The organism is Streptomyces sp. NRRL S-646 (assembly GCF_000720765.1).
Classification (GTDB): Bacteria; Actinomycetota; Actinomycetes; order Streptomycetales; family Streptomycetaceae; genus Streptomyces.
Window position 1 is genome coordinate 509089 of record NZ_JODC01000008.1, and the last position, 114616, is coordinate 623704.

At 70.8% G+C, this 114616-nt stretch carries 100 protein-coding genes and 11 pseudogenes; 54 read left to right on the forward strand and 57 right to left on the reverse strand.

The genetic code is table 11. The annotated features are described in order from the left end of the window. Positions 1-58 precede the first annotated feature (58 nt). Positions 59-616: pseudogene (locus IH68_RS53315) on the forward strand (ABC transporter ATP-binding protein); the annotation flags it as partial. Positions 617-676: 60 nt separating this feature from the next. Here the strand turns inward: IH68_RS53315 and IH68_RS0122375 are convergent. Next, positions 677-1012 carry a hypothetical protein gene (locus IH68_RS0122375; RefSeq protein ID WP_030937992.1) on the reverse strand — a complete coding sequence of 112 codons (336 nt, stop codon included), beginning with the start codon at positions 1010-1012 and terminating at the stop codon, positions 677-679. A 170-nt stretch (positions 1013-1182) separates the two neighbouring features. On the opposite strand from IH68_RS0122375, the gene IH68_RS0122380 reads away from it, so the two are divergent. After that, positions 1183-1422: a DUF5133 domain-containing protein gene (locus IH68_RS0122380; protein WP_030937994.1), complete on the forward strand. Its 240-nt coding sequence runs from the start codon at positions 1183-1185 to the stop codon at positions 1420-1422. Between the two features lie 171 nt (positions 1423-1593). Next, positions 1594-1809, forward strand: a complete 216-nt coding sequence (locus tag IH68_RS0122385; protein WP_030937996.1) for a hypothetical protein — start codon at positions 1594-1596, stop codon at positions 1807-1809. 9 nt (positions 1810-1818) lie between these two features. Here the strand turns inward: IH68_RS0122385 and tgmB are convergent, their stop codons facing one another. From tgmB to IH68_RS0122400, 3 genes are all read right to left on the reverse strand, one after another. Then, complete coding sequence (tgmB, locus tag IH68_RS0122390) at positions 1819-2811, reverse strand: ATP-grasp ribosomal peptide maturase (RefSeq protein WP_030937999.1); 993 nt, start codon at positions 2809-2811, stop codon at positions 1819-1821. Positions 2812-2828: 17 nt separating this feature from the next. After that, on the reverse strand, positions 2829-3020 hold the full coding sequence (tgmA, locus tag IH68_RS0122395) for a putative ATP-grasp-modified RiPP (protein WP_030938002.1): 192 nt from the start codon (positions 3018-3020) through the stop codon (positions 2829-2831). 132 nt (positions 3021-3152) lie between these two features. After that, complete coding sequence (locus tag IH68_RS0122400) at positions 3153-3443, reverse strand: YkvA family protein (RefSeq protein WP_030938005.1); 291 nt, start codon at positions 3441-3443, stop codon at positions 3153-3155. A gap of 239 nt (positions 3444-3682) precedes the next feature. On the opposite strand from IH68_RS0122400, the gene IH68_RS0122405 reads away from it, so the two are divergent. Continuing rightward, entirely contained in the window at positions 3683-4723 is a 1041-nt protein-coding gene (locus tag IH68_RS0122405) for a hypothetical protein (protein WP_030938007.1), read from the forward strand. Between the two features lie 119 nt (positions 4724-4842). On the opposite strand, the gene IH68_RS0122410 is transcribed toward IH68_RS0122405, so the two are convergent. Next, positions 4843-6012 (reverse strand): hypothetical protein, encoded by a 1170-nt coding sequence (locus IH68_RS0122410; protein WP_107057509.1) that lies wholly within the window; start codon positions 6010-6012, stop codon positions 4843-4845. 303 nt (positions 6013-6315) lie between these two features. Here IH68_RS0122410 and IH68_RS0122415 point away from each other — a divergent pair, with 303 nt between their 5' ends. Both IH68_RS0122415 and IH68_RS0122420 read left to right on the forward strand, forming a co-directional pair. Next, on the forward strand, positions 6316-6684 hold the full coding sequence (locus IH68_RS0122415; protein ID WP_030938014.1) for a PadR family transcriptional regulator: 369 nt from the start codon (positions 6316-6318) through the stop codon (positions 6682-6684). Then, positions 6681-7682, forward strand: coding sequence for a hypothetical protein (locus IH68_RS0122420; protein ID WP_030938016.1), 1002 nt, complete (start codon positions 6681-6683; stop codon positions 7680-7682). The genes IH68_RS0122415 and IH68_RS0122420 overlap by 4 nt, the downstream gene beginning before the upstream one ends. A 45-nt stretch (positions 7683-7727) precedes the next feature. Here IH68_RS0122420 and IH68_RS0122425 read toward each other — a convergent pair whose 3' ends face one another. From IH68_RS0122425 to IH68_RS0122440, 4 genes are all read right to left on the reverse strand, one after another. Further along, positions 7728-8222: a lamin tail domain-containing protein gene (locus IH68_RS0122425; RefSeq protein ID WP_030938019.1), complete on the reverse strand. Its 495-nt coding sequence runs from the start codon at positions 8220-8222 to the stop codon at positions 7728-7730. A gap of 112 nt (positions 8223-8334) precedes the next feature. Then, positions 8335-9300, reverse strand: coding sequence for a DUF1152 domain-containing protein (locus tag IH68_RS0122430; protein WP_030938021.1), 966 nt, complete (start codon positions 9298-9300; stop codon positions 8335-8337). A gap of 72 nt (positions 9301-9372) precedes the next feature. Beyond that, positions 9373-10551, reverse strand: a complete 1179-nt coding sequence (locus IH68_RS0122435) for an FAD-dependent oxidoreductase (RefSeq protein ID WP_037885024.1) — start codon at positions 10549-10551, stop codon at positions 9373-9375. A 213-nt stretch (positions 10552-10764) separates the two neighbouring features. After that, on the reverse strand, positions 10765-12129 hold the full coding sequence (locus IH68_RS0122440; protein ID WP_030938028.1) for an FAD-dependent oxidoreductase: 1365 nt from the start codon (positions 12127-12129) through the stop codon (positions 10765-10767). Positions 12130-12332: 203 nt separating this feature from the next. On the opposite strand from IH68_RS0122440, the gene IH68_RS0122450 reads away from it, so the two are divergent. Further along, on the forward strand, positions 12333-12977 hold the full coding sequence (locus IH68_RS0122450; protein ID WP_030938030.1) for a sigma-70 family RNA polymerase sigma factor: 645 nt from the start codon (positions 12333-12335) through the stop codon (positions 12975-12977). Continuing rightward, positions 12970-13905, forward strand: coding sequence for a CU044_5270 family protein (locus IH68_RS0122455; RefSeq protein ID WP_030938032.1), 936 nt, complete (start codon positions 12970-12972; stop codon positions 13903-13905). Before IH68_RS0122450 ends, IH68_RS0122455 begins: the two co-directional genes overlap by 8 nt. A gap of 52 nt (positions 13906-13957) precedes the next feature. On the opposite strand, the gene IH68_RS0122460 is transcribed toward IH68_RS0122455, so the two are convergent. From IH68_RS0122460 to IH68_RS0122470, 3 genes are all read right to left on the reverse strand, one after another. Then, a complete protein-coding gene (locus IH68_RS0122460) occupies positions 13958-14806 on the reverse strand; it encodes a chitosanase (RefSeq protein WP_030938034.1) in 849 nt (282 codons plus the stop codon). A gap of 150 nt (positions 14807-14956) precedes the next feature. Further along, the gene (locus tag IH68_RS0122465) at positions 14957-17761 is read right to left on the reverse strand and encodes a SpoIIE family protein phosphatase (RefSeq protein WP_078912552.1); all 2805 of its coding nucleotides are present in this window, start codon (positions 17759-17761) and stop codon (positions 14957-14959) included. 104 nt (positions 17762-17865) lie between these two features. Beyond that, positions 17866-20406, reverse strand: coding sequence for a SpoIIE family protein phosphatase (locus tag IH68_RS0122470; RefSeq protein ID WP_030938037.1), 2541 nt, complete (start codon positions 20404-20406; stop codon positions 17866-17868). Between the two features lie 201 nt (positions 20407-20607). On the opposite strand from IH68_RS0122470, the gene IH68_RS0122475 reads away from it, so the two are divergent. From IH68_RS0122475 to IH68_RS0122485, 3 genes and pseudogenes are all read left to right on the forward strand, one after another. After that, positions 20608-22020: a cytochrome P450 gene (locus tag IH68_RS0122475; protein WP_051833636.1), complete on the forward strand. Its 1413-nt coding sequence runs from the start codon at positions 20608-20610 to the stop codon at positions 22018-22020. Between the two features lie 320 nt (positions 22021-22340). Further along, positions 22341-22532 (forward strand): annotated as a pseudogene (locus tag IH68_RS58160) (alkaline phosphatase family protein); the annotation flags it as partial. 90 nt (positions 22533-22622) lie between these two features. Further along, positions 22623-23255, forward strand: a complete 633-nt coding sequence (locus tag IH68_RS0122485; protein ID WP_030938042.1) for a GNAT family N-acetyltransferase — start codon at positions 22623-22625, stop codon at positions 23253-23255. Between the two features lie 24 nt (positions 23256-23279). On the opposite strand, the gene IH68_RS0122490 is transcribed toward IH68_RS0122485, so the two are convergent. From IH68_RS0122490 to IH68_RS0122500, 3 genes and pseudogenes are all read right to left on the reverse strand, one after another. Then, positions 23280-25010: a dolichyl-phosphate-mannose--protein mannosyltransferase gene (locus IH68_RS0122490; protein ID WP_030938044.1), complete on the reverse strand. Its 1731-nt coding sequence runs from the start codon at positions 25008-25010 to the stop codon at positions 23280-23282. Positions 25011-25142: 132 nt separating this feature from the next. Next, a pseudogene (locus tag IH68_RS0122495) lies at positions 25143-25964 on the reverse strand (ThuA domain-containing protein); the annotation flags it as partial. Positions 25965-26039: 75 nt separating this feature from the next. Then, positions 26040-26912, reverse strand: a pseudogene (locus IH68_RS0122500) (chitinase); the annotation flags it as partial. Between the two features lie 380 nt (positions 26913-27292). On the opposite strand from IH68_RS0122500, the gene IH68_RS0122505 reads away from it, so the two are divergent. Then, positions 27293-28072, forward strand: coding sequence for a maleylpyruvate isomerase family mycothiol-dependent enzyme (locus IH68_RS0122505; protein ID WP_030938051.1), 780 nt, complete (start codon positions 27293-27295; stop codon positions 28070-28072). A gap of 205 nt (positions 28073-28277) precedes the next feature. Here IH68_RS0122505 and IH68_RS0122510 read toward each other — a convergent pair whose 3' ends face one another. Then, positions 28278-29093, reverse strand: coding sequence for a class I SAM-dependent methyltransferase (locus IH68_RS0122510; protein WP_030938053.1), 816 nt, complete (start codon positions 29091-29093; stop codon positions 28278-28280). Between the two features lie 171 nt (positions 29094-29264). On the opposite strand from IH68_RS0122510, the gene IH68_RS0122515 reads away from it, so the two are divergent. Beyond that, complete coding sequence (locus IH68_RS0122515) at positions 29265-31358, forward strand: DUF1996 domain-containing protein (protein WP_234341485.1); 2094 nt, start codon at positions 29265-29267, stop codon at positions 31356-31358. Between the two features lie 247 nt (positions 31359-31605). On the opposite strand, the gene IH68_RS0122520 is transcribed toward IH68_RS0122515, so the two are convergent. The 4 genes and pseudogenes from IH68_RS0122520 to IH68_RS0122530 all read right to left on the reverse strand — a co-directional run bounded on the left by IH68_RS0122520 (position 31606) and on the right by IH68_RS0122530 (position 34236). Beyond that, entirely contained in the window at positions 31606-32445 is an 840-nt protein-coding gene (locus IH68_RS0122520; protein WP_030938057.1) for a transposase family protein, read from the reverse strand. A 53-nt stretch (positions 32446-32498) separates the two neighbouring features. Next, a complete protein-coding gene (locus tag IH68_RS0122525) occupies positions 32499-32945 on the reverse strand; it encodes a hypothetical protein (protein WP_030938059.1) in 447 nt (148 codons plus the stop codon). 116 nt (positions 32946-33061) lie between these two features. Next, positions 33062-33229: pseudogene (locus IH68_RS59825) on the reverse strand (IS701 family transposase); the annotation flags it as partial. Positions 33230-33303: 74 nt separating this feature from the next. After that, on the reverse strand, positions 33304-34236 hold the full coding sequence (locus IH68_RS0122530; RefSeq protein ID WP_030938061.1) for a LysR family transcriptional regulator: 933 nt from the start codon (positions 34234-34236) through the stop codon (positions 33304-33306). Between the two features lie 105 nt (positions 34237-34341). Between IH68_RS0122530 and mdlC the strand changes: the two genes are divergently transcribed. The 4 genes from mdlC (at position 34342) to IH68_RS59830 (ending at position 39473) form a co-directional block, all read left to right on the forward strand. Continuing rightward, on the forward strand, positions 34342-35922 hold the full coding sequence (mdlC, locus tag IH68_RS0122535; protein WP_030938062.1) for a benzoylformate decarboxylase: 1581 nt from the start codon (positions 34342-34344) through the stop codon (positions 35920-35922). A 67-nt stretch (positions 35923-35989) separates the two neighbouring features. Continuing rightward, entirely contained in the window at positions 35990-37444 is a 1455-nt protein-coding gene (locus IH68_RS0122540) for a benzaldehyde dehydrogenase (protein ID WP_030938066.1), read from the forward strand. 57 nt (positions 37445-37501) lie between these two features. Further along, a complete protein-coding gene (locus IH68_RS0122545; protein ID WP_051833638.1) occupies positions 37502-38785 on the forward strand; it encodes an MFS transporter in 1284 nt (427 codons plus the stop codon). A 58-nt stretch (positions 38786-38843) separates the two neighbouring features. Then, positions 38844-39473: a hypothetical protein gene (locus IH68_RS59830; RefSeq protein ID WP_234341486.1), complete on the forward strand. Its 630-nt coding sequence runs from the start codon at positions 38844-38846 to the stop codon at positions 39471-39473. Between the two features lie 162 nt (positions 39474-39635). Here IH68_RS59830 and IH68_RS0122555 read toward each other — a convergent pair whose 3' ends face one another. Beyond that, positions 39636-39908, reverse strand: coding sequence for a hypothetical protein (locus IH68_RS0122555; protein ID WP_234341487.1), 273 nt, complete (start codon positions 39906-39908; stop codon positions 39636-39638). A 205-nt stretch (positions 39909-40113) separates the two neighbouring features. Between IH68_RS0122555 and IH68_RS0122560 the strand changes: the two genes are divergently transcribed. Together IH68_RS0122560 and IH68_RS0122565 are read left to right on the forward strand one after the other, a co-directional pair. After that, on the forward strand, positions 40114-40449 hold the full coding sequence (locus IH68_RS0122560) for an FAD-linked oxidase C-terminal domain-containing protein (RefSeq protein ID WP_030938075.1): 336 nt from the start codon (positions 40114-40116) through the stop codon (positions 40447-40449). A gap of 316 nt (positions 40450-40765) precedes the next feature. Next, the gene (locus IH68_RS0122565; protein WP_030938077.1) at positions 40766-41623 is read left to right on the forward strand and encodes an MBL fold metallo-hydrolase; all 858 of its coding nucleotides are present in this window, start codon (positions 40766-40768) and stop codon (positions 41621-41623) included. A gap of 89 nt (positions 41624-41712) precedes the next feature. Here IH68_RS0122565 and IH68_RS0122570 read toward each other — a convergent pair whose 3' ends face one another. The 4 genes from IH68_RS0122570 to IH68_RS0122585 all read right to left on the reverse strand — a co-directional run bounded on the left by IH68_RS0122570 (position 41713) and on the right by IH68_RS0122585 (position 45901). Beyond that, on the reverse strand, positions 41713-42984 hold the full coding sequence (locus IH68_RS0122570; protein ID WP_234341488.1) for an MFS transporter: 1272 nt from the start codon (positions 42982-42984) through the stop codon (positions 41713-41715). Positions 42985-43344: 360 nt separating this feature from the next. After that, positions 43345-43626 (reverse strand): hypothetical protein, encoded by a 282-nt coding sequence (locus IH68_RS0122575; protein ID WP_030938079.1) that lies wholly within the window; start codon positions 43624-43626, stop codon positions 43345-43347. 98 nt (positions 43627-43724) lie between these two features. After that, positions 43725-45305: a glycerol-3-phosphate dehydrogenase/oxidase gene (locus tag IH68_RS0122580; RefSeq protein ID WP_030938081.1), complete on the reverse strand. Its 1581-nt coding sequence runs from the start codon at positions 45303-45305 to the stop codon at positions 43725-43727. Continuing rightward, positions 45302-45901, reverse strand: a complete 600-nt coding sequence (locus IH68_RS0122585) for a TetR/AcrR family transcriptional regulator (protein WP_078912554.1) — start codon at positions 45899-45901, stop codon at positions 45302-45304. Before IH68_RS0122585 ends, IH68_RS0122580 begins: the two co-directional genes overlap by 4 nt. A 92-nt stretch (positions 45902-45993) precedes the next feature. Between IH68_RS0122585 and IH68_RS0122590 the strand changes: the two genes are divergently transcribed. The 11 genes and pseudogenes from IH68_RS0122590 to IH68_RS0122640 all read left to right on the forward strand — a co-directional run bounded on the left by IH68_RS0122590 (position 45994) and on the right by IH68_RS0122640 (position 57772). Then, complete coding sequence (locus tag IH68_RS0122590) at positions 45994-47592, forward strand: FAD-binding oxidoreductase (protein ID WP_030938087.1); 1599 nt, start codon at positions 45994-45996, stop codon at positions 47590-47592. A 53-nt stretch (positions 47593-47645) separates the two neighbouring features. Further along, positions 47646-48527, forward strand: a complete 882-nt coding sequence (locus IH68_RS0122595; protein WP_030938089.1) for a YegS/Rv2252/BmrU family lipid kinase — start codon at positions 47646-47648, stop codon at positions 48525-48527. A 21-nt stretch (positions 48528-48548) separates the two neighbouring features. Beyond that, the gene (locus tag IH68_RS0122600) at positions 48549-49001 is read left to right on the forward strand and encodes a flavodoxin family protein (RefSeq protein WP_030938090.1); all 453 of its coding nucleotides are present in this window, start codon (positions 48549-48551) and stop codon (positions 48999-49001) included. 109 nt (positions 49002-49110) lie between these two features. Next, positions 49111-49584, forward strand: coding sequence for a carboxymuconolactone decarboxylase family protein (locus IH68_RS0122605; RefSeq protein ID WP_030938092.1), 474 nt, complete (start codon positions 49111-49113; stop codon positions 49582-49584). Between the two features lie 398 nt (positions 49585-49982). Beyond that, positions 49983-50366 (forward strand): DUF485 domain-containing protein, encoded by a 384-nt coding sequence (locus IH68_RS0122610; protein WP_234341489.1) that lies wholly within the window; start codon positions 49983-49985, stop codon positions 50364-50366. Then, complete coding sequence (locus IH68_RS0122615; protein WP_030938096.1) at positions 50360-51952, forward strand: cation acetate symporter; 1593 nt, start codon at positions 50360-50362, stop codon at positions 51950-51952. The genes IH68_RS0122610 and IH68_RS0122615 overlap by 7 nt, the downstream gene beginning before the upstream one ends. A 141-nt stretch (positions 51953-52093) precedes the next feature. Beyond that, positions 52094-52342 (forward strand): annotated as a pseudogene (locus IH68_RS59835) (RNA-guided endonuclease TnpB family protein); the annotation flags it as partial. Positions 52343-52819: 477 nt separating this feature from the next. Next, positions 52820-54012, forward strand: a pseudogene (locus IH68_RS50015) (serine hydrolase domain-containing protein). An 81-nt stretch (positions 54013-54093) separates the two neighbouring features. Next, positions 54094-55734 carry a phosphoglucomutase (alpha-D-glucose-1,6-bisphosphate-dependent) gene (gene pgm, locus IH68_RS0122630; protein WP_030938098.1) on the forward strand — a complete coding sequence of 547 codons (1641 nt, stop codon included), beginning with the start codon at positions 54094-54096 and terminating at the stop codon, positions 55732-55734. A gap of 161 nt (positions 55735-55895) precedes the next feature. Continuing rightward, positions 55896-56726 carry a PP2C family protein-serine/threonine phosphatase gene (locus tag IH68_RS0122635; protein ID WP_030938100.1) on the forward strand — a complete coding sequence of 277 codons (831 nt, stop codon included), beginning with the start codon at positions 55896-55898 and terminating at the stop codon, positions 56724-56726. Between the two features lie 50 nt (positions 56727-56776). Then, positions 56777-57772, forward strand: coding sequence for an MASE1 domain-containing protein (locus IH68_RS0122640; RefSeq protein ID WP_030938101.1), 996 nt, complete (start codon positions 56777-56779; stop codon positions 57770-57772). Positions 57773-57774: 2 nt separating this feature from the next. Here IH68_RS0122640 and IH68_RS0122645 read toward each other — a convergent pair whose 3' ends face one another. From IH68_RS0122645 to IH68_RS0122670, 6 genes are all read right to left on the reverse strand, one after another. Next, positions 57775-58242: a hypothetical protein gene (locus IH68_RS0122645; protein ID WP_030938102.1), complete on the reverse strand. Its 468-nt coding sequence runs from the start codon at positions 58240-58242 to the stop codon at positions 57775-57777. A gap of 133 nt (positions 58243-58375) precedes the next feature. Further along, complete coding sequence (locus IH68_RS0122650) at positions 58376-59842, reverse strand: HAD-IA family hydrolase (protein ID WP_030938103.1); 1467 nt, start codon at positions 59840-59842, stop codon at positions 58376-58378. A 59-nt stretch (positions 59843-59901) separates the two neighbouring features. After that, complete coding sequence (locus IH68_RS0122655) at positions 59902-60978, reverse strand: ABC transporter ATP-binding protein (RefSeq protein ID WP_030938104.1); 1077 nt, start codon at positions 60976-60978, stop codon at positions 59902-59904. 3 nt (positions 60979-60981) lie between these two features. Next, the gene (locus IH68_RS0122660; protein ID WP_030938105.1) at positions 60982-61800 is read right to left on the reverse strand and encodes an ABC transporter permease; all 819 of its coding nucleotides are present in this window, start codon (positions 61798-61800) and stop codon (positions 60982-60984) included. Next, positions 61785-62687 carry an ABC transporter permease gene (locus IH68_RS0122665; RefSeq protein ID WP_030938106.1) on the reverse strand — a complete coding sequence of 301 codons (903 nt, stop codon included), beginning with the start codon at positions 62685-62687 and terminating at the stop codon, positions 61785-61787. Before IH68_RS0122665 ends, IH68_RS0122660 begins: the two co-directional genes overlap by 16 nt. Further along, positions 62684-63835 (reverse strand): ABC transporter substrate-binding protein, encoded by a 1152-nt coding sequence (locus tag IH68_RS0122670; RefSeq protein ID WP_030938107.1) that lies wholly within the window; start codon positions 63833-63835, stop codon positions 62684-62686. The genes IH68_RS0122665 and IH68_RS0122670 overlap by 4 nt, the downstream gene beginning before the upstream one ends. A 224-nt stretch (positions 63836-64059) precedes the next feature. Here IH68_RS0122670 and IH68_RS0122675 point away from each other — a divergent pair, with 224 nt between their 5' ends. Then, on the forward strand, positions 64060-64800 hold the full coding sequence (locus tag IH68_RS0122675; protein WP_030938108.1) for a GntR family transcriptional regulator: 741 nt from the start codon (positions 64060-64062) through the stop codon (positions 64798-64800). A gap of 4 nt (positions 64801-64804) precedes the next feature. Here the strand turns inward: IH68_RS0122675 and IH68_RS0122680 are convergent, their stop codons facing one another. Then, positions 64805-65668 carry a helix-turn-helix transcriptional regulator gene (locus IH68_RS0122680; protein WP_037885026.1) on the reverse strand — a complete coding sequence of 288 codons (864 nt, stop codon included), beginning with the start codon at positions 65666-65668 and terminating at the stop codon, positions 64805-64807. A 139-nt stretch (positions 65669-65807) separates the two neighbouring features. On the opposite strand from IH68_RS0122680, the gene IH68_RS0122685 reads away from it, so the two are divergent. Both IH68_RS0122685 and IH68_RS0122690 read left to right on the forward strand, forming a co-directional pair. Next, positions 65808-66728: an SDR family NAD(P)-dependent oxidoreductase gene (locus IH68_RS0122685; protein WP_030938112.1), complete on the forward strand. Its 921-nt coding sequence runs from the start codon at positions 65808-65810 to the stop codon at positions 66726-66728. 25 nt (positions 66729-66753) lie between these two features. Continuing rightward, a complete protein-coding gene (locus IH68_RS0122690) occupies positions 66754-67446 on the forward strand; it encodes a LolA family protein (RefSeq protein WP_030938114.1) in 693 nt (230 codons plus the stop codon). Here IH68_RS0122690 and IH68_RS0122695 read toward each other — a convergent pair. After that, the gene (locus IH68_RS0122695; RefSeq protein ID WP_030938116.1) at positions 67436-68158 is read right to left on the reverse strand and encodes an FAD binding domain-containing protein; all 723 of its coding nucleotides are present in this window, start codon (positions 68156-68158) and stop codon (positions 67436-67438) included. The genes IH68_RS0122690 and IH68_RS0122695 overlap by 11 nt on opposite strands. Positions 68159-68376: 218 nt before the next feature. Between IH68_RS0122695 and IH68_RS0122700 the strand changes: the two genes are divergently transcribed. After that, complete coding sequence (locus IH68_RS0122700) at positions 68377-69057, forward strand: dienelactone hydrolase family protein (RefSeq protein ID WP_037885027.1); 681 nt, start codon at positions 68377-68379, stop codon at positions 69055-69057. Positions 69058-69216: 159 nt separating this feature from the next. Here the strand turns inward: IH68_RS0122700 and IH68_RS0122705 are convergent, their stop codons facing one another. Beyond that, entirely contained in the window at positions 69217-70431 is a 1215-nt protein-coding gene (locus IH68_RS0122705; protein ID WP_030938120.1) for a chitinase, read from the reverse strand. A gap of 181 nt (positions 70432-70612) precedes the next feature. Between IH68_RS0122705 and IH68_RS0122710 the strand changes: the two genes are divergently transcribed. Then, positions 70613-72271: a hypothetical protein gene (locus tag IH68_RS0122710; protein WP_030938122.1), complete on the forward strand. Its 1659-nt coding sequence runs from the start codon at positions 70613-70615 to the stop codon at positions 72269-72271. A 4-nt stretch (positions 72272-72275) separates the two neighbouring features. Here the strand turns inward: IH68_RS0122710 and IH68_RS0122715 are convergent, their stop codons facing one another. Continuing rightward, a complete protein-coding gene (locus IH68_RS0122715) occupies positions 72276-73091 on the reverse strand; it encodes a PaaX family transcriptional regulator C-terminal domain-containing protein (RefSeq protein WP_030938124.1) in 816 nt (271 codons plus the stop codon). A 130-nt stretch (positions 73092-73221) separates the two neighbouring features. Continuing rightward, positions 73222-73830 carry a hypothetical protein gene (locus IH68_RS58170; RefSeq protein ID WP_234341490.1) on the reverse strand — a complete coding sequence of 203 codons (609 nt, stop codon included), beginning with the start codon at positions 73828-73830 and terminating at the stop codon, positions 73222-73224. 62 nt (positions 73831-73892) lie between these two features. On the opposite strand from IH68_RS58170, the gene IH68_RS58175 reads away from it, so the two are divergent. The 4 genes from IH68_RS58175 to IH68_RS0122735 are packed head-to-tail and all read left to right on the forward strand — an operon-like array spanning position 73893 to position 79618. Further along, the gene (locus tag IH68_RS58175) at positions 73893-74813 is read left to right on the forward strand and encodes an FAD-dependent monooxygenase (RefSeq protein ID WP_234341494.1); all 921 of its coding nucleotides are present in this window, start codon (positions 73893-73895) and stop codon (positions 74811-74813) included. Continuing rightward, entirely contained in the window at positions 74810-76861 is a 2052-nt protein-coding gene (locus IH68_RS0122725) for an acetate--CoA ligase family protein (protein ID WP_037885029.1), read from the forward strand. The genes IH68_RS58175 and IH68_RS0122725 overlap by 4 nt, the downstream gene beginning before the upstream one ends. 11 nt (positions 76862-76872) lie before the next feature. Continuing rightward, positions 76873-78546 carry a (2,3-dihydroxybenzoyl)adenylate synthase gene (locus tag IH68_RS0122730; protein ID WP_030938130.1) on the forward strand — a complete coding sequence of 558 codons (1674 nt, stop codon included), beginning with the start codon at positions 76873-76875 and terminating at the stop codon, positions 78544-78546. Positions 78547-78598: 52 nt separating this feature from the next. Then, positions 78599-79618 (forward strand): alpha/beta fold hydrolase, encoded by a 1020-nt coding sequence (locus IH68_RS0122735; RefSeq protein WP_107057511.1) that lies wholly within the window; start codon positions 78599-78601, stop codon positions 79616-79618. On the opposite strand, the gene IH68_RS0122740 is transcribed toward IH68_RS0122735, so the two are convergent. Next, on the reverse strand, positions 79566-80354 hold the full coding sequence (locus IH68_RS0122740) for an SGNH/GDSL hydrolase family protein (RefSeq protein WP_030938134.1): 789 nt from the start codon (positions 80352-80354) through the stop codon (positions 79566-79568). The two genes, IH68_RS0122735 and IH68_RS0122740, sit on opposite strands and share 53 nt — an antisense overlap. A 33-nt stretch (positions 80355-80387) precedes the next feature. Continuing rightward, on the reverse strand, positions 80388-81392 hold the full coding sequence (locus IH68_RS0122745) for a LacI family DNA-binding transcriptional regulator (RefSeq protein ID WP_030938136.1): 1005 nt from the start codon (positions 81390-81392) through the stop codon (positions 80388-80390). A gap of 148 nt (positions 81393-81540) precedes the next feature. Here IH68_RS0122745 and IH68_RS0122750 point away from each other — a divergent pair, with 148 nt between their 5' ends. The 3 genes from IH68_RS0122750 to IH68_RS56440 all read left to right on the forward strand — a co-directional run bounded on the left by IH68_RS0122750 (position 81541) and on the right by IH68_RS56440 (position 83434). Further along, positions 81541-82431, forward strand: coding sequence for a hypothetical protein (locus IH68_RS0122750; protein ID WP_030938138.1), 891 nt, complete (start codon positions 81541-81543; stop codon positions 82429-82431). A gap of 45 nt (positions 82432-82476) precedes the next feature. Continuing rightward, complete coding sequence (locus IH68_RS0122755) at positions 82477-82977, forward strand: cysteine dioxygenase (RefSeq protein ID WP_030938140.1); 501 nt, start codon at positions 82477-82479, stop codon at positions 82975-82977. Positions 82978-83134: 157 nt separating this feature from the next. After that, positions 83135-83434 carry a hypothetical protein gene (locus tag IH68_RS56440; RefSeq protein ID WP_159403709.1) on the forward strand — a complete coding sequence of 100 codons (300 nt, stop codon included), beginning with the start codon at positions 83135-83137 and terminating at the stop codon, positions 83432-83434. Between the two features lie 131 nt (positions 83435-83565). Here IH68_RS56440 and IH68_RS58180 read toward each other — a convergent pair whose 3' ends face one another. Then, the gene (locus IH68_RS58180) at positions 83566-84093 is read right to left on the reverse strand and encodes a helix-turn-helix transcriptional regulator (RefSeq protein ID WP_078912556.1); all 528 of its coding nucleotides are present in this window, start codon (positions 84091-84093) and stop codon (positions 83566-83568) included. On the opposite strand from IH68_RS58180, the pseudogene IH68_RS58185 reads away from it, so the two are divergent. Both IH68_RS58185 and IH68_RS0122770 read left to right on the forward strand, forming a co-directional pair. Then, positions 84083-84352, forward strand: a pseudogene (locus IH68_RS58185) (3-hydroxyacyl-CoA dehydrogenase family protein); the annotation flags it as partial. The gene IH68_RS58180 and the pseudogene IH68_RS58185 sit on opposite strands and share 11 nt — an antisense overlap. Positions 84353-84527: 175 nt before the next feature. Beyond that, on the forward strand, positions 84528-84968 hold the full coding sequence (locus IH68_RS0122770) for an OsmC family protein (protein WP_030938146.1): 441 nt from the start codon (positions 84528-84530) through the stop codon (positions 84966-84968). Between the two features lie 39 nt (positions 84969-85007). On the opposite strand, the pseudogene IH68_RS59840 reads toward IH68_RS0122770, so the two are convergent. Then, positions 85008-85550 (reverse strand): annotated as a pseudogene (locus IH68_RS59840) (trypsin-like serine protease). 22 nt (positions 85551-85572) lie between these two features. On the opposite strand from IH68_RS59840, the pseudogene IH68_RS59845 reads away from it, so the two are divergent. Beyond that, a pseudogene (locus IH68_RS59845) lies at positions 85573-85720 on the forward strand (IS256 family transposase); the annotation flags it as partial. A 193-nt stretch (positions 85721-85913) separates the two neighbouring features. Here IH68_RS59845 and IH68_RS58190 read toward each other — a convergent pair. Next, positions 85914-86150: a hypothetical protein gene (locus tag IH68_RS58190; protein ID WP_078912575.1), complete on the reverse strand. Its 237-nt coding sequence runs from the start codon at positions 86148-86150 to the stop codon at positions 85914-85916. An 81-nt stretch (positions 86151-86231) separates the two neighbouring features. Between IH68_RS58190 and IH68_RS53355 the strand changes: the two genes are divergently transcribed. The 4 genes and pseudogenes from IH68_RS53355 (at position 86232) to IH68_RS0122795 (ending at position 89547) form a co-directional block, all read left to right on the forward strand. Continuing rightward, positions 86232-87032 carry a class I SAM-dependent methyltransferase gene (locus IH68_RS53355; RefSeq protein ID WP_051833649.1) on the forward strand — a complete coding sequence of 267 codons (801 nt, stop codon included), beginning with the start codon at positions 86232-86234 and terminating at the stop codon, positions 87030-87032. A gap of 288 nt (positions 87033-87320) precedes the next feature. Beyond that, the gene (locus IH68_RS53360) at positions 87321-88226 is read left to right on the forward strand and encodes a zinc-binding dehydrogenase (RefSeq protein ID WP_234341498.1); all 906 of its coding nucleotides are present in this window, start codon (positions 87321-87323) and stop codon (positions 88224-88226) included. Between the two features lie 63 nt (positions 88227-88289). Continuing rightward, positions 88290-88862 (forward strand): annotated as a pseudogene (locus IH68_RS55420) (LacI family DNA-binding transcriptional regulator); the annotation flags it as partial. A gap of 271 nt (positions 88863-89133) precedes the next feature. Continuing rightward, on the forward strand, positions 89134-89547 hold the full coding sequence (locus IH68_RS0122795) for a DUF6069 family protein (protein ID WP_030938152.1): 414 nt from the start codon (positions 89134-89136) through the stop codon (positions 89545-89547). A 68-nt stretch (positions 89548-89615) separates the two neighbouring features. Here the strand turns inward: IH68_RS0122795 and IH68_RS0122800 are convergent, their stop codons facing one another. The 9 genes from IH68_RS0122800 to IH68_RS0122840 all read right to left on the reverse strand — a co-directional run bounded on the left by IH68_RS0122800 (position 89616) and on the right by IH68_RS0122840 (position 98008). Beyond that, a complete protein-coding gene (locus IH68_RS0122800) occupies positions 89616-90245 on the reverse strand; it encodes a CoA transferase subunit B (RefSeq protein WP_030938156.1) in 630 nt (209 codons plus the stop codon). 20 nt (positions 90246-90265) lie between these two features. Next, the gene (locus IH68_RS0122805) at positions 90266-91021 is read right to left on the reverse strand and encodes a CoA transferase subunit A (RefSeq protein ID WP_030938158.1); all 756 of its coding nucleotides are present in this window, start codon (positions 91019-91021) and stop codon (positions 90266-90268) included. A gap of 34 nt (positions 91022-91055) precedes the next feature. Beyond that, positions 91056-91805 carry an SDR family NAD(P)-dependent oxidoreductase gene (locus IH68_RS0122810; RefSeq protein ID WP_030938160.1) on the reverse strand — a complete coding sequence of 250 codons (750 nt, stop codon included), beginning with the start codon at positions 91803-91805 and terminating at the stop codon, positions 91056-91058. Next, the gene (locus IH68_RS0122815; RefSeq protein WP_030938162.1) at positions 91802-92773 is read right to left on the reverse strand and encodes a fumarylacetoacetate hydrolase family protein; all 972 of its coding nucleotides are present in this window, start codon (positions 92771-92773) and stop codon (positions 91802-91804) included. Before IH68_RS0122815 ends, IH68_RS0122810 begins: the two co-directional genes overlap by 4 nt. Positions 92774-92877: 104 nt before the next feature. Next, positions 92878-93816, reverse strand: a complete 939-nt coding sequence (locus tag IH68_RS0122820) for a VOC family protein (RefSeq protein ID WP_030938164.1) — start codon at positions 93814-93816, stop codon at positions 92878-92880. Positions 93817-93829: 13 nt separating this feature from the next. Then, on the reverse strand, positions 93830-94846 hold the full coding sequence (locus IH68_RS0122825; protein ID WP_037885030.1) for an amidohydrolase family protein: 1017 nt from the start codon (positions 94844-94846) through the stop codon (positions 93830-93832). Further along, positions 94843-95979 (reverse strand): FAD-dependent oxidoreductase, encoded by a 1137-nt coding sequence (locus IH68_RS0122830; protein ID WP_030938169.1) that lies wholly within the window; start codon positions 95977-95979, stop codon positions 94843-94845. The genes IH68_RS0122825 and IH68_RS0122830 overlap by 4 nt, the downstream gene beginning before the upstream one ends. Before the next feature lie 83 nt (positions 95980-96062). After that, the gene (locus tag IH68_RS0122835; protein WP_030938171.1) at positions 96063-97025 is read right to left on the reverse strand and encodes a cyclase family protein; all 963 of its coding nucleotides are present in this window, start codon (positions 97023-97025) and stop codon (positions 96063-96065) included. Beyond that, positions 97022-98008, reverse strand: coding sequence for a fumarylacetoacetate hydrolase family protein (locus tag IH68_RS0122840; RefSeq protein WP_030938173.1), 987 nt, complete (start codon positions 98006-98008; stop codon positions 97022-97024). The genes IH68_RS0122835 and IH68_RS0122840 overlap by 4 nt, the downstream gene beginning before the upstream one ends. Before the next feature lie 154 nt (positions 98009-98162). Between IH68_RS0122840 and IH68_RS0122845 the strand changes: the two genes are divergently transcribed. Beyond that, positions 98163-99131 carry a LysR family transcriptional regulator gene (locus IH68_RS0122845; RefSeq protein WP_030938175.1) on the forward strand — a complete coding sequence of 323 codons (969 nt, stop codon included), beginning with the start codon at positions 98163-98165 and terminating at the stop codon, positions 99129-99131. Between the two features lie 145 nt (positions 99132-99276). Here IH68_RS0122845 and IH68_RS0122850 read toward each other — a convergent pair whose 3' ends face one another. After that, on the reverse strand, positions 99277-100545 hold the full coding sequence (locus IH68_RS0122850) for an MFS transporter (protein ID WP_030938177.1): 1269 nt from the start codon (positions 100543-100545) through the stop codon (positions 99277-99279). Between the two features lie 265 nt (positions 100546-100810). Continuing rightward, entirely contained in the window at positions 100811-101707 is an 897-nt protein-coding gene (locus IH68_RS0122855; protein WP_030938179.1) for a PfkB family carbohydrate kinase, read from the reverse strand. A gap of 115 nt (positions 101708-101822) precedes the next feature. Here IH68_RS0122855 and IH68_RS0122860 point away from each other — a divergent pair, with 115 nt between their 5' ends. Then, the gene (locus IH68_RS0122860; RefSeq protein WP_030938181.1) at positions 101823-102701 is read left to right on the forward strand and encodes a lysozyme; all 879 of its coding nucleotides are present in this window, start codon (positions 101823-101825) and stop codon (positions 102699-102701) included. 96 nt (positions 102702-102797) lie between these two features. Here the strand turns inward: IH68_RS0122860 and pepN are convergent, their stop codons facing one another. The 3 genes from pepN to IH68_RS0122880 form a co-directional block, all read right to left on the reverse strand. Further along, a complete protein-coding gene (gene pepN, locus IH68_RS0122865; protein ID WP_030938183.1) occupies positions 102798-105233 on the reverse strand; it encodes an aminopeptidase N in 2436 nt (811 codons plus the stop codon). 165 nt (positions 105234-105398) lie between these two features. Beyond that, positions 105399-105977: a dihydrofolate reductase family protein gene (locus IH68_RS0122870; RefSeq protein WP_030938185.1), complete on the reverse strand. Its 579-nt coding sequence runs from the start codon at positions 105975-105977 to the stop codon at positions 105399-105401. Between the two features lie 341 nt (positions 105978-106318). Next, positions 106319-108166, reverse strand: a complete 1848-nt coding sequence (locus IH68_RS0122880; RefSeq protein ID WP_030938189.1) for a phosphatidylglycerol lysyltransferase domain-containing protein — start codon at positions 108164-108166, stop codon at positions 106319-106321. 675 nt (positions 108167-108841) lie between these two features. Between IH68_RS0122880 and IH68_RS0122885 the strand changes: the two genes are divergently transcribed. Next, positions 108842-110266 (forward strand): PQQ-binding-like beta-propeller repeat protein, encoded by a 1425-nt coding sequence (locus IH68_RS0122885; protein WP_159403710.1) that lies wholly within the window; start codon positions 108842-108844, stop codon positions 110264-110266. A 37-nt stretch (positions 110267-110303) separates the two neighbouring features. Here IH68_RS0122885 and IH68_RS0122890 read toward each other — a convergent pair whose 3' ends face one another. Then, positions 110304-110927, reverse strand: a complete 624-nt coding sequence (locus tag IH68_RS0122890; RefSeq protein ID WP_051833653.1) for a PepSY domain-containing protein — start codon at positions 110925-110927, stop codon at positions 110304-110306. Positions 110928-111062: 135 nt separating this feature from the next. Between IH68_RS0122890 and IH68_RS0122895 the strand changes: the two genes are divergently transcribed. Continuing rightward, the gene (locus tag IH68_RS0122895) at positions 111063-111749 is read left to right on the forward strand and encodes a response regulator transcription factor (protein WP_030938195.1); all 687 of its coding nucleotides are present in this window, start codon (positions 111063-111065) and stop codon (positions 111747-111749) included. Positions 111750-111913: 164 nt separating this feature from the next. Further along, the gene (locus IH68_RS0122900) at positions 111914-112750 is read left to right on the forward strand and encodes an NRAMP family divalent metal transporter (RefSeq protein ID WP_324607679.1); all 837 of its coding nucleotides are present in this window, start codon (positions 111914-111916) and stop codon (positions 112748-112750) included. A 31-nt stretch (positions 112751-112781) separates the two neighbouring features. Here the strand turns inward: IH68_RS0122900 and IH68_RS0122905 are convergent, their stop codons facing one another. Continuing rightward, a complete protein-coding gene (locus IH68_RS0122905) occupies positions 112782-114254 on the reverse strand; it encodes an amidase (RefSeq protein ID WP_030938199.1) in 1473 nt (490 codons plus the stop codon). Between the last annotated feature and the right edge of the window lie 362 nt (positions 114255-114616).

Here is a 114616-nt window from a genome sequence, read left to right on the forward strand (position 1 = left end):
CCGGATCCGCACCCCGGGTACCTGTTCCGCGCCGACCGCCGTCACCTGATCGCGGCGGTCGGCGTGTTCACCGTCAAGCACAGCCCAGGCATCCGAACTCGAGGACAACGAGGGCAAGGCGCAAGTGTCCGCGCTGCACGGCTCCGTCACCTTCGGCAGCGTCGGCCACGCGCCCGACGACAGCAGCAGGCCCGCCGTACGCGATCTGCGCATACGGCGCGGGCAAGTCCACGGTGCTGAACCTCGTCAACGGGTTCATCCGCCCCATCTAGGGCCGGATCCTGTTCGACGGCACCGTCCGCGAGAACGTCGCCTACGGCATGGACGAGGCCGACGAGGAAACGGTGCGCACGGCGCTGCGCGACGCGGCGCCCGTCTGTCGGGCGGGCAGCGCCTGGGGAGCCTGGCAGTCGCCTGCGCCCTGATCCGAGACCCCAAGGCGTTGATCCTGGACGAGGCGACCTCGGCCCTGGACACCCGCTCCGAGGCCCTCGTCCAGCAGGCGCCGACCCGGCTGTCCACCCTGCGGAGTGCCGACCGGATCGTCGTGATGGGCGAGGGCCGCATCCTGGAGACAGGGACGGACGAGGAACTCCTGCGCGGCGGAGGGGCGTAAATGCAGCTGCACGGCGGACAGGTCGCCTGAGCCGCCTTGCGTGCGCCCCCGGCCGCCTGCTCAGGCGGCGCTGCTGCGGCGCATCCCGTGGGGGCAGGTCGAGTCGTGGTGAATGCCGAGGCTCGTCCACCACCGTTCGCAGCACGCGGCGTCCAGCTCGCCGCGCACGATCTCGTCGGTGGCCGTGCGCGCCGGGTGGCGCGACACGACAGCGGCCCTGCGCAGGTCGCGGATCAGGGTCTCGCGGACGACGGCGATGACCGGGACCAGGCTCGCCGCGGCGAACAGACATGCGGCCCACCGCGGGCCGTGGAGGAATTCGAGGACCGTGGTCCAGGCGAGTTCGGCGCTGGTGGTGAGGTAGAGGGTGCAGAGGAGGCGGCCGGAGCGGTTCATGGGGTTCACCGTTCGTGCTGAGGGGGTTACCCTCTGTTCAACGCCTCGCGGCGCGCTGGGAATCGGGTCGGACGACGGTTTTGCGTCAATTGAGGCCCGGGGCGCGGAAGATGCGAATGGTCCGGGCCTGACCGGGAAGGCGAGGCGAAAACCAAAGAGAGGGGCGCTTCGTGCTCGCTGCTGACCCGAAGGTCGTCAGAACGTTGCTCACCAGATACGCGTCGCTGCGCATCGCGCAGTCGGAGCATGAGAAGCCGCAGACGGCACGGGAGTTGGCGGACGTCAGCCGCGTCCTGTGCGCCACCATGGAAGCCTCCAGCGTCGAGGACGCGATCGCGAAGGCGGACGCCCTGCTCATCGCCTCGCGAAGGGCCGCGGGCGAGGACGGCGCCCTGTCACTGGCCGTCTGACCGAACTGGGCCTTCCCGCCCTTCTGTTCGAGGTGCATGACGCACATCCGGCCGGTCACACTGCCGTGCCGGCGTCAAGTGCTCCTGGAGAATTCACACCCATGTATCCCGGGGCGCATACACTCGACAGCGCTGCCCATGTGCATGGGCCACCACACGAAAGGCGCGTCGGTGTTCCAGGATTCCCCGATCTACGACCGACTCGTCGCCGAGCGCGGCGACGTCCCCACTCAGGCTCGCCGGGAGGCCGAGCGCGTGAGCCGGGAACTGGAGTACGCCATGCGGCCGCTGCAGTCCTTCGGCATACCCGCCGCCCCCGAGCGCCAGGGCTCCCCGGGGGCCGGGTGGCAGCGGAGCGCGCTGCTGCCCGGTTCGCTGCCCCACTGACCGCCCCCCTCAACGCACCGTGGTGCTGGAGCCGTTGACTCGTGTCTGCGGCTCCGGCCCGGGATGGGCCAGCCACTCCGCTATGGTCCGGGCGATCGGCAGACCCGTCTCCACCTCGACGAAGCCGAACTGCCCCGACTGATTGCACTCCAGAAACCACCAGGTCCCGTCGGCGTCCTCGGCGAAGTCGAAGGCCCCGTAGGCCAGTTCGGCCTCACGCAGATACGAGCGGACGGCGTCCGCGATGCGCGGCGGGACATCGGTCGCACGCCACGGTATGTCGGCCGAGGCGAAGCGCACGTCCACCGCGCCGGGATCGTCCGGATCCACCTCGTCGGCAGTCGCCTTGCGGGCCGCCAGCAGCCGCTCGCCCACCACGGTCAGCCGGATGTCGGCCCGCTTGCCGACCCGCCGCTGCAGCAGCGTGGGCCCGAACGCCACGGCGGAGAAGTCCGTGTCCGGCGCGACCCTGCTGGTCGGCACCGCCCGGGGCGGATCCTGCGGATGCGCCCCGGAGACCGGCTTGACCACCAGATCCGGATAGCGGTCGGCGAACTCCCGGGCCGCCTGCGGAAACGTCGTGATCAAAGTGGCCGGCACCGGCAGTCCACAGCGCTGGGCCAGCCGCAGCTGCCACGGCTTGTGCCGGGCCCGGCGGGCGGCGTCGGGGTGGTTCATCCAGCGGGCGTCCGAGCCGCGCAGCATGCCGTAGAGCGCCTGGGCGGACTCCTCGGTCAGCCACGCGGAGGGCTGGGGCGCCTGCGCGGCCGCATCCCCCGGCCTGCGCACCCAGACCGACCGCAGCCCGGCGATGCTCACCAGGCGGCCCGCCGACTGGAGGTGGCCGCGGAAGCGGCCGTGCACGTACTCACCGGACAAGGCGACACCGCCGGGCAGGTCGGCGGGGTCCAGGCGGACCACCGGGACCCCGGACGCGTTCAGGTGCACGACCACCATGTCGGCGGTCACGTCCTCTTCACAGGTCAGGATCAGCACGGTCATAGTGGGCGGTTCCGCGTTCAGTCGTCGAAGTGTGTCTTGGAGCCCGCGGTGGACGTCGTGGTCCCCAACTCTCTGAGCAGCGCGAGGTCACCGGCGGCGGCCCGGCCGTCCATGAGCACGTTCAACTGCAGCCCGGAGTCGTAGACGTACGGAGTCGTGGCTTCCAACTCCACCGCCGGACGTGCGTAGTTGAGCGCGAACGGTTGCATCGTGTCTCCCTCGTCAGTGCAGCACCGACCCGGCGGTCCACTCCCCGCGGCGCCGCCCGGCCCGCCGACTGCATTGCCCTTCCAGTCACTTATACGAATCGAACGAGTGATTGGTTTCCTTACTCTGCGTAGTCACGGTGAGGATTCGTGACGATTCGGCCCGTCGAGAGGGCCGCGCATGCTGCGCAGAGCGAGGAGAAGGACGCCGATGTCGTCCAGGTAGACCGGGTCGGGCAGCAGGTCGGTCGGCAGCAGGAAGTACAGGACGGCACCCCAGAAGACCCAGCGCCGCCCGGTCGGAAGCCCGGCACGCCTGAGGTCGCGCCGCGCCCGCACCAGCCGCACCAACAGGGCGACGGCCACGGCGAGGGCGAGCGCTGCGAGGGCAACGGCGACCACGATCACCGTTGTGGTCCATTTCACGGTCCTCCTCCATCCGGCGTGCCGAACGGCGCGCCCCTTGTCTCGGATTCCCCCTTCCGGCGTTCGTACGTCCTCCGTCACCCCGTCAGAAGCGCGGTGCGGCCTCACACCTGTGGCCCATCCCGACTGGCACGGACCGGAAGCGGCACTTAGTAATGGCACTGCATCGCAACGTCGTGAAACGCGCCGGAAGATGCGAGAGCAGGTGAACCGTTCCGTCTATTCCATGGAGGAGAGTCATGAGCATCCGCTCTTCATCACCCCGCCCCTACGACCCCTCCATAGTCGGCGCGCACGACGACCCGGCCAGCGCCCTGGTGCACGCCGCCATCGCGGACCGGCCCCTGGAGGAAGTCGCCAACCTGATCACCATGCTGGAGCAGTCCCCGGAGTATGCGAGGGCCACCATCGACGCGCTGCGCGCGGTCGGCACCGACCGCTCCGTGGAGGACGTCACCCGTCTGGTCACCCTGCTGACCCAGCCACCGCGCGACCCTTCCAGCGCGGACGAGGTCATCCGTGCGGCGGCCGAGAACCGTCCGGTGGAGGAGGTGACCCGGTTGATGGCACTGCTGCACCTGCCGTCGACGGAACGCCGCTTCGGGCAGGAGGCGGCACGGGCTGTCGCCGCGGCGCGGTCCGTGGAAGACCTCGTGGAACTCATCGGCCGGCTGAGCACAGAACGCGGCGCCCACCCGGCCCCGCCGAAGACGGAGCCGTCGCCTCCGCAATCCGGCGAGGCGGACTGGCGCTCGGAGGGCACGGGCACCGGCCTTCCACCGTTCCCCACCGTCCTGCCTTCCTACGGTGGCGACTCCATGCCGAGGCAGCCGGTCGGGGCGCCCCGACGAGCCGCCGAGCGCCCGCCGTGGGCGGGCCTGCTCGTCGCGGCCGCACTCTTCCTGTGCGCGCTGCTCTGGTTCCCGATGTACAAGTCGGGTACGCCTGTCGACGTGTACGCCTCCGGCATCGCAGTGTCGATCCTGTACGCCTTGCTGGCCGTACTGGTGACCCTGCGGCCCGTCCGCGCCGTTCTCGTGGTCGCCGTCGTGCTGCCGGCGCTGCTTGCCGGTGCCGAGCTGTACCGCGGGTTCCGCTCGCGGTCGATGTTCCGAGCGCTCGACCTCACGCTCGCCCCGGGCTGGCTCGCGGGCCTGGCCGCCGTGATCGCAGCACTGGCGGCAGTGACGGCCCTGGTCCTGCGCGCAGCAGCACGCCCGCCCACCCTGATGGGGGGTGCTCCTGCCCGTCCCCTGGCCACGGCGAGGCGTCTGGACTGACAGGCCGCTTCCCCGACGCCCGCAGGGTGCCGGGGACCCGCGCCCGCGGTTCTCCGGACCGCGGGTGCTTCGGTGTCTGAGGACGAAAACCCACGCGGGCGGGGCTTGTTCACAGGCACTCAGCGGCCGGACTCGTCCGGCCGCTCGACTGTGCCGTCCGGCTCCCGCCCGCTGTCCGGCGCGGACGCGGGCCGCAGCGCCATGGCGGTGTCCTTCAGCCGCTCCAGCCTCCGGGTCAGCTGCTGGAAGGGCGAGCTCTGGGGCGTGGCGGGCGGCTGCGGCCGGGCGGGAAGGCTGTCGCCGTTCTCGCGGTAGACGGCCAGCGCCTCGTGGGCACGCTCGGCGGCCTCGCGGTACAGATCCCGGGACTTGGTCATGGCCTCGAGCGCCTCGGCGTACATGGCCGCGAGCCCGCGTGCGTGGGCGAGTTCCTCCTCGAGCGTCCTCAGCTGCCACTCGTCCCGCAGGGCGCTGACGACCTCCTGGGCACCGTCCGGCAGCGGAAGCGGCAGTGCGGCGAAACGGGTCACCGCGTCGATGAGTTGCGCGGGCCGTGAGCCGTCGAGGAAGACGGTGCGTACGGAGAATTCGTCCGCGTCGAAGCCTTCCGGGGCCGGCGTGGTGGGCAGCAGGACGGCGCCGCCGCGCGGAACCTGTACCCCGAACTCGCGCAGGGCCCGGTTGACGATGCGCAGCTGGTCAGGTGCGGCACGGTGCTCCAGCACGCGATGGCGCAGGCTCGGCGGCAGCAGCGGGCCGATCGGCAGCCGGCCGCGCTCGTCGGGTGTCATCGCCTCGTGCACGACGAGGTTGATGTTCCAGCCTCCGCGCACGGAGTTGCGGAGCAGGCGCCGGATGTCCTTGTCGTCCGCGGGAAGGCGGTTGACCTCCCGCAGGCGCAGCCCCGTGCCGGGCTGGTGGTCCCAGGACGCGTCCGGCTCGGCGGGCCAGAACATGGTGGCGGGGGACGGCCATCCCTGCTCCCACGGGCGTTCCGCCTCCGCCGCCAGCACCCACTCCGCGCCAGGTTCGTCATCGCGCGTCAGGGCCAGCCGGGCCCGTACGGTCACTGACTCGGCGACCGTCCAGCGCGCCTCGAAGACACAGTCCGCACTGCTCGCGGAGGCCTCGGATACAGCCACCTCGAGATGGTCGTCGATGGTCCCCTCTTCCTTGAGCCGGTGCAGGGTCCGGCGGACGGCATCTTCGGCATCGGGGCCGGTATGGCGGCCGCGGGCCAGCCACAGCGTGGGGGAAGGGGACGGGCGGACGGAGGGCGAAGTACGCATGAGTCCATCTGAGGGCGGGGGCACGTGCAGGCACCAGTATTGTCGCCGCGCGTCGGCAGGGTTCGCCGGGGGGTGGTCGCACGGGAGGCGCGCGGCGCACTCGGGGTGCGAGGAATCCACTCCAGGACACCCGGATCACCCGTATCCCCGGCGCACCGGGCCCGCGACAATGGCGCCCGCGAACAGGGCCCGCCCACCATCCGCTTAGGGGCGGGTCCTGTTCGCGTCCCACCACGCCGTATGACTCGCCCTTGCGCTATATATCGGAAGCCGAGATATCATGGCTGCATGGCATCGAGGAACATGACTCAGGCGGCGTTCTTCGTCCTCACCGCCCTGGCCGACCAGCCCCGGCACGGCTACGGGATTCTGCGGGAGGTCGAGGAACTCTCCGACGGCGCCGTGCAGTTGCGCGTCGGCACCTTGTACGGAGTGCTGGACCGGCTCACCGCGGACGGGCTGATCGTCCTGGACCGCGAGGAGGTGCACGAGGGCCGGCTGCGGCGCTACTACCGCCTGACCGACGAGGGGATGCAGGCCCTCGCCGCGGAGGCGGAGCGCATGGCGGCCGGCGCCAGCGCCGCCAAGTCGCGCATCGCCGAGGGACGCAAGGCTCCCGGCGCGGTCGCGAAACCGTCCGCAGGCCCCGGACTCGCAGGAGGTGTGGCATGACGACGCTGCTCGAGACGCGCTACCGCACGGTGCTGCGCCTGCTGCCCGCCTACTACCGGCGGGACCGGGAGGAGGAGATGGTCGAGGTGTACCTGTGGGACGTCGACCAGGAGATCCAGGACCAGAGCAGGCCCACGCTGGGCGAGGTGGCGAGCGTGGCCGCCCTAGCCGTGCGCAGCAGGCTCGCCGCCGGCCGGGCGCCCCGGCCTTACGTCCTGCTCGGGTCGGCCGTCCGCCACTTCGCCCTGTTCGCCGTGCTGCTGCAGGCCGCCGCCGCGGTCGTCGACCGGGTTCTGGAGCTGACCTGGGCGGCCACGCACGGAGCGCGCGACTGGGGCATGTTCCTGTCAGGGTTCACCGGCCGCGGCCCGCTCCTGGGTATCGTCGAGGCCGCCGATTGGACGCTGCCGCTGCTGTGGACGGTCGGTTTCTTCGCCCTGGTGCACGACCGCCGGCGCCTCGGCCAGACGTCGGTGCTGCTCGCCGCGCTGCCCACGCTGTGGCCGTTCGCCGGTCCGCTGGTGAGTGAACTGGTGCCGTGGGACCCGTGGTTCGCCACGGCCGGAGCGCTCTTCGCGTGGCTGCCGGCGCTCGCCCTGTGTGCGGCCCACCACCGGGACGCCCCCGCGGCCGCGCTGCCCGGCGGCACACCTGGCCTCGTCTTCGCGGCCAGCAGCGTGGTGATGGGGGCGTCCGAGGTTGTGCTGCCTGCCATGCCCGACGTGGTCTGGGCGCCGGCCACCTGTTTCGTCGTCGGCGCGCTCGGCTGGCTGCTGCTGCGCCGTCGTTGTACGGATGCGAGCGCGGCCGACGGTGCCGCGCCTCTGGCCGCGGTGGGCCTGCTGCTCCTGGCGGTGCGGATCGCCATGCTGTACCCGTGGCTCGGCGTTCCCGTTCCCGCCATCTTCATCGGCGGTCTGTTCTGCCAGGCGGCCGTGCTCACGGTGCTGACCGCGGTGTTGGCCGTCCTGGCCGGGCGCGACTTCGCTGCACGCTGACTCGATGGGCGGGCGGGCGTGTCCTGCCCGTCCCGTCCGCCGTCGTCAGCCGTGGAACGTGATGTAGCCGTTGCCGTCGGGGTCGTTGCCGCTCTTGGTGTAGGCGTGCGAATCGGCGCCGCCGCCGGACGGCTTGTACAGGTAGATCGTGTCCTTGTCGTTGTTCCATATGAAGTTGCAGTTGTTGCGGTAGACGACGTTGTTTCTGTCGGAGTCGGTGCCGTGGCCGCCGCGGAGCTTCACATAGTCGCCGGGCTGCAGGTAGTGGTTGCGGCTGAAGGTGAACTTGTTGCCGGCCTTGTCCTTCACCACGTAACCCTTGAGGTTCACCGTCGTACTGGACGAGTAGTTCTTGATCGTCAGGTATTCCTCGTCCGTGTTCCCGGTGGTGCAGCTGTTGGAGTCGCGGCCCGGAGCGTCGTACTGAACGCCCTTGATCTTGAGCGCGGACCGGTACTCGGTGGCGTGGGCCGGGACGGCGGCCAGCACGGCGAGCGTGCTCGCGGCGGTGGCTGTGGCGGCGACAAGGCGTATGCGCATGGAGATCTTCCCCCTTGTGTGCATGTTTCGTGAAGAATCTGGAGCGTATACAACTGCGTCGATCCGGGTGGCGAGTTGACCGAAATGGTGCCGTCCGGTTGCCCGTCCGTGCTCAGTGCGGGTAGGCGCGCGGGGGCCGCTGGCGCGTCAGCCCGGCGCGGAAGTCTTCGATGACGGAGCTGATCTGGCGCATGAGCGTGGTGTTCCCGAGCCGGTCCAGGTAGAGGTTGCGGCGGGCGAGGCCGGGTGCGTCCACGCAGAAGTACAGGGACATCAGCGGGTTGATGAACAGTTCGCTGTCCTTCGTCCGCTGAGTGAAGCGGACGTCGCCGAAGTCGCCGCGTACGGCTGCCGCCACGGATCCGTTGACGATGCTCGGGTACTCGGGCGTGCTGCGTTGGGCGTGGGTGACGGCGTCGAGGTAGAGGGCGCCTTCCCGGCTCTCGCGCGGCAGCGAGAACGTGCCCAGGTAGGCGCCGTCCCGGTCCAGCGCGGCCAGGTTCTCCAGCACCAGGGAGTGGTTGACCCCGTGGTGGGCGTCCACCCCGAACCCCAGGCAGGCGACGAGCCGTTCGGGTATCTCCTCCAGCGCGTTCACGGCGGCCAGGCTCGCCATGTCCTCCTCCGGTGTGCCAAGCCCGTGCTCGTCGCCCCGCATGAGGATGTCGGTCCCGCCGTCCACCAGCACCACGGCATCCACGCCGCCGAGGTGGTCGACGAGCGCGCGATACGCGGCGCGCAGCGGTCGGACCCCGGTCTGCGGGAACGCGTACACCGTGGCCGGCAGGCCCTGCCCCTCCAGCCACCGGGCGAGCGTGCGCTCCGGGAAGTAGTCACCGCGTGCAGCGGTGTCGGGTCCGATGGCCACGACGTCCGGCTCCAGCCACACGTCCGCGTCCAACCCGTACAGGTCGGCGAAGGACAGGTTGGCCAGATGGACCTCCTTGCCCGCCGAGCGCAGCGCGAGGGCCAGCGGGAGGCCGGCGTACACGTCGAACCCGCCGCCCGCACCGGCGACGAGAACCCGCCGGGCATCGCGGAGACGTGTGAAGAAAGGGGGCTCTGTGAGGGAGAACACCGAGGGACGGTAACAGGCTGAGAGGGTGTCAGGCGGGTGCCTTTTTCGGCCTGCGGACGGTGTGCGTCATGCTCACGCGTTCCGGGCCGACTTTCCTTCCCGGATGTCGGGCCCCCACTCCAGCAGACGTATCAGTCCGTCCTCCCCGGGCCGTGCAGGAGGCGTACCGCGAGTTCCGGTGGGAGACGGGGAGTGCGTGCCCCGGGAGATGTTCCCGCTCACGGTGATGTTGTGTTCGACGCGCGGGCGGCGCAGGTCCTCGTACAGGGTGAGCGCCGTATCGGTGTCCGGTACGTCACGCAGGCACTTCGCGAGGATCACCGCGTCCTCCAGCGCCATCGACGCGCCCTGACCGGTCGCCGGGGAGGCCGCGTGGGCCGCGTCGCCGATGAGCAGGAGCCGGCCGGAGCGCCAGGGTGTGCCGGTGGGTATCTCGGTGGCATTGGTGACCATGACCTCGTCGCCGGCGGCCTCGACGATGTCCGCGGCGGGCGTGGCGTCCTTGCGCAGCAGCGGAACGAGCAGTTCACGCCAGTCGGCGGGCGAGCCGTCCGCGATCTCGTGGGCGGGCAGGGGCTCGCCGGCCACGCGCGCGAACCAGTTCGTCTCCCCGTCGGGCGAGACGGCGTAGCCGAAGGCGGCCGTGCTGCCGCGGACCATGGTGATGCGCGCCTCCGGCTCGGGCCGGTCCGCGGTGGCGGTGTAGCCGTAGAAGACCCGCTGGCCGGCGTAGCACGGCTGCGTGTCCGGGCTGATCTGCCGGCGGACCGTTGAGTTCAGGCCGTCGGCGCCGATCAGCAGGTCGCCGGTTGCGGTGCTGTCGTCGGTGAAGTGCGCGGTGACGCCGTCGGGGCCGTCCTGGACGGAGGCGAGGCGGGCGCCGTGCCGGATGGCGATGCCCCGGCGTGCGGCCTCCGCCTGCAGGGTCGCGTTGAGGTCGCCGCGGCGCAGGCAGCGGTACTGCAGGAGGGGGTCGGCGGCTTCGCCGAGGGGTACTTGTGCCAGCTCGGCGCCCTCCGCGTCCAGGACCCGCATCGAGGTCAGCGGGAAGCCGAGCGCCGTGACCGCGGCAGAGGCGTCGATCTGCGCGAGGGCGCGCATGCCGTTGCTCGCGAGGGTGAGGAACGCGCCCAGGTCCTCGGCCGAGCCGGGATGCGCCTCGTGCACGGTCACCTCGAAGCCTGCCTTACGCAGGGCCAGAGCTGCCGCCGTGCCGGCTATGCCACCGCCGATGACCAGTACGTGTGCCACGCCCCACCCCGCTCGTCTCCGCACGGCCCCCGCGGTCGCACGCACACAGGGAGGAACGCCTGAGCGGCACCACGGGTTCCTGCGGAGCCGACGATCCGCTCGCGGCTGCATCGACCGCCTGCGGCGGCCTGCGCGGGCAGTGCTGCGGCGGGGAGTCGTACGCCGGTCGTGCCACGTTCTTGAGGGGCGTGGCACGACCGGCGTACATGCGCGTCAGGCGCCGCTCGCTCCGAGCATGTCCTCACGCTCGACGATCTTCACGCGCTCACGGCCCTGCGGTTCGCCCAGCGCCTTCTCCGCGGCGTCCAGCTTGTACCAGCCCTCCCAGGTGGTGAAGCGGACGTTCCGCTCGGCGAGGAACGCGTCCACCGCCTCGGGCTCGGGTGAACCCGGCGTCTGCAGACGGCCGTTGGCGTGATCGTCCAGCAGGTTGGCCACCGTCTCGTTGGCGTCGCCCTTGGTGTGGCCGATCAGGCCCACCGGGCCGCGCCGGATCCAGCCGGTGACATACGTCGACTGCAGGTGCTCCCCGGACTCCTGGAGGACCCGTCCGCCCTCGTCCGGGACGGTGCCGGAGTCGAGGTCCCAGGGCAGCTTGGGGAGCTTGTCCGACAGGTAGCCGACCGCGCGGTAGACCGCGGTGACGTCCCAGTCCTTGAACTCGCCGGAGCCCTTGACGTTGCCGGTGCCGTCGAGGGCGGTGCGCTCGGTGCGCAGGCCGACGACCTTGCCGTCCTCGCCGAGGACCTCGGTGGGCGACTCGAAGAAGTGCAGGAACAGCTTGTGCGGGCGGTCGCCGACATCGCGGATCGCCCAGTTCTCCAGGGTCTTGGCAACCATGTCGGCCTGCTTGTTGCCGCGCCGGGTCTCGATCGAGCCCGCGTCGTAGTCGATGTCCTCGGGATCGACGATGACCTCGATGTTGGGGGAGTGGTCCAGCTCCCGCAGCTCCATCGGGGAGAACTTCGCCTGCGCCGGGCCGCGGCGGCCGAACACGTGGACCTCCAGCGCCTTGTTGGCCTTGAGGCCGTCGTAGACGTTCGGCGGTATCTCCGTCGGCAGCAGCTCGTCCGCCGTCTTGGCGAGGATGCGGGCCACGTCGAGCGCGACGTTTCCGACGCCGAGCACGGCGACCTTCTCCGCCTCCAGCGGCCAGGTGCGCGGCACGTCCGGGTGGCCGTCGTACCAGGACACGAAGTCGGCGGCACCGTACGAGCCGTCGAGGTCGATCCCGGGTATGCGCAGCTCGCGGTCGGCCGTCGCGCCCGTGGAGAAGATCACCGCGTCGTAGAAGGCGCGCAGGTCGTCCAGGCTGATGTCGTTCGGGTAGTCGACGTTGCCGAAGAGACGGATCTGCGGCTTGTCGAGCACCTGGTGCAGGGCCGTGATGATGCCCTTGATACGGGGGTGGTCGGGGGCGACGCCGTAGCGGATCAGGCCGAACGGGGCGGGCATCCGCTCGAAGAGGTCGATGGACACACCGGGATCGGCGGCCACCTCGGACTTGAGCAGGGCGTCGGCGGCGTAGATCCCGGCGGGGCCGGCTCCGACGATGGCTACCCGCAGGGGGCGCGGCATGATCAGGTTCCCTTCGAGCGATGACAGGCGACTCGAACGGGAAGCCTAAGCTAAGGCAAGCCTAAGTCGGTACGCGGGTCCACTCTATGAGCTCATAAATCAAATTTATGAGCGGGAACGGGAACTCGAACACGGGCATCGGCCAACAGAAGTCGACCATGCCTGCGACCTCGAGGGAAGTCCATGACCCTGAAAGGCGACCAGTGACCGCCTTGCCGAGCATCGGAGTTCATCCCGCCCTTGGCCCGCCCGACGACTCCGTCTCCGACGCCTCGGTCATCGAGCGCTCCTGGGATGAACCCGACACGTTCGCGGTGCTCTTCAACCGCTACGCCGACGACATCCACCGGTACGCGACCAGACGGCTGGGCACCGAGGCGGCCGACGACCTGATGGCCGAGACCTTCGTGATCGCCTTCCAGCAGCGGCGGCGCTACGACGTGTCGCGGCCGCAGGCACGCCCCTGGCTGTACGGAATCGTCACCAACCTCGTCGGCCAGCACCGGCGCGCGGAGGCCCGCCGCCTCAAGGCTCTTTCCCGCGCCGCCACCGCCTCCCCGGCCGAGAGCGAGCCGCTCGCGGACCGGGTGGCCGCCAAGGTCAGCGCCGAGAACTCCCGCGGCCAACTGGCCGGCGCGCTCGCGGCGTTGCCCGCCCGCCACCGGGACGTGCTGCTGCTGATCGCCTGGGGCGACCTCGACTACGCGGAGGCCGCCGAGGCCCTGGGCGTGCCGGTCGGCACCGTGCGCTCACGGCTGCATCGGGCGCGTACCAGGCTGCGCCAGGCGCTGGGCGGGTCGGATCCCACAGCCCTGCACGAGGAGATGGAGGAGACCGATCGTGGATGACCTCACCGCTGTCCGGGAGCTGGAGGCCGACGTGCCCGCGCTCAGCGACGACGCCCGCTCCGCCGCCCGCGTCCGCCTGCAGCACGCCATCGTCCAGGAGGGCCGCCGTCCTCGCGCGCTGTCCCGGCGCCTGATGCTGAGAGTCGCCGTCGCGGGAACGGCCACCGCGGCGGCCGCGGGCGGCGCCGTCCTGGTCGCACGGCGCGACGGGGAGGCGAGCTCCCCGGGGATGACCACCCTGAGCGCCGCGCAGCTGCTGCACAGGGCCGCGGGCAAGTCCCGTGCCGACGGCACCGGGACGCCGATTCCGCGCAACGACCAGTACCTGTACACCAAGACCTACATCACCCGGACCTACGACAAGACCGGGAAGACCAGGACCTGGACGGACGAGAGCTGGATGTCGGTCGACGGTTCCAAGCCCTCCTGGCGCGAGGAGTTCGGCAAGGTCCACCACGACCCCCCGCTGGGCAAGCACGAGGTCAGGTGGCCGCCGACCGAGTACGCCAAGCTGGCGAAGTGGCCGACGGACCCGGACACGCTGCTCAAGGGGCTCATGTGGACGGGGAAGAACGCGCCGGAGGCCGGCGCCATGGCTTTCATGAACGCGTGCATGCTGATGGAGGGGCCGCGCGTCATGCCGCCCGGTCTGGAGGCTGCCACCTTCGAGGCCGTCGCGATGATTCCCGGCATCAGGCTCGACTACCACGACGTGGACGCTCTCGGCCGGCGCGGGATCGGTGTCTCCTATCCGAAGATCACCTTCTCGTTCGTCTTCGATCCCAAGACCTATGCCTATCTGGGCCTGCGGTTGACGGGGAGCAGCGCGAAGGAGGTCGACGGCGAATGGCGGCAGGTCAACTGGTACCACGAGATGCGCGGCTTGGAGCAGGTCGGCGTCGTGGACCGCATCGGCCGGCGTCCGTGAGCCCGTGGGCCGCCGTACCGTGCGGGGGGCGGTACGGCGGCCCGCGTCCCGGTCAGCCGATGTGATAACTGTCCCCGTACACCTTCCAGTTGAGAGGCGTGTTCAGGCACAGGTTGCCGTTGCGCAGGAACACCCGCTGCTCGGTGTCGACCCGGCTGGTGTCGCTGTGGGCCTCCTCCTGCTTCATGGCCCACACCCGGGCGTCGAGGAAGGCGTTCAGGTACGCCACCTCGTCGCCGCCCTGCGCCGGCGGCTTGGCCTTGTTCAGGGCGCGCTTGCGTATGTTGCGGAAGCTGGTGGGGTCGTCGCCGTCGCCGTGCATGACGATGGCGTCGTAGTACGCGAACTGCCCCAGCGTCCCGATCCGGTCCGCCTTGCCCTGCTGTACGGCCGGGTTGAAGTACACGCGGTCGCGCTCGTCGTTCTGTGCCTGCTGGAACGCCGTGTCCTGGGCGGCCTTGCGCCAGTCGCGGGGGAAGTTCGGGTCCAGCCCTTCGTGTGAGTCGGAGCCGTTCACGGCGCGCAGCGCCGGGAGGTATTTGGAAAGGACGTTGCCGGGCTTGCGGTCGGTGTAGAGCTGGACGAGGTCGAGCATGTCGCCGGTGCCGGAGCAGAAGCCGATGATCCCGGCGGTGTAGCCGCGGCCGTCGCCGATGTCCTCGATGTACTTGTACTGCGCCTTCCAGTCGAGCGAGGAGTTCTCCGCGCTCGACACCAGCTTCATGGCGATCTCCTTCTTCGCCGGGTCGTCGAGGCCCACGCAGCCAGCTGCTGCCGAGGTGGCCGAGGCGTGGGAGGGCCGCAAGAAGGGCGTCGCGGCCAGGGTTGCGCCGGCCGCCACCAGGACGGTGCGGCGTGCGATGCGGGCGGGATGTGCAGGGTCGCTGGAGGAGTGCCTCACAGGGGCTCCAAGTGGTGGTGGGGGGTGGGGAGTTGGCCATGACCGACACTGATAGGAAGGTTTCCTATCAGAGGATCTGGACGGCGCACACCCGTCGCGCCAGAAGTTCGTAGGGACGTACGAAGCAGGTACGGACCAAAAGGGGGTGAGTCAGGGCAGTGGCTGTTCCGCCCAGATGACCTTGCCCTCCGGGGTGTACCGGGTGCCCCAACGATCGGCGAGCTGAGCCACCAGGAACAGCCCGCGGCCGCCCTCGTCCGTCATCGCCGCATACCGAAGGTGCGGCGATGTACTGCTGCTGTCGAAGACCTCGCAGATCAGGGTGCGGTCGAACAGCACACGCACATGGATGGGGTCGGCGCCGTAGCGGATCGCGTTGGTGACCAGCTCGCTCAGGATGAGCTCCGTGGTGAACGTCAGCTCGTCGAGCCCCCACCCGGTGAGCCTGCGGCTGACGGAGGCACGTACCTCACCCACGGCCGCCGGGTCGTTCCGCACCTGCCAGTCGGCGATCCGGTCGGCGTCGAGTGCCCGGGTGCGGGCCACGATCAGGGCGACGTCGTCGCTCGGCCGTGCCGGCAGCTGTGATTCGAGCACGACCCTGCAGGTGTCCTCCGGCGACTCACCCGCGCGTTCCAGCGCCCCTCGCAGGAGTGCGAGCCCCTCGTCGATGTCCCGCTCCCGGTCCTCGACCAGCCCGTCCGTGTACAGAACGAGACGGCTGCCCTCCTCCAGCACGAGGTCGGCCGTCTCGAACGGCAGGCCGCCGAGGCCGAGCGGGGGACCGACGGGCACGTCGGGGAACTCGACCTCGCCGTCGGGCCGGATGAGGGCCGGCGGTGGATGGCCGGCCCGGGCGATGGTGCACTTGCGCGACACCGGGTCGTAGATCGCGTACAGACAGGTGGCGCCGGTGACCGGGGCGCTGCCGCCGTCCGCCGTCTCGTCCTGGTCGATGCGGCCGACCAACTCGTCCAGCAGGGCGAGGAGTTCGTCCGGCGGCAGGTCCAGGGCGGAGAAGTTGTGCACCGCCGTTCGCAGCCGGCCCATGGTGGCCGCGGCGTGCAGCCCGTGCCCCACGACGTCGCCGACCACGAGGGCGACACGTGCGCCTGACAGCGGCAGTACGTCGAACCAGTCCCCGCCGACTCCCGCCTGCGCGGGCAGATACCGGTAGGCGATGTCCAGGGCGCTCTGCTCGGGCAGGCGGCGGGGCAGCAGACTGCGCTGCAGGGCCACGGCCATGCTGTGCTCGCGCGTGTAGCGGCGGGCGTTGTCGATCGAGACCGCGGCACGGGCCACCAGCTCTTCGGCAAGGGCCAGTTCGTCCGCGTCGAAGGGCTCGGGCTTCTCGCAGCGCCAGAAGCTGACCACCCCGAGCACCAGGGAACCGGTGCGCAGTGGCACGGTGATCAGCGAGTGGATGCCGTAGTCGACGACCTGCGCGGTGCGCTCCAGATCCTGCGCGTGCCAGCCCGGCGCCGCGCCGAGGTCCCGCTCCAGCACGGCCTGCCCGGAGTGCAGGCTGCGGGCCTGCGGCGAGGAGTCGACGAACTTGATCTGCCGGCCCACCTTGTACAGCGGGGCGTCCTCGCGGACCCCGCTCGACGCGGTACGGCGCAGGGAGGTCACCCCCTCCGGCTGGCCCCCGCCCAGCACCGCATCGAACAGGTCGACCGTCGCGAAATCGGCGAACCGCGGCACGGCGAGCTCCGCCAGCTCCTCGGCGGTGCGGGCGACGTCCAGGCTGGTGCCGATGCCCACCCCGGCGTCGTACAGCATGTTGAGGCGTTCCCGTGCCGTCTCCGCCCGGCCGGACAGGGCGCGCAGCTCGGTCGAGTCGCGCAGCGTGGCGACGCTGCCCGGCGGGCCGCCCTGGACGTCCGTGGGCCGCTGGTTGACCGCAAGGAGCCGGTCCTTGACCAGATGCACCTCGTCGGTGGCCACACGCCCCGAGGCCAGCAGCTCGGCCGTGTCCGGGGCGAGGCCCAGGTCCAGGGCGTGCCTGCCCTCGGCGTCCGCGGGCAGGTCGAGCAGACGGTGCGCCTCGTCGTTGGCGAGCAGCAGCCGGCCCTCGCCGCTGACGATGAGCACGCCCTCACGCACGGCGTGCAGCACCGCGTCGTGGTGCTCGTACATGCGGGTCATCTCGTGCGGGCCCAGGCCGTGCGTCTGGCGCAGCAGCCGTCTGCTCACCAGCGCGGTGCCGCCGGTGGCCAGGGCGAGTCCCCCGGCCGCCGCGAACAGGACGAGCGGCAGCTGCCGGTCGGCGGTGCCGCCCACGGTCGCGGTCGTGATGCCCGCCGAGACCAGGCCCACGACCTTGCCGTCGGGATCCTTGATCGGCACGACCGCCTGCACCAGCCGTCCGATCGTCCCGTTGATCTCCTCGACCACCGTCCCGCCGGCCAGCGCGGGCGCGATCGTCCCGACGAACTTCTTACCGATGCGGTTCGGTTTGGGGTGGGTGTAGCGGATGCCGTCGGTGTTCATGACGACGATGAAGTCGACGCCGGTCGCCTTGCGGGCGGCCTCCGCCCGCGGCTGCAGAATCTTCGTGGGGTCGGGGCTGCTGAGCGCCTCGCGGGTGCCCGGCGCATTGGCGAACGCCTGGGCGACGGCGACGGAGCGGTTGCGGGCCTCCTGCGTGCTGTCGTGCCGGACCTGCAGATACAGCGCCACCACCGCGGCGACCACCAGCAGCAGCACGATCACCACCTGCAGGACGAACACCTGCCGGGCGATGCTGCGCCCGGTCAGCGCCGACCGTAGCGCGCTGATGCGGCCCGGTTCCGGCTCGCCCGGGTGTCCACTTCGGCGGGTGGGTGCACTGCGTGGAGCCCGCGTCGTGCGCCGCCCGTGCGCTGCGTGAGCGCGATCGGTCGCGCGGCGGGCACGGGGACCGCCGGGACGGCGGTGCGACCGGGTCCCGGAGCGGTCCGGAAGTCGGACCATGTGCCCATGTCTACACTGCCGGGCCGCATGAGGCGAGAGGCGTCACAGCGGGTGACGGAGATCGCTCCCGATCCGCGTGCCGCTGTCACGGGCGGGAGACGGTTTCACCGCTGGTTCCCGTGCGCCGCACGGCGCGTGGCGAGAAGCAGCGCGATGTCGTCGGGACGGTCCGCGGAGTGCCGGGCCGTCGCGGTGAGGCGGTCGGCGATCCCGGCCAGCGGACGGCGGCCCGGGCGGACGGCAGGCGCGCCGAACTTCGCCAGGGCCACCCGCAGGGCCGTGATGCCCTCGTCGATGTCGACACCGGGCCGCTCGACGAGCCCGTCCGTGTACAGCGCGAGGACGGCGCCGGGCTCGATCCGCAGATCGGCGACGGGGTACTGGGCGTGCGGGTCCACCCCGAGCACCACGCCGCCGGGCAGGTCCAGCACCTCGGTGTGGCCGTCCGGGTGACGCAGCAGCGGCGGCGGATGCCCGGCGCGGGCCGCCCGCGCAAGGCCCGAGGCCGGATCCAGCCGGATGTAGCAGCAGCTCGCGAACTGTCCGGGATCGAGGTCGATCAGCAGATGGTTCGTGCCGCTCATCACCTCGTCGGGCGGCCGGTCACCGAGCGCGAACGCCCTTACCGCACTGCGCAGTTGGCCCATGGTGGCCGCGGCCTGCACACCGTGCCCCTGCACATCGCCGATGACCAGCGCCAGGCCGTCGCCCGCCTCCACGACGTCGTACCAGTCGCCGCCCACCTCCATGCCCTGCGTGCCCGGCAGATAGCGCCCCGTGGTCTCCACCTGCGGGTGGGCCGACAGCCGGCGGGGAAGCAGGGCCTGCTGCAGGCCGCGCGCGAGCGCCGCCTCGCTCTCGTAGCGCTTCGCCTTCTCCATGGCGTGGGCGATCAGCCCGGCGAGTGCGGTGAGTACCGTGCGCTCCTCGGTGCTGAAGCTGCGCGAGCCGTCGAAGCCCAGGATGCAGGAACCCACCGGACGCCCGGAGGCGATCAGCGGCAGGAAGGCACGGGCCCCCTCGTCCGCGTCCAGCGCGATGCCCGGGTAGGCGGTGGCCAACTGTTCCATCGAGTCGAAGAAGAACGGCCGACCGCTGGTCAGCGTCTCGACGCCGGGCAGATGGGCGTCCAGGCCCACGCCCTCGAAGGGGGCGAGGAACCCTTTGGGGAAGCCGTTCTCCCAGGCCAGATACAGGTGCCGGTCCTGCAGCAGATAGATGGCAAGGCGGCGGCCGCCGAACGCGGGCAGCAGTTCCCGCATCACCACGGCTGCCACCTGCCGTGCGGTGACCGCCTCCGTCAGCGCGATGGCGAGAATGATCGGGCGGTACAGCGGAGCCATCGACGGGACCCCGGGCGAGGTGGCGGCGGACGGCTCCCGGGTGAGGTCGGCGGCCGCGTCCGCCACCCGGTTCGCCGGGCGGAACGTGCAGGTCAGCATGTCCGGACCGGGATAGACACAGACCTCGAGCCAGGCGCCCTCGTACGCCGGGTCCTGGCCCTCGTCCTCCGCGCCGTCCGTGCCGGGCCGCGCGACATGGAAGCGCACCGGGTCCGGGGACAGCAGCGCGCCGCGCAGATGGTCCTCGAAGGCGGGCTGGTTCAGCCACGGCAGGCCCTCCCACAGGGGACGGCTGAGCAGCTGCGTCCGGGAGCAGTGCAGCAGCTGTCCGGCGCGCGGATTGGCGTAGAGCACGAGCCCCAGCCGGTCCAGGCAGAGCACCCCGTCGGGCAGCAGATCAGCGGCGGCGTCGGCCGCCGCACCGGGACCCGGATCGACGACGAAACCCCGGACCGGATGCGTGCCGGTCGGTGTGCCGGGCGGTGCGGGGGCCGCGTACGGGCTCCACAGCTCCACCAGGCGCAGCGCGCCGTCCTCGGACCGCACGTACAGCGGCAGGGGCGGCGGCCGGCCCGCGGCCGTCTCCCGCAGCGCGGCCAGGACCCGCTGTGTCTCGTCCGGGGCCACGGCGTCCGCAAGCGCCTCCACGGACGTGGCGAACGCGTCGACCGGCACCCCCAGCAGGGCGGGCAGCCGCTCGTCCACGGTCACGACGTCCGTCACCGGATCCCAGGCGAAACCCCCGGCACGCCCCGCGGGCGGGCGCGCGCCGGGCGATCGTACGCACACGGGCTCCCCGTCCCAGGCGACCGACGACCTGCCGCCGTCCTCCAGCCGCCGCAGCGCGATGCCCAGGTCCTCGGCCAGCCGCACCATGCGATCGCGGTGGTGGAGCAGCTCCGCGGCGTCCGCGGTGGAGGGCCGCAGCACGGTCAGCACACCGAAGGTGGTCGACCCGCACCCGATCGGTACGTACATCGACCCGAACTGGAACGGCAGCGCGGCCGCGAACTGGGGATAGCGGCGCATCGTCTCCGTGGCGTTCGGCAGGACCACCTGCACGCCGAGCCGGTAGGCGTCGGCCACCGGGAACGGCCGGTCCACATGCAGCCGCCACCAGGGCCGGAACAGCGGGCCCGGCAGCCCCGCGAGCACCGCCAGCCGCAGCAGCCCGGGCGTGCCGGAGCGCAGATAGACCCCTCCCGAGTGCCCACCGGCCGCGCCGATCGCCTCCGTGGAGGCGTCGATCAGCAGCGCGGCCAGCTGCCCGGGCGTCCGGTGTGCGTACTCCGCGCGAGTCATCGGCCCTACCTCGTCCGTACGCCGTCCAGCGGGCGACACAGACAAGAATGCGCCACTGCAGGGCTGCGGCGCACCTGGGCGGAGGGAGACTCGGACAGACCGGGATGTGACGTGAAGATCTTCCTTCCGGTGCATCGGGCGAAGGTGTAATGGGCATGCATTCGGGCGTTTGTCCCCACCCCCACGAGGAGTGATCACCTGATGAGCGCCCCCACCCCGGCACCCATCCCCACACCCACGGCCCCCGGCGCACTGCCGCTGATCGGGCACGGACTCCGCCTCGCCCGCGACCCGCTGCCGTTCATCACCTCATTGCGCGAATACGGCAGTGTGGTGCGTATACGCATCGGCCCCACACCCGCCTACGTGGTCACGGACCCCGCACTGACCCGACGTGTCCTGGTGACCGACGCCGGCCACTTCACCAAGGGCGGCACGTACTACGACGCGCTGCGGGTCTTCCTCGGTGACGGAGTCGCGACCGTCGCCGACGGCGACACCCATCTGCGCAACCGCCGTCTGATGCAGCCCATGTTCAGCAAGGCGCATATCGGCGAGCGCGGCAACGCCATGATCGATCAGGTGCGTACGACCGTCGGCGCCTGGCCCGCGGCCGAGCCGCGCGACGTGTTCGCCGACATGAACGAGATCACCCTCTCCACGTTCCTCGTCGCCGTGTTCGGCGCGGGTCTGCCCGCACACCTGGAGCGCGAGTTCACCGCCCTCATGCCCGAGATCATGAAAGGAACGATTCGGCAGGTCATTCTTCCGCCCTGGATCACGCGGCTGCCGCTGCCCGCCAACCGCGCGCACGCCGACCGTGTCGCCCGCCTGCGCGCCCTCATAGACCAGGCCATCGACCATCACATCGACGTCACCGCACCCGGATCCGCTTCGGCGGACGGTGCGGCCGGCGCCGAGGCGTGCCCGCATGCGGCCGAGGCGCAACGGCAACAGGGGGGTCTGTTCGAGACCCTGCTCGGTGTCGAAGACCAACTCGGCCGCCGGCAACTCCAGGACGAGGCCATCACCCTCCTGGCCGGAGCGATCGAGACCACCGGCACCACACTCGCCTGGGCGCTGTACGAGATCGCCGGCAATCCCGCTGTCGAACGACGTCTTCGCGAGGAACTGGCGTCGGTGTGCGGGGACCGGCCGCTGCGCTACGACGACCTCGACCAACTCCCGTACTCCCGAAGGGTTCTGCAGGAGGCCATCAGGAAATACGGGGTGTCCTGGATGGTGACGCGTATGGTCACGCGCGACGTCGTCCTCGGCGGACACCTCATACCCGAGGGCGCCGATGTCGTGTGGAGTCCCTATCTGCACCAGCACGACTCCTCCTATTTCCCCGCCCCGGACACCTTCGACCCGGACCGTTGGGAGGCTGACCGCGTCGCGGCCACCCGAGGGTCCTTCCTTGCATTCGGCGACGGCCGCCGCAAGTGCATCGGAGAGAACTTCGCGTGGGTCGAGCTCCAGATCATCCTCGCGAGCGTCCTCCAGATCTGGCCCCGGTTCGAGATGACCTCCCGTCCACCGCGTGCCCAGGCCGTGATCACGGTCAAACCCGACGCCCTGGCCATGGAGTTCCATTCGGACTCGGCCGACTGACGGGTCAGTCGAGCGCCCCCATGGATGGGTCGGCCCTCCGTTTCGCAACGCCGGAGCAACGTCCATCTGGCGGCCAACCGCCGCCGGTCATGGCTTGGCCAACTCCTCACCGCACGTTGGCCACAGGTTCATCGCCCGCCCCTGATGTGCCCCGCGGTGTCGAGCGGAGAGTGAGCGGCGGTCCGGCCGTTCCGCCGGGCCGACCGTCACTCCGGAGAGCTTCTCGCACTCAACAAGGGGCAATCATGGCCGAGTTGACAGCCGTAGACTCCTGAGGGTCGTCGCCGACAACGAGCGCTCAGTAACGGCCCCTGTCTCAGTGGATGACCGGTTCGATCGACCCGGGAGGCACCCACGGCGGCCCGGTCATCAGCAACGTCGCGCCGGTGCCGTATCGCTGGACGACGTAGGCCAACCGCCTCCAGGTAGCCGGCGTCAGCTGGAAGGCCCACGGGCAGGACGATGACCACGGCTGCAAGATGCTCGAGCAGTTCGCCACCTTCAAGAGCGCTGTGTGGTGCGCCTGACCATGTGGGCCCCGCGATGCTCGGGCTCGCGTCAACGGGCTTGTGGGAGCGCTCCCAGGTGTGCAGGATGCTGCGATGACCTCGTCGCCCGCCATCCGCCCCTACCGCTCCGAGGACCGCGAAGCCCTCGACGACATCTGCATCCGCACCGCGCACAACGGCCAGGACAGTCGGCCCGTCTACGCCGACCCCACCATCTTCCCGACAGTCTTCGCGGCGCCCTACGTCGTGCTGGAGCCGGAACTGGCCTTCGTCCTGGACGACGGGCGCGGCCGGGCGGTCGGCTACATCCTCGGCACCGCGGACACACCCCGATTCGTCGAAGCCTTCCGCACGAAGTGGCTGCCCCTGGTCGCCGACCGCCACCCGGAGCCCGCCGGACCACCGACGACCCCGGACGAGCAGATGATCCCTCTCCTGCATCACCCCGAACGGATGATCGTCCCCGAGGTGGCCGCGTACCCGGCCCATCTGCACATCGACCTGCTCCCCGCATGGCAGGGCCGTGGTCATGGTCGTGAACTGATGCGGACCTTCCTGCGTGCTTTGCGCGACCAGGGCGTCCTCGCCGTACACCTCTCCATGGTCACGGCAAACGCCCCGGCCAGAGCTTTCTACGACCGCCTGGGCTTCCATCGGATCGACGTGCCGGACCCGGGCCCGGTCACCTATCTCGGGCGCTCGACAGGGGAGTTGGAGAACCTGTGACGAACGATCGCCTGAAACCCGGCCTCATATCCAGGTGTCCAGCCACATCCGGGCACGCCAGTCGCCGTACGGGATCGTCGTGCCCGTGTAGAGCGGATAGAAGTAGATGAAGTTCCATGCGATGAGCAGTACCAGCACGCCCGCGCTCACCGCGCCGATCAGCCGGCGCCGCTCGTCCGCCCCCGACTGCCCGAGCAGGGCGCCGATCATCATGGCCACGGCCAGGCACAGGTAGGGCACGAAGGCGACAGCGTAGAAGGAGAAGGCCGTACGGTCCTGGTAGTTGAACCAGGGAAGGTATCCGGCGGCCACCGCGCACAGGACCGCACCCGCGCGCCAGTCGCGGCGCAGCGCCCACCGGAACAGAAGGTAGAGCAGCGCGCCGCAGGCCGCCCACCACAGCAGCGGGGTGCCCAGGCCCAGGATCTCCTGCGAGCAGCCGGTGGCAGTGTGACAGCCCTGCTCACCGGCTTTCGGTGACTGGTAGTAGAACGCCACGGGGCGCCCCTGGACCAGCCAGCTCCACGGGTTGGACTGGTAGCGGTGCGGGGAGTGGAGGCCGATGTTGAACTGGTAGACGGCGTGTTCGTAGTGCCACAGGCTGCGCAGCGGAGCCGGGATCCAGGACCAGGTGCCTCCGCGTCCGTCCGCCCAGTGCCGGTTGTAGCCGTTGTCGGACAGGAACCAGCCGGTCCAGGTCGCCAGATAGGTCACCACGGCGACCGGCACCAGGGAGAGCGCCGACCAGCCGAGGTCCTTGCGCAGCACCGCCCGGCAGGGGTGGCCCGCCCCGGCCACGCGGCGGGAGCCGACGTCCCACAGAACGGTCAGGACGGTGAAGAAGACGAGGAAGTAAAGGCCGTTCCACTTGCTCGCGGCGGCCAGTCCCAGGAGGACGCCGGCCGCGAGCCGCCACGGACGCAGGCCCGTGCCGAGCTGTTCGCCGGTGTACGGGTCGGGACGGGCGAAGCCGTCGTCGCCGACGGGCAGGGCCGCGGCCAGCCGGGCCCGCGCCTTGTCCCGGTCGACCAGCAGACAGCCGAACGCCGCCAGTGCGAAGAACATCACTACAAGGTCGAGCAGGGCGGTCCGGCTCATCACGAAGTGCAGGCCGTCCACCGCCAGCAGCGCACCGGCCAGACAGCCGAGCAGCGTCGAACGGAACAGACGGCGCCCTATTCGGCACAGCATGAGCACCGACAGGGTGCCCAGCGCCGCCGTCATGAAGCGCCAGCCGAACGGGTCGAGACCGAACACTCCCTCGCCGAGGGCGATCACCCACTTGCCCATCGGTGGGTGCGCGACAAAGCTGCCGGTGTCGGAGAGCGGGATCACCTGGGGGTGCGCCAGGATCTGCGGGTCGGCGATCTTGCGGTCCGGCCAGCTGCCCTCGTAGCCGAGCCGCAGCATCGCCCAGGCGTCCTTGGCGTAGTACGTCTCGTCGAAGACGACGGCCCGTGGCCGGCCCAGCCGCCAGAACCGGAGCGCGCCGGCCAGTACGGCGACGAGAACCGGTCCCAGCCAGCTCATGGAACGTGCGAGGCGGTGGGCCGGCCGGGGACCGAGGCCCACCAACTCCCAGACTCTGGTGCTCGGTTCGGGAAAGGGCGGCACCAGCCGGGCCCGGGTGTCGGTCCGGGGGCCCGCCGTGTACCCGAACCGCCGCAGCCGCTGCGCCCAAGGGGTCGCCTGGGGCTCAGCGGTCGCGCGGGCGTCCTCGTCGACCTCGGCACGTGTGGGGGTGTCACTCGTCACCCGGTCATCGTAGGGAACGCCAGTGCGGTTCGGGTTCGGCGTGCGGGGGCGCGGCGTGGTGCAGGGCCCCGACCGCACCCGCGCTGCGGTCGGGGCCCTTCGCGCACCGGCTCAGGAGTGCGCGTCCAGGTGCGAACTCGGGGTGCCGCCCAGCCATTTCAGCCCGTCGAGCAGGAAGCGGTTCTGCGTCTCGCTCGCGAACGTCGACGACAGGGTGGTGTTGGTGTCATAGTTCATCGCGTCGTGGCCGAAGTTGGCGTACAGCATCCGGTACTTCGTGTTCGTCCACAGGATCGGGTAGTAGCCGCTGTACCAGCTCTGGTCGGGGTCGGTGCCGAGCGGGAAGCTGCTCGGGTCGACCGAGGCGAGGATCCTGATGTCGGGGTTGCGCCGCAGGTCGTTCGACCAGCTGTACCACTCGCTGACGGACGAGGTGAAGGTCGCCGGAAGGTTCCTCGTGGACGGGTGCGTACGGTCCTCGACGCGCAGGACCGCGGTCGTCGGCCCCCAGGTGTTGGACTTGAAGTTGCCGCTGCCCAGGAACCGGTTGTGGTACCAGGGCCAGCTCTGCGCGTCGGTGGTGAACGCGGAGACGTGGAAGCCCATCCAGGCGCCACCGCCGCGCATGTAGCGCTCGAATCCGGTGCGTTGGGCGGCGGACTGCGGCAGGTCGTCGAGGAACAGGACCACTTGGTAGCTGTTCACTGCGCCGTTCGTGAGCAGGTCCCAGTTGTTGCTCGCCGTGTAGGTGAAGCCGTTCTGAGCGGCCTGCTTCGGGAACCAGGCGTTGGCCTCGTGGACGAAGCTGATGTGGGCCGCGTCCCAGGTGCCGTTGTAGAGGGCGAGCACCTTGAACGGCTGCGCTGCGGCGTGGGCGCGTGGCGCGGACAGGGCCGTCAGCAGGATCGCCAGGAGCGCGAAGATGCGTACGGTCCCGGTTCGGATGGTGTGCATCGGATGAACTCCTCCCCATTCAGGGGTAGTTGGCCAGGTCGGCCACGTTGGAGGTTCGTACGACTGTGGGGGAGTTCAGCCGGTGTACCGGGCGAAGACGCGCGTGTAGTCCCAGGCCTGCTGGCCGACTCCGGAGCAGCTGTCCGCGCCGCCGCCGGTACAGGGCCGGTCACGGTTGGCGGACCAGAAGGTGAGCCGTGCCAGGTGGTGCTGCTGGGCGTAGCCGAGGATGGTGCGGAAGTCGGCGACCGTGACCTTCTCGTTCTGGTCCGTGATCCCGTTCATGGAGGAGATGCCCATGGTCCGGTAGGCCTGGTCGTCGCCGTAGCCGTAGGCGCTCTTGAGCGCGGACTTGAGCCCCTCGGCCGCCTTCAGCGTCAGCGTCCCCATGTTCTTGCCGGCGCCGCCGAAGTCGAAGGGCATGATCGCCCAGGCGTCCGCGGACAGACGGGACGCGGCCGCCCGTTTGATCAGGCTGGTGTCGGGCCCGCTCTGGTCGGTGCCGATGGTGACGTACACCTTCAGGCCCGCGTTGTTCGCCTTCACGGTCTTGAGCGCGTCCACCGTGCGCTGCTGCACGGTCGGGTTGCTGTATGCGTCGGCCTCGATGTCGATGTCGATCGCCTTGAGCCTGTAGGCGTTGATGACCTTCTGGTATGCGGCCGCCAGCTCCCCGGCGTTGGAGCAGGAGCTCTCCAGCTTGTTGCCGCTGTAGCCGCCGAAGGAGGGGATGACGTCACCGCCGCTCGCGCGCACGGTGTTGACGGTCCGCTGGTCGACGCCACCGCTGAGCGGGCGGCTGCCGTCCCACTGCGGATTGCAGTGCCCGTTGCTGAGGACGAAGGCGAGCGTGAACCACTTGACGCCGGTGGCGCGGGCGATGGTGGCCGGGTCGGGCGGGCTGCCCCAGCCGTTGTAAAGGTACGGCGCGACGGACATGGGGACGGCGGCCGGGGCCGCACCGGCGGGAGCGGTGAGGGTCGCGGCGGAAAGGGCGGACAGGGCCACGGCGAGACAGGCGCGCAACACGGCGCCACGGGTGGGGGGTTGGGAGTTCATGGGTGGGGATCACAGCCTTTCGTCGGCAACGGACGGTGGGGGTGAAGGCAGCGCGAGGAGTTCACGTGTATGAACATCGGGCGTATTCGTGAAGCTGTGTGACCGGGAACCTAAAGGTCTGAACCAGACACGTCAAGAGGTGAAGTCTCGGTGACACGAGTCCGCACAAGTCCCTTCAAGAAATGGGCGTTTGCGCGGCCGCTCCTCTCGATCAGGCGGGGCGCAGTATCCGAGTGCGGCGGCGAGGCCGGTTGGCACATGATGAGCGGATGACGTCACTGGCCTTCGACGACTACTGCCACGCGATCGTCTCCCAGACCGAGCTGCTGAGGGCGCAGGTCAGAGGGGCGGACACGGCCACGGAGGTGTCCACCTGCCCCGGCTGGGATCTCGGCCGGCTGCTGCGACACGTGGGCGGGGACCACCGATGGGCGCAGGAGGTGGTCCGCACGCGAGCCCTCGAACCCGTTGCGGGGGACCCCGTCGACGACCCCGCCGTATACGCCCATGTGGACGGGGACGCACTCGACGGCTGGCTCGCCGAGGGCGCCACGGAACTCAGCGCCACCCTGCGGGATGCCGGGCCCGATGCCCAGGTGTGGACGCCGGCCCACGAGCGGAACACGTCCTCCTTCTGGGCCAGGAGGATGACGCACGAGACCGTCGTACACCGGGCCGATGCCGCACTGGCGACCGGCTCCGCATTCAGGCTCGACGACGCCCTCGCGGCGGACGCCGTGCAGGAGTGGATGGAGTTCGCGACGGTCCCCGAGGCGTACGAGCCCCGGCCGGGAGCACCCGGCCTGCTCGGTCCCGGTCGTACGCTCCAGTTCGAGGCGACCGGCGCCGGGCAGTGGCACGTCGACCTCGGCGGCGACCGGCCCGTGTGGCACACCGGGCGCGCGGCAGCCGCCACGACCGTACGCGGACCGGTGACGGACCTGCTGCTGTTTCTCTACCGGCGACCCGCTCCCGCAGTCGAGCTCCGAGGCGACACCGCACTGCTCGAACTCTGGCTGACCCGTACGGGCTTCTGGCTGGAGGCGTAGAAAGTCAGTGCGGGAGCGCGGGTCAGTTCGCCGTGCCGACCGAGACGGACAACCGCGGACAGGCCGTCCCCTTTCCCGTGCCTGAACGCGCGTTGCACGCGTCGCCGGTCCGCCGCCTTGGGTGCAGCTTCATCGGGGTTTGGCTGGGCCACGGCGTGCGGGGGCACTGAGCTGTGCGGCGAACACCGACGTCACGGCCCGCCCGTCAGCGGTCGACGACGCCTGCCCTACGACCCCGTACGCTCCAGGCGCGCGCCCGGAGCGCGATCGAGCCGTCCGCCCGAGCCGACAACCGTTGCCGCAGGGCTTCCCGCAGCCGTTCCCTGGCGGCCGGAGTGAGCGAGGCGACGTAACCGGGGGCGGGGCCCTGCCCGGCCAGGAACGGATCCCACAGATCGGAGAAGTCGGCGAAGCGGGTCGGGACTTCGATGGGTACCACCTCCACCTCGGCCAGTGCGGCCGCGCTCCACAGCCTCCGCAGTGGGTCCGGCCGGCACAGCGGGAACCGGCGGCCCTCGTCCAGCTCCGCCGCCGAGGACGGATCGATGGCGGTGACGGCGTCCCAGAAGTGCCGTAGGAACCCCATGCCTTCGGCGTAGTCCCACACATACGCGGCGACCAGCCCGCCGGGCGTCACCACGCGCGCGGCTTCGGCGACCGCGGCACCGGGCTCGGGGAGGAAGTTGAGGACCAGTCCGCTGACGGCCACGTCCACCGCGGCCTCGCCCACGGGAAGGGCCTGTGCGTCGGCCCTGGCGAAGAGCGCGGGAGGGGATCCGTGTGTCCGGGCCGCGGCCACGAACCCGGCGGACCGCTCCACCCCGAGCAGGGTCCGGGGCCGGCACCGGCGTGCCACAGCCGACGTCAACGCCCCCGAACCACAGCCGACGTCCAGCCACCGAGCTCCGGGCGCACACGCCAGCCAGGCCACGAACTCGTCGGCCACCAGACGGCTCCACCGCCCCATGTACCGCTCGTACGCGTCCCCGGCGGTCCACACGTCGAAGTCCTGCTCGGCCACCCTTCCACTGTGCCGTGCTGCCCCGGTTTGCGCCACGTGTGGGGATGTGGGGGCACGCGCTTTCTGAGAGGTTCGTATGAATCTCTGGGGTGCTTGAACACGCCGGTTCCGCCGTCCGTATGTGGCGAGGGATTTCCATGCCTGACCGCCGTGATCCGTAGGAGAACTCTCGTGGGACGCAACACGCGCAGACGCCCAACAGGCCCGCGCCGCGCAACCTTTGCGGCATTCGCGCTGATGCTGGGCGGAGGCGGGCTGGTCGCGGTCAATGTCTACGCCTCCGCGACGGAAGGCGGTTCGGGCACGGACGGGGCCGAGACGCGCAGTGCCGCGGCCGGCACGATCGACTGCCCGGACGTCGGCAGCAAGTTGACGCAGGTGCCGGACCAGGCGCGGGGCGAGGTCGACAAGGAACTCGCCTCGATGGACCAGCAGATAGCGGAGGCCTACCAGCGGCTGCAGGCCGCGACGCCGGAACAGCGCCAGGACAGCGGCTACACCGACGACCAGGTGATGAAGCCGCTGAAGGAGAGGCGGAGCGAGTCGCTCGGCCGCATCGGCAACGCCATGGACCAGGCAGGCGCCCGCCCCGACGGGCTCGACTCCATGGCGGACTGCTCGATGCGCACCTGGAACGACCAGAACGGCGGCCAGGGTTCGGAAGGCGGCCAGCAGCAGGGCCAGGGAGACCAGCAGAACGGCGGGCAGCAGAACGGCGGCGGGCAGCAGGCCGGCAACGGAGGTCAGGCCGGCAACGGCCCGGTGGCCGGGGACTACCAGGACATCAACACCGTCCAGCCCAACGCCCCCGCCCCGGATCTCAAGTCCTTCGTCTCCAAGGGCACCTTCACCACCAGCTGCGGCGTGAACGCAGGCGGTCTGTTCAACTCCGACAACGTGATCGTGGCCCCGGGTGTCACCAACGGCGCCCACCACTTCCACGACTACGTCGGCAACCAGTCCAACAACGCCTTCGCCAGCGACGACGATCTCGCCAAGGCCGACACGAGCTGCGAGAACCCGGGCGACAAGTCCACGTACTACTGGCCGGTGCTGCGCCTGCAGAACGGCAGCCAGGAGCAGGACGCGAACAAGCCCGGTGGCGGGATCGAGGGCAACGCCGGTGAAATCGTCACCCCCAAGCAGGTCACGCTGACGTTCATCGGCAACCAGGGCAGCCAGGTCACCGAGATGCCCCGACTGCTGCGCATCATCACCGGCGACGCCAAGGCGTTCGTCAACGGCCCCGCCAACGCCAACGCCTCCTGGAGCTGCACCGGGTTCGAGGACCGGCAGCTGAAGGACAAGTACCCGCTGTGCCCGCAGGGCAGCGACGTGGTCCGCACGTTCCGGTTCCAGAGCTGCTGGGACGGCCGCAACATCGACAGTGCCAACCACCGCACCCACGTGGCCTTCGCCGACGCCTCCGGCAACTGCTCGAACGGCTTCAAGGCCATCCCGCAGCTGGTGCAGCGCATCGTCTACGACGTGAAGGCGCCGAGCCTGCAGGACGGCGGCCGTACGACCCCGCTGTTCGCGGTGGACTCCTTCCCCGAGCAGCTGCACAAGCCGGTCACCGACCACGGCGACTTCATCAACGTCTTCGACGAAGGCCTCATGAAGGAGGTCGTGTCCTGCATCAACGGCGGCCGTGAGTGCGGCGCGGGCACCGGCGAGGACCCGGGCTCGGGCGGGGGAGCGACCCAGCAGCCGACCGAGAAGCCGACGGACCAGCCGAGCGAGGAGCCCACCGACCAGCCCACGGCCACTGACCAGCCCACCCAGGAGCCGACCGCCCAGCCCACCGACGACCCGACCACGCCGCCCGCCGGCGGCGACAACGGCAACTCGGGTGACGGGTCCGCCCAGGGCAACACGGGCGACGAGTCCGGCCAGGGGAACTCCGGCAGCGGATCAGGCGACCAGAACGCGCAGCCCACGACCACCGCTCCGGAGACCGGACAGCCCGCGAACGACGACAAGCCCACGATCTCCAGTACGACGGAACCGAGGGTCTACGCATCGTCCAAGGCCTCCCGGAGCGCCCCGGCGAACGGCGGCACCAACGCGGGCGACAACTCCGCCCAGCCCCAGGCCACGGGTGGGAACGGCCCCGCCGCCGGCAGCCAGACCGAACCGCAGGCGGTCCAGGGCGGCGCGCTGGCCGAGACCGGCACGACCTTGTGGCCCGCCACAGCCGGCACCGTACTGCTGCTCGCAGGGCTGTTCCTGCTCACCCGTACACGGCGCAAGTACCTGCGCTGACGTCTGAGGGCGCTGCACAGGGGCACGAGGGGCAGGGGCCGCCGCCGGATCGTCGGCGGCCCCGCTCGACGCACCGGACGGACGCGGCGGGTATGACGTACGAGGGGCCGCCCGGCCGCTGCCGGGCGGCCCCTCGGTGCTCACTCAGCGGTGTGCATCGTGAAGCCGCAGGTCAAGTGTCTGGTGTGCGCGGGGTTCGGGGTGCTCGGGCTGGTCGTGGGCGGATGACTACGGCGAAGATCATCGGTCACCGGGAGACTTCGCGGTTTGTGAGGACCAGCAGAGCCCTGACCAGGGCGGTCGCCCATTTCGGGTCGGTGCGGACCGTGCCGAGCACGCGCCAGTTCTTGAGGTGGGCGAAGCCGTGTTCGACCGGAGCCCGGACGGCCGCGAGTACTTTGTTGGAGAGCTTCTGGCCTCGCGTCAGAGGTCGGTTCCGGGCGGCCTTGTAGCCGGTGATCACCGCCGGGTCGGCGTCGGGATCTGTGTCGTCGAGTCCGACGAACCCCAGGTCGGCGATGGCCCCGAGCCCGACAGTCCGCAACTTGTGCGTGAGCTGGTCGTGTCGGTAGGCGGTGATCTCCGAGGTCCGACCGGGCCGGGTGGCCGAGACCCAGAGCAGTCGGCCCTTGTCGTCGGTGAGCGCGATCACGAGCAGGCCATGGCATTTGCTCTTGCCGGAGTAGTTCTTCCGGTTCTCGGTCCCGGTGCGTCTGCGGGTGCGGATCAACGTGCCGTCCAGCAGTACGATCCCGCCGCCCTTTCGGGCGATCTTCTTCAACGCGCGGTCCAGACGCGGGGCCCGGGCAGCCAGCAGACCAACGACTTCCCGCACCCAGCGGGTGACGGTGGTGCGGTGCACCCCGTTGCCGCCGGCCAGATCGCCGGGCCGCTGGTCACAGCGCAGGACCGCCAGCACGATCCCCGCGATCTTTCCCGCGGGCAGGGCCCGCCACCGCGAGCCGATCTTCTTCAAGTGGCCGCGTATCAGGTCGGCGAGATAGTTCAGGGTGACGCTCGACAGCGGCAGGCGGGCGGTGTAGACAAGGCCGTCAGGACCCTCGGCGTGATGGTTGTTTTTCTTCACACCAAGCTCAACTGCCGCCGGGGGCCCGCCAGTTACGCCCATTGATCGCGCCGCTACGGATGTGCGGTGAACCGCCCGTCAGGGCGTTTGTGCAGCCAGCCGCGGTCGGCGAGCTTGGTCATCTTCGCCCGCAGCGGCTCCAGCCTGCCGCGCACCGCAGCGTCCAGGCCCAGCCGCTCGCCAACCGCCCTGACCTGCACCGGGCCGTCCGCCTCCCGCACGATCGCCAGGATCTTGCGGTAGTCGCCCGGCAGCGCCCCCTCGTCGGCCGCGTCGCTGCGGTACGGGATCAGCAGGACCGCCCGCCCAGCCACCTGCGCCGATACCGGAGCAGCCGCCTCGACATCGGCCTGGGCCTGCTCGGCTAAACGATTCAACACCCGCTCTGCGACCGCCAGTTCCTCCCGCTCGACCTGCACCTCCTGCAGCTGCTTGGTCAACTGCTCGGCGAGGGCTTCCAGTTCGCTCCGGCGAGCGGTGATCCACTGCCGCTCCTGCATCTCCGCAGCCTCCCGCGCTCTCGTGGCGTGCCGACCTGCAGACGGATCGTAGGCGGGGGTCGGCCACGGGCGCAGCCGAACCCGGCAGCCGCCGAAGCCGGACCTGCCCGATGATCTACGACACCGTCAGGTCGGCCGAGCCGATCGGCGACGTATGCCTGCAGGTCATCACGGATCTCGTCTGGATCCCACTGACACCACGACAGCAGCCGCTGCAAGCCGTACGGGGTGGAATGGCCCGCGTGCTCGGCGAGCTGCCAGCTGTTCTTCCGGCCCACCGGGCCGTCCGCCGCCGACTAGGCCGCCCGGCAAGGCACGACCGGCGCGTTTTGCGCATGGCGAGAGCGCGGCCGACCGCTCAGCCAGCACTCGGCGGCAGCTGTGCAGGGCTGACCAGCTCCCCCAGAACATCAGCCATGAACTGCACCAGCCACCGCTGGGACGGACTGCGTGATGCCTCGTGCCGGGCGTAGAGCGCCACTTCGATCGGTTCCGTGTCGAACGGGAGACTCACGAGGCGAAGGCGGTGGGAGGCGGTGAACACCTCACCGACGTATTCGGGGACGATCGCGAAGAGGTCGGTGTGTTCCAGCAGGTAGGGCAGCACCGTGAAACGGGTCGCGTCCACAGCGACGCGATCCAGGAGGCCGTGCGTGGCGAGGAGCAAGCGGGGCACGACGTGGCCGTGGGGGCCGTACACCGTCGCGTGGTGCTCGGCCGCGAGGTCCGCCAGCGTGACGGAGGCGCCGCGAATGCGGGGGTGGTCGGCGGCGACCATACCGACGTAGCGCTCGTGGAAGAGCGGGATGCGCACGGTGCGGTGGGACGTGAGGACCGGGGTGGCGACGAAGGCGTCGAGTTCACCGCGGCGCAGCTGGCTCTCGGCGGCGTCCACGTCCAGCGGGCGGACGGTGAAGGACACACCGGGAGCCCGCTCGCGGGCCGCCGCAGCCAGCCGGGGCAGCAGGGTGGCCTGGCCCAGGTCGGAGAGGGCGACGGTGAAACGCCCTGACATGGCGGTCAGGTCGAAGTCGTTGTCCTGGCGGATCACGGCGTCCATGCCGGCCAGCGCGCGCTGCAAGGGCTCGTAGAGGCGCTGGGCGCCGGCGGTCGGGGTCAGGCCGCGGCCGGTGCGCCGGAAGAGCTCGTCGTCGAAGTGCCGGCGCAACTTGGCCAGGCTGTAGCTCACCGTGGGCTGGGTGACGTGCAGCGTCTCCGCCGCCGCCGTGACGCTGCCGGTCTCGTAGAGCAGCACGAAGACGCGGGCGAGGTTGAGATCGAAGCTGCTCATATCGAGCGAGTCTATATCGCAGCCCGCCAACATCTATTGGTCCGAATGTCGTGCGCTGCCTAGCGTGGCCTGCGTCACTTCGACGTCGCTGCGAAAGGAACGTCTGTGCCCTCCGTGCGCAGTGTCTGCCATGAGTTCCTCCAACGCCAGGAGCTCACCACCGTCTTCGGGAATCCCGGCTCCAACGAGCTGCCCTTCCTCGCCGACCTGCCGGACGGCTTCGGGTACGTCCTGGGCCTGCACGAGGGCGCCGTAGTGGGCATGGCCGACGGCTACGCGCAGGCCACGGGACGTCCGGTTCTCGTCAATCTGCACGCCGCGTCCGGCTCCGGCAACGCGATGGGCGCTCTCACCAACGCCGTGGCTTCGCGCACTCCGCTGGTCGTCGTGGCCGGCCAGCAGGTGCGGCCGGCCATCGGACCGGAGGCCAACCTCGCCAACGTCGACGCCCCGTCGCTGATGAAGCCGCTCGTCGGCTGGGCCGCCGAACCGGCCTGCGCCCAGGACGTGCCCCGGGCCCTCGCCCAGGCCGTCTTCGAGGCGCAGTTGCAGCGCCGGCCCACCTACCTCTCCGTCCCCTACGACGACTGGGCGGTGGACGCGGGCGAGAACGCGTCAGCCGTGCTGGACCGTCAGGTGCACCGCGCCGCAGTGCCCGGCACGGAGCAGGGACGCCGGCTGGCCGATGCGGTGACCGCCGCGCGCAGGCCCGCGCTGGTGCTGGGCGGTGACATCGACTCCGCCGGTCTCTTCGACGACGTGGTGCGGCTCGCGGAGCGGCTCGGCGCTCCGGTGTGGGCGGCACCGTCGCTGTTCCGGCTGCCCTTCCCCAACCGCCACCCGCAGTTCCGCGGGGTGCTGCCGGCGGGGATCGAACCCGTCTCCCAAGCTTTCGAGGGTCATGACCTCGTGCTGGTGCTCGGGGCACCGGTCTTCCGCTATCACGAGTACCAGCCCGGCCGGTATCTGCCCGAGGGCACCCGGCTGATCCAGGTCACGGAGGACGCCTCCGCCGCCGCCCGCGCGCCGATGGGCGAGGCTCTGGTCACCGACCCGGCCGCCGTCATCGACCTGCTGCTCAAGGAGCTCGACGCGGCGACGGAGCCGACGGGCGACTACCGGCCCACCCCCGCGCCGGCCACCGGGCAGGGGACGCGGCTGCATCCCGAGGAGGTCTTCGCCTCCCTCCGGGACGAACTGCCCGACGACACGGCGTACGTGGTGGAGTCGACCTCGACGAACTCCTCGTGGTGGCGCCAGATGGACCTGCGGCGGCCCGGCTCCTACTACTTCCCGGCAGCGGGCGGACTCGGCTTCGGCCTGCCCGGCGCCGTCGGGGTCGCCATGGCCCAGCCCGACCGGCCGGTCGTCGGCGTGATCGGGGACGGCTCGGCCAACTACGGCATCACCGCCCTGTGGACGGCCGCCCAGCACCGCCTGCCCGTGACCGTGGTGCTGCTGCGCAACGGAACCTACGGCGCGCTGCGCTGGTTCAGCGGCCTGCTGGGTGTCCCGGACGCACCGGGCATGGACATCCCGGGCCTGGACTTCACCCGCATCGCGGAGGGCTACGGCTTGTCCGCCCAGCACGTCGAGAGCGTGGACGAACTACGGGCGGTGCTGTCCCGGCGCCCGGACGGCCCCCGGCTCGTCCAGGTCGACACAGTGCTCACGACACCGTCCTGACCACGACGCCCACCCCACGAACACACCTCACAGAAGTCATCCCCCTCAGGTAACGGAAGGAAGACCGATGACACTCCTGGACAACGACGTCTGGAGCAAGAAGTTCCTCAGCGACGGCTGGCAGGACGCCACCCGCGAGCACCCGGTCACCGAGCCGGCGACCGGCGCGCAGCTCGGCACCGCCGGCCTGGCCACGCCCGAGGACGTGCGCCGCGCCGCCACCCGGGCCGCCGAGGCGCAGCGGTCCTGGGCGGCCACGCCCCCGCAGCAGCGGGCGGCTGTACTGCGCCGCGCGGGCGAGCTGTTCACCGAGCACGCCGCCGAGATCGAGGACTGGCTGATACGCGAGGCGGGCTCGGTACGGGCCAAGGCCGCGTTCGAGGTGCAACTGGCGATCGGCGAGTCATTCGAGTGCGCGGCACTGCCCACGCACCCTCAGGGAGAAGTACTGACGTCCGAGGAGGTTCGCTGGTCGTTCGCCCGGCGCCGCCCCGCCGGCGTCGTGAGCGTGATCGCGCCGTTCAACTTCCCGCTCGCCCTCGGCCTGCGTTCGGTGGCACCCGCGCTGGCGCTCGGCAACGCGGTCCTGCTGAAGCCCGATCCGCGTACGGCGGTGAGCGGTGGCGTGGTCATCGCCCGGATCTTCGAGGAAGCCGGGCTGCCCTCCGGACTGCTGCACCTGCTGCCGGGCGACAGCACGGTCGGCCAGGCGGTCGTCGAAGCACCCGAGGTACGGGTCATCTCCTTCACCGGCTCCACTCCGGTCGGCCGCGCGATCGGTGAGCTGGCGGGCCGTCTGCTCAAGCGCGCCCACCTCGAACTGGGCGGGAACAACGCGCTGGTGGTGCTGCCGGGCGCGGATGTGCAGAAGGCGGCCTCCGCCGGTGCGTTCGGCTCGTATCTGCATCAAGGACAGATCTGCATGACCACCGGCCGCCACATCGTGCACGAGTCGCTGCTCGACGAGTACAGCGCCGCGCTGGCCTCGAAGGCACGGGCGCTGCCCGTCGGCGACCCCGCCCGCGAGGACGTGGCGCTCGGCCCGATCATCGACCGGCGGCAGCTGGAGCGGGTGCACGGCATCGTCACCGACAGCGTCGCGGCGGGCGCGACGCTGGCCGCGGGCGGCGAGATCGACGGCGCCGGTTACTCTGCCACCGTCCTGACCGGCCTCACCACCGACATGCGGGCGTGGCGCGAGGAGATCTTCGGCCCCGTCGCACCCGTCATCGGCTTCTCCACGCTCGAGGAAGCCGCCCGGATCGTCAACGACTGCGAGTACGGCCTGTCCGTCGGCATCCTCGGCGACGTCGGTACGGCGATGAAGCTCGCCGACCAGATCGACTCCGGCAAGATCCACATCAACGAGCAGACCGTCAACGACGAGCCCAACGCCCCGTTCGGCGGAGTCAAGGCCTCCGGCACCGGGTCCCGCTTCGGTGGAGCCGCCGCCAACGTCGAGGCCTTCACCGAGGCCCAGTGGCTCACCGTCCGCCCGGACATCGCCGACTACCCGTTCTGATCCCCGCTCCCCCGTCCCCATCCCGTCCCCCGTAGCCGCAACAGAGGGAATGCAGCCATGACACCCATCACCTCGCCGAACACCACCGACGCCGCCTCGAGAACAGGCACGTCCGACCGCAACGTCTGGACCGTGGTCCTGTGCTGGATCACCGTCATGCTCGAGGGGTACGACCTCGTCGTCCTCGGCGCCATCATCCCCACCCTGCTCAAGACCCATCACCTGGGCATGACAGCCGCGGACGCCACCACGGTCGCCACGCTTTCACTCGTAGGCGTCGCCATCGGCGCCATCCTGGTCGGCCCGCTCGCCGACCGCTTCGGACGACGCCTGCTGCTCATCGGCTCGGTGGTGGAGTTCTCCGTCTTCACCCTCCTGTTGCCCCAGGCCACCTCCGTCGGGATGTTCGCCGCGCTCAGGCTCGTCGCCGGTATCGGTCTCGGCGCCTGCATGCCGGCGTCGCTGACCATGATGGCCGAGCACATGCCCGCCGCACGCCGGGCTCGCGCCAGCACCCTGACCATGACCGGCTACCACACCGGTGCCGTGATCACGTCCCTGCTGGCCCTGCAGGTCACCGACAACTGGCAGGTCCTCTTCTACGTCCTCGGCATCGCCGGACTCGTCATCGCGGTCATCCAGTGGTTCCGCCTGCCGGAGTCCGAGGCGTTCGTCCGCACCAAGGAAGCGCCCGCCTCCCAGCGCGTCGCATTCGGCGAACTCCTCAAGCCGGCCTACCTCCGCGCCGGCATCGGCATCTGGGTCGCATCCTTCATGGGCCTGCTCCTGGTCTACGGCCTCAACACCTGGCTGCCCAAGCTCATGAACGAGGCCGGCTACCCCATCCCCACGGCGGTCACCCAACTGCTCATCCTCAACGTCGGCGGGGTCGCCGGCCTGGTGCTGGGCGGCTTCGTGGCCGACCGGCGCGGCATCAAGCCCACTGCGCTCGGCTGGTTCGCGATATCGGTGGCCATGCTTGCCTGCCTCAGCATCAGGATGCACAGCAACCTGCTCCTCGACACCGTCGTCTTCCTCACCGGCGTGTTCGTCTTCTCCGCCCAGGTGCTGATCTACGCGTACGTGACGAACTTCTATCCGGCCTCGGTCCGCAGCACCGCCCTCGGCTCGGCCTCGGGCATCGGCCGTATCGGCTCCATCGTCGGCCCGACGATCACCGGTGCCCTCGTGGCGGCAGGCATCGGCCACCCCTGGGGCTTCTACTTCTTCTCCGCCGTGGCGGTCGCCGGATTCCTGGCCGTGCTCACCCTGCCCGGCCGGGCCGCCGCGGCACAGGCGGAGGCAACCGCGGCCGCGCCGGCCGCCGAACCCGCCGTCTGACCCATCACGGAAGGGCGGTACGGCACCGAACGGGCCGTACCGCCCTGTACTCGATGCGGTGAAGAACCCCGACAGCCACACTGAACCCATGGAACACGTCGGCCGGATACCCGCTCCGCCGCTCGACCAGTTCATCGACGACATCTACTGTCTGACCGGGGTGCCGCCCCACCGGCTGATGAACGTCCCGCCGATGCCGTCGGCGCACTTCTTCCTGCACCTGAGCAAACCCGTCCGGCTGTGGGACTCCGACCGTGCGTGGTTCATGGGTGTGTGGACGGAGGCGCTTCCTCTTCGAGTACCCCCCCCCGCATGCGCGGCTCGTCGGCGTGCACTTCAAAAGCGCGATCACGAGCAGGCCGTGGCATTTGTTCCTGCCCGAGTGGTTCTTGCGGTTCTCGACCCCGGTGCGCCGCCGGGTACGTATCACCGAGCCGTCCAGCAGCACCACACCGCCACCCTTTCGGGCGATCTTCTTCAGGGCCCGGTCCAGGCGCGGGGCGCGGGCGGCCAGCAGCCCGACGACCTCCCGCACCCAGCGAGTGACGGTGGTGCGATGGATGCCGTTGCCGCCTGCCAGGTCGCCGGGCCGCTGGTCACAACGCAGTACCGCCAGCACGATGCCGGCGATCTTCCCCGCGGGCAGGGCCCGCCACCTGGAGCCGATCTTCTTGAAGTGGCCGCGTAACAGGTCGGCGAGCCAGTTCAGGGTGGCACTCGACAGCGGCAGGCGGGCGATGTGGACAAGACCGTCAGAGCCCTCGACGGGATGGTTTTTTTCTTCACACCAAACTCAACTGCCGTCGGGGGCCCGCCGGTTACGCCCTCTTGTCGCCCCGGTCCGCAGCTACTACAGGCGTGCGGTGAACTTCCCGTCAGGCCGCTTGTGCAGCCGGCCCCGATCGGCGAGCTTGGTCATCTCCGCCCGCAGCGGCTCCAGCCTCCCGCGCACCGCCACCTCAAGCCCCAGCTCCTCACCCACCCCCTTGACCTGCACCGGGCCGCCAGCGGCCCGCACGATCGCCAGGATCCGGCGGTAGTCGGCGGGCAGCGCGGCCTCGTCGCCAGTCTCACCGCGGTGCGGGATCAGCAGCACCGCACGCCCCGCCACCTGCGCTTTCACCGGAACCGCCGCCCACCCTCCCCACGATCCCCGGCGTATCGACACGGTGACGGATCGTAGGCGGCCCGCTCACGCAGGCGCAGCAGAACCAGAGAACCCTCCCGACCGACCGGTCAGACGATCTTCACCATGGTCACCCGCCGCCCACCAGCCCGAGCACCCCCGACCCCGCGCACACCAGCCCGCCCGACCTGCACCTTTCACGATGCACACTGCTCACTGGGGCAATGACCGCGACGCCGGTTCAGTCGCGAGCGATCAGCGGGAGGCGGACGCGCTGTTCCAGGCGCGACGGCCGGCCTGCGCGCCCCGGCAGCTGGTGCCGCAGATGCCGGCCAGGATCGAGCAGGCCGGAGGGCAGCACGGGGTGCACATCGCGAACATTGCGCAAGCGGGCGACGGCGACCTGCATCCTCTGATCATCACCGACCCTGGTGACGACAGAGCGCGGTGGCGGGCACAGGGGGCGTTCGAGCCCGTCCTCGACGGCGCGATCGCGCCGGGCGGCACGGTCACCGTGAGCACGAAGTCGGGCTGCTGAAGAAGCGCGGCATGAGCAGCGAGATCGGGCCCACGGTGGCCGAGTTGCAGCGCGGGCGAAGGCCGCGCTCGACGTGATGGGCATCCTCGATCCCGGCAAGGTCGTGGACGTCGCGGGAAAGGGCCGATGACCGTCACACTGGACGACAAGTACACGGCCGAGTCCGGGCGCACGCTCATGCCCGGCAATCCAGGCGTTGGTGCGGCTCGCCCTGGAGCAGCGCGGGCCGGACCTCGCGCAAGGGCTCAACAACGAGGTGGCTCACCCCGCGTGGCCTGCGCCATCCACACCGCACGCACACGGAGGATGCCGACGCATGACCGTCGATGCAGCGTCTGTTCGATCCACTTTCTTCGGAACGTCCTCGGTACACGTCACCGACGGTGTCTCCGGAGTCCTCATCGACGGCTTCTTCACCAGGCCGTCGCTGCTGCGAGTCGCTCTTGGGCGGCCCATCGCACCCGACCTCGGACGCATCTCCGACGCCCTGTCCCGCGGCGGCATCGAGCATCTCGACGCTTTGTTCGTCGCCCACTCCCACCACGACCACGTCATGGACTCCCCCGAGATCGTCAAGCGCGTCGGCGGCGTCCTGTACGGATCGGAGTCGACGGTGAACGTCGGCCGTGGAGCCGGTCTGGGCGAACAGGCGATGGCGTGTGTCAGCGACGGTGACAGGTACGTCTTCGGGGACTTCACGGTCCGAGTCTTCGAAGGGGCGCACAGCCCGGGCGACAGATACCCCGGTACGATCGACGAGCCGCTCGTGCCGCCGGCCAAGGCCAGTGCGTACCGGACCGGCGGCTGTTATTCGTTCCTCTTCGAGCACCCGACCGGCACGATGCTGGTCCACCCGAGTGCCAACTTCGTCCCGAACAAGTTCGAGGGCCTGGATGTCGATCTGCTGTACCTCGGCATCGGTGCCCTGGGGGCGCAGTCCGCGCAGTTCCAGAACGACTACTGGCACCACACCGTCGAGGCCACCCGCCCCGGCCTCGTCATCCCCGTGCACTGGGATCACTTCGGACGGTCGCTCGACAAGAAGCTGCGTCCCATGCCGCGGCTCCTGGACAATTTCGCCAGGACCAGGGAACTGCTAGACCGTAAAAGCGCCGAGTCCGGCATCCACGTGCGTTTCCAGAAGCCGTACGAGACGATCAGCCCGTTCAGCTGACCTGAGTCCGCCACGCCTTCAAGGCAGTGGGGGAGTGCATGCCAGGGCCCGACGTCGAGCTGATCCGAACGACAGGGCCCAAGCCTGGCCTAAGCCCCGGACCGGACCCGCCTGCGCACCTGGACACCCCAGACCAGCAGGGCCGCCAGGGCGATCGACACGACGGCCGTCGACATCCCGGCCTGGACGCCGACCCGCACAGTCAGGGTGCCGGCCACCAGGGCGCCGAGCGGAACACCCAGGCCCGAGGAGAGCATCCGGCGTGTGGTGTTGACCCGGCCCTGGAGCTCGGGCGGCGTCACCTCCTGGGAGTAGGTCATCGTGTTCACCAGGACGACGAGGTAGGCCGAGCCCCACACGGTCAGGGCGACCAGCGTGACCCGCCAGTCCGAGCTGAGGACGACCACCAGACCGAGCAGGGACCCGATGGGAAGCACCCCCAGGAGGAGGGGGAACGCCTCGAAACGGCGCCGTAGCCGGGGCAGCAGGAAGGATCCGCCGATGCCTCCGGCACTCCATGCCATGTACAGCAGGCCGATCCGCCCGTCGGATCCGTGGATGCCCAGCACGCGGTCGGCGAAGACGACGAGCTGGCCGATGATGGCCCCGCCGGAGAAGGACTGCAGGGTGCCGACCACCGTCATCAGACGCAGCGTCGAGTGGTGGCGGAGGAAACGGAGTCCTTCCCGGACGGACTCCCTGAACCCCGGTCGCTTCACCGCCGTCTTGTCGGACGGGGAGGTACACGTGACCGCCTTGAGGAGCAGGGCGGAGGCGGCGAAGGACAGGGCGTCCAGCGCCAGCGTGCCGGGCGGGCGGAACAGGACGATCAGACCTCCCGCCACCGCGTTCCCGGCGATGCGTACGACGGTCTGCGCTCCGTAGACGGCGCTGTTGGCCTCGGTCAGCTTGTCCTTGCCGACGATGTCGGGGACGAAGCCGTACACCCCCGCGTCGAAGAAGAGACCGAGACCGGCCGAGGCGAAGGCCACGACAAGAACCTGGCCGCCGGTCAGGATGCCCAGAGCGGAGGCGGCCGGGACGGAGGCGATACAGGCGGCGTTGAGCCAGTCGGTGAGGATCATCAGGCGGCGCCGGTCGGTCCGGTCCGCGACGGTGCCCGCGATCAGCCCGAAGACCACGTAGGGCAGGGTCGCCGAGGCCGCCACCAGGGAGACCATCAGCGGCGAGCCGGTCTCCTGGAAGGTCAGCACGGGCAGGGCCACCGTGGTGACGGCGGATCCCAGCCCGGAGACCACGCGTGACAGCCAGAACCAGCGGAAGTCGGGGACGCGGCGCAGCGGGATGTCCGGTGCTTCGGGTGTTGGATCGCCTATGTCCTTGCGGGGCAGGGAGGTCATCGCGGTCGGTGGGTCCTTTCGGTGAGATGGTCTTCCGGCGCTTTCAACAGGAGCCGGGCGTAAAACGCGTGACACCCCATCAGCAGGTGCCGATGGGGTGTCACGTGAACTCTGTGTTGCGGGTGTATCTGTCGATACGACGACAGGTATCGAGCGAGAGGTGGAAGCTGGTTTCTCGAGACGGAACCGGCCGATCCGACGGCGGCCCGCGCCCTCCGCGGAAGCGGACCGTGAGCGAGGGGGTTCCGGAAACCCGCAAGATCATAGCAGGCGACGGCCGGGCCGGGACCTCCTCTCGGGAGGCGCGACCGGGTTCGGGGGGCGCCGCGACGGCTTCACCCCCGGCGGGTCACGGGTCGGTCAGCTCCTCTGCTCGGACTGCCGCACCGCCTGCTCGACCTCCGCCTCGACCTCGTTGCGGGGCTTCCCGGACTCCTTCGCATACTCGGTGACCGACGTCCGCGCCTCACGGGCCAGGTCGCGCCAGGCGCGTCGGGCGGTCTCGTACGTGTCGGCCTGCTGTCCGCTCCAGCCGCTGGGCTGGGTCACCGGGCCGTACGAGTGCTGCAGCTCCTCGACCCGGAGGTGCGCCTCGTCGGCTGCGCGCTGTTTCTCGACCAGCTCGTCGAAGGTATGTGTCACGCAAATGGAGCATAGGCGCACATTTGCCATGGCGCGCGCCGAGCCGGTGTGCCAGGCCGGCGCCGGGCCGAGCGGACCGGCGGGCAGGCCGCGGGCTCTCACCCCCTCCGGGCCAAGGCCTCGCCGAGCAGTTCCCGCGCGGCGTCCAGCGCCGCGGCACGGTCCGCCGGCACCATGCCGATCCGGGTGCGGCGGTCGAGGACGTCGGACTCGTCGAGGGCGCCCTCGTGGCGCACCGCCCACAGCAGTTCGGCGGCCGTGACGGGGTGGTCCGGCAGCACCCGCTCGCCCAGTCGGGGGTCGTTCGCGCCGAGTGCAAGGACGGCCGGTGCCTCGGTGCCGTAGCGCCGTACCAGATGGCGAGGTGCCTGCACCGCGCCGAGTGCCTGAGGGGACGCGGCGCCGACGAGCGGAAGGGAGGCCGTGGGGGAGGAGCCGGCGGTGAGGCGGCGGGCGGCGACGGCGGCGTCCACGGCGTCCTCGGCCATGCGCCGATAGGTGGTGAGCTTGCCGCCGACCACCGTGATCACGCCCTCGGACGACGTGAGCACCGCGTGCCGGCGGGAGATGTCGGCGGTCCTGGCCGCGGCTCCGGGCCCGGCCTCCGGTGCGGTGTCCAGCAGCGGGCGCAGTCCCGCGAAGGCGCCGACGACGTCCGCGCGCCGGACCGGTACGTCGAGGACCGAGCCCAGGACGTCGAGGAGGAAGCCGATGTCCGTCTCGGGCGCCTCGGGCACGTCGGGGATGTCGCCCTCGACGGGTTCGTCGGTGAGACCGACGTAGACGCGGCCGTCGCCCTGGGGCAGGACGAGGACGAAGCGGTTGGTCTCGCCGGGGATGGGGATGTGCAGCCCGGCCGGGAGAGGGCCGAGGTGCTCCGAGCGCAGGATCAGATGGGTGCCGCGCGAGGGGCGTATACGGATGCCGTCCACCAGGCCGCCCGCCCAGACACCGGAGGCGTTGATCACGGCGCGGGCCCTGATCTCCCCCTCCTCGCCGGTGAGTTCGTCGCGGACGCGGGCTCCGGAGGCGGTCAGTTCCAGCGCCCTGACGCGCGTCAGGATCCGTGCCCCGTGTGCGGCCGCGGTGCGGGCCACGGCGGTCACCAGGCGGGCGTCGTCGACGAGCCGGCCGTCCCAGGACAACAGGCCGCCGCGCAGCCCGTCGGTGCGCAGCGCGGGGGCCAGACGGCGGGTCTCCAGGGCGGAGAGCCGACGGGGCGCGGGCAGCGTGGCCCGGGCGGTGCGGGCCGTCAGGCGCAGGGTGTCGCCCGCCCGGAAGCCGGCCCACGCGAGCGCCGCCTGACCGCGGGAGACCAGCGGGGTCAGGGGCAGGACGAACGGCTGCGCGCGGACCAGGTGCGGTGCCGTGCGCTCCATCAGCACGCCCCGCTCGACCGCGCTCTCGTGGGCGACGTCGAGCTGACCGGAGGCGAGATACCGCAGCCCGCCGTGGATCAGCTTGCTGCTCCAGCGGGAGGTCCCGAAGGCCAGGTCGTGGGCGTCGACGGCGACGACGCTCAGGCCGCGCGCCGCGGCGTCCAGGGCGGCTCCGGCACCGGTGGCGCCGAGCCCGACGACGAGGGCGTCCACGGCGGGACCGCCGACGGTCTCGGCCAGTTCGCGTGAGCGCCGGGCGGCGGACAGGGACGATCCGGGGGCGGCAGGGCTGGGGCTCAAGTCGTGAGGGTCCTCTCCAGAATGGAGCGCAGCTCCGTGAGGAAGGCCGCGGAGGACAGGTCGGTGTCGTCCTCGTCGGTCATGGTCCGCAGGGACAGGGTGAAGGACTGGACGATCAGCAGCAGGGAGCGGGCCTGGCGCTCGGGATGGCCGACGCGGACCGACCCGTCGGCGTGCCCTTCCTTCAGGCCGTGGGCCAGTAGCTCCAGGAGTGCGATCTGGCTGGCGCCGCGACGGTCCAGGACATAGGGGAGGAGCAGTTCGGGATCGACGTCGACGATCTTGCGGAAGAGGGGATGGTCACGGAAGGACTCCACGCCCGCCACCAGCCCTTCCACCAGCAGGCTGCGCGCGTCCGCCTCCGGTCTGCGTTCGGGTATCGCCCGCGTGGCCACGTCGACCCACTCACGGGTCATCAGGTCTCCGACCAGCGTGCGCACATCGGGCCAGCGCCGGTACAGGGTCATCCGGGAGACGCCCGCGCGGCGGGCCACGTCGGTGAGTGTCGTACGGCGGACCCCGACGGCCAGTACGCAGTCCCGCACCGCGTCGAGCACTGCATCACTGTCCGAGCTGTTGTGACGAATAGGCGTCATGTGTCACAGTGTAACGCCTCGACGCCCTGCAGGGCCGTCGGAAGAGGGAACAGCTCGAACGGAATCGCTCGAATCGACCGGTGAGGACAGTCATGGACATGCTGTGGAGTGGCTGGGGCGACCCGGCCAGGGCGACGCCGCTGCCCGACACGGTGATCGGGCTGTTGCGCGATCTGCTCGGCGTCAAGCCGCGCAGCGCCGAGCCGGTCGGCCTGGCGGACATCGCCGTTCCGGAGGGGCAGTTGGAGCCTGCGGTGCATCAGGCCCTGGTGGCGGCCGTGGGCGGCGAGGAGCACGTGCGCACCGACGCGGAGTCCCGCATCCGGCACACCCGTGGCAAGTCCACCCCCGATCTGCTGCGCATCCGGGAGGGCGACGTCGACGACACCCCGACGGCGGTGCTGCTCCCGGCCGGCCACGACGAGGTGCTCGCCGTGCTGCGCGCGTGTGCCGAACACGGCCTGCCGCTCGTCCCGTTCGGTGGCGGCACCTCCGTCGTCGGCGGACTCGCCCCCGGGCGGCAGCGCACCTTTGTCGCCCTGGACCTGCGGCGTATGGACGGTCTGCTCGCCCTCGACCCGGTCTCCCGCACCGCCACCCTGCAACCCGGCCTGCGCGCCCCGCAGGCCGAGGCGCTGCTCGCCGAACACGGCTTCACCCTCGGCCACTTCCCGCAGTCCTACGAGTGGGCCACCATCGGCGGTTTCGCCGCCACCCGCTCCAGCGGCCAGGCGTCCGCAGGTTATGGCCGCTTCGACGAGATGGTCCTCGGCCTCACCCTGGCCACCCCTGAGGGCACCATCGACACGGGCCGCGCCCCGCGCTCCGCGGCCGGACCCGACCTGCGCCAGCTCGTCCTCGGTTCGGAGGGGGCGTTCGGCGTGATCACGTCGGTGACGGTCCGTATCCGCCCGGTCCCGCAGACCCGTATCTACGAAGGCTGGCGCTTCCCCTCCTTCGCGGAAGGCGCCGCCGCACTGCGCCGGCTCGCCCAGGACGGGCCGCGCCCGACCGTCCTGCGCCTGTCCGACGAGACCGAGACCCTGATCGGCCTCGCCCAGCCGGACGCGATCGGGTCCTCGGACGCCCAGGCGGCCGCCGGATGCACGGCGATCGCCGGATACGAGGGCACGGAGGAGGACGTCTCGTACCGCCGGGAGCGCGCCGTGGCCGTGCTGCGCGAGTGCGGCGGCACACCGCTCGGCGAGGAGCCGGGCGAGCGCTGGGCACACGGCCGCTACTCGGCCCCGTATCTGCGTGACGCCCTCCTCGACGCGGGTGCCTTCGCCGAGACGCTGGAGACGGCGGCCTTCTGGTCCCGCATCCCCGCTCTGTACTCGGCCGTACGCGACGCGCTCACCACCACACTCACCGAGGCCGGCACCCCGCCCCTGGTCATGTGCCACATCTCGCACGTCTACGAGAACGGTGCCTCGCTGTACTTCACCGTCGTCTCCGCCCAGGGCGACGACCCCGTCGCGCACTGGACCCGGGCCAAGCACGCCGCCAACGAGGCGATCCTCGCCGCCGGCGGCACCATCACCCACCACCACGGCGTGGGCACCGACCACCGGGACTGGTACGTCCGCGAGGCCGGCCCGCTGGCCGTCGAGGCCCTGCGCGCCGTGAAGCGGCGACTGGACCCGGCCGGACTCCTCAACCCCGGCGTCCTTCTGCCCCTCGACGACTGACCCTCACCCCCCTGTTCGGCAGTACCGGCCCGTCCGCCCTCGGAGGCACACCGATGCGACAGTTCACCGCCGTCGTCAACCCCACCGCGGGCGGATACACCTCGGCCGCCGCGCTTCTCGCGGTGGCCCGGCTGCTGCGGGAGGCGGGCGCCGAGCTGCAGACCGAGTACAGCCGCAGCCTGGCCCACGCGCAGGAACTCGCCCGGCAGGCGGGCAGCCGGGGCCGGGTGGTGCTCGCCGTCGGCGGTGACGGCATCGCCGGCGGCATCGGCGGCGCCCTCAGCGGCACCGGCGCCGTACTCGGCCTGGTCCCGGCCGGCCGCGGCAACGACTTCGCCCGAGCACTCGAACTCCCCACGGCACCCCCGGAGTTGGCCGAGGTGCTGCTCCACCACGAACCGCGCGCGGTGGACACCATCGAGGTCGAGTCGGCCGTCCACGACCGCACGGTCGTCCTCGGCAGCGTGTACGCGGGCGTCGACGCCCTCGCCAACCGCCACGCCAACCACGCCAAACTCCTGCGGGGCGCGGCCTCCTACTACGCCGGCGGCCTGAGGGCCGTCACCACCTGGCGGCCGGCGCACTACCGGGTCACCGTCGACGGCAAGGAACACCGGCACACCGGCTACACGGTGGTGGCCGCCAACTCCGGCTACTACGGCTCCGGCCGGCTCATCGCCCCCGACGCCCGCGTGGACGACGGCCTCCTGGACGTGGTGATGATCAGCGAGGCACCCCGGCGGCTCTTCTTCGCCCTGATGAACGAACTCAAGACGGGCACCCATGTCAACCGGCCGCAGGTGCGCATCCTGCGCGGCCGGGAGATCACCATCTCCGCCGACCGTGACGTGCCCTACGGCGCCGACGGCGAGGTCGAGGCCGTCCTGCCCGTCACGGTCAGAGTGCTGCCGGGAGCGCTGCGGGTGCTGTGCTGAGCGCTGAACTAGGGTGCGGGTGTGCCCACCTTGCTGATCGTGCATCACACGCCCTCGCCCAACTGCCAGACGATGCTGGAGGCCGTTCTCTCGGGTGCCAACGCGCCTGAGATCGAGGGCGTCGAGGTTGTGCGGCGGGCGGCGCTGGCGGCCACGGCGTCCGACGTGCTGGCAGCCGACGCCTACCTGCTCGGCACCCCGGCCAACATCGGATACATGTCCGGAGCCCTCAAGCATTTCTTCGACCAGATCTACTACCCGTGCCTGGACGCGACGCAGGGCAGGGCCTTCAGTTACTACGTGCACGGCGGGAGCGACGTCACGGGCGCGGTGCGCGGCATCGAGGCGATCACGACCGGCCTGGGCTGGCGCCGCACGGCGAAACCCGTCACCGTCACCGGGGAGCCCGCCACATCGGACGTCGAGGCCTGCTGGGAGCTGGGCGCGACGCTCGCCGCGGGACTGCTCGACTGACCCGAACCGGGGGGGCGAGGGAGACGCAGGTCACATTCGGGGGTGTCACAACCTGTCGGGCCGTGCCGTCAGAGAGGTGTAACCACCGACAACGGCACAGGAGCACATCATGGAAGCTCGTCTCAACCTCTTCGAGAACCCGGTCGCGGCCAAGCTCTTCCGGCACCTCAACTCGGCGGGCAAGGTCGTCTCGGACTCGGCGCTGCCGCTCGCGACGCAGGAGTTGGTGAAGCTCCGCGCCAGCCAGATCAACGGCTGCGGCATGTGCACCGACATGCACATCAAGGACGCTCTGGCCGCGGGGGAGGACCCGCAGCGTCTCCATCTGGTCGCGGCCTGGCGGGAGGCCAAGGTGTTCACCGACGCCGAGCGCGCCGCCCTGGAGCTGGCCGAGCAGGGCACCCGCATCGCGGATGCGGCCGGCGGGGTCACGGACGAGGCCTGGGCGAACGCAGCCAAGCACTTCGACGAGGACCAGCTCGCCGCCCTGGTCGCCACCATCGCCGTGATCAACATGTACAACCGCTTCAACGTCATCGTTCAGCAGCCCGCAGGCGATTACCAGCCGGGCATGTTCGGGTGACGCCGACCATCTGACCCTCACCGGCAACGGCACACGGCCCGGGCACTCTCGCCCGGGCCGTCCTTGTGCACTGCATTTGAGACAGTCTCCCCCCGGAAAAGGTACGGACTATTCTCGTGCGCCTTGCTTTTCCTGGACTTGGCGGCACCCAAGAACGCAGGATCAGGTGTGTGAATGAGTCACTGCGGGAAATTCACCCTTCCGTGCGGTTGATAGTCCAACGGGCGCGCTGCAATACTCCGGCTCCGGTCCCGCCCCCACCCCAAGGGCGAGCCCGAAGGAATCCGCAAAGCGACGGTTCCGGATTCACGAACCCCCCACAAAGTCCGCACGGTGGTCTACTCCGGCATTCTTTCCCGGCGTTGTGCGGCACCAAGAAGTGGAGAAGGTGTGCCCGCGTGAATGTCGAGCAGGCGAAACGACGCGAGATATCCGACAGCCCTGAATTCCAGCTGCTGCGCCGTGCGCACCGGCGATCCGGAGTGCGGATGACGGCAGTCGCCGTCGGCGGGTTCCTGCTGTATGTCCTGTTGTCGAGTTTCACCCCCGAGCTCATGAACACTCCACTGCACGGTCACCTCACCCTCGGACTGGCTCTCGGGCTGGGGCAGTTCGTGGTGATGGCCCTGATCGCGCGACGCCACATCGTGCACATGCGCACACACGTCGACCCGATCACCCGCGGCTTCCGCACCCAGGCCCGCCGCCGGCAGCCCGAACAGCCGAGCCGTCCCGCCGAGTCCCCCGCCTCCCGCCCCACGGAGGGCTACCGCACATGGTGACGACCGCGGCCGTCGTGGACCGCTTCAGCCTGCAGCTGACGTTCCTGCTGTTTCTCTCCGTGGTCGTCGTCACCCTGTTCACCGCGCTGCTGACTGCTCCGCAGCGCGACGAGATCGGCGAGTTCTATCTCGGCAACCGCACCATGTCGCCGCTGCGCAACGGGCTGGCGATGTGCGGGGACTACCTGTCCGCCGCCACCCTCCTGGGCAGCACCGGCCTGGTCGCCCTCACCGGCTACGACGGACTCCTCTACCTCGGCGGCACCGCGGTGGCCTGGATGATGGTCCTGCTGCTGATCGCCGAACCCCTGCGCAACACGGGCCGGTTCACCCTCGGCGACACCATCGCCCTGCGCATGCCTACCCGGCAACGCCCGGTGCGGCTCGCCCTGTCCCTCTGCACCCTGGCCGTCACCACCCTCTATCTCGTCGCCCAACTCGTCGGCAGTGTCGCCCTGTTGACCCAGTTCACGGGCGAACCCAGCGCGGCCACCCGCACCCTGTGCGTGGTCGTCATCGGCACGATCGTGGTCGTGTATGCGGCACTCGGCGGCATGCCCGGAGCCACCTTCATCCAGATCGTCAAGGCCGTGATGCTCATCTCCGGCGTCACCGTGACCGCCGTGATGGTGCTGCACCACTACCACTGGAACATCGACGCCCTGCTGACAGCGGCCGCCGACAACAGCGGCATGGGAACACGCTTCCTGGAGCCGGGACTTCGCTACGGCGCCAGCAGCACCAGCAAACTCGACTTCCTCAGCCTGCAACTGGCCATCGTGCTGGGCCTCGCAGCCCTCCCGCACGTCATGATGCGGCTGCTCGCCCCCCGCTCCATCAAGGTGCTGCGCAGCTCCGTCGTGTGGGCGATGGGCCTGGTGGGCCTCGTCTGCCTGGCGGCCGGCGTCCTCGGCCTGGGCGCCACCGCCGTCGTCGGCCGGGACACGATCGCCCGCATGGACCACAAGGGCGACGCGGCCGTGCTGCTGCTCGCGCACGCACTCGGCGGCGGAGTCCTGGCGGCCCTCCTGTCCTGTCTGGCCTTCGTCACGCTTCTCGCGGTGGCCGCCGGACTCACCCTCGCCGCGGCCTCCTCCGCCGCCCACGACCTCTACGGCGAGGTCATCCGCAAGGGACGGGCCAAACAGACCGAGGAACTCCTGGTCGCCCGGCTCGCCGCGGCAGTCATCGGCGTCCTCGCCATGCTCCTGGCCCTCGTGTCCTGGGGCGCCAACACCGCCACCCTGGCCTTCCTCGCCTTCGCCATCGCCGCCTCCGCCCTCCTGCCCACCCTCGTCTACACCCTGTTCTGGCGGCGCTTCACCGCGACGGGCGCCCTGCTCAGCCTCTGCGGCGGCCTGCTGTGCTCGGTACTCCTCGTCGTGTTCTCACCCGTCGTCTCCTCCACCCCGGCCTCTCTCTACCCGGACGCCGACTTCGCCTGGTTCCCGCTGCAGAACCCCGGCATCGTCTCGATCCCGGCCGGCTTCCTCCTCGGCTGGCTCGGCACCGTCCTGAGCCGACCCGAAGTCCCAGACGGATACGACGAGTTCGAGGTCCGTGCGCTGGTCGGAGCCGCCGGCTGACGAGCGCCCACCAGGGAGCGGTGTTGGTGACGAACACCAAGTGGACTGCAGGTTGCAGATAGCGTGACGGCCGGTGGGTACGTTGCGATTTGGGTTCCGTAGTGGTGACATGAGCCAAAACAGTATGGTGTTCGCGTGAGTATGGAACGTGTGCAGGAGAAGCGGCAGTTCGGGCATCGGGCCCGGCTGGTGCTGACGCCTGCGCAGGTCCGGCTCATAGACGGCCAGGCACACTCGGCCCGCGCCATGTAGAACTGCCTGCACGACTGGTGGAGGACGCTCGCCAAGGGGAAGCGTTCGCTGGCCGCTGCCGATGCGGCGATCCGCCTGGCCCGTAAGGAGACCGACTGGCTCGCCGTGCTTCCGGCGCAGGCCGCGCAGGCGGTGCTGTAGACGTACTTCCAGGCGTGGAAGAACTGCTGGGACGGCCGTGCCGAGGCGCCCACCTTCTAGTCGCCAGGCGCGTTCGCCGCGTCAAGCCCGCCACCGCAAGGTAGGCAGGAATCTCCCTGCTTTAGCTGGGAGAGCACTTCAACCCGAGTACGTGTCGGTCAAAGGCGATGGTCCCTGGCAGCCGAACCCGCTACGACAGCTACGGGTACCACCCCGGCAGCGGAGTGGAAAGGGGCGCGATGAAAGGCACCCTGATGGGCAGGGAACCGGTGAGCCCGGAGAACTCCGGTGGGACCTGCTGCCCGCACTGCTCACCCTCGCTGAGCAGATGTAATGGCCATCCCCCAGGGCAAGGCGATGAGGGTGGCGTCGGCCGACGGATGAGCCGTTGGGCCGTATGCAGCAGCCGGAAGAGCCTCAACCCCGGCTTGGGGAAAGGCTTGGCCTGCACCAACGGTTCTTCCGGGAGATCCGATGCCCCTTCGCTCCACCCCGGCCCGTCTCTTCCCGCTCCGGTCCCGACTGCGGGCGACCGGCCTCGCCGCGGTCTGCCTGGCAGCGCTCTGCCAGGCCCCCGCGAGCACCGCCGCCGCTCCCGCAGCACGCGGCAGCGACCTGCAGAACCAGATCGAGCAGCTCGTCCACGCCCCCGGCGGACCCCCCGGAGTCATCGCAGTGCTGCGCACGGACGGGCGCACCCGCGTCGTACGGGCGGGTGTCGCGGATCTCGCCACGGGCCGTCGCCCGCAGACGTACGACCACATGCGCATCGCCAGCACGGCGAAGGCCTTCAGCGGAGCCGTGGCCCTGACCCTCGTCGACCGGACGCCCTGCGCCTGAACGAGACGCTCGGCGAACGGCTGCCACGACTGCCCAAGGCCTGGCACCGCGTCACGCTCCGGCAACTGCTCAACCACACCAGCGGGCTGCCGGACTTCAGCGCGGACGCGGAGTTCCGGGCCCTCCTCGCCGCCGACCCGCACCGCCACTTCGACTCCCGCCGCCTGCTGGACTTCGTCGCCGACCAGCCCCTCAACTTCCGCCCGGGCTCCCAGTACCGCTACTCCAACTCCGACAACATCGCCGTCGCCCTGATGGCGGAGGCGGCGACCGGAAAGCCGTACGAGCTGTTGCTGCGCCTGCTGGTCTACCGCCCGTTGGGCCTGCACGACACGACCCTTCCCCAGGGCTACATGATCCCCGAGCCCTATCTGCACGGCTACGACGTGGCCGGACCGCCGCCTCCGGTGGACGTCAGCGAACTCCTCGGCGCCTCAGGCTCCTGGGCGTCGGGCGGCATCATCTCCACACCCGCCGACATGACCCGCTTCATCCGCGGCTACGCGGGCGGCGCCCTCTACGGCAAAAACGTCGTGCGCGAGCAACGGCGCTGGATCGCGGGCGCGTCCGAACCCGCGGGCCCCGGCCGGAACATGGCCGGCCTCGCCATCTTCCGCTACGCGACCCGGTGCGGTGTCGTCCTGGGGCACACCGGCAACTTCCCCGGGTACACCCAGCTCATCGCCGCCACCCCCGACGGCCGCCGCTCCCTGACCTTCTCCGTCACCACACAGATCAACCAGTCCCAGACCCCGCAGCTGCTCAGCCGACTGCGCACCGTTCAGGAGAACTTCGTCTGCGCGCTGCTCGCACGTTCCAAGCACTGACCCGCTCTCGCGAGCCGCCGCCACGACGAGGGAAGATGAGGCGGCAAGCGTTTTGGTCAACCGATGTGGAGGAGCGGGCACATGCAGCACGAGCGAGCAGGCAGCCCGGCACGCCCCGAGGACCTCGTCGACGTCGCCCGGCTGGTCACCGCGTACTACGCGCTGCACCCGGACCCGGCCGACCCGGGCCAGCGGGTGGCGTTCGGCACGTCAGGGCACCGCGGGTCGTCCCTGGCGACCGCGTTCAACGACGACCACATCGCCGCGACCAGCCAGGCGATCTGCGAGTACCGCGCCGAGCAGGGCACCGACGGCCCGCTCTTCCTCGGCGCCGACACCCACGCCCTGTCCGAGCCGGCACGGGTCACCGCCCTCGAGGTGTTCGCGGCCAACGGGGTGACCGTGCTCATCGACAGCGCGGACGGTTACACGCCCACCCCCGCGGTCTCGCACGCCATCCTCACCCACAACCGAGGCCGCACCTCCGGCCTCGCCGACGGCGTGGTGGTCACCCCCTCCCACAACCCGCCCGCCGACGGCGGCTTCAAGTACAACCCGCCCAGCGGCGGACCCGCGGGCTCCGAGGCGACCTCCTGGATCCAGGACCGGGCCAACGAGATCATCGCGGCCGGGCTGAAGGACGTACGGCGCATCCCGTATGCGCGGGCGATCGCCGCCGAGACCACCCGCCGCCACGACTTCCTCGGCGCCTACGTCGCCGACCTGCCGCATGTGCTCGACCTGGACGCCATCCGCGCAGCAGGCGTCCGTATCGGCGCCGACCCGCTCGGCGGAGCCTCGGTGGCCTACTGGGGCCGGATCGCCGAACAGCACCGCCTCGACCTGACCGTGGTCAACCCTCTTGCCGACCCCACCTGGCGCTTCATGACGCTGGACTGGGACGGCAAGATCCGTATGGACTGCTCCTCGCCCTACGCGATGGCCTCGCTCATCGAACAGCGCGACCGCTTCCAGGTCGCCACGGGCAATGACGCGGACGCCGACCGGCACGGCATCGTCACCCCCGACGCCGGCCTGATGAACCCCAACCACTACCTGGCCACGGCCATCTCCTACCTCTACGGCCATCGCAAGGAATGGCCCGCCGACGCGGGCATCGGCAAGACCCTGGTGTCCTCCGGCATGATCGACCGGGTCGCCGCCGACCTGGGGCGCCGCCTGGTCGAAGTGCCGGTCGGGTTCAAGTGGTTCGTGGACGGGCTGGTCGGCGGCTCGATCGGCTTCGGCGGGGAGGAATCGGCCGGGGCGTCCTTCCTGCGCCGGGACGGCTCGGTGTGGACCACCGACAAGGACGGCATCATCCTGGCGCTGCTCGCCTCCGAGATCATCGCGGTCACCGGGAAGACCCCCTCGGAGCACTACGCCGCCCTCACCGCCCGCTTCGGCGAACCCGCCTACGCACGCATCGACGCCCCCGCGACCCGCGAGGAGAAGGCGCTGCTCGCCAAGCTCTCACCCGCGCAGGTCACCGCGGACACCCTGGCCGGGGAGTCGGTCACCGGGGTGCTCACCGAGGCCCCGGGCAACGGCGCCGCCATCGGCGGCATCAAGGTGTCCACCGAGAACGCCTGGTTCGCGGCGCGCCCCTCGGGCACCGAGGACGTGTACAAGATCTACGCCGAATCGTTCCGCGGCCCCGACCATCTGCGCGAGGTGCAGGAGGAGGCCAAGGACGTGGTCATGGCGGCCCTCGGCGGCTGATCCGGACCCTACGGCGACGGGGGTGGCGGACCGTGGCAGTGCGGGCCGGCGAAGCCGCACGGCGACTTCGCAGGCCGCCATGTCGCGAACATCCCGTTAAACGCATAATCTGTGGATTTGCCCCGAAGGGGCCATGGCCCACGGTCCCGCCGGAGTGATCAATGTCCCTCGAGCGTCCGACAGAGGACGGCGACGAATTGCTTGCCCGCCTCGGGTCGCTGACCGCCCAGGCACGCGAACTCGCGGAGTTGCAGCGCTCCCGGGTGGAGCTGGCCCTCGCCCTGCAACGCGGCATGCTGCCCCGGGACCTGCCGGCCGCCTGCCGCTACCACCTGGCCGTCTGCTATGCACCGGCCTGCCAGGGCCTCAACGTGGGCGGTGACTGGTACGACGCCTTCACGATGCCGGACGGCCGCATCGGACTGTCCATCGGCGACGTCCAGGGCCACAACATCGAGGCGGCCGCCTTCATGGGGCAGGTCCGGGTCGGCCTGCGCGCACTCGCCTCCGTCACCGGCGATCCCGGCGAACTCCTCACCCGCACCAACGACCTGCTCCTGTCCCTCGGCACCGACCTCTTCGCCACCTGCACCTTCATACGGCTCGACCCGGCCACCGGTGTCCTGGAGAGCGCACGGGCCGGACACATCCCCCACATCTGGGCCACCGCGGACGGACAGTGCGGCATCGCCGAGGACGAGGGCGGACCGCCCCTCGGCATCGCGGCAGGCATGCAGTACCCCGTGACCCGTCACCGGCTCACCACCGGCGGCGTGTTCGTCCTGCTCACGGACGGTGTGGTGGAAGGGCCGTCGCTGAGCGTCGACGAGGGCCTCGCCCGGGTGGTGCAGCTCGCGGGCAGCGCCGCAGTGGCCGGCATGGAGGCCGACGTCCTCGCCGCCGGAGTGATGAAGATCGCCGAGCGGGTCGGCCACGAGGACGACGCGGCCGTACTGGTCGTCACCCACGACGGTCCCGGCATTCAGCCATAGGGCCGTACCCGGCGCCTCCCGCCTCGCCGACCAGGGGGTACCGATGTCTGATGGCAGCCGTGGTGGGTATTCAGGATCTGCGCCGACCGGCCGTCTGCGCCCTCCAGACGCTGGCCGTTGCTGCCTGCTACTTCGCCGCCGGGCGGCTGGGACTTCTGCGGCAGCTCGTCGTCGAGGGCGCCGTCGTCACACCCATCTGGCCGCCCACCGGCGTCGCGGTGGCCTGTCTGCTGCTCTTCGGCCTGCGCATCTGGCCCGGCATCGCACTCGGCGCGCTCCTCGTCGTCATGTCCATCAGCTCGGTCCAGCCCGCCGTGACCGGCACCCTCGTGGGCAACACCGCCGCCCCCGTCTGCGCGTACTACCTGCTGCGCAAGGTCGGCTTCCGCACCGACCTCGCGCGGTTGCGGGACGGCTTCGCGCTGGTGTTCCTGGCAGCGCTGACCGCCACGCTGATCAGCGCGACCGCCGGCGCCGGGCTGCTCGTCCTGACCGGCAAACTCGCCACGGACGGCTTCTGGCTTGTCTGGTCGGCGTGGTGGGCCGGCGATGCGATGGGCGTCCTGATCGTCACTCCGGTCCTGCTGGTGCTGTACGGCGCGCGCCGCCAACCCTGCGCGCGGCGCTGGAAGGAGGGTGTGGCCCTGGCCCTGATCACCTGCGCCCTTGTGCCCTTCGCCACCCACAGCTCCGTGAGCCTGCTGTTCCTGGTCTACCCGCTTCTGATCTGGGCAGCCCTGCGCTTCCAGCTCGCGGGCAGCATGCTGTGCGCCCTCTTCGCCTCCGTCATGGCCACGATCGCGGCGACGGACGAGGTCGGACCCTTCGCCCGGCTGACCGGCGTCCAGGTGATGATCAAACTCCAGGCCTTCAACGGCGCGATGGCGCTGACCGCGCTGCTCCTGTCAGCCGTGATCGCCGAGCAGCTGAGCACCAGGCGTTCGGTGGAACAGGCTTGCCAGGAACTGGTCGAGGTCCTGGAACATCTCACCGCGGGGGAGAACCCGCCGAGCCGCCCGCCCATCGAGGTGGACGACCGGCGGTGACCTCAGTTCCACAGGGGATACGTCACGGTCGGCGCGAACGTGTCCGGCCTGCCGGCGGGGTATTCGAGGGTCATCCGGCTGTAGTGCTGCAGGTGCGGGTGCTTCTTCCAGGGCTGCGCCCGGTCGAGCCGGACGACGACCGGGTACGAGTGGAACTTGCCCGCCGCGCAGTACGGCTTGCAGTCGTTGACGATGTTGACGCCCTCGGCCCGTGCCGAGCCCGGGCCCCACTTGGACCAGTGGAGTGAGGCCAGGCGGCTGTTGCCGTCACCGCAGGCGAGGATGAAGTCGGTGGGGCGCACCTCCGGGTGGAAGAAGCAGTCGACGAGCACGGGGACCCTGGCCTGCTGCCGTGCGGCGTGCGAGGACGGCGGGGACGCCGGCCGGGCTTCGGAGGGTGCGCTGGCGGCTGCCGCGAGCGCGGCAGCGAAACAGAGCGTGACCGCCGTACTCAGTGTGTGCCTGCGCATGTCCGCTCCCCGCTGCCGTCTCCTACCGAGGCTATGACGTTCTGACGCCAGGACTCGTTCCGACGCTACGACTGCTGACCGGGATACACCACTCGGATGGAGCAACGCTTCGGGCTCGGACTGCGCCGGCGCGTCACTCCCGGTGGTTGACGGCGAACGTGGTGAGTACCGCCGCGTGGTCCGACGGCCAGTCGTTGCCGGCGACGTCCGGCCATGCGCACGGGACGCCGGTGACGACGGTGCGGGAGTCGACGACTTCGAGACCGTGGCCGTTGTGGAGGACGTAGTCGATACGGTCCTGCGGTTCCGGGCGGGTGATGTCGTCCTCGTTGTGGGTGTGGACCGGCGACCAGGTGTGGCCCGGCGCGCGGACCGGATCGGGATGGGCCTCGCGGTAGGAGTCGCGCAGCCCGGCCTCCTCGGCCGCCCTCGTCACCGGCCAGGCCACGTCGGCCCAGTCCAGGTGGGAGGGGCTGTTGAAGTCGCCGGTCAGGATCACGGGGGTCGTCTCGTCCGCCGACTCCGCGATCTTGCGCAGGGTCTCGCGCATCTGGGCCAGCCGGACGTCTTCGTGGGCGATCAGCTCGGCCGGCCCCAGCCCGTCGAAGGCCGCTTCGTACGGGCCGTACGGCGTGTAGTGCAGGTGCGCCGTCCACACGTCCACCTCGTGTGCGCGGCCGATGCGGATGCGGGCGCCGGCCGCTCCGTAGAAGCCGACGCCGGGGTCGCCGAGGCGGGCCGTGATCGGGTGGCGGCTGATGATGCCGAGGTTCTCCCCGGCCTGGTGGTGGTGCCAGCCCAGCGCCTCGGCGAGGTCCCGGGCCGCCGTACCGGCCGTCTCCTGCAGGCCCACCACATCGGCCTCCGTGTCCAGGATGACCTTGAGCTGTTTGGCGCGGTGGTCGTCGACCTTCGCACCGCCGAACCAGAGGTTCCAGCTCAGCACCCGCAGACGGGGGACCACCAGGGCCCGCAGCCGGTCCGGGGTCACCTCTTCCAGGCTGGCCACGACCGTCCGCCCGGGAGCCGCCTCGATCGGCGCCAGCGACGGCACCGCCAGCACCGTGCACCCGGCGGCCTCCGCGGAGCTGACCCCGGTGGAGGTGTCCTCGACGGCCACACAGCGGGCCGGGTCGACGCCCAGGGCGCGGCAGGCCGCGAGGTAGGGGTCGGGGGCGGGCTTGGTGTGCTCGGTGTCGTCCGCGGTCACGGAGACGTGGAAGCGGTCGGCGCCGAGCACGGCCAGGACGCTGTCGGCCACCGTGCGGGGCGAGGCCGTGACCAGGGCGGTCGGCACGCCCTCGCGGGCGAGGGCGTCGAGGAGGCCGAGCGCGCCGGGACGCGGCACGATGCCGGTGCGCACGCGGTCGCCGAACTCGGAGTGCAGCCGGTCGGCGAGATCCGGTGTCCCGGTGAGCCCGCCCAGCCAGGCGGCGGTGTGCTCGACCGGCCTGCCGAGCACCTCCGGCTGGTCGGCGTCGGTCAGCGGCCGGCCGAGGCCCGTGGCCACGTACTGCACCGCCTCCCACCACAGCCGCTCGGTGTCGACGAGCGTGCCGTCCATGTCGAACAGCACGGCCTGGAGCGGGGGTTGGGTCACGGTCTCTTCTTTCCTGTGGGGGGATGCACCTGATGTCCTACGGGCGAGTGTCCGGCAGCTCACCCCGCCCGCTCGGCGACCAGCACCGGGCGCTCGGGCAGCGACACCCGTACGGTCGCTCCAGCCCCCAGCGCGGCGGCCTCGTGGGTGGGCAGGTCGGCCTTGACCTCGGTGCCGTCGGCCAGGCGTACGGTGATGCGGGTGGCCGCGCCGAGGAACGCGGTGGCGATCACCCGGGCGTCACCGGTGGCGTCCGCGGTGACATGCACGGCCTCGGGGCGCACCAGCACGTCCACCTCCGCCGCCGCGGGGAGGGTCCCCTCGGCGGGCAGCCGCAGGCCGAGGACGTCCACGGTCGTGCCGGACAGCCGTCCGGGGATCCGGCTCATCGTGCCGACGAACTCGGCGACGAAGGCGGTGGCCGGGCGCCCGTACAACGCGGCGGGTTCTGCGCACTGTTCGAGTCGGCCGGCCCGCATCACGGCGACCCGGTCGGCCACGGACAGGGCCTCCTCCTGATCGTGCGTCACGAACAGGGTGGTGATGCCGAGTTCCTGCTGCAGCCGCCGGATCTCCTCGCGCAGCGTGAGCCGCACCTTGGCGTCCAGCGCGGACAGCGGCTCGTCCAGCAGCAGCACGCGGGGCCGCAGCGCGAGCGCTCGGGCGAGCGCGATGCGCTGCTGCTGGCCGCCGGAGAGCTGGTGCGGAAACCGGTCGCCCTTGTCGGCGAGGCCGACCAGCTCCAGCAACTCGGCCGCCCGGGAGCGGCGTTCGGCCGTACGCACCTTGCGCATCCTGAGCCCGAAGGCGACGTTGTCGAGGGCGCTCAGATGCGGGAAGAGGCTGTACGACTGGAAGACCATCCCGGCGTCCCGGCGGTGCGCGGGCACCTGGGTGACGTCCTCGCCGTCGACCAGTACCTCACCGGAGTCGGGGTGTTCGAACCCGGCGAGCATGCGCAGCGCGGTGGTCTTGCCGCAGCCGGACGGGCCCAGCAGCGCCAGGAACTCTCCCGGCTGCACGGTCAGGTCGAGCCCGTCCAGGGCGACGGTCGCCCCGAACTCCCGGCGCAGACCGCGGAATTCGACCGTGGCGGCCTTGCCGACGGCTGTCTTCTCAAGGGTGGTGGCGGTCATGGTTCATCCTCGGGACGAAGCGGTACGGGTTCGCCCGCCGAGGCCGGCGAGCGTGAGGAGCAGGGCCCATGTGACGAGCAGGCTGAGCACGGACACGGCGACGGACAGCTGGGCCTGCGAGCCGCCGACGCTGTAGATCCACACGGCGAACGGCGTGAAGCCGAGCAGTTGGGCCACGGTGAACTCACCGAGCACCAGCGCGAGCGTGAGGAACGAGGCGTTCAGCAGGGCCCCACGCAGATTGGGCAGCACGGCCCGCACCAGCGCCTGCGGCCAGGCGGCTCCGCAGCTGCGGGCAGCCTCGACGAGCGTGCGTACGTCGATGGCGCGCAGCCCGGAGTCCAGCGCCCGGTACACGAACGGCAACGCCATCACGACGTACGCCAGCACCAGCACGAACGGGAAACTCGGGTTCTGGATCGCCACGATGGTCTCGAACAGCGGGGTGCGCGAAAGATACTCCGGGCCCCACTTCAGCACCGTGGCGATACCGGCGACGAACGCGATCGGCGGCACGACCAGCGGCAGCGAGCACACCACCTCGACGACCGGCCGCAGCCGAGGGGCGCCGAGTCTCAGCGCAACCATGGCAGGGACCATGAGCAGCAGGACGATCGCGATGGTGGCGACCGCCAGTTCCAGCGAGAGCAGCAGGCTGGAGCCGAAGCCGTCGGTGGAGACGATCTGGCTGTAGGCGTCGAAGGTGATGCCCTGTCCCGGGACATCGACCGTGAAGATCACGGATGCGGCGAGCGGGACGAGGAAGTACAGGGCGGCGAGGCCGAGGACGACCCACCGCCACGGATTCAGGCGTCGAGCCATCGCGCGCTCCGTCGTTGCAGGGGCAGGTACACGGCCATGACGAGCCCTGCGACCAGGACCATGTCGAGGCTGAGGGCGAGGGCCACGTTCTCCTGGCCGACCAGCACGTTGCCGGAGATGGCGTCGGCGATCTGCAGGGTGACCAGCGGGACCGAACTTCCCACCATCGCCGCGGCGGTGGCGTACGCGGCGAATGCACTGCCGAACAGGAGCACGAACCCACCGAGCAGCGAAGGCAGCAGCACGGGCAGGGCGACATGCCGCCAGTACTGCAGGGCGGTGGCGCCGTTGTTCTGGGCGGCCTCACGCCACTGGGAGCGCAGGCCCTCCAGGGCGGGCGTGATGGTGAGGACCATGAGCGGGATCAGGAAGTACAGGTAGACGACGACCAGGCCCCAGAAGCTGTAGAGGTCCCAGCCCTTGTCCGAGAGGCCCAGGTGTTTCGTCAGCACACCGGCGTTGCCGAGCGTGGCAACGAACGCGAAGGCCAGCGGGATGCCGCCGAAGTTGGCGAGCACCCCGGACGCGGTGAGGGCGGCCTCGCGCAGCACCCGGAACCGGGAGGTCACCACGACCTGCGCGAGCGGCAGCCCGAGGACGGTCCCTATCCCGGCGGACACGGCGGACAGTTTGACGCTGCCGAGCAGTGCGGTCAGATAGGCGCCCTGCAGGGAGGTGGTCAGGTTTGCCGTGCTGTACGAAGTGGCGCCCGTGGTCTGGTTCTTGACGCTGAACGCACCGTTCAGCATGGCGATCGCCGGCACCCCGAAGGCAACCGCGACGAACACGAGCAGCGGGACGACGGCGAGCCAGCCGGGGACCCGGCGCCGCCGCTTCACCGAAGCGAGCGGCGGCGCCACGTCCACGCCCGTGAGGGTGGCCGTCATCCGGAAACGGCCTTCGCCCAGCCGCCCGCGATGACCGTCTTGGCCTTGCTCTGCTGGGCCTCGGTCGGGAAGGACGGTGTACCGGAGACCTTCGGCAGCTTGGCCGCGGCCTCCTTGTCCAGGGTGCCGGCCTTCTCCATGGCCGGCATCAGCGCCGGACGGGCGTAGCCCTTGAGCCACAGGTTCTGGCCCTCGGCGCTGTACAGGTACTCCTGCCACAGGCGGGCGGCCGCCGGGTGCGGGGCGTCCTTGTTGACGGCCTGCGAGTAGTACTGGGAGAACTGGCCGTCGGACGGGACCGCCACCTTCCAGTCGACGCCCTTGGACTTGAACTCGTCCGCGTAACCGGCGTTGAGGTAGTCCCAGTCGATGCTGATCGGCGTCTCGCCCTTCTCCACGGTCGCCGGAGTCGACTCGACGGGCGTGTAGTTGCCGTTCTTCTTCAGCTTGGCGAAGAAGTCCAGGCCGGGCTGGATGTTGTCGAACGAGCCGCCGTTCGCGAGCGCGGCCGCGTACACACCGCCGAAGGCCGACCCCGACTTGGTGGGGTTGCCGTTGAGCGCGACCTGGCCCTTGTACTGGGGCTTGAGCAGGTCCTTGAAGGTGGTCGGGCAGGTCTTGACGCGCTTGGCGTCGCAGCCGATGGAGATGTAGCCGCCGTAGTCGTTGTACCAGCGCGCCTGCGGGTCCTTCTGCCCGGCGGGCAGGTCGGCGTACGAGGTCACCTTGTACGGCGCGAGCAGGCCCTGCTGGGCGGCGCTGAGCGCGAAGGAGCTGCCGAGGTCGAGGACGTCCGGGGCGCGGTCCTGGCCCTTGCGGGAGGTCACGGCGTTGATCTCGTCCTGGCTGGTGCCGTCCGGGTTCTCCACCGTGATCTTGATGCCGTACTTCTTCGTGAAGCCGTCGATCAGGGCGCCGTAGTTGGCCCAGTCGCGGGGCAGCGCGATCGCGTGCAGCGTGCCCTCCTTCTTGGCGGCCTTGACCAGGGCGTCGAGCCCGCCGAAGGCGGCGGCCGAGGTGGCGGTGGCCGCGTTCTTGCCGTCGGCGGTGGTCGACGCGTTGTCGGGAGCGGCGCCGCAGGCGCTCAGGGCGAGCGCGGCTACGACGGCGAGGGAGCCGGCCAGGGCGGCTGTTCTCGGCTGGGACACGGTGACTCCATAGGTGAGCGCAGGGGAGGACGCACGAAGACGCAAAAGGCTGAGAACTTGTCTGAACAAGTTGGCCTCAGTAAGGCCGCCTGTGGTGACCTCTTGGTAAACAGTGGCGAAATTGTGACCTCCCAATCCCTGCACAGTTCGAGGCAAGCGCGATCACTTGACGGTCTCGATTAGGCTGGTCACGCTGTGCACAGCAGCAGACTCGGAGGGAAACGGTGGCGACACGACACGAGGAGATCGCCGACGAGCTGCGGCGGGCGATCGACCGTGAGGAGTACACAGTCGGCAGCAGGCTGCCCGCCGAAACGGAACTCGCCGCCCACTACGGCGTCTCGCGCGGCACCGTCCGCCAAGCCGTCGCCGCGCTGACCGCCGAGGGCCTGATCGGCTCCCGCCAGGGCGCCCGCCGGGTCGTCCTGGCCAGCCGCCGCAGCCAGAGCTTCGCCGAACTGCGCAGCTTCGCCCAGTGGGCCCGCGCCATGGGCCGCGAGGCCACCGGCCAGGTTGTGGCCCAGGAGTACCTTCCCGCCACCGCGCAGGACGCCGCCCGTCTCCAACTCCGGGAAGGCACACAGGTGTTGCACGTCCTGCGGGTCCGCGGCCTGGACGGCGAACCGGTCCTCGTCGAGCGCACCGTGTACGCCGACTGGATCTCACCCGCCGTCGAGACGATCGACCCGTACGCCCCGTCCGTCACCCAACTGCTGTACGACAGTACGGGCCTGGTCTTCGCGTACGGCGAGCACGTCATCGACGCGGTCGCGGCGAGCGCGCAGGACGCCGAACTCCTCGGCATCCGCCGCACCAGCCCCCTGCTGCGCGTCCGCCGCGTCACGACCACCCGAGAGGGACGCCCCGTGGAGTGGTCGGACGACCGCTACCGCTCGGACGCCGTGAGCTTCAGCGTGCACAACTCGATAGACAACAACGCGCTGGCCCGCAAGACGGCGGAGTGAGACCTCAGGGAAGCGGCGAGGCGGCGTGCCCGCCCGTGACGCGCAGCAGATCCAGTTTTCCCGCGTCGCTGCTGCCCGCCGCCGCGGTGTAGGTGACCATGCGCAGATCCGCGCCCGGGACGACGAGCACATCGCAGTCGAGGACGATGTCGCCGATCTCGGGATGCCGGACGGTCTTGCGGTCGGTGGTGTGCTCGGCCGTCGCCGCCGTCTCCCACAGGCTTGCGAAAACGGCGGACCTTTCCTTCAACTCCTGTACAAGAAAGCTGAGTTGAGTGTCGGCCGGGTAGCGGGAGAGCGCGTGCTTGAGATCGCCGACGATCGACGCGGCAAAACTTTCGCCGCCGCGTTCGGAGTTGACGGGCCGCATCGCCGCATGGGCTGCTCCGGTGCCGAACACGGCGCGGGCGAGGTTGCGTTCGACGGGCGGCACCGTGGCGGGATCGCCGTGCAGGGCAGACCACATGGCGTTCCACCACACCAGGTTCCAGTCGGCGGCGAACACCCCGATGGGGACGTCGCCCAGCCGTGCGGTCAGCCGCTGGATGCCGGCGGGCACATGGGTGTTGATCGTGGCGTCCTGCGGCGGTAGCAGCCCGGCGCTCCTGTACAACAGGTCGCGTTCGGCCCGCGACAACTGCAGCGCCCGGGTCAGGGCACCGACGACCTGCGCCGAGGGGCTTGTCGCGCGGCCCTGTTCCAGCCGCAGTACGTAGTCCACGGACACTCCGGCCAGCTGCGCGAGCTCCTCGCGACGCAGCCCCGGAGCACGCCGCCCGCTCGTCGCGGTGAAACCGGCATCGGCGGGGGAGAGACGATCGCGCCATCGGTGCAGCAGCGAGCCGAAATCGGAGCGGGAGGCAGCCATGCGCCCCATTGTCTTCGTCCGGGGCGGCGACAGCCTGGGTACTGCCAGTCCTAGTGACGCGGACGGCACTGGCTGACGGCAGTGGCAACGGCGAGTGTGGCCGACATCGCTCGCCGACCGACCAGCGAAGGAGTCAGGCATGCCGTCCACGATCGTGATGACGGGAGCAAGCAGCGGGATCGGCCGCGCCGCCGCGCAACGCATCCTGCGCGAGTCACCGGACACCCACCTCCTGCTCGTCGCCCGTGGCTCCACCGGCGCCCACCTGACGGCCCAACTCGGCACAGGCGGACGCCCGGTCTCGTACGTCACGGCGGACCTCGCCTCCCTCAACAGCGTCCGGTCGGCGGCCGAGGAGATCCGCGCACGCCTCGACGACGGTGAACTGCCGCCGCTGCACGGCTTCGTGGCCAACGCGGGCGTGCAGTACACGAACGCACGCACCGAAACCCCCGACGGATTCGAGGCCACCTTCGCCGTCAACGTGCTCGCCAACCACCTGTTCGTGCGCCGGCTGCAAGGCGACTTCGCCCGCCCCGCCCGCATCGTGATCACCGCCAGCGACACCCACTTCGGCGACTGGAGACACAACCTCGGCATGGTCCCCGGCCCCCTCTGGAACACCCCGGACACCCTCGCCCGCCCGTGCGCCTTCCCCGACCCGGACACCACGACCGCCGGTCGCACCGCCTACTCGACGAGCAAGCTGGCCGCCATCCACCTGGTCCACGAGTACGCCCGCCGCCTGCCGACCGGCATTGACGTCATCGCCTACAACCCGGGCTTCGTCCCCGGCACCGGCCTCGCCCGCAACGCGGGCCCCCTCTCCCGCTTCGCCATGCGCCGCATCCTGCCGGCGCTGACCCTCACCCCCGTCGCCACCAGCCGCACGGTCGCGGGCCGCCACCTCGCCGACCTAGCCCTCGGCACGATCCGCGCACCGACCGGCTCCTACGTCGACCACGCGCGGGTCGCCCGGTCGTCGCAGGAGTCGTACGACCCCCGGCGCGAACGTGAACTGTGGGACGCCGCAGAGCGGTTGGTAGGCTCTCCGGGGTGATCATGGACTGGACAGGGGGGGATCCATGCGGAACCTGGTCACTGCGGTGACGGTCGTGATGACGTGCCTGCTGACAGGGACGGCCGTATCGGCATGCGGCACCGCCGACGAGCGGTCGGCCGACGAGATACTCGACGACGCCAACGACACGATGCGCGGGTTGAAATCCGTCAGGATCGACATGACCACCGAGGCGACCAAGGGCGGCACGGTCACCACCCGCTTCGCGACCGATCTCGACGACCGGTGCAGATCGAAGGTCATCTGGTCCGAGGGCGGCACCCTGGAACAGATCCGGATCGGCACCACGGACTACGTGCGCCCGGACCGCAAGTACCTCCAGAAATGGAACGGCGACACGAGCGTCCGAGGCGATCAGAAACTGTGGTTGAAGTCGCCTGTCGACGAGTCGAAGGACCGCGAGAAGGGGCTCGCCTCCTGTGAACGGCCCTTCGACTCGTTCGGCAAGGCAACGAAGGGCAGAACCACCCGCGTCGACGGCCGGGACGCTCTTTCGGTCACCGTGACCGACAAGGCGGACAAGGGCGGCACGTACACCTTCTACGTGGCCACGGAAGGCAAGCCGTACCTGCTCAAAACCGTCTATGAGGGCACCGAGTACAGCACCACCACATCGTTCCGCGACTTCGACGCACCCCTGGACATCCAGGCCCCGAAGGCGGCCGAGGTGCTGGACAAGAAGGGCCTCACCGACTGACCGGGCGAGCCAGCAGATGGGAGACGTGTTCCCGAACGGCCTCCCACACCACGGAGGGGAGTGAGCCGAGCGCAGTGTCGCCCAGTGCGACGATCGCCTCCTCACTCCAGGCGCTACAGGAGACATCGGCCGTGAGCACGTCGTAGCCGTCGCGGACGGCGACATGCAGGCGGTCGGGTCCGCCGTCATCCGCATGCACCGCGGCGGCGACCACGAACGGCGGCTGCCCGCCCGCGTCGCCGGGCAGCTTGCGGTAGCTGCTGGCGAGTGGTTCACGCCAGTGCAGGCTGAGCAGCAGGTGGTGCTTGGCGAGGACTTCGGCGAGGTCGGTCTCGTAGACCCGGTCCTGGTCGAGCACCGTCGCCCAGGCCTTCAGCACCAGCGCCGCCGGCAGCAGGCAACGCAGTGTGCTGCCGACCAGGTTGCCGCCGACAGTGGCCGTCCGGCGCACGGCTCCCGTCCCCACCGCGGCGGCCGCCCGGCGCAGCACCTCGGGCACGCGCTCGTCGACGGTGTTCAGCACGACGGCGGCGCCCAGCGCCCCGCGCCCGATCACATTGGCCTCCGGCAGGCTGCGCAGCGACATGGCCTGCTCGGGAAATCCGTCGCGCTGCCAGCCGGCCCAGATCAGCGTTGCCCCGCCGACGGGTACGGCTCCCTCGGCGAGGCACTCCTGCGCTTCGGACACGGACTCTGGCAGACGTAGCAGCACGGGAGCCGACCTGCTTTCTCGACGAGTTGGAGCTGACGTGCACGGTTTCTCGGCCACGACAGAGCCGACCTGGCGCATTTTCCCGACCTGCGTGGAGGCGCGTACAGGGCTCACTGATCTACTGCGTGCGCCCCCTCCGCGGCGCCGTCCCGGAGCTTCGGGGGAGGATGAGGTGTCCGGAGTGGAGAGGTGCCGTACTGGTGAGGAACCGTGGGGCAGTGCAGCGCAACGAGTCCGCGCTGATCGTGCGGCACGCGCCGCCCGAAGCCGTGGCTGCGGCGATCGTGACGCTGCACGGCGGCCACGAGCTGAGCCGCCGGACGGCGCACCCCTGGCAGCCGGCCGCGCTCCGTATGCTCCCGGTCCTGCGGGCGGCCGCGGCGGCCTTGCCCCCCGACGTCCTGCTCGGGCAGGTCCACTACCGCTACCAGGGCTGGAACGACGCCGATCCCGCCCACGACGCACTGCAGGCGCTGGACGAACTCCAGCGGCTGGCGGGAACGGTCCCCACCGTCCTCGTAGGGCACTCGATGGGAGCCAGGGCGGCCTTGCGGGCCGCTTCGCACCCGCTGGTGCGTGGCGTGCTGGCGCTGGCACCCTGGTGCCCGCCGCAGGATTCCGCCCGCCACCTCGGCGGCGGGCGGCTGGTGGTCCTGCACGGCGACCGCGACCACGTGACGCCGCCCGCCGAGTCGGCGGACTACGTACGCAGGGCCCGGGAGGCCGGAGCCAGGGCCGGCCTGGTGCTGGTCCGCGGCGGAGACCATGCGATGCTCCGCCGCAGCGGCGACTGGCACCGGGCCACGACCGAGATCGTCGCCCGCATACTGCAGCCGGATCCGGACTCCGAGGGACTGGCCGCGAGGGCCTGCGCGGCGGACGGTGCCGTCTTCCTCTGAACGGGGTGCGCGAAGTCGGCTGCGGTTCGGCCGCGCCCCGAGGGGCGCGGGGCTGTATCGATATGCGGCTCGGCCGCGTGGGCGCGACCAGCCATGACGGCGCCGCAGACGAGGGATGGCGCCGGACGCCGACCGGGCCGTTTCAGCCAGGGCGGACGGTCAGCACGCCCCCTCGTCCTGCCAAGGGCCCCAGTCGGTGGCGGCCGGCGTCTCGTTCTGGGTCCACCACTTGGCCTTCCAATTGTGCTTGTTGTACGAGACCTCGTCACCGGAGGTGTAGACGGCGCTCGAACTCCAGGCGGACTTGCACGCGGTGGGTGTCGGCGTGGGCGTCGGAGTGGGGGTGGGAGTCGAGTCCGGCGGGGTGGCGCCCGCGAACTTCACCGAGTACTTCGCGAAGTCCCAGGAGTTCTGCGCCACGCTGGAGCAAGTGCCGGAGGTGCGCCCGCCGTTGTCGGGCGGGGTGCACTGGCGGTCGCGGTTGAGGGACCAGAAGGTGAAGCGGTCCATGTTGTGGCTGGTGGCGTAGTCCAGCACGGTCTGGAAGTCGGCCTGGGTGAAGATCTCACCGGTGTCGCTGCGACCGTTCATCCCGGAGAAGCCCTCGTGCGCGTAGGCCGTCGCCTGGTCCCAGCCGAACGTCGACTGGAGGATGGAGTTGAAGTTGGTGAGCGCGCTGGTCTGCGAGGCCGCGCCGTTGAAGCCGCCGTCGAAGGGCATGATGGAGAAGTTGTTCGGCGTGAAGCCCTGCGACTTCGCCTCCAGCAGCATCTGCTTGCCGAACCAGCCGGTGCCGTCGGCCGTACCGGCCGTTGTGACGGAGACGTACAGGCCGGGGTTGTTCTGCTGGAGGATCTTCGCAGCGCCGATCTCGTTCTTGATCGCCGCGGTGTTCTCGTACTCCGGTTCCTCCAGGTCGAAGTCGATCGCGTGGAGGCCGTACTTGGTGATGACCTGCTGGTAGGCGGCCGCCGTCGCCGCCGCGTCCGAGCACACCTGACCGAGCTTCGTGCCGCCGTACCCGCCGATGGAGACGGACACGTCGCCGCCCTTGCCGCGGATCGTGTTGATGACGGACTGGACGGCCGTGTCCGAGGACACGGGGGCGGTGCCTCCCCAAGTGGGCGAGCAGCCACCGCCGTTGGGGGCGAGGACAAAGGCGAGCTGGAAGGCCTTGAGACCGGTGGCGTCCATGATGGCGGCGGGGTCCGGGGGGTCGTTGTCCAGCGGCATCAGGTACGGGGCGGCCGCGTACCAGCGGTTGCTGAGCGCGGCGGTCGCGCCCGAGGCGTGGCCCGCTGTCAGGGCTGTGGTTCCTGCGGCGGTGAGTCCGACGGCGGCGGCTGCGCCCAGGCATGCACGAAGACGTCTCACGGTGTGCCTCCGATGGGGGTGGGGGAGTGCCCCAGCTTCCTGCCGGACCGTGACCGCGTCCATGCTTTGGACTAGACCAAACAGCTTCTTGGTCTAGACCATGCCATTCCTTTGCCTTGTACCTGTCAGGTTCGAGGGTGGGTCTTGTGCGTTATAGCCGGTGTGGGGTATTTCGTCGTCTGTGAGCTACTACGACCTCGGCAGTCACGGCCGGCGGGTGACGACTTCGTCGCCCGAGGCGCAAATGTGGTTCGACCGCGGACTGAACTGGACCTTCGCCTTCAACCACGAAGAGGCCGTGCGCTGCTTCGAGGCCTGCGCCTCGGCGGATCCCGACTGCGCCATGGCCGACTGGGGCATGGCCTATGCGCTCGGCCCCAACTACAACAAGCCCTGGGAGTTCTTCGACGAACAGGACCTGGCCCGGACGGTGCAGCGCACCCACGCCGCGGTGCAGCGCGCACACGCCAAGGCGGGCCGGGCCACCCCCGTCGAGCAGGCCCTCGTCGGCGCCCTGCGCGCCCGATATCCGCAGGAGCGGGCACCGGCCGTCGAGGAGTGTTCCGTGTGGAACACCGCCTATGCAGACAGCATGCGGGCCGTCCACGGACTGGCCCCCGACGACCTCGACGTGGCCACCCTGTACGCCGACGCCCTGATGAACCTCACTCCCTGGCAACTATGGGACATCCGCACCGGCACACCTGCCCTGGGTGCGCGCACCACCGAGGCCAGGGCGGTGCTGGAACAGGCGCTCGCCACGGAGGCGGGCACGCTCCACCCGGGCCTGCTGCACATGTACATCCACCTCATGGAGATGTCACCGACCCCCGAAGCCGCCCTGCCGGCCGGTGACCGGCTGCGCGGTCTGATGCCGGACGCCGGACATCTGCAGCACATGCCGTCGCATCTGGAAGTGCTCTGCGGCGACTACCGTCGGGTCGTCTCCGACAACACCACGGCGATCGAAGCCGACGAGAAGTTCCACGCCCGGGCCGGAGCGATGAACTTTTACACCCTGTACCGGTGCCACAACCTCCACTTCAAGATCTACGGAGCGATGTTCCTCGGCCGCTACCGGGACGCGATCGACACGGTGCACCGGCTCGAGGCGGCCGTGCCCGAGGAACTGCTCCGGGTGCAGAGCCCGCCCATGGCGGACTGGCTGGAGAGCTTCCTCGCGATGCGGGTGCATGTGCTCATCCGCTTCGGCCGGTGGGGCGACATCCTCGCCCTTCCGATGCCCGCCGATGTACGCCTGTACTGCGTGAGCACGGCGATGCTGCACTACGCCCGCGGTGTCGCGTTCTCCGCCACGGGCCGGATCGACGAGGCCGAGGCCGAGCGGCGGCTCTTCCGCGACGCGGTCGCCCGGGTCCCCGAGACCCGCATGCTGTTCAACAACACCTGCGCGGACATCCTCGCGATCGCCGCTGCGATGCTGGACGGAGAGCTGGACTACCGCAAGGGGAACCACGACGCCGCGTTCGCGGCCCTGCGCCGGTCGATCGAGCTGGACGACGGTCTTCCCTATGACGAACCCTGGGGCTGGATGCAGCCCACCCGGCACGCCTACGGGGCACTGCTCCTCGAACAGGGCCTGGTCGCGGAGGCCGAGGCCGTCTACCGGGCCGACCTGGGCCTCGACGGCACCCTGCCGCGCGCACAGCAGCACCCCGCCAATGTCTGGGCCCTGCACGGCTTCCACGAGTGCCTCGTGCGGCTCGGCAAGGACGGCGAGGCGCAGATCGTGGCCCAGCAGCTGAAGATCGCCACGGCAACGGCGGACGTACCGATCGAGGCGTCCTGCTGCTGCCGACTGGAGACCCGCCCGGGTTAGCGCCCTACGGCCGGGCGCCAGGCCGTGACTCGGCCACCTCGTCGTAGTACGACTCGGCCGAGGGGCCGAGGATCTCGTGGGCCTCGAGGAACATGTCGTGCGCCTCGTGGCCCACCCAGCCCGCCGGGAGGAGCTCGGTGGGCAGATCCGGGTCGCGGAAGGGGAACTTGCGGTAGTCGTAAGTCAGCCGCATGCGCTCCACCAGCGCCTCCTCGGGGCTCAGCGCCCCGGCCCGGTATGACGGCATCCGGACGCGGTACGTGCGCAGCAGCTCCCGGTAGTCCTCGTTGAGCGCGGCAAGATCCCAGCTGCGGGCCGCCATCTCGCGGTCGACCGGCAGCCCGCCGGACTGACAGCGCAGTGTGTCCAGGCGTACGGCCGGCTCGTCCGCGAACCTCTCCCGCACCTGCTGCAGCCGGTCGTGCGGACAGACGTAGGTGGACGGTGCGAGCGGGCCGAAGCCCAGCCAGGCCAGTTCCTTGCGGATGTGGTCGCGTACGGCGCGCTCGGACTCGGGCACCGAGTAGATGACCATGTACCAGTGCCGGTCCCAGTCGGACGGTGCCCGGTCGAAGATCCGTGAACGGCCCTCGTCGAGGAGCTGCAGGCTGCGCTTGTTGAGCGCGTAGAGCGTCTCCCGGCCCTCGCGCCGGACGTCGAACCAGCCCTCCTTGCGCAGGCGCGCCAGCACCACCCGCACCGTGCTCTCGCCGACACCGAAGCAGCCCATCAGTGTGCTGAGGGTGCGCAGCCGGGCGGCGCCGCCGCGGTAGCGGACGTAGTCGCCGAACAGGTCGAAGACGATCGATCGTGGCTTCACGAAACTGACTATGTCACACGGACGGCCGTCGTGAGGATGACCGATCGAGCCGAGGAATGCACTGAGGTGCAGGGTTTTTACCGCTTCGAGGCGAACGCGGAAGTGCAACAAATTATTGACGCTCGTGGATCTATTGACACAGGATGCTTTCGGGCCTGAGTCTGGGCCTGTACTCGAGGTGGAGGCAGGAGCCATGGTTTCTCGGATCGCTTGCGTGGGAGGCGGCCCCGGCGGGCTGTTCTTCGCGGCGCTGGTCAAGCAGGCCGATCCGTCGGTCGAGGTGACGGTCTTCGAGCGCAACCGCGCCGAGGACACCTTCGGCTTCGGCGTGGTGTTCTCGGACGCCACGCTGGCCGCGATCCACGCGGCGGACCCCGTCCTGCGCACGGCTCTCGCCGAGTACGGCCGGCACTGGGACGACATCGAGGTACGGCTGAAGGGGCAGCGGATCCGCTGCGGCGGCAACGGCATGGCCGCCATCACCCGCAAGACCCTGCTTCAACTGCTGCACCGGCGTGCCGAGGAGGTCGGGGTCGAACTCCGCTTCAGCCACGAGGTCCCCGCGGACCCTGCCGAACTCGCCGGCTACGACCTGATCGTGGCCGCCGACGGGGCGAACTCCCGCTTCCGCGATCGGCTCGCCGACGTGCTGGTGCCGGAGGTGGAGGTCGCGACCGCGAAGTTCATCTGGTTCGGCACGGACTATCTCTTCGACGGCCTGACCTTCGTGCACGAGCACGGCCCGCACGGCACCTTCGCCGTCACGGCTACCCCATCAGCGACCGCGTCAGCACTTTCATCGTGGAGACCGACGAGGAGTCCTGGCGCAGGGCGGGGCTGGACCAGTTCGACACCGCGCAGCCGCCCGGCCCGAGCGACGAGAAGAGCAAGGCGTATCTGGAGAAGCTCTTCGCCGAACAGATCGACGGCCGCGAACTGCTGGTCAACAACTCCCGCTGGGGCAACTTCCGCACCCGGCGCACCCACCGCTGGCACAGCGGCAACGTCGTCCTGCTGGGCGACGCCGCCCACACCGCGCACTTCTCCGTCGGCTCCGGAACGAAGATGGCCATGGAGGACGCCGTCGCCCTCGCCGACAGTCTCCTCGGCCATCGCGACGACCTGCCGAGCGCCCTGGAGGCCTACGAGGCGGCCCGCCGCCCCTCGGTGGAGAAGATCCAGAACTCCGCACGGCCGAGCCTTTCCTGGTGGGAGCACTTCGGGCGCTACCACGACGCGTTCGAGCCGACGCAGTTCGCCTTCCACTTCATCTCCCGCAGCATCGGCAAGGAACGGATCGCGCGCCGCGATCCCGGCTTCGTCGACCAGGTCGTACGCGACTGGCGGGCCACGCACGACGGCCACCTACCCCTGGACACGCCACTGCAGCTGGGCGAGCGGGAGTTCACCGGGCGGAGCCTGACCGGCGCCGACCTCGCAGCACTGCGCACCGAGGAGGACCTGTGGCTCACCGCACCCGACAGCGAGGATCGACTCCCGCAGATCTACGACCAGTTGGCCGACGCCCTGACCGGTGACACACCCCCGGAACTGGTCGCCGTACAGGGCGGAATCCCGCTCACCCGGTCGCTGCTCGCCGAACAGGCCCGGCTGGTGCACGGAGTGCCCGCGCTGATCATGGAGGACGGGCTGGACGAGGACCGGGCCGAGACGCTGCTGCTGTCCGGACGCGCCGACCTGGTGGGACGGGAGCAGACATGAGCACGAACCTGACCCCGCTGTTCGCTCCCGAGGGCGTGGTGGTGATCGGCGCCTCGCGGCAGAGCGGAAAGCTGGGCGCCGCCATGGCCCGCTCGCTGGGCCCCTTCTCCGGCGCCCGGGCCCTGGTCAACGCCCGGCGTCCGGAGCCCGGCGAGGGCGTGTATGCCTCCGTCGCCGAAGCCGCCGCACACACCGACGCACCGCTCGACCTGGCCGTCCTGTGCGTCCCCGCGGCCGGCTGCGCGGACGCGCTGGCCGAGGCGGCCGCGGTCGGCTGCCGTGCCGCACTGGTCTGCGCCGGCGGCTTCGGCGAGGCCGGTGAGGAGGGCCTGGCGTATGCGGAGGCGCTGTACCGCGTCGCCCGGGAGACCGGGGTGCGGCTGCTCGGACCCAACACCTCCGGGTTCTTCGCCCCCCACCTGGGCCTGACGGCCAGCTTCGTGCCGGCGGCCGGGCAGCTTCCGGCCGGGGAGATCGCGGTGGTCGCCGCCAGCGGCGGCGTCAACCACGCTCTCGCCTTCGACCTGGTCGCCGCCGGAAACGGGATCAGCCTCGGCGTCGGCATCGGGGCCGGCCTCGACGTCACCGCCGCGGACGTCCTGGAGCACCTCGCGGGCGACGCCCGTACGACGGGCGTGGCGCTGCACCTGGAGACGGTTCCCGACGGGCCGCGGCTGGTGGAGGCCGTACGGCTGGTCTCCGCCGTGAAACCGGTCGTGGCCCTGGTCGTCGGCCGTACGGACGTCGGGGACTTCGCCCGGTCGCACACCGGAGCGCTCGCCACCTCCTGGCGCACGACACGGGCCGCGCTACGGCAGGCCGGAGCCGTGGTGGTGGACGACGAACGCGAACTGGTGGACGCCCTCACGGCCCTCTCCCGCATCCAGCTGTGCCCCGACCCGGATCCGGGGCTCGGTCTCGTGACCGCTCAGGCCGGGCCCGGTCTGCTGATCGCCGACCGGGCGGGCTCCGACGGCATCCGTATGCCGGAGCTGGCCGACACCACCCAGGGTGCCCTGCGCGAACTGCTGCCCCCGCTCACCTACCAGCGCAACCCGGTCGACACCGGCCGGCCCGCCGAGACCTTCGCCCGTGTACTCGCCGCCACGGCCACGGATCCCGAGGTGGACCTGCTGGCCGTCTACGCCCTCACGGAGCCCGACAGCGTCGACCTCGCCTCGGCCGCGCAGGACGCCGGGCTCGGCGCGGACTCCCCGGCCGTGGTGATCGTCGGAGGTCTGCCCGAGGATGTCGCCGAACAGCGGGCACGGCTGCACAAGGCCGGGATTCCGGCACTGACCGGACCGGCGTCCGCCACCAATGCCGTACGGGCCCTGGTGACACATGCCCGGCAACGGGCCGTGCCCACCCAGGCAGCCGGGCAGGAACCGGCCGTCTCGGTGCCGTCCGGGCCGCTTGACGAGGACGCCGCAAAAACCTTCCTCACGGAACTGGGCATCCGCACCCCCGAACGCGTCGCCTGCGCCGACCGCGCCGACGCCCACCACGCCCTGCACCTGCTGGGCGGGCCCGTCGCCGTCAAGGTGCTCGACGCCGCGATCCTGCACAAGACGGAGATCGGCGGAGTCCACCTGGGCGTACGCACCCCCGGTGAACTCGACGCGGCGCTCGACGCCATCGGACCCGACCGCCGCTACCTGGTCGAGGCCATGGCGCCGCCCGGCGTCGACCTGGTGCTCGGCGTGCGCCGCGACCCCGTCTTCGGGCCGGTCGTCCTCGCCGGGCTGGGCGGCACGGCCGCCGAAGCACTCGCCGACGTCGCGATCCGGCTCGCCCCGCTCTCCGTCGACGAGGCCGCCGGAATGCCCGACGACCTGGCCGCCCGCGCCCTGATCGACGGCTGGCGCGGCGGGCCGCAGCTCGACCGCGCCGAGTTCGGACGGGCCGTGTCCGCGCTGGCCGCCGCCCTCGCCGCGAGCCCCCGCACCGCCGAGATCGAGATCAACCCGCTGCGTCTCACCGCCGACGGACTGATCGCCCTCGACGCCGTGATCGTCCCCACCGCTGCACCCGCCCAGGACCGCTGAGGAGACCGAACATGCCCAGGCCGAGCAGCAAAGGCGCTGTGCCCTGGCCCGAGGAGTACGCCGGGCGCTACGCCGACAAGGGCTACTGGGAGGGCCACGCGATCGGCGACCGGCTCCACACCGTCGCCGACGCCACTCCCGACGCCGTCGCGCTCGTCGACGGCGACCGGCGGCTGACGTACCGTCAACTCGCTGAGCGGGCCGACGCGGTGGCACTGCGGCTGGCCGCACTCGGGCTCCGCCCGGACGACCGGCTGGTGGTGCAGCTCCCCAACACCGCCGAGTTCGTGATCCTCACCTACGCCTGTCTGCGTCTCGGTGTCATCCCGGTGATGGCGCTGCCCGGACACCGCAGACACGAGGTCGGCCATCTGGTCGAGCACAGTGAGGCCGTCGCCGTGGCCGTCCCCGATGTCCTCAAGGGCCACGACCACCGGGCAATGGCGTTCGAGATCGCGGCGGACTCGCCGACGCTCCGGCACGTCCTCGTCCTCGGCGACAAGGTCGGCGACGATGCCGTGGACCTGCGGGAGCTGTGCACCGCACCCGCTACCGCCGGGGACCGGGCCGCCGTTGACGCCTACCGGCCCCACAGCCGCTCGATCGCCGTGTTCCTGCTCTCCGGCGGCACCACCGGACTGCCCAAACTCATCGCCCGCACCCACGACGACTACGTCTACAACGCCCGACGCAGCGCCGAAGTCTGCGCGTTCGGCTCCGACACCGTCTACTTCGCCGCCCTCCCGCTCGGCCACAACTTCCCCCTCGCCTGCCCGGGCCTGCTCGGCACCCTGCTCAACGGCGGCCGCGTGGTCCTCGGCTCGCCCAACCCCCAGAAGGCGTTCCCGCTCGTCGAACGCGAGAGTGTCACCGCGACCGCCCTGGTCCCGGCCATCGCCCAGCGCTGGCTGGACCACCACCAGGAACACCCCGGCAGCGACCTGAGCTCCCTGCGGGTCCTGCAGGTCGGCGGTTCCCGGCTCGCCGACCACGTCGCCCGCCGGGTGCGTCCCGAACTGGGCTGCACCCTCCAGCAGGTGTTCGGCATGGCGGAGGGCCTCCTCAACTACACCCGCCTGGACGACCCGGAAGACATCATCTGCACGACCCAGGGACGCCCCATGTGCGAGGACGACGAACTCCTCGTCGTCGACGAACTCGGCAACCCCCTCCCCGACGGGACCCCGGGAGTGCTGCTCACCCGCGGCCCGTACACCCCGCGCGGCTACTACCGCGCCCCGGAGCAGAACACCCGCGCCTTCACCGACGACGGCTGGTACCGCACCGGCGACATCGTGCGGCTGCGGCCCGACGGCAACCTCGTCGTCGAGGGCCGCGACAAGGACATGATCATCCGGGGCGGGGAGAACATCTCCGCGGAGGAGATCGAGAACTTCGCCTACCAGACGCCCGGCGTGGCCCGCGCCGCCGCCGTGGCGATGCCCGACGCCCGGCTCGGCGAGCGCGTCTGCCTCTACGTCGTCCCGGAGCCGGGCCACACGGTGACCCTCGACGACATCCACCACGTCATGGAGGGCGCGGGCGTCGCCCGCTTCAAGTTCCCGGACCGGCTGGTGACCGTCCCCGAACTCGCCGCCACCAAGGTCGGAAAGATCGACAAGAAGGCCCTGCGCGCCGACATCGCACACCGCCTGAACGTGGAAGGAACCCCGGATGCCCGGTGACTCCGTGGCAGCCCCTCCACCCGCACTTCCCCCTCGATCAAAGGAGATCGACATGAGCGAGACCTTCGTCCTGGTGACCGGCGCCTGGCACGGCGGCTGGGCCTGGCGCCCCGTGGCGAACGAGCTGAGGGCGGCCGGGCACCAGGTGCACACCCCGACCCTGGCCGGGCTGGGCGCCGACGACGACCCACGCGGCGTGACCCTCACCGACTGTGTGAACAGCCTCGTGGAGTACGTCGAACGGGCCGGGCTGACCGACATCACCCTGGTCGGACACAGCTGGGGCGGATACGTCCTGACCGGCGCCGCGCCCGAACTCGCCGCCCGGATACGGCGGCTGGTGTTCTGGAGCGCGTTCGTGCCGCAGGACGGCGAGTCGCTGATCGACGCATGCCCGCCGCACTACGGCGAGATGTTCCACGCCCTGGCAGCCGCCTCTAGCAACGACACGGTGACGCTGCCCCTGGAGGTCTGGCAGCAGGCGTTCATGCAGGACGCCGGTGAGGAGACCCAGCGGACCGTGCACTCCCTGCTCGTGCCGCAGCCCCTGGGCACCTTCACCGAGAAGCCGGACACGACGGCGTTCACCGCGCTCGACATCCCCACCGCCTACATCCTCTCCACCGAGGACCTCTCCCTTCCCGGTGACTGGGCATGGGCCGGCCGCTTCCCGCAGCGCCTGAAGAACCCGCTGGTCATAGAGGCGCCCGGCAGCCACGAAGGGTGCTTCACCCGCCCGCCGAACTGGCCGACGCGTTCGTCCGGGCCTGCGCCGCGTAGCACGGCCCCTGCGGCCCGCAAAGGCGTCCGACCGCCCGGCACCCACCTGTCGGACACCTTGGGTCGGGTGTCCCGCCGCAGCCTGTCGTCGCTGCCGGCGCCGGGTCCGGGCGGCCCTCTGGACACCGCCCCGGCCCGCCGGACAGACCCGAGCACGACCCGCGGCGGTCCCGGCCGCATGCTCCCGCACTGCCGGACGCCGCCGAGTCCGCCCGAACACCCGGAGATGCAAAGGCAGTTCAGGCCACCTGCTGCGGCCTCACCGGGGTCGGCTCGGGTCGCTTCGCCGTGAATCCGTCTCCCGGCACATGACCGCGCAGCCGCCGCCACAGCCAGGGCCCGACATGGTCCACGGCCCAGCGCACATCGGCCCCCACGGCACGCAGCACCGGGACCGGTGACCGCGGAGGCAGAGGCTCGGCCCAGTCGTCGTGGCCCGGCATTCCGAACGTGTGGGCCATTCCGGAGGCGATCCGGGCGTGTCCGGTCGGACTCGCATGCAGCCGGTCGTCGCTCCACAGCCGCGGGTCGGCCGTGAACGGATGCGGGAACACGTCCAGGACGGCGACCCCGTGCCGTGCCGCGAGCACCCGCACACGCGCGTTGAGGTCGAGGATCCGGGGCCGTACCCGGCGTGCGACCGGTGACACCTTGCCCAGGTCCGGGAAGGTCATGGTGGCGACGCGCGCGCCCGCCGCGGTCAGCCGGGCGAACGTCTCCTCGATGTTCGCGGCGACCGCCTCGGGGTCGTAGCGCGGCCGTACGACATCGTTCATGCCCGCCGTCACCGTCACCAGGTCAGGGTGCAGCGCGAGCGCCGGACCGAGTTGATCGGCCCTGATCTGCGTGCTGGTCTTTCCGCGGACGGCGAGATTGGCGTACGTGAGATTCGGTTGGGTCCGCGCGAGGATCTCGGCGAACCGGTCGGCCCAGCCGCGGGGCCCGCCCGCCGGCCCCGGATCGCCGACGCCCTCCGTCAGACTGTCGCCGATCGCGACGTAACGCAGATACGGGTGGGAGACGGTCATGCCGCGTGAGTCTATCTTCGGTTCACCCGGAGTTCAGACCTGCACGGTCGACCCGCGTTCCCGCATCCGCGGCGCACACAGCACCCGCTTCCTGCGCACCCGCTTGCCCTCGATCGCGGCAACCGTCAGCCGCGCCGCCTCGGCCGCGATCTCGCTCAGCCCCCAGTCCACCGTGGTCAGCGGCGGTGTGAGCACCCGCGACACCGGATGGTCGTCGAAGCCGACCACGGAGACGTCCCGGCCCACCTCCAGGGAGTCCTCCGCCGCGGCCGCATACACCCCGTACGCCAGCGAGTCCGAGAAACAGAACACAGCCGTCGGTGAGTGCGCACCCTGCAGCACGCGCCGCGCCACCGCCGTCGCCTCGCCCAACTCCTGTGGACAGGGCACCAGTTCGGCCCGCAGCCCGAGTCGATCGGCCGCCTCGCCCACATACACGTCGGCCGGCCGGTCCGGTGTGCTGGGCCGGGTCGGGGTCAGGACGGTGACCCGGCGGTGTCCCAGTTCGTGCAGATACTCCAGTACGGCGTCGATGCCGGCCCGGTTGTCGAAGATGACCTGGCCGGCGGTGCGGGCCCGGCTCAGCGAGTCGCCGACGGCCACCACCGGCAGTGCGTCCGCGATATCGGCCCAGCCCTGTGCCGAGGGATCCACGGGAGACACCAGCAGCGCGTCGACCCGCTGGTCGCGCAGCTGCTTGGCAAGCACCAGCTCGCGGTCGGGGTCCCCGCCCGCGTCCAGGATCAGCGCGTAACGGTCGCCGGCGAGGAGTTCCCGGCCGATGGCGGCCATCAACTGCTGCTGCCACAGGTCCTGGAGGTCGCCCGCGAGGACGCCGACCATGCTGGTACGACCGCTGGCCAGGGCGCGCGCGATGGGATCGGCCTCGTAACCCAGCTCGGCCGCGGCCCTGCGCACCCGCTCCTCGGTCTCCTTGGAGACGTGTTTGCCGCGCAGGGCGTAGGAGACGGCTGCGGTGGAGAGGCCCGTGGCCTCGGCCACCTCCCGGAGGGTGGTGCGCTTGTTGGGGCTGGCCATGCCGGGAAGCCTACCGGGGCGCCCCCGCATTGTGGCCACACCGCCCCGCCCGCAGCCCGGAGACCGTTGACACAGCTCCTTGTTAAGCGGTTAAGTTAAGCGCATCAGTGAAACGCTTAACACCGCACTGCTCAGCGAGGACCGCCGCGTGCCCACCGACGTCCACCAACACATCTGGCCGCCCGCCCTCATCGAGCTGCTGCGCTCCCGCACGACCCCTCCGTACCTCGACGGCTGGGCCCTGCACCTGGCCGGCGAACCGCCCTACGCAGCCGACCCGGCCGACCACGACATCGCGGCCCGCACCCGGCTCGCGGCCGCCGACGGTCTCGACCTGGCCCTGGTGTCCCTGTCCAGCCCCCTCGGCATCGAACATCTGCCGCCGGCCGAGGCCGCCCCCCTGCTGACGGCGTTCCACGACGGCGCCCTCGCCCTCCCGGCACCCTTCGCCGTCTGGGCCTCCCCGTGCCTGACGGCACCGGACCCCGAGGCGGTGGAACGCGAACTGCGCCGCGGCTGCGTCGGCCTTCAACTCCCCGCCACCGCCCTCCTCGACGCGGCGGGCTGGGCACACTGCGCCCCCCTCCTCGACGTGCTCACCGGTCACGACAAGCCCCTCTTCGTCCACCCCGGCGCGGCCCCGCCCGCCGACGGCACCCCGCCGTGGTGGCCGGCCCTGGTCCCGTACGTGCAGCAGCTGCACGCCTCCTGGTTCGCCTTCCGCGCCTTCGGCCGCGCCCGCCACCCGGCCCTGCGCGTCTGCTTCGCCGCCCTCGCGGGCCTCGCCCCCCTGCACGGGGAACGGCTCGCCGCGCGCGGCGGCGGACGCGGCGAGATCGACTTCGACGTGTTCTACGAGACCTCCTCCTACGGCAGCCGGGCCGTCGACGCACTCGTCCGCGCCGTCGGCATCGACGTGGTCGTCAGCGGAAGCGACCGCCCCTACGCCCCGCCCGTCGTCCCCGACCTCGGCGCGGACGCCGCCGTCCATGCCCTGCGCACCGCCAACCCCGCCCGCCTGCTGCACGGCCGCACCTGAACCACCGCGCCCCGTGCCGGACGCACCCTGAAAGGAGCCACACCCATGACGTACGAGTCCCTGCCCGAGCGGACCCTCGACAAGCGCGAACTCCAGGCACTCGTGACGGACCTCGCCGCCCGCCCGGACCTCTGGCGCGCCCATGTGGCCTTTTCCGACCACGAGCGACACTACGCATCCCTGTACCGCGACGCCTACGTCGACGTCTGGCTGCTGTGCTGGACCCGGCAGAACGACACCGGCTGGCACGACCACGACCTCTCCGCCGGCGCCGTCACCGTCGTACAGGGCGCGCTCGAGGAGTCCACCCCGCGCATCGGCGGCAGCCATCTGCGCGTCACCGTCGACGCCGGCACATCGTTCTGCTTCGGCCCCGAGCACATCCACCGCCTCACCGGCGCCACCGACGACGCCGTCTCCATCCACGCCTACTCCCCACCGCTGTGGCGCCTGGGCCAGTACGACATCTCAGCGGACGGCCTGATGCGCCGCATGTCCGTCTCGTACGCGGACGAGCTGCGACCCCTGGACACTCCGGCTGCCTGAGGGGGCGCGCAAGTCCGGGCTGAGAAGCACGAGTTCGTGCTTGCGGAGGAGCGCTCGCGACGCGCCGGGGGAACTGCGAAGGGCCCCGTTCCGCAGGGCTCACCCAATCGGCCGCGCTCGGAGCGAAATTGGCCGCAGGGGTGTGCAAGGTGGCTGCATGAACACAACGCAGGGGAACAACCCCATTCGCCCCGGTCGCGCCAACAAGATCGCTTTCCGCCTTCCGCGAATATTCGCGGTGAGTGCCGTGCTGGGCATAGCCTGCGCGGCCGGGACGGCGACCGCCGCCTCCGCCGCTGACGCGACGCCCGCCGTGCAGCTCACCGCAAAGACGACCGCTGCCGAGCCGAGCTCGGCACAAGGCCACGGTGCGGGAAGAGGTCACCGTGGCCATGGTGGTGGTGACGACGACGGCGACAACGAGTGCAACGGCCTGATCGTCCTCCTCTGCGTCTGACCATCGGCGGCAGGGCCACCACCCACGGGGCGGCCGGGAAGAGGGACTGGTCCCTCTTCCCGGCCGCCCTTGCCACGGCGCATGCGCGATGGCGGAAGTTCGGGATCCCCTGTGATCCTGCCGTGGGCCAGTCAGCTGGTCCGGGGCAGCTGCGGGCCTGTGCCGTCCTCGGTGAAATCCTGGTAGACGGCAGGCAGTTCGGCCCGTCCCGTCACGTTGAGCTTGCGGTAGATGCGGGTCAGATGCTGTTCGACCGTACTCACGGTGACACACAGCTGGTCGGCGATCTCCCGGTTGGAGTGCCCCCAGGAAGCCAGCGACGCGACCCGGCGTTCCGCTGCGGTCAGCGGATCCTCCGCCTCCTCGGCAGGTGGCACAGGGGAGGCGTCCGCCTCAGTGCTCAACAGGGAGCGGTGCAGGGGCGCGGCGCCGCACTGCTCGGCCAGCCGCAGCGCCTGGTACAGCGCCTGCCGGGCGGGACCGGTCTCGCCGACGGCCCGCTGGGCGGAGCCGAGTGCCGCGAGTGACCGGGCGAGTTCCAGCCGGTCTCCGGTCAGCCTCTGGAGCGTCACGGCGTTGTTGAGAATCGCCACCTTGCGCCGCGGATCGGCGAGGTCGGCGAGCAGACGCAGCGCCACTCCCCGAGGGGCCGTCCGCATGGTCGAGTCGGGTTACGCCTCACCGGACGCGGTGGACGACGCCATGACCCTCGGCTGTTCGCACCCGATGGGCCCGCTCCGCCTCGCCGACCTCATCGGCCTGGACGTCGTCCTGTCGATCTCCGAGTCCCTGTACGCAGAGTCCTGCGATCCGAACCACAGCGCACCGCCGACGCTCCGCCGCCTGGTCGAGGCCGGCCTTCTCGGCCGCAAGACGGGCCGGGGTTTCCACTCGTACCAGCAGAGCGGGCCGCGATGAAGGCAGTGGGGTGAGACGCAGAAGGTTCTCGCCCCGCTATGGGTGATGCGGGTGCACCTGGACCTCGCCCTGCCACTGGAGAGCCTGCGGTGACCGCGGCGATGCGTTCGGAGTGCCGGTCCCGGGGCACCCAGCGCTTCGCCGCACACCCCGCGGAGCGCTTAGTGTCGTCGTCATGGCAGATGACTCCCTGCGCTCCATCACCGTCGAGCGAACCAGTACCGGACACTTCGTCGCAACGAACGCCCGCGGCGGCACGATCAGTTTCGGGACCGGTTCCGAACCCGAGGGGGAGGACGAATTCACCCCGGTGGAGTTGCTGCTCGCCGCGCTCGGCGGCTGTACGGCGGTCGACGTCGACATCGCCACCAGCCGCCATGCGGAGCCGACCAGGTTCTCCGTCGCGGTGACCGGCAACAAGATCAATGACGAGCTCGGCAACCGGATGACCGATCTCCAGGTCACCTTCTCCGTCGCCTTCCCGGACGGCGAGGGCGCGGACCGGGCCCGCGCGATTCTTCCCCGGGCCGTCAAGACCTCCCACGACCGGCTCTGCACGGTCAGCCGCACGGTCGAGACCGGCACACCCGTCACCGTGGCGGTCGAGGAGGCCTGACCCCACCTCACGTAACTGCGACGACACGACCGGAAGGGCTCAGACCCCGGTGACGACGCCGACCTGCTTGCCCTTGTGGAAGGCGGGGCCGCCGGAGTCGCCCGGCTCGGTGTCAGCGCTGAGCTTCTTGGTCCAGATGGTCCGGCCGCTGATGTCGTCGTGCCTGACGCCGGTCACGCGGACGGTGGCCCTGCGCCGGTTCTTGGGGTGCTTGCCGAACAAGCCGTAACCGTGGATGTTCACGACGGCGCCCGTGCACGCCTCGGCGAGGGCCTCTACTCGGCCGGTCCGTTCGGGCAGGTTGGTACAGCGGGCCCAGCATCAGCACCGCGTCGTAGGCGGCGTTGGGGCGGGCAGTTCACGGGCGTCCCGAGGCGGGCGGTGACTCCGGGGATTCGGGCGGAGCCACTCCGCGTGCACCCCGCTGCCGCCGCCGACGTCGAGCACGCGCGCCGCGGGCAGCAGCCGCCGCAGCACGTCCTGCGTACGCCAGAACTCCAGCCGCCCGGCCGCGGCTCCGCCCTTCCTGAGCCGGGCGTCCTCCTTGCCCTGGGCGTAGTAGGCGAGGATCTCCTCGCGCATGGCGGTGTGTTGCGCGTTCAGATACCGTGAATGTGCCGAGTCGTGGGCCGACTTGATGCGCGACTGCGCCCGTCGTCGCACGTGCGCCCCGGTTCCGGCGGTCGGGGACGGCGCCCTGGGCTTCTGGGCAGGCACTGGCCGAGGTGTTCCCCGCATCCGAGCTGAGGTGCTGCAGCGACCCGGCGCGGCCGACGGCCGGCCGGTCGTCTCGTGGTGGCCGGGCTGCACGTGCCGTGTGGTGAGGGTGGCAGGCAAAGGCAACGAGACCGTGCCCACCGCCCTGGTGGCGGGCCGATCACACGTCAACTCCGATCCTGCACTGCATGTCTACGCGAACAGCTCACGTGACCGCACGGGCCCTCTTCACTCCGGGCCGGAATCAGCTGCGTCATCGACCGTCCGGGCCCGGCTCGGGGCTTCGCGGTGTCGGGTCTGTCGCAACGTGTACAACTCGTCGAGGTCGTACTCCGCGCGCTGTGCGGTGCCAAGACGGGTGAGCTTTCCTCGACTGGCCCATTTCCGGATGGTCGCCGACGAGACCCCCATGGCCAGGGCCGCCAGTTCGGTCGGTACGGTGCGCTTGCCTCCCCCGGTGGTCACGGCCGGATCCCGGCAGATTGCCGCGGACCGGCGAGCAGCAGCCAGTCGTGTGGCCGGCCGGCGCGGACCTCCCGGGAATGGGTGGAGGAGAACGCCGACGCCTTCCGGGCCGAGGGCACGAAGGCCCCCGCGGGCGCCGCGGGCGATGACGCCCTGGCCCTGCTGTGGGAGTGGGTCTACGACCCACTCACCGCGGAGATTCTGGCGAGCCTGCCGATCGGGCGGAACTGGCGCTGCCTGGACGTGGGGGCAGGGTCGGGCTCCATGTCGTACTGGCTGGCCGCACAGGCCGACCAGGGCTCGGTGATCGCCCTCGACACCGACATCCGTCGGTTGGACGCGCGGCGCGCGCCGAACCTGACGGTAGTGCGCCAGGACGTCGCGGAGGCCGAGTTCGAGCCGGACTCGACCGACCTCATCCTGGCCCGGGCCGTGTTCGAGCACCTGCCCAAGGCCGAGGAGACGTTCGAGCGGGTGGTGCGCTGGCTGGCGCCGGGCGGCTGGATCCTGCTGGAGGACTTCTACTTCCTGCCCAGCGAGCACGCCGTCAGCCCTGCCGCACGGGCGTTGATCGGCGCGTACTTCGCCGGCTGGAAGGCCGTGGGCGCGGACATGCACTGGGGCCGCAGGCTGCCGTCGACGTTCGCCAGGGCGGGACTGACCTCGGTCGAGATGCGGGTGGCCCCGTTGGGTCCGGGACAGGACGAACTGGACAGCGAACTGATCCGGTTGAGGATGAAGCTCCAGGGCCCCTCGATGATCGAGCAGGGAGTGGTGAGCGCCGAGAACCTCGAGGCGTTCGTGGCGGGCCTCGACGACCCGCGCGACCGTGACGTCACCATGCTGCGGTTCTGCGTCTGGGGTCAGAAGCCCGAGCGGTGAATGTCCGGGGCGGGGCCGGGAGCCCGAGCGGTGCGGCACACCGGCGCTGGGCGAGTTGACGTCGACCGGGCCCCACGTCTCCCGCCCGCCTTCCTTCGCCCGGTGTCCTGTTTCCGTCGGCGCGCGGCTTCCCCCGTAGGACAGTCGGTGCACCGACCGCCGACTGGGGCACGGCGAGTCCGTCCCCGCCCACCGCACACGTATGAGGAGAGTGCCGACTTGCTCGTCGTCCAGGTAAACCGATTCGGGCCCCCCGAGGTTCTGACGCCACCGCAGGCGCCCGACCCCGTGGCCGGTGAGGGACAGACGGTGATCGACGTCACGGTCGCCGACATCCTCTTCATCGAGACCCAGGTCAGGAACGGCTGGGGCCGGGAGTTCTTCTCGGTGGAGCCGCCCTACGTACCGGGCGACGGCGTGGCCGGGCACGTGCGTGCGGTCGGCCCGGGTGTCGACCCCGTGTGGGTGGGCCGACGGGTGGCCGCCCACGCCGGTGGTTACGGAGGCTATGCCGAGCAGGTCGTCGTACCGGTCGAGGCTCTGATCCCCGTCCCGGACGGGCTGGAGCTGCCGCAGGCCGCCGCGCTCCTCAACGACGGCACGACCGCGCTGACGGTTTTCGAGGCCGCCGAGGTCACCAAGGACGACCAGGTCCTGATCACGGCGGCGGCCGGAGGGCTCGGCAGCCTGCTGGTCCAGTTGTCGCACGTGGCCGGCGCCCGCACCATCGCCGCGGCGCGCGGCGAGCGCAAACTGGCCACTGCCCACGAGCGCGGTGCCGATGTCCTCGCCGACTACTCCGACCCCGACTGGACCACACGGGTGCGGGAGGCGACAGGCGGCCGGGGCGTCGATGTCGTCTTCGACGGCGTGGGCGGGGCGGTCGGCCGAGCCGCCTTCGAACTCACGGCGCCGGGCGCCCGGTTCTCCGTGCACGGCGCGCCCAGCGGTTCTTTCACCGATGTCGACACGCGGGCCGCACAGGAGCGGGGTGTGCGGCTACGCGGCATCCAGGATGTGCAACGTTCCGCCGAGGACCGGCGGCGGCTGGCGACGCAGGCTGTCGAAGCGGCGGCCCGCGGCGAGTTGCGGCCACTCATCGGACAGACCTTCCCACTGGCACAGGCCGCCGCGGCGCACCGGGCACTGGAGGCCCGAGAGGTGATCGGTAAGGCCCTGCTCCTGCTGCCCTGACCCACCCGACGGCCAGGTACACCGACGACTTCACCCGTCACGGCTCGTCTCATGGGCGGGCGGCGCGCCCGCGTGGACTTCGTGCACAGCGCCGAGGACAAGGGTGTACGGCAGGCGATGGACCACCTCGTCGAGCTGCGCCACTGCCGGATCGTGCACATCGACGGCGGCCGCGGCCCGGGCTCCGCCGACCGCCGGCGCTCCTACCGGGCGGCAATGCGCAGCCATGGGCTGGAGGCCGAAGTGCGGGTGATTCCCGGCGAGCACACCGAGCAGTCCGGTATCGAGACCGGACGGCTGCTGGTGGCGGAGTGCGATCAGGGTCCGCTCCTGTCGACGGCCGTTCTCGCGGGCAACGACCGTTGTGCGTGGGGCCTGTTGATGGCCCTGACCCGGGCGGGCCCCGAGACTCCCCGCGACGTGTCCGTCGTTGGATACGACGACAGTCATCTCTCCCCTCTGATGCCGATCGGGCTGACCACCGTGCGCCAGGACGCGCGCCTCATGGCGGAGCACGCCGTGCGGTTCGCCGGGTAACGGCTGGAGAAGCCGGAGCTGGAACCACGGGAGGCGGTCCTGGAACCCAAGCTGGTGGTGCGGGGTACCAGCGGACCGGCCCCGGAACCGCCGGCCTGAGAGAGGCGGAGGCACTGCCCGTACGACCACGCCTGCACCGTTGGCTCCATGTGCTCACCCGGACCGATATGACGCTGACTCCGCTGGTGGAGGTGTTCCACGGACTCCTGCGCGATGTGGCGCGGGAACGGTCGGCTGCCTGGGGCGAGGCCGGACAGTGGACTCCGTAGCCGCTTGAGCTTGAATCCTCAAACACATTCGTTCAGACTACCGTTTGTTGATTCAAACACTTCTCGCGGAGCCCCTCCGCCGTCCCCTCCTCGGAGTTGCCATGTCTGTTGCCTCTGACGAAGTCGTCGTCCGCCGTGGTCCGCTCGTAGTGGCGGGAGGTGTGCTCGCCGCGATCGTCGTGGCCTCCGCGGCGGACGCGCTCCTTGCGCTCCTCGCCTCGGCCGCGGGCGCGCCTGACGACTTCAAGCCGCTGAAGGCGTCCTCGTACATATTCCTGACGGCGGTCGGCGTCGTGGCCGGCGCGGTCGGCTGGGCCGTTGTGCGCAGGGTGTCGAAGGATCCCCGGGCGCTGGTGCGGTGGCTGGTGCCGACGCTCGTCGTCGTGTCCTTCGTTCCCGACTTCCTGCTCTTCGGCGCCGGCGGCGCGACCGGCGTCGGGGCGCTGCTGCTGATGCATGTCGTGGTTGCGACGGCCGCGGTCCTCGCCTACCGCAAGGTCATGCCCCTGTCGTAGGAACGCGCCGGAAAACGTGGCGCGGGCAGGGACTCACCATCCCTGCCCGCAGCGCACGGACGCGTGGCTCAGGTCTTCACCGGCGCGTCCGTTCGAGCCGCGATGTCGTCCACGCTCACACCCGGCGCGCATTCCACCAGGAGCAGGCCGTCGGGCGTGATGTCGAGGACGCCGAGGTCGGTGATGACGCGGTGCACGCAGCGCTCTCCGGTCAGTGGCAGCGTGCACTCCTCGACCAGCTTCGGGGTGCCGTCCTTGGCGGTGTGGTCCATCAGCACGATGACGCGTCGGGCGCCGTGGACGAGGTCCATGGCGCCGCCCATGCCCTTGACCATGGTGCCGGGGATCATCCAGTTGGCCAGGTCGCCGCCGGCGGAGACCTGCATGGCGCCGAGGACGGCCGTGTCGATGTGACCGCCGCGGATCATGCCGAAGGAGAGCGCGGAGTCGAAGAAGGACGCGCCGGGCAGGACGGTGACGGTCTCCTTGCCCGCGTTGATCAGATCCGGGTCGACCTCGTCCTCGTACGGATACGGGCCGGTGCCGAGGATGCCGTTCTCGGAGTGCAGGACGACGTGTACGCCGGGCGGGAGGTGGCCGGGGATGCGGGTGGGCAGGCCGATGCCGAGGTTGACGTAGGAGCCGTCGGTGAGTTCGGCGGCGGCGCGGGCGGCCATCTGGTCGCGGGTCCAGCCCAGTCGGATGGGGATGGCGGTGCTCATGCGCGTACGGTCCTCTTCTCGATCTGCTTGGCGATGGCCTGGGCGGCCGTCAGCTCCACCACCCGCTGCACGAAGATGCCCGGCAGATGCACCTCGTCCGGGTTCAACTCGCCCGGTTCCACGAGCTGTTCGACTTCGGCGACCGTGATGCGGCCGGCCATCGCCGCGAGCGGGTTGAAGTTGCCGGCCGCCTTGCGGAAGACCAGGTTTCCGTGGGTGTCTCCGCGCCAGGCCCGTACGAGTGCGAAGTCGGTGGTGATGGCGTGTTCCAGGACATACGTCCGGCCGGCGAAGTCCCGGGTCTCCTTGGCCGGGGAGGCCACGGCCACCGCGCCGTCGGATGCGTAGCGCCAGGGGAGGCCGCCCACGGCGACCTGAGTGCCCACCCCCGCGGGCGTGTAGAAGGCGGGGATGCCCGCACCTCCGGCGCGCAGCCGCTCGGCCAGCGTGCCCTGCGGGACCAGTTCCACCTCCAGTTCGCCCGACAGGTACTGGCGGGCGAACTCCTTGTTCTCGCCGACGTAGGACCCCGTCACGCGGGCGATCCGGCCGTCGGCCAGCAGGACGCCCAGTCCCCGTCCGTCCACGCCGCAGTTGTTCGACACGACCCGCAGGCCTGTGGCGCCCTGGGAGTGGAGGGCCTGGATGAGCACGTCGGGAATGCCGTTGAGGCCGAAGCCGCCGACGGCCAGCGACGCACCGTCGGGGATGTCGGCGACCGCCTCCGCGGCGCTCGCGCAGACCTTGTCCATGGCCCATGAGCCTTTCTGCCGTGCGTGTGCTGGTTCATGCGTCGGGGCGCAGGGCGTCCGAGATCGGCATCGCGCCGCCGTGGGAGGTGAGGCCGCCGTCCACCGGGATCTCGGCTCCGGTGATGAAGGCGGAGTCGTCCGAGAGGAGGAAGGTGACGAGCGGGGTGATGTCGTCCACCGTGCCGGTGCGACCGAGCGGGGTCAGACGGAGGTTCGCCTCCCGGAAGGCCGGAGCCGCGGAGGCGGTCATGTCCGTCTCGATGAAGCCGGGGTGGAGGGTGTTCACGCGGATACCGCGGGGCCCCAGTTCCATGGCGGCGGTCTTGGACAGGCCGCGCAGCGCCCACTTGCTGGCCGTGTATGCGACCGGGTAGTGGGCGGTGAGCGCCGCAGACGAGCCGACGTTCACGATCGACGCCCCCGCGCGCATCAGCGGCACCAGGTGCTGGATGCCCAGGAGCGGCCCGGTGACGTTGACGGCGTGGACGCGGGCCATGTCCTCGGGGCGTACCTCGTCGATGCGGGCGCGCCAGGTGACGCCCGCGTTGTTGACCAGTCCGTGCACCTGCCCGTACGACTCCCGCAGTTCGGTGGCGAGTTCGGCCCAGTCCTGCTCGCTGGTGACGTCGAGGCGGCGACAGCCGGGCCCCTTTGTCACATCGGTGGCGATCACTCGCGCGCCCTCGCGGGTGAGTGCCTCGGCCTCCGCGGCGCCCTGGCCGCCTGCCGCGCCCGTCACCACGACGACCTTGCCGAGCAGCCGCTTCGGATGGAGGCCGCTCACGGCCGCTCCCGGGAGCGGCGCCGGCCGGCCGGGACGGGTCGTGGATCGGCGCCGGGCACCACGGTGTTGGAGACAGTGCCGATGCCCTCGACGGTGAGGGTGACCGTGTCGCCCGGCTTGAGCGGCGGCGGGTCCTGCCTGCCTCGTACGCCCCACAGCTCGGCGAGGCAGCCGCCGTTGCCGCAGGTACCCGAGCCCAGGACGTCACCGGGGCGCACCCAGGTCCCGCGCGAGGCGTAGGCGACCATCTCCTCGAACGTCCAGCTCATGTTGGACAGCAGGTCCTTGCCGACCACCTCGCCGTTCACCTCGGCGGTGAGAGCGAGCCGCAGGAACCCCTCCTCGTCGCGGTACTCGTCCAGCTCGTCGGCGGTGACCAGGTAGGGGCCCAGGGTGGTGGCCGTGTCCTTGCCCTTGCACGGGCCGAGCCCCACCCGCATCTCGGCGGACTGCAGGTCGCGGGCGGACCAGTCGTTGAACACGGTGTAGCCGACGATGTGCTCACGGGCCTGCTCGGGAGTGAGGTCGCGGCCCTCCTTGCCGATCACAGCGGCGACCTCGAGCTCGAAGTCCAGCACGCCGGATCCCGGCGGCATGGGAATGTCGTCCCCCGGGCCGTACACCGCGTACGGGTTGGTGAAGTAGAACGTGGGGGCCGCATACCACTGCTCGGGCACGCCCACGCTGCCGTCCACGGACCGCCGTATCCCCTCCACGTGCTCCTCGAAGGTGACGAAGTCCCGCACGGTGGGCGGCTGGAGCGGCGCCAGCAGCTGTACGTCCGAGACATGGGGGCCGGCCGGCACGTCGGTCGTCGCGGAGCCCGCATCGAGCAGTTCGGGCAGACCGCCGCCCTCGGCGAGCAGCCCGGTGAGTGAGGCGACGCCGGGCAGGGGGTGGAGCGTGCCGTCCTCTTCGACGACGGCCACTTGGCGTCGGTTGCGGTACTCGTACGTGGCGAAACGCATGGCAGGGTCCTGTCGGCGGGAGGGCGGGCGGAGCGGGGCCGGGGGCGCGGCGGGGAGTCAGGGCATGACAGGGCTGCCGCGCCCCCGGTGACCGGGGGTGCCGGTCAGACCGGCGGGGCGACGAAGACGCCGCGGTCCACGTCGTTGAAGGACTCCTTGGCGATCAGTTCGTTCATGGGGTTCGCGGTGCCCCACTGGTCGGTGACCTCGGGCTGGGAGAAGTCGTAGACGTGCGGGTGCCAGGTGTCCTCGTCCAGGACCTCCAGCTCCGTCGTGTACTCGACGGTGTTGCCGTGCGGGTCGAGGAAGTAGGTGAAGGTGTTGTCGCCCGCCATGTGGCGGCCGGGGCCCCAGATCTTGCGGATCCCGGCCCGCATCACCCGCCCGGAGCCGCGCATGTACTCGTCCAGGCCGCGCATCTCGAAGGAGACATGGTGCAGGGCGGTGTGCGGGCCCTGAGCGATGGCCATCGAGTGGTGCTGGTTGGAGATCCGCATGAAGTGCATGACCTCGCCCATGTGCGGCGAGCTGAGCGTGTCGGAGTGGCGGAAGCCCAGGTGGCGCTCGTACCACTCCCGGGTGCGGTTCAGATCGGGGGAGTTGAGGACGACGTGCGACAGCTTGACCGGGATCGACTCCTTCTCCTCGATCCTGCGGTGCTGCCGTACCTCGACGTCGGCGGAGACCTCGATGGTGCGGCCGTCGACGTCGAAGAAGCGGAAGCCGTAGCCGCCGCCGGGGGTGTCCACCTTGCCCGGCTGCGAGATCAACTGGACGCCGTCAGCGAGGAGTTGCTCGGCGAGGGTGTCCACATCGGCCGCGCTCGCCGCGCCGTAGGAGACCAGGTCGAGGCGCTTCTCGTCGGCCTTGCGCAGCCGGATGACGTACTGCTCGGGGCTGCCCTCGGCGGCCAGGAAGGAGATGCCGGAGTCCTCGGCGACCTTGGTCAGACCCCAGACGCCGGAGTAGAAGTCGAGCTGCTTGTCGTAGTCGGGCACGGCCAGGTCGACGTGCCGCAGGTGGGTGAGCAGGCGGTTGCTCATGGGGGGTTTCTCCTCAGGTGAGGTTGAGCAGGGCGGCGGCGTTGCCGCCCCGCACCGCGTGGAAGTCGGGCTCGGGCAGGTCCGCGGCACGCAGTGCGTCCAGCGGGTCGTCGGTGCCCATGTCGAAGGGGAAGTCGGAGCCGAGCAGGACCCGCTTGGGCCCGGCGGCCCGGAGCAACTCCCGCAGGACGTGGGGGTCGTGGACGAGTGAGTCGAAGTACAGCTGCCGTAGATAGCTGCTCGGCTCCCGTGAGCAGCCCTGCGCGTCGGGGCGGGCCCGCCAGGCGTGATCGGAGCGGCCGATGTGGGTGGGCAGATAGCCGCCGCCGTGCGCCGCGATCAGCTTGAGTCCCGGATGGCGGTCCAGGACGCCGGAGAAGATCAGGTGGGAGAGGGCGACCGCGTTCTCGCTGGGCTGACCGACGGTGTTGGAGAGGTACCACTGGTCCAGGCGCTCGTCGAGTGTGCAGCCGAACGGGTGCAGGAAGACCAGCGCACCGCGCTCCTCCGCCCGGGACCACAAGGGCTCGTAGGCGGGATCCGACAGCTCACGGCCGGGCGCGTGCGAGGAGATCTCCACACCCTCCAACCCCTGCTCCAGCGCATGGTCGAGCAACTCAACGGTGAGATCGGGGTGTTGGAGGGGGACCAGGCCGAGGCCGCGCAGCCGGTCGGGTGCCTTCGCGCAGTGCGCGGCGGTGCCCTCGTTGGCCAACTGGCTGACCTGCCGGGCGAGTTGGGGCTCGGCCCAGTAGTGGTAGTGCGACGGGGACGGGCTGACCAGCTGGACGTCCACGCCCTGCGCGTCCATCGAAGCCAGCCGCACGGCGGCGTCCGTCAGCTTCGGCAGGCGCGCGCCGACCATCGGACCGTTCACGGCCAGGGCCGCCGGCCCGTTGCGGCGGACGTCGAGCTCGCGGGCCTCGGCGAGCCCGGGGTGTCCGGCGACGGTCTCCTCGATCTGCGGGAGCAGGAGGTGGGCGTGGACGTCGATCGTCGGTACCGCCAGAGGATCGTTCGGACCGGTCACGGGAGCTCCTTCAGCGCGTTCATGGTGCGGCCGATCAGCCCGGGTACGTCGGCGTCGTGCACCCCGTCGAGCACCCACTGGCCGAGCTGGACGGAGGCGTCGACGACCATGCGCACCCGGGGCAGCCGTCGGGCCCGGTAGTCGGAGAGCAGCTGTTCGTCCCAGTCCCGTCCGGTGGTCAGCAGCTCGGCGAGGACCGAGGCGTCCTCCAGGGACATCGCCGCACCCTGGGCGAGGGTGGGCGGGCAGCAGTGGGCGGCGTCGCCGACCAGCACGACCCGGCCTCGGTGCCAGGGGCCCTCGACCAAGTGGCGGTCGAACCAGGTGTAGTTGACCTTGGCCGGATCGTCGATGTGCTTCACGATCTCGGGCCAGAAGCCGCCGTAGCCCTGTGCGAGGCCGCGCATCTCGTCGGCGTACGACTGCGGCGGGATCGAAGCCCGGTCCCGGCACCCCTCGACGACGTAGGCGTAGATGGTGCTTTCGCTGGTGGGGCAGTATCCGGCGATGTAGGCCGGTCCGCCGTAGGCGAGGTCGGTGCGCTCCAGACCCTCGGGACGGGGAGCGGCGATGCGCCAGATGGCCATGCCGGTCGGTGCGGGCTTGTCGGTGATGCCGATCGCGGCACGGGTGGCCGAGTTGAGACCGTCGGCGGCGACAACCAGGTCGTATCGGCTCTCGGTGCCGTCGCTGAAGCGTACCGAGACGCCGTCGGCGTCCTGCTCCAGGGACTCGGCGGTGACGCCCAGGTGCACGGTGGCGCCGGACGCGCGGACCGCGTCGCTGAGGATCTGCTGGAGCCGGGGGCGCTGCATGCCGAGAGTGGCGGGCAGGTCCGGGCCGCCGGTCTGGATGTCCTCGGCGACGAACAGGACAGTGCCGTCGGGGGCGGTCATTCCCACCGAGCCGAAGGCGAACCCGGCGGCGCTCACCTGCTCCCACACTCCAAGCTCGCGCAGCACCCTGAGGGCGTTGCCCTGGAGGGTGATGCCGGAACCGGTGGAGGCGTGCCAGTCGGGACTGGCCTCGACGAGGTCCACCGTGATGCCCGCACGGCGCAGCAGGATCGTGACGGCGTTGCCGGAGGCGCCCCCGCCGACTACGAGTACGGAACGGGCGTCGGGATCGGTCATTGAGGGGATACCTCCCGGTCGGGGCCGCACGGCTTCGGGCGGCGGGGGATGCGGCACGCCCCGTCAAGGCGCGGCCGTGAGCGTTACTTGACGGCGATGGGGTTGACCGGCGAGCCGACCGCACCCGTGATGGGCAGTGGCGCGGCGGTGAGCCAGAACTCGTACACGCCGTCGGCGGCGCAGTCCGCGGCGAGGGCGTCGAGGTCCCACATCTCGCCGATCAGCAGTCCGATGTTGGGGATGACGACCTGGTGCAGCGGCTGGAAGGCGTTCTCGAATTCGTTGGGCCGCACCTCGAAACCCCAGGTGTCGGTGGCGATCGCGGCGATCTCGCTGCCGTGCAGCCAGCCCGCGGTGGTGAACGACAGGCCCGGTGCGGGCCCGCCCGCGTAGTCGCCCCAGCCCTCGCGCCGGGCGCGGGCGAGGTGCCCGGTCCGTACGAGGACGATGTCGCCGCGTCCGACGGCCACCCCGTGCGCCGCGGCGGCCGCGGTCAGATGCTCCTCGGTGATGGCGAACCCGTCGGGCAACTCACCGTCCACGCCGACCACTTGGCCCACGTCCAGGAGCACCCCGCGCCCGGCGACATACGGCGCCATGTGCTCGATCCCGGTGACGAGGTCGCCCTCGGAGGTGACGACCTTCTCGGCGGCGCGTCCGTTCCAGGCCTTGCCGTGGTCGAAGATATGGCCGAGCCCGTCCCACTGGGTGGAGCACTGCAACGGCATGGCGATCACGTCGTCGGCGCCGCCGATGCCGTGCGGGAAGCCCTGGTTGCCGAGGGCGGCGTCGGTGCCGGTGTCGAGCATCGTGTGGACCGGGTTGGTCCGCCGACGCCAGCCCTTCTGCGGGCCGTTCATGTCGAAGGACTGCGACAGCGAGAAGCTGACTCCCCGGCGCACCAGCGCAGCGCCTTCGCGCCGCTTGGCCTCGTCGAGGAAGTTCAGCGTGCCGAGCACGTCGTCCTCGCCCCAGCGCCCCCAGTTCGAGTACGCCTTGGCGGCCTCGGTGATCGCGCCTTCCGGGTCGTGTCGGTCAAGGCTCATGACGCCTTCTCCGCCACACATCGGGTGCGCTGGACGCCCAGACCGGTGATGGAGCCCTCCATGACGTCGCCGTCGCGCAGTAGCCGGCCCCAGTGCATGCCGTTGCCGGCCGGGCTGCCGGTCAACACCAGGTCGCCGGGCAGCAGCCGCGAGGTCCGGGAGATGTACGACACCAATCGCGCGACCCCGAAGAGCATGTCCTTGGTGGACTCGTCCTGCATGGTGTCGCCGTTCAGCTTCAGCGTGACCCGAAGATCCTGCGGATCCGCGATCGACCCGGCCGGCACGAGCCACGGCCCGAGCGGGGTGAAGCCGGGGGCGTTCTTGCAGCGCAGCCAGTCCGTGCCGATGGCCTTCATGTCCCGGCGGAAAACGGTGGCGCGATCGGTGAGGTCGTTGGCGATCGTGTACCCGGCGACGTGTTCGAGAGCCTCCTCCACCGACACCCGGTAGGTGGGCTTGGCGATGACGGCCGCCAACTCCAGCTCCCAGTCCGGCTGTTCGGCCCACTCGGGCAGTACGACGTCGTCGTACGGTCCCGCGATCGTGCTCGGCAAGCCGATGAACACGTAAGGCAGGTCCTCGGCTGCCCGGCGGTCCATGACCGCGGCGATCTCCGCACGCGCCTCCTCGACCGTGCGCGGGTCGTCGGGGGAGCGGTGGGCGACATCCAGGTCGATCACGTGCTGACGGTAGTTCGCGCCGGACTGGAAGATCTGGCGGGGCTCCAGCGGGGCGTGCACCCGCAGGCCCTCCAGCGGCCGCCAGTCGAGGGCGGTGTCGACCGCCAGGGCATGCAGCTCGGGGAGGGCCTGCTCCCACCGCTCGACCACGGTACGCACCTCGCGCGGCGCCCAGTCCAGGGCTTTGCTCAGGTCGAGTACGCGGCCTTCGGCCAAGAGGCCGGGAAAGGGGGATCCGGCGTCCTGGGCCGAGAACGTGCCGAGCGCGAACGGGCCGGCAGGTTGCACGAGCGTTGCCATCAGATTTCCTCCTGCTGGGTTGCGGACTACTGTGACCCCGATCAACCAATCAGGGAAATCAATCCTGTGGATCCACCACATCCATGGCGTGGATGGCTCGCAGGATGGCCGCCCTCACCCGTCAGCCCGGCAGCTCGCTCCTAGGTGGTAACCGGTGAACCTGTCCCGTCTCGACCTCAATCTGGTCGTCGCCCTGCGTGCGTTGCTGGAGGAGCGCAACGTCACCCGGGCCGGCGAGCGCATCGGACTGAGCCAGCCCGCGATGAGCGCGGCGCTGGCCAGGCTGCGCCGTCATTTCGGAGACGAATTGCTGTCACGTACCGGGAACTCCTACGAGCTGACACCGCTCGGCGTCGCCCTACGAGACCGCAGTGTGACCGCCTGCGACCTGCTGGAACGCGTCTTCTCCAGCCAGGCCGACTTCGACCCCGCCGCCGAGACCCGGGAATTCACGCTGTTCGCCTCCGACTACGGCACGGCCGTGTTCGGCGCCGCGCTCGCCCGCGCCCTTCACCACGAGGCGCCCGGCATCCGGCTGACCTTCCAGCACACACCGCCGTCCGTGGTGGAGAACCCCGCCACCATGCTGAGCACGGTCGACGGCCTGCTGATGCCGCACGGCGTCATCGACGGCCTGCCGGCCGTCGACCTCCACCAGGACCGATGGCTGTGCCTGGTCGCCGACGACAACCCCGAGATCGGCGACGCACTCACCCTCGACCATCTGGCACGCCTGCCTTGGGCCGTCTACCAGCGCCCCTACGACGCGCCTGCGGCGCGCCAGCTCAGCATGATCGGCATCAGTCCCCGGGTGGAGGTGTCCGTGCAGGCCTTCCAGTTGCTGCCCCACATGGTCGAGGGCACCAGCCGGGTCGCGATGATCCAGGAACGCCTGGCCCGCAGCGCGACCCGCCTCGCCGCGGTACGCGTCCTGCCCTGCCCCTTCGAGGCCGTACCGGTGCAGGAGGCGATGTGGTGGCACCCGGTCCACGCCCAGGACGCGGCCCACATCTGGCTCCGGCAGAAAGCCGCAGAGGTGGGCGCGACCCTGACGGGCGGCGACGGCCGCGAGACGGCCGACTCCGGAGCACAGGGCGCCGGGCCGGCGTCGGGTCGGCTGTGATCCGGTTCGGCGTCGACCGTGTGGGACGCGATCGTGGCCGAGGGTCGACGGCGGCAGGTTGCTCGCCCCGGCCACCGGGCCGGCCGTGACCCAGCCCGGCCTCGGCCCCTGAGCGATGCGTCTGTGGCCGTCGGCGTGCGTGTGCTCAGGCCAGTTGTTCCGGGAGTGGCCGGGGATCGGCGGCGGGCGCGCGGCGGCGGGCCGCCAGCAGTCCCGCGGCGACGAGAGCGGCGGCCAGTCCCAGTACGCCCACGGCGCCGGCGAGGCTGCCGACCGCCGACTCCACGGCGAGCAGCACCAGCGGGCAGACGAACTCACCGGCGAAGAAGGCCGCCGTCCACAGTCCCGTGCCGCGACCGCGGTCCTCGAAGGCCAGCCGGGACATGGCGCCGGTGAGGAGGGCGGGCAGAAGCATGCCCGTACCGACACAGTTGATCACCGCTCCGGCAACCAGCAGCGGCGCGTTGCCCGCGAGGAACATCACCCCGAAACCGACCCCGCAGACGGCGAGAACGGCCGGCAGCGTCGCCTGCGGGGAGCGCCCGAGACGGGCGAAGGTGATCGCCCCACCGACGGTCGCGGCACTGGCGACCGCCGTGGCCAGACCGATGACACCGGAGTTCTTCGTCCCGAGGTCGTCGAGCAGGTACGACATCTCCACCGGGACGGTGTAGAAGACCATCGCACCGAAGAAGGTCAGGGCGCAGATGCCCCGCAACTCTCGCCAGGGGAAAGGCCGTCGGGCCTCCACCACGACTGATGCCTCGACGGCGGCCGGGCGTGCAGCCGGGTCGGGCAGGGCGGTCGCCATCAGCGGGGCGAGCGCCAGACTCACGGCGTACACCCAGAAAGGCACCCGCCAGCCCGCCGATCCGGCGGCGCCGCCCAGCACGAAGAAAACGGTGGCCGAGGCAGAGGCGCACATGGTCTGCAGGGCGAGGTACTTCACCCGCCGCTGCCCCGAGTAGTAGTCGCCGATCAGCGTGGTGCAGCACGTCATGATCGCTGCCTCGGTGACGCCGACGAGAGCGCGGCTTGCGATGATGGCGCCGAGCGAGTCCAGCCAGAGCGGCGCGGTGCCGAACAGGGCGTACAGCAGGGTCGCCACGATCAGCAGACGCCTGCGGCCGAGCCGGTCCACGATCACGCCGGCGAACGGGGCCAGCAGGGCCAACGCCAGCGCCGGAACGGTCAGCGCGAGAGGCACCAGCGCCTTGGCACCCGGAACGGATCCGAAGTGATCCTGCATCTTCGGCAGCACCGGCGCGATGAGCACCGCCCCCAGGATCGGCAGACAACTGCCCGCCATCAGCAGGGTCACCCGCAGCAGATGGGCCGGACCCGATACGGCCACGGGTGGCGGAGCGGCGTCTTCGACCGCGGCGGCAGAGGGCGGCGGGACGGAACCGGGCATGGCGACTCCAGGCAGGGTGTACGGAAGCGGGCATGCTTGTCAGGGGCGCCGTCGGCGCTCGGCATGCAGGGGACGGCCGCACGACTGCGGCTGGTCCGGACAGCGGCGTGCGGGTAGGGACGACTATGGGCCCCTCCGGAGCCCAGCCGCCATCCTTGGCGCAATCCGAATCCCGTATCCGGTGCATCCATACGGTGGATGAGCCGATCTACGTTTGAAGTTTCAACCACGTGTCAGGGCGGGGTGCACCACCCAATGGCGTGGCTCAACCGTCTTGCATCCAGGCGCGTGTGCCGAACGACGCACACGCCCGCGAGGCCACCTCGGCCGCACCGCGCAGTGACTGCACGAAGCCCTCCGACGTCAGGGGTCCCTGGACGGCGAGGTGATGAGCGAGCGCCCCGTGCAGCACGTCACCCGCCCCCAGGGTGTCCGCCACACGGACCGCGGGCACGTCCACCGTCCCACTGCTGTCGGGGCCCGCCCACATGATGGACCGCCCTCCCCGGCTCACCGCCGACCAGAGGACCCCGTACTCCCGCAGAAACCGCAGCGTGTCCGTCGGCGTGCCGGCGCCGGGCGGGCGGAAGTCGGCCGAGCAGACGGCCACGTCAATGAAAGGCAGCAGATCCTGCGTGCCGTCCTTCCAGCTGCCTCCGTCGAAGACGGTCGGACGACCGGCGGTGCGCGCGAGCCGGGCGGCGGCCACGGCCAGGTCCATGTGGTGACCGTCGAACTCTGCGATGTCGCAGGCGGCCACCAGCACGTCGAGATCGTCGGGCGGGGCGAGCCGGTGGCCCTTCGCGTTGGTCGAGGCGACGGCGCGGTCCCCGCTGGACGCAGTCACCAGAATGGACGACACGGCCGGCGGCTCGGCCGACTCCGCCGCCAGGTCCGACACGGTCACGCCCAGACGACTGAGGTCTTCCTTGATCCCGAGCCCCAGCGGATGGGAGCCGATCGCGGTGAGCAGCCTGGCCGTGCCACCCAGGTGGCTGAAGGCCGCGGCCGCGTTCGCCGCCGGACCGCCTGCCGCGACGACCTGCTCACGAGCCGTCAGTTTCTCGTTCGGAGTCGGCGCATGGTCCACGAGCTGAATGACGTCCAGCGTGCACAAGCCGACGAACAGCCCTTCAGGCCGTCCTTTCGTCGCCTGCACCACCCACCAGCACCTCCTCCTGCACGAGCACGAGGTCACACCCATTGGAGTACTCCGACCCCGGTAATGCCTTCATTGGGCGGTACATGGCGTGCGGCGCGGCGCGCCCCGGGGTCAGATGGGTTGCGTGCCAAGCTGCTTCCGTCCTCAGCACGGCCGCTCGCGCTGGCGTCTCATCGCTGCCCTGACCGGCCTCCTCCTCACCCTGCCCGCAATGCCGCCCGCGTACTCGGCGGCCGGACCCTGGCCCGATCCGCCCGTGCGCGGCGGCGCCTATATGGGAATGGGCGTCGGAAAGTACGAAGGAATGGGCGCCCACCACGACCCCGATCCCGACCCCCCGCCCCTGCAGGTCGGCCAGACCGAAGGCGTCGACGTCTCCAGCTACCAGGGCGAAGTCGCCTGGTCCGCGTTGTGGAGCAGCGGCACCCGCTGGTCCTACACGAAGGCCACGGAGGGGACGTCCTACCAGAACCCCTACTTCGCCCAGCAGTACGACGGCGCCTATCGCGTCGGCATGGTCCGCGGGGCGTACCACTTCGCCACCCCGGACTCCAGCAGCGGCGCCGCGCAGGCCGACTACTTCGTCGACCACGGCGGTCGCTGGTCCGCCGACGGCCGGACCCTGCCCGGTGCCCTCGACATCGAGTGGAACCCTTACGGTGACGCCTGTTACGGCAAGACCAAGAGCGGCATGGTGGCCTGGATCCATGCCTTCCTGAACCGCTACAAGGCCCGCACCGGTCGCACCGCCGTGATCTACACGGCCACGAACTGGTGGAACAACTGCACGGGCGGCTACAAGGGCTTCGGCTCCACCAACCCACTGTGGGTCGCCCGTTACGCCTCGACGGTGGGCGAGCTTCCGGCGGGCTGGTCGACGTACATGATGTGGCAGTACACGTCGTCCGGTGCGACCGTCGGCGACCACGACAAGTTCAACGCCCCCGCGGACAAACTGCGGGAGTTCGCGGCCAGTCACCGGACCGACGACTGACCGCTTCCTGTGCCGGCAGGGGCTGACCGCCCGCGCAGGCGCGGCCGCAGATGGATGCGGCCGGGCCGGTACGGTCGGGGCGTCCCGCAGGAACGGTCAGGGCCTGCGGGAACGCGAACGCAGCATGCGGTGCACCGTGTCCGAGCGTTCGAGGAGTGTGTTGCGGACCACCGGGGCTGCCTCGGCCGAGATTTGCTGGGCGGTCTCGATGTAGCCGGAGTCGATGGCGTGGGGCGGGAACAGATGGCTCGTGAACCCCATCGCCGGGATCATTCCACCCTGGTGCAGATGGGGGATCACCTCCAGATAGCGCTGCGTGTAGGGGCTGAGCAGGTCGTCCTGGGCGGGCCGCCAGAAGGCCGCCGCCACCTGGCCGACCCCGGAGACGGGAACGGTGCGGTCGACGACGAGCTGCTGCCAGACCTCTGCCTTGGCGGCGGCGTCGGGCACCGCGGCCCGCACGGTGAGGGCGCGGATCCAGGCGTCGGGGTCCGGGTCGCGTTCCAGCAGGAGGGCGGCCTCCGACGAGACGTCCTTGCCCAGTTCGGCCGCGCGGACGAGCGTGCGCCAGTGCAGGTCGACGTCCTCACCCGCCTGCTCGCGCAGCCAGGCGAGGTCGTCATCGGCAGTGGCGGTACGGGCCAGCCCGCGCAGGGCGACCTGGCGGCGGCCGGGGGCAGCGGCGAGGTCCCGACAGGTCCTGGCCACCGCCGCCGTCAGCGCTGCGCGTTCGCCGGGCGGCGCCCACAGTTCGGCGATGTTCGCGGCGAGGGTCAGATACGGCTCGATCACGGCGTCAGACGTCTCGGCCGCGAGGACCGCGGTGATGCACTGCCCGGCTTCCAGCGCCGAGGCCTCGCCGGTGGTCAGCATGTCCCACACGGTGGCGACGGCCACGCCCCGGGAGATGGCCGTGGGCAGCTCCGCGGCCGAACGGAAGAGGGCGTCCCGGCTCGTGGGGTCCGGGCGGGCCGTGGCGAAGGTCAGATCGTCGTCGTTGATCAGCAGCACGTCCGGCACGGGAGGCAGGCCGACGACGGGGGTACGGGGCTGTGTCACCTCGATGCGTTCCAGCGCCGTGCGCTCCAGCGCCCGTCCGTTCCGGGCGTACGCGCCCACCGCCAGAACCTGCGGGCGCGGAGTGCCGGCGGCCACCAGCGTGACGCTCTCGCCCTCGCGCTCCAGCCGGAAGCGGTCGGTGCCGGCCGTCGCCAGCCAGGCGGTGCGCCAGCCGTCCAGGTCCCGCCCGCTCGCCTTGCCGAGGGAGTCGATCAGGTCCTGGAGCGTGGTGTTGCCCCACGCATGCCGGGCGAAGTAGGCGGCCATGCCGGCCCGGAAGTTCTCCTCGCCCACATACGTCATGAGCTGCTGCAGGACCGAGGCACCCTTGGGATAGGTGATGTTGTCGAAGATCGACGCGGCCTGGGCGACATCGTGGATGGGCTGGTGGATCGGGTGGGAGACCGGGCCCTGGTCGGCCAGATACGCCTTCAGTTTGTCGCTCACCAGGTGACTTGCCCAGGCGTCCGTGTACCGGGTGGCGCCCTCGGCGGCCCAGTGGCAGGCGAACTCCGCGAATGCCTCGTTCAGCCAGAGGTCGTCCCACCAGCGCATGGTGACGATGTTGCCGAACCACATGTGCGCCATCTCGTGCAGCAGCACCTTGGCGAGCAGCTCCCGCTCGGCCGGCGTCGGCGCGGCCCTCCGCAGAAACACGTCCGACCAGGTCACGCAGCCGTAGTTCTCCATCGCCCCGCCGAACTCGGGCACGAACACCTGGTCGTACCTGCGCTGCGGGAACGGCATCGCGAAGGCCTCGCCGTAGAAGGCGAGACCCTGTCGGGTCAGGGTGAAGATCTCGTCGGCGTCACGGTCGAGGACCCCGGCGAGCGAGCGGCGCGCGTACAGGCCGAGGTCGTGCCCGTCGGTCTCGCGGCGGATCTCGTGGAAGGGGCCCGCGTTGACGACCGTGTTGTACGTGGACAGCGGCGGCGTGTCCGGGAAGGTCCAGCGGCGGGCCGTCCCCAGGTCCTCGACGCGTGCCTCGCCGGAGTTGCTGGTGACGGTCCAGGCGGTGGGGGCCGTGACGGTGAAGGCGTGCGGGGCCTTGAGGTCGGGCTGGTCGAAGCATGCCCAGACGAACCGGGCCTCGTCCGGTTCGAAGCTCATCCACACATAGACCTCGCCGTCCGCCGGGTCGGTCGCCTTGTGCACGCCCTCGCCCGCGGCCGTGTCGGCCTGGACGCTCTCCACGCGCAGCACGTTGTGCCCGGCCAGGGCGGGCAGGGGGATCCGGCCGTCACCGCCGGGGGTGAGAGCGGTGCCGTTGAGGGTGGCGCTGACGACCTGTGCCGCGCAGTCCACGAAGCTCTCGGCGCCCGGCTGGTGGCAGGTGAAGGTCACGGTGGACACGCACCGCACCTCGGATCCGTCCCGCAGCGCCGTGAGGTCGACGTCCACGTCGTACCGCTCAACCGTCAACAGCGCGGCCCGGTGTTCGGCTTCGGTACGGGTCAGGCTTCGGATCCCCATGCATCCTCCTCGGCAGACAGCGGGCGACAGCGTATGCCGGAGAGCGACGACGCGCTCGGGGTTTTCCGGCGCGCCGAACGGGCGCCGGGTCCTTGGCAGTTTGCTTGGCCGTGGTGAGGCGGTCTGCAGGTCGAGCAGGTGTCGTACGGTCGTCCGCGGTGGGACTCAGCCGTGCAGGGTGGGGCGGTAGGTGAGCTCCTGGATGTGGCCGTCGAGTGTCCGGCTCTCGATCAGTTCGAGGTCGAAGTCGGCCGCACCCTGGAAGATCGGGTCCAATCCGCTCCGACCGGTGATCACGGGGAAGAGCGTCACCTGGACGCGGTCGACCAGACCGGCGGCCATCAGCGCCCGGTTCATCGACAGGCTGCCGTGTGAGCGCAACGGCACCTCGGACTCCTCCTTGAGCCGGGCAACGGCGTCGACGGCGTCGCTGCTCACGACGGTCGCGTCCGGCCAGTCGAGGGGTTCCTCGAGGGTGGTCGACACCACCGTTGCCGGCAGGTTCCTCATCCGCGTGACCCATGGGTCACGCACGTCGGACCCCTCGGTGCTCGCGGCCAGCATCCTCGCGAACGCCCGATAGGTGTTGGCCCCGAAGACCATCCGCTGCTCCTCGCGGTACAGGGCGAGGCGATGGTCGAGCAGCTCGGGACCTTGCTTGCCCCAGTAGCCGGTCCAGTCGCCGCCGGCGGCGCCGAACCCGTCGAGGCTGGAGAAGACGTCGAAGGTGTAGGTGGCGGTCATGAGGCTCTCCTCAGTGCGGTTGATCGGTCCTGAAGAGACAGACTGGAGATCACCGCCAAACTCATCGCGGTCCGACTCCGGCGGCGTGGCAGAGCCGGTGGGCGATGAACGCGGCCAGGCGGCAGACGGCGGTGCCGGCCGCCTGCTCACCTGCAGGGCCACGGCGGTCAGGAGGAGCGAGAGGACCAGCGGGGCGCAGCCGTCGGTCCTCACGGCTCCGCACCGACGAGGTGTGGTCCAGCGCCTGGTGCATGGCCTCGGCCGTCACCTCGGCGGCCTCCTTCCCCGGACGGTACGCGCTCCGGCGTTCCCACGGGCGCCGAGCCCGCCGTGCGACCACCTTACGAAGCGTGGGGTTTCACGGCTCCGTCCGGCTGGTTCCTCCGGCGCTGGGGCAGGCGCGGCGGGGTGACGAAACCCTCCGCACAGGCGCTGGCGAGGCCGATACGGGGCAGGTCTGCGGTCTTCTCGAACAGCAGGAAGCGGGGCTCCCAGACCGGCCGGTACTTGGCGTTGGCGCGGTAGAGGGACTCGATCTGCCACCAGCGGGAGAAGAACGTGAGGATGGAGCGCCACAACCGCAGCACCGGCCCGGCGCCGAGGCGTGCGCCGCGCTCGAAGACGGCGCGGAACATGGCGAAGTTCAGCGATACCCGTCCTACACCCAACTCCTCGGCGCGCAGCAGCAGTTCGACGACCATGAACTCCATCAGGCCGTTCTCGCAGCCCCGGTCGCGGCGCATCAGGTCGAGCGACAGCCCGTGCTCGCCCCAGGGCACGAAGCTCAGCAGCGCCCGCAGCTCGTCTTCGGCGTCGCGGCACTCCAGCATCACGCAGCTTCCGTCGCCGGGGTCGCCGAGCCGGCCGAGCGCCATGGAGAAGCCGCGCTCGGTCGCGCCGTCGCGCCAGTGGTCGGCCCGTTCGATCAGCGTGGCCATCTCGTTGTCGGGGATGTCGGTGTGGCGGCGGATACGCACGGTGTACCCGGCCCGACGCACCCGGTTGTGCGCCTGACGTACGACGCGCATGGCGCGACCGTCGAGGGTGAAGTCGGCGAGATCCACGATGGCCTCGTCGCCGAGTTCGAGGGCGTCCAGGCCGTGCCGGGCGTAGATCGTGCCGGCCTCCTCGCTCGCGCCCATCACGGCGGGCGTCCAGGCGTGACGGCGGGCCTCGGCGAGCCAGGCGTCGATGGCGCCGGGCCATGCCTCCGGGTCGCCGATCGGGTCGCCGGAGGCGAGGCTGACGCCGCCGACCACGCGGTAGGCGACGGCGGCCTTGCCGGTCGGCGACCAGATGACCGCCTTGTCGCGGCGGAGCACGAAGTAGCCGAGGGAGTCCCGCTCGCCGTGGCGGTCGAGCAGCGCGCGCAGCCGCTTCTCGTCCTCTGCACCGAGCAGGTCCCGGCCGCGGGGCGAGCGGAAGCAGACGTACAGGACGAGGCAGAAGGTCGCCGCGACCATGATGTTGACGATGACGTCGACCCAGCGGGGCGCCTGCACGGCATCCACGCGGTCGGCGAGCGGGCCGACGCTGATGCCCCGCAGCAGCGTGTACGCGACCTTGTCGAACAGGGTGGCGCCGTGGAGTTTGTTGGTCGCGCCGACCAGCAGCGTGCCGATCGTGCCGCTGACCAGGATGCCGCCCGCTCCGACGGCGAGCGCCAGCCTCGGGTTGGACGGGTCCCCGACCGCCTCGAACTCCCGGTGCCCGATCAGCAGCGCGGCCACGAAAAGGCCGGTGAGCAGGGCCGACGCCCAGTTGAAGACGTGCGCGCGAAACGGGTTCTGGGTCAGCGCGACGGCGTACAGCGTGAACAGTGGCCCGGCGAGGGCCAGGTTGACCGTCCAGGCGGCCCGCTTCCTGCGCCGCATCACCATCGACAGGAAGATCGCGAGCGCGGCCGAGACCAGGCCCGCGGTGGCCAGGTACGGCGTGAAGTACTCACCCGCGTGGTGCGCGTGGAACCGGTGCGAGGTGTGGGAGGCGTAGATCCGGCCGGTGTTGTGCTCGTCGACCTCGCGCCGGAACGGCACGGACACGACCGCCGCTATGTTGAGCAGGGCGATCAGCCGCAGGTACCAGACGGTGAACGCGGCTGCCCGCGCCCGCAGCCGGGAGGGGACGGGGGGTTGTTCGGGGGTGGTGCGCCGGCGAGGGAGCAGGGCCGACTGCTGCTGGGCGGTCATGACTGGGTGTCACCTTGGGGAGTGGGCGGTCGGATCGGTGCAGGTGGGGACGAGGGTTGGGGAGGACCGTCGCGTGCCCGACCTCTTCTACCGCGTAGTCCGACCGAGCGCCAGCCGGAGGTCTGCGGGGCCCGAGACGGGGGTGGGTCCCCGTAGGTGGTGCATCGGTCGGTGGTGGCGGCCTGATGGTCGAGGGCATGACGCATGATCCATGTGGTCGCCTCGGCGAGGTTCCTCACCGGAGTGTAGGCGTCGTCGGATCGAGAGCCGTACCGGACGAGACCCTGCGCCTTGAGGCGGTCAAGGGCCCTGTGCACGGTCTCGCTTTGTTCATGTTTCTTCCCGCGTGCTTGCCGTCCACCTCGCCCTACGCCTTGTAGGGCGAGAGAACCCTACATCTTGTAGGACTGAAAGGGCGGGCCGGGGGCGGGACTGCCGTACGTCGTCGCGGTCACCCACTTCGTCCTGCAGTGGCCGGCAGGACTGCGAGCGGCCGGTGATGTGGGCGGGCTCTTCTATGCGAGTAGATCCGTGAAGGGCAGCCTGTTGCCGGTCGGTCACCTGGACCGGCCCGTTGCTGTCCGCCTGGCTGAACCGCCCTGCAGCGAAGAGAGTTGGTGCCTCGTAACGCTCTCGCGGAGAACCGGCGGGCGCTGCGGACGCATGCCGGGCACAGTGGAGAAGAGGAGACCGGTCTCGGTCTCCTCGGCGGCGGAAGGGGCGACGGTGATGGTGCGGCGGCTCGCGGCGGTGATGCTGTGCGGCGGTCTGCTGGCCGCCGGGTGTTCGACGGGGGACGACAGCCCCGTACCGCCCCCGCGCTCGCTGCCCCCGCAGAGCCGGTCGGCGGCACCGGCCGGGCAGGCGGACTGGACGACGTACCACCGCGACGGACTGCGCAGCGGGTACGCCCCTGGCACGCCGGCGCTCGGTACGCTCCGGTCGGCGTGGACGGCCCGGCTGGACGGCGCGGTGTACGGCCAGCCGCTCGTGGTGCGCGGCAAGGTGGTCGCCGCCACCGAGAACGACACCGTCTACGCCCTGGCTCCGGACACCGGCCGCGTCCTGTGGCGCCGCCACCTGGGCACACCGCAGCCGCGATCCGGCCTGGGGTGCGGGAACATCGACCCGCTGGGCATCACCGGCACGCCCGTGTACGACGCCTCCACCGGGCTCGTCTTCGCCGTCGCCGAGACCGACGGCGGGCGCCACCGCCTGGTGGGGCTGGACCTGGCCACGGGCCGCGAGAAGGTCGACCGCGAGATGGAGTCCCCGGCCGGCGACCGATCGGCGCATCAGCAGCGTGCCGCGCTCGCCCTGCTGGCGGGCCGGGTGTACATCGCGTACGGCGGGTTGTACGGCGACTGCGGGTCCTACCGGGGCTCCGTCGTCTCGGTCGCGGTGACAGGCTCGGGTCCTGTCACCTCGTACACCCTGCCCACCCACCGCATGGGCGGCATCTGGGCGCCGGGCGGACCAGTGGTCGACGGCGGACGGCTCCTGGTGTCCGTCGGCAACGGCGAGTCCACGGGCGGGAGTTACGACGGCACGGACTCCGTCCTGGCGCTCTCCGCCGGTCTGCACCGCACCGACTACTTCGCCCCCTCCGACTGGGGGCGGGACAACGCGGCCGATGCCGACCTGGGCTCCCTCACCCCGGTGCGGATCGGCCGCTTCGTCCTGATGGTCGGCAAGAGCGGCACCGCCTACCTGCTGGCCGCCGACCACCTCGGCGGCATCGGCGGGCAGCTGACGCAGACGGACGCCTGCCCGGCGTACGGAGCGGCGGCTTTCACCGGAAGCACCGTCTACGTGCCCTGCTCCGACGGGCTGCTGCAGCTGACGGTCCGGGCGGACGGCACGATGACCACCGGGTGGCGGACGGCGCTGCGGCGGGCGGGCTCGCCCGTGATCGGCGGCGGCGCGGTCTGGGTCACCGACTTCGAGGCAGGCACGCTGTACGCCCTCGACCCGGACACCGGCCGGGTCCGGCAGCACCTGGCGGTGGGCGACCTGCCGAACTTCGCCTCGCCCGTGCTCTCCGGCGACCACGTGTACCTCGGCACCCGGACCGGCGTCAGCGCACTCTCCGGCGCGTAGACCGACCCCCGGGCGCCGGTACGCGGGGGACGGCGAGTCAGTCCTCGGTACGGTCGTCGCCCGTGCCGTTTCCGTCCGGGTGACCGCTGTCGTCGTGGTCGGTGTGGGCGGCCGTGACCTTGCCGGACCGGGCGTCGACGGTGACCTCGTGGCCGGCGCCGTTGGCGTCGGCGACGTCGACGTGCCAGGCGGCCGTCCGGGCGTTGCCGTCGTCCAACTCGGCAGACGTCGCCGTGCCCGGGACCTTGCTGAGCGCGGCGTCCACGGCCTGGCCGAGGTCAACCCTGGCGGACTCGGCCAGGGCGTCGTCGCCGGCACGGTCATCGTCCTGATCGATCGTGCTGCCGGAGAGCTTGCCGTCAGCGGCATCCACCGTGACCTCGTGCTCCACACCCTCGTCGGTGACGATGTCGACCTTCCAGACGGCCTTGCCCTGCTGTCCCTCCAGCTCGACGGAGGTGACCGTGCCCGCGACCGACTTCCGGGCCGTGTCGGCGGCCTGCTTCAAGTCGGTCCTGCTGCTCGCGGCACGCGTGCTGTCCCGGTCGCCGTCGTCGGCGACGGCCACCGCGGTCGCGGCACCCGCGCCACCGAGCAGCACAGCGAGCACGGCGGCAACGGTACGGCGACGACCGGTCAGGGGGCGCTTGAGGGCCTTCATCGTGGGGAGTCCTTTCCTCGGGGCACCGGGGCCGGTGGTGGTCGGCCCGACGTGAACCACCCTGCGCGCGCGACGCTGAAGCCATGCTGAAGCTTCCTGAAGATCACTTCAGGGCGGCTCTGAGACGCTGGGGACATGCGCCTGCTGATCGTGGAGGACGAGAATCGCCTCGCCACCGCCCTCGCCCGGGGCCTGTCCGCCGAGGGCTTCGCCGTGGACGTGGCCCACGACGGTGTCAGCGGTCTGCACTTGGCGCAGGAGCAGGACTACGACCTGATCGTCCTGGACATCATGCTGCCCGGCCTGAACGGCTACCGGGTCTGCGACCGGCTGCGGGCGGCCGGCGACGAGACGCCGATCCTCATGCTCACCGCGAAGGACGGCGAGTACGACGAGGCCGAGGGACTGGACACCGGCGCGGACGACTACCTCACCAAGCCGTTCTCGTACGTCGTCCTGCAGGCCCGCATCCGTGCCCTGCTGCGCCGCCGTACCCGAGCCGCCGCCCAGGCGCTGCGGATCGGGGACCTGACCGTCGACCTCGGCGCCAGGCGCGTGGAGTGGGCCGGAACCGAAGTCGTACTCACGGCAAAGGAGTTCGCGGTCCTGGAGCACCTCGCGCTGCACGCCGGCCGGGTCGTGTCGAAGGCGGACATCCTCGCCCACGTGTGGGACTTCGCCCATGACGGCGACCCGAACATCGTCGAGGTCTACGTCAGCACCCTGCGCCGCAAGCTCGACGTCCCCTTCGGGCGGCGCTCCATCACGACCGTGCGCGGCGCCGGGTACCGCCTGGAGCCCGACGGCGGCCCCCATGCGTAGACCGTTCGCCTCCGTCCGCTCCCGTGCCGCGCTCGCAGCGACCCTCGTCGTCGCCGTTGCCCTTGTCGTCGCGGGCGTCGCCGTCGTCGCCGTACTGCGCCACAACCTCACCGGCCGGGCGAGCCTGCAGTCCGAGATCACCGCCCGCACGGTGGCGGGCGCCCATGCAGCGCTCAACGGGAACTTCGGCGCCCTGGACCTGCCCGACGAGGACGACCGGCTCGTGCAGGTCGTCGGTCGCGATGATCCTCGGCCACCCCGACTGGGGCGCCGTAGGCCACCACCTGGTGGGCCCGCATGTCGAGCCGAGCAAGGACTTCATCCTGCTGGCAGTCGCGTTGATCGGTACGACGGTCAGCCCGTACATGCAGTTCTACGCCGCCGCAGGCGTCGTCGACCGGGGTGCCAAGCCCGCCGACTACCCCCTCATCCGCGCCGACGCGATCCTCGGCGCCGTCTTCGCCTGCGTCATCAGCCTGACCATCATCATCGCCACCGCCTCGGCCATCGGCGGAACCGGTCCGCTGAACTCCGCCGCACAGGCAGCCGAGGCCCTCAAACCGGTCGCCGGCCAGAACGCAGAACTCCTCTTCGCCCTCGGCCTGCTCGGCGCCTCCGCCCTGGCCGGAGCCGTCGTCCCGCTCTCGGCCAGCTACGCCATAGGCGAGGCCGCCGGCGTGGAACGCTCCGTCTCCCGCAGCTTCCGCGACGCCCCGCTCTTCCTGGGCCTGTTCACCGCCCAGATCGTGCTCGGCGCCACGGTCGCCATGACCCCGGTCGACGTCATCCAACTGCTCATCGGAACCCAGGTACTCCAGGGCCTGATCAGCCCCGTCGTCCTGGTCTACCTCCTGGTGCTCACCAACCGCCGCTCCGTACTCGGCCCTGCCGCCAACGGCCCCCGCTACCGCATCGCGGCCACTGCCGTGGTCGTCGGAGTCGGCGGCATGTCCACCATCCTTCTGGTCCAGACAGTGCTCGGCTGGTTCGGCCTCGCCTGACGCCCCGCACCGGGGGCGCCGTCGCCGCACTTCATGACCGCGAGCTCTCGGAGTACCCCGGCGCCTGGAAGCCGCCGAGCTGCGGCTCAAGCAGTTCGGCCAGCCGCAGCGGGGTGCGGTCCTCGAACATCGGACCGATGAGCTGCACGCCCACCGGCAACCCCTCAGGGGACCGGCCCGCCGGTACGGCGGTGGCGGGCAGCCCGGGCATGGTGGCCAGACCGGCCCAGACGAGCTGGTCGAGATACGGGTACTCGACGCCGTCGATGTCGAGCCGGCGACTCATCGGATCGGGGTTCTGGTCGTGCGGGAACGCGGGAGTGGGCGTGATGGGACACACCACTGCGTCGAACTCCGCGAAGAGCTGCCGCCAGCCGTGGCGGTGGAGCTCACGACGGCTGTTCGCCTCGATCCAGTCGCGGTGGCTGAACACCATGCCGCGCAGCCGCGCCGCGTCGAGACTCCGGTCGTCTGCGCTCAGTCCCGCTGCATGGGTGCGCAGCTGCTCGTACACGTCGACGGGCAAACGCGCAGCAGAGTTCGCAAACAGCAACTGCGTGTAGAGCACGGCGGCTTCGGTGAGACCGGGCAGCAGCGCACTGTGCCGTTCGACGCGGGCGCCGCCGTCGACAAGCGCGTCGGCCACCCGGTTCAATGCCGCGCGCACAGCGGACCCGGTCGGAATGAGCGGATGGTCGTCGAGGACCAGGACCCGGAAGTCGCAGAGCTGCTCGTGGCGCGGGGGCGGCAGCCGCAAGTCGTGCGCCACACCGAGCGTCAGCGGATCCGGTCCGGCCATGACGTCGAGCAGGAGCGTGAGGTCGCGGGCGCTGCGCGCCATCGGACCGACGACGGCGAGGTCGGGCTCGGCCGGCAACGCCGGTGCGGGCGGCGGGACCATGCCGCGTGTCGCCGCCAGCCCGAGGGTCGGCTTGTGCGCGTAGACACCGCAGAAATGCGCGGGGGTGCGCAATGAACCGCCGATGTCGGAGCCGATGGACAGCGCGCCGAATCCGGATGCCAGGGCCGCCGCTGATCCACCGGAGGAACCACCTGGCGTGCGGCTGTGATCCCACGGGTTGTTGGTGGTGCCGTAGATCTCGTTGAAGCTCTGCACATCCTGCAGTCTCAAGGGCACATTGGTCTTGCCGAGCACCACCGCGCCTGCGGTCTTCAGCCGCGACACCTGCACCGCGTCCTCGGCCGGCACGAAATTCTGGTGCAGTGGTATTCCCCAGGTCGTGGGGAGTCCGGCGATGTTGTAGGACTCCTTGACCGTCACCGGAATGCCGAGCAGCGGCCGGTCCTCACCGCGTGCGCGGGCCTGGTCGGCCTCGCGCGCGGCGGCCCGAGCACGGTCGAAGTCCGGCACACAGATCGCGTTGATCGCCTTGTCGTCCCGCTCAATCCGGGCGATCGCCCCGTCGGTCAGTTCCGCCGAGGTCACTTCACCGGCACGCAAGGCAGCCATGAGTTTTTCGGCCGTCAGAAAATTCCACTCCATGAATCGGACCGTATCCGTGTCTCGGAGAGGCCATCAAATGCCGCTCTGCGCAAGGGGGATACCTGAATACCCCGGCGGTTCGCGGGCGCTCTCGACTTCCCGGAGCACTTCTTCGGCGGCCCGGAGGTCTTGGAACTGCCGGGGGAGTAGATCGGCAACCGTTTCCGCCTGCTGAGCCGGATCTCCCTTCCCTTGGCAAGCCGGACCCTGAGACGGCCGCGGAGATGGTGCGCACCGCTGGGACCTGGGCAACGCGCCGGCACCCAACATGGTTCACCTACTGGAGGCTCACGGAGTCCGCGTCTTCTCCCTGCCACCGGACTGACTTGAGGTGGATGCCTTCGCCGTGTGGCGATGGGCAC

Bases quoted from the DNA above. Each gene is read 5' to 3' on its own strand.
- IH68_RS0122375 (WP_030937992.1), bottom strand. From the start codon at position 1,012: ATGAACCGCTCCGGCCGCCTCCTCTGCACCCTCTACCTCACCACCAGC.
- tgmB (WP_030937999.1), bottom strand. From the start codon at position 2,811: ATGACCGTGCTGATCCTGACCTGTGAAGAGGACGTGACCGCCGACATG.
- tgmA (WP_030938002.1), bottom strand. From the start codon at position 3,020: ATGCAACCGTTCGCGCTCAACTACGCACGTCCGGCGGTGGAGTTGGAA.
- IH68_RS0122405 (WP_030938007.1), top strand. From the start codon at position 3,683: ATGAGCATCCGCTCTTCATCACCCCGCCCCTACGACCCCTCCATAGTC.
- IH68_RS0122410 (WP_107057509.1), bottom strand. From the start codon at position 6,012: ATGCGTACTTCGCCCTCCGTCCGCCCGTCCCCTTCCCCCACGCTGTGG.
- IH68_RS0122415 (WP_030938014.1), top strand. From the start codon at position 6,316: ATGACTCAGGCGGCGTTCTTCGTCCTCACCGCCCTGGCCGACCAGCCC.
- IH68_RS0122420 (WP_030938016.1), top strand. From the start codon at position 6,681: ATGACGACGCTGCTCGAGACGCGCTACCGCACGGTGCTGCGCCTGCTG.
- IH68_RS0122425 (WP_030938019.1), bottom strand. From the start codon at position 8,222: ATGCGCATACGCCTTGTCGCCGCCACAGCCACCGCCGCGAGCACGCTC.
- IH68_RS0122440 (WP_030938028.1), bottom strand. From the start codon at position 12,129: ATGCCGCGCCCCCTGCGGGTAGCCATCGTCGGAGCCGGCCCCGCCGGG.
- IH68_RS0122465 (WP_078912552.1), bottom strand. From the start codon at position 17,761: ATGGTCCGACTTCCGGACCGCTCCGGGACCCGGTCGCACCGCCGTCCC.
- IH68_RS0122470 (WP_030938037.1), bottom strand. From the start codon at position 20,406: ATGACTCGCGCGGAGTACGCACACCGGACGCCCGGGCAGCTGGCCGCG.
- IH68_RS0122475 (WP_051833636.1), top strand. From the start codon at position 20,608: ATGAGCGCCCCCACCCCGGCACCCATCCCCACACCCACGGCCCCCGGC.
- IH68_RS0122485 (WP_030938042.1), top strand. From the start codon at position 22,623: ATGACCTCGTCGCCCGCCATCCGCCCCTACCGCTCCGAGGACCGCGAA.
- IH68_RS0122505 (WP_030938051.1), top strand. From the start codon at position 27,293: ATGACGTCACTGGCCTTCGACGACTACTGCCACGCGATCGTCTCCCAG.
- IH68_RS0122525 (WP_030938059.1), bottom strand. From the start codon at position 32,945: ATGCAGGAGCGGCAGTGGATCACCGCTCGCCGGAGCGAACTGGAAGCC.
- IH68_RS0122530 (WP_030938061.1), bottom strand. From the start codon at position 34,236: ATGAGCAGCTTCGATCTCAACCTCGCCCGCGTCTTCGTGCTGCTCTAC.
- IH68_RS0122540 (WP_030938066.1), top strand. From the start codon at position 35,990: ATGACACTCCTGGACAACGACGTCTGGAGCAAGAAGTTCCTCAGCGAC.
- IH68_RS0122545 (WP_051833638.1), top strand. From the start codon at position 37,502: ATGACACCCATCACCTCGCCGAACACCACCGACGCCGCCTCGAGAACA.
- IH68_RS0122560 (WP_030938075.1), top strand. From the start codon at position 40,114: ATGCACACTGCTCACTGGGGCAATGACCGCGACGCCGGTTCAGTCGCG.
- IH68_RS0122565 (WP_030938077.1), top strand. From the start codon at position 40,766: ATGACCGTCGATGCAGCGTCTGTTCGATCCACTTTCTTCGGAACGTCC.
- IH68_RS0122570 (WP_234341488.1), bottom strand. From the start codon at position 42,984: ATGACCTCCCTGCCCCGCAAGGACATAGGCGATCCAACACCCGAAGCA.
- IH68_RS0122585 (WP_078912554.1), bottom strand. From the start codon at position 45,901: ATGACGCCTATTCGTCACAACAGCTCGGACAGTGATGCAGTGCTCGAC.
- IH68_RS0122590 (WP_030938087.1), top strand. From the start codon at position 45,994: ATGGACATGCTGTGGAGTGGCTGGGGCGACCCGGCCAGGGCGACGCCG.
- IH68_RS0122595 (WP_030938089.1), top strand. From the start codon at position 47,646: ATGCGACAGTTCACCGCCGTCGTCAACCCCACCGCGGGCGGATACACC.
- IH68_RS0122605 (WP_030938092.1), top strand. From the start codon at position 49,111: ATGGAAGCTCGTCTCAACCTCTTCGAGAACCCGGTCGCGGCCAAGCTC.
- IH68_RS0122615 (WP_030938096.1), top strand. From the start codon at position 50,360: ATGGTGACGACCGCGGCCGTCGTGGACCGCTTCAGCCTGCAGCTGACG.
- pgm (WP_030938098.1), top strand. From the start codon at position 54,094: ATGCAGCACGAGCGAGCAGGCAGCCCGGCACGCCCCGAGGACCTCGTC.
- IH68_RS0122635 (WP_030938100.1), top strand. From the start codon at position 55,896: ATGTCCCTCGAGCGTCCGACAGAGGACGGCGACGAATTGCTTGCCCGC.
- IH68_RS0122640 (WP_030938101.1), top strand. From the start codon at position 56,777: ATGGCAGCCGTGGTGGGTATTCAGGATCTGCGCCGACCGGCCGTCTGC.
- IH68_RS0122645 (WP_030938102.1), bottom strand. From the start codon at position 58,242: ATGCGCAGGCACACACTGAGTACGGCGGTCACGCTCTGTTTCGCTGCC.
- IH68_RS0122655 (WP_030938104.1), bottom strand. From the start codon at position 60,978: ATGACCGCCACCACCCTTGAGAAGACAGCCGTCGGCAAGGCCGCCACG.
- IH68_RS0122660 (WP_030938105.1), bottom strand. From the start codon at position 61,800: ATGGCTCGACGCCTGAATCCGTGGCGGTGGGTCGTCCTCGGCCTCGCC.
- IH68_RS0122665 (WP_030938106.1), bottom strand. From the start codon at position 62,687: ATGACGGCCACCCTCACGGGCGTGGACGTGGCGCCGCCGCTCGCTTCG.
- IH68_RS0122680 (WP_037885026.1), bottom strand. From the start codon at position 65,668: ATGGCTGCCTCCCGCTCCGATTTCGGCTCGCTGCTGCACCGATGGCGC.
- IH68_RS0122685 (WP_030938112.1), top strand. From the start codon at position 65,808: ATGCCGTCCACGATCGTGATGACGGGAGCAAGCAGCGGGATCGGCCGC.
- IH68_RS0122690 (WP_030938114.1), top strand. From the start codon at position 66,754: ATGCGGAACCTGGTCACTGCGGTGACGGTCGTGATGACGTGCCTGCTG.
- IH68_RS0122725 (WP_037885029.1), top strand. From the start codon at position 74,810: ATGAGCACGAACCTGACCCCGCTGTTCGCTCCCGAGGGCGTGGTGGTG.
- IH68_RS0122730 (WP_030938130.1), top strand. From the start codon at position 76,873: ATGCCCAGGCCGAGCAGCAAAGGCGCTGTGCCCTGGCCCGAGGAGTAC.
- IH68_RS0122735 (WP_107057511.1), top strand. From the start codon at position 78,599: ATGAGCGAGACCTTCGTCCTGGTGACCGGCGCCTGGCACGGCGGCTGG.
- IH68_RS0122740 (WP_030938134.1), bottom strand. From the start codon at position 80,354: ATGACCGTCTCCCACCCGTATCTGCGTTACGTCGCGATCGGCGACAGT.
- IH68_RS0122745 (WP_030938136.1), bottom strand. From the start codon at position 81,392: ATGGCCAGCCCCAACAAGCGCACCACCCTCCGGGAGGTGGCCGAGGCC.
- IH68_RS0122755 (WP_030938140.1), top strand. From the start codon at position 82,477: ATGACGTACGAGTCCCTGCCCGAGCGGACCCTCGACAAGCGCGAACTC.
- IH68_RS56440 (WP_159403709.1), top strand. From the start codon at position 83,135: ATGAACACAACGCAGGGGAACAACCCCATTCGCCCCGGTCGCGCCAAC.
- IH68_RS58180 (WP_078912556.1), bottom strand. From the start codon at position 84,093: ATGCGGACGGCCCCTCGGGGAGTGGCGCTGCGTCTGCTCGCCGACCTC.
- IH68_RS0122770 (WP_030938146.1), top strand. From the start codon at position 84,528: ATGGCAGATGACTCCCTGCGCTCCATCACCGTCGAGCGAACCAGTACC.
- IH68_RS0122795 (WP_030938152.1), top strand. From the start codon at position 89,134: ATGTCTGTTGCCTCTGACGAAGTCGTCGTCCGCCGTGGTCCGCTCGTA.
- IH68_RS0122805 (WP_030938158.1), bottom strand. From the start codon at position 91,021: ATGGACAAGGTCTGCGCGAGCGCCGCGGAGGCGGTCGCCGACATCCCC.
- IH68_RS0122815 (WP_030938162.1), bottom strand. From the start codon at position 92,773: ATGCGTTTCGCCACGTACGAGTACCGCAACCGACGCCAAGTGGCCGTC.
- IH68_RS0122820 (WP_030938164.1), bottom strand. From the start codon at position 93,816: ATGAGCAACCGCCTGCTCACCCACCTGCGGCACGTCGACCTGGCCGTG.
- IH68_RS0122830 (WP_030938169.1), bottom strand. From the start codon at position 95,979: ATGACCGATCCCGACGCCCGTTCCGTACTCGTAGTCGGCGGGGGCGCC.
- IH68_RS0122835 (WP_030938171.1), bottom strand. From the start codon at position 97,025: ATGAGCCTTGACCGACACGACCCGGAAGGCGCGATCACCGAGGCCGCC.
- IH68_RS0122840 (WP_030938173.1), bottom strand. From the start codon at position 98,008: ATGGCAACGCTCGTGCAACCTGCCGGCCCGTTCGCGCTCGGCACGTTC.
- IH68_RS0122850 (WP_030938177.1), bottom strand. From the start codon at position 100,545: ATGCCCGGTTCCGTCCCGCCGCCCTCTGCCGCCGCGGTCGAAGACGCC.
- IH68_RS0122860 (WP_030938181.1), top strand. From the start codon at position 101,823: ATGGGTTGCGTGCCAAGCTGCTTCCGTCCTCAGCACGGCCGCTCGCGC.
- pepN (WP_030938183.1), bottom strand. From the start codon at position 105,233: ATGGGGATCCGAAGCCTGACCCGTACCGAAGCCGAACACCGGGCCGCG.
- IH68_RS0122870 (WP_030938185.1), bottom strand. From the start codon at position 105,977: ATGACCGCCACCTACACCTTCGACGTCTTCTCCAGCCTCGACGGGTTC.
- IH68_RS0122880 (WP_030938189.1), bottom strand. From the start codon at position 108,166: ATGACCGCCCAGCAGCAGTCGGCCCTGCTCCCTCGCCGGCGCACCACC.
- IH68_RS0122890 (WP_051833653.1), bottom strand. From the start codon at position 110,927: ATGAAGGCCCTCAAGCGCCCCCTGACCGGTCGTCGCCGTACCGTTGCC.
- IH68_RS0122895 (WP_030938195.1), top strand. From the start codon at position 111,063: ATGCGCCTGCTGATCGTGGAGGACGAGAATCGCCTCGCCACCGCCCTC.
- IH68_RS0122900 (WP_324607679.1), top strand. From the start codon at position 111,914: ATGCAGCGCTCAACGGGAACTTCGGCGCCCTGGACCTGCCCGACGAGG.
- IH68_RS0122905 (WP_030938199.1), bottom strand. From the start codon at position 114,254: ATGGAGTGGAATTTTCTGACGGCCGAAAAACTCATGGCTGCCTTGCGT.